The following is a 91,636-nucleotide window of genomic DNA, read 5'->3' on the forward strand; positions in this document are numbered from 1 at the left end:
ATGTCGAGCTGAGCAAGCCCGGTCGGGCCCATCGCGTTGAGCGAGTGGTCCCAGGTGAACGCGCCGACGTACACGCCAACCGCGGTGCCGGATACCCGGCCCGCCATGCCGGCATCGTCGAGCGCTTCCCAACCGACCTCCATGATCAACCGTTGCTGGGGATCCATGCTTGTACCCTCGCGCGCCGACATTCCGAAGAATTCGGGATCGAACTGCCAGGGGTCGTCGTGGAGGAATGCGCCGCGCTTGGTGTACATCCTGCCGGCCGCGCGTCTGTCGGGATCGTAAAAACGCCGGTAGTCCCAGCGCTCGGCCGGTATCTCCGTCACGCCGTCACCCTTGCGGATGATGAAGTCCCAGAATGACTCCGGGGAATCGATTCCGCCCGCGTAGCGGCAACCAATTCCGACGATGGCCAGGTGACCCATCAGTTGTACTCCCGAAGATTGCGTGCTATCAGTGCTGAGAGAGGAACCAACGATCGATCTTGTCGCCAACCGGGCGCCCCACGCACGCCTAGTGCGGTACCCGTCTCTGGCGGTTTGCTGATGGAACCAGGAGCAAATTTACGCCGCGCGCCAAGATGACGCGCGGTTTTCAAATGAATTTTTTTCGTCCGAAAAGTATCAAAAAGCCGCCTGCGCCGCTGAACGGTGCCCACCGGCTCAGACGCCACGAACATTGATCCTGACCGACGTTGTGGAAGGCGATCGTCAGCCGGATCGAACTAGGCGCCAACCGGAAGGGCAGCGTTTGCGCCCAATAACTCGGAAGACCCGGCCGGGGCGGTCGCAGACATGCCGCCGGCATTCTCGACTGCCTCGTCGGAGACTCCACAGATGAAGATCCCATCGGTCGTCGCAAACGTGGTGCTCATCGCTGATGCCTTCCGGTTCCCGCTAGCAGCTGCATTTCTTTGCCAGCTGACGCGCTGGGCACGGATGAACCGTAATCCACTTCGAGCTCAAGCGGCATACGGCAAAACGCGTATGTTCGCCGCGGCGTCTTTGCGGGACTGGCTGTGGGCGGCGTGACTCACGCCAATTTGACAGCGGCACTTGCCCCGTCCAGCGAACGAGCCCACCAATCCGGCTAGCACAATCGCGACCGCGACCGGCGTGGTCATACCAGATGCCGGAATCGTTCTTGTCGCGGGGGAAACTGTTGTGCTGGAACGCCTCCCGGCGATGCGCTTAAGCCCGGGCCAGTGGGTAAAGTGGTGCGGCGCGTTGGCGCGGCTAGCGGACTGGTTCGTCCGGTAGCCGCTCGGCGTTCTCGCGGAGGCCGAACCGGTCGTGCAGGTGGGCCAAGGGTGCCGGTGCCCACCAATTCAGCCGCCCCAGCACGTGCATGAACGCGGGAACCAGCAACATCCGCACCAGCGTGGCGTCGGCCAGGACCGCCAGGCTCAGGCCCAGCCCGAACATTCGCATGAACGACACTTGGGCGCCTATCAACGCCGCGAACGAGATCGCCATGATCAGCGCCGCCGCCGTGATGACTTTTCCGGTGTGGGCAACGCCAAGCGCGACGCTCTCGTCATTGGCGGCCGGACCGCGCTCGGATGCCAGCCAGTACTCGCGTATCCGTGAAATGAGGAACACCTCGTAGTCCATCGACACACCGAAAGCGATGCAGAACAACAACACCGGCACGTCGACCTCCAGCGTGCCGGTGACCGCCGTTCCCAGTGCGTGTAGGTGCCCTTCCTGAAAGACCCACACGAGCGCGCCGAACGCCGCGGTCAGCGACATGATGTTCATCAGGACGGCTTTGACCGGCAAGATCACGCTGCCGGTCAGCAGGAACATCACCACCAGGGTGATCGCGCCGATGATCACCAGCACCAGCGGAAGTCGCGACGTGATCGCGTGGACGCTGTCCTGGTTACTTTGAGCGACGCCGGCAAGTTGCACCGGCCTACCCGCCGGAGTGGATACCCCGTGCAGCCGGCGCAGCTGAAGCGCCGAGGCATCCGAAAATAGCGGCGCTGCGCTGCTGACGGTGAGAAAGGCGCTGCCGTCCTTGATCTCGGCCGGCGCCGAAGGGGGCGCGGCCAGCCTGCCGTCGACAAACGTACCGTCGGGTGTGGACACCGCCGACACATCCGGTACCCGCGACAGGGCGCCAGCGTAGTCATCGAGGTCGCCGGCGGTCAGACCCGTCGCGTCCATGACGACGGTGATGTCCGGTATGCCGTTGCCCGGGAAATCGGCGCGCAGCTGACCGTTGACCGCGCGCGCCGAGGCCGACGCCGGCAGCACCCGGTCGTCAGGAAAACCCCACCGAACGTCCAGAAACGGCACCCCCAGCGCCAGTAGCAGGACGATGACGGCCACACCGATCGGAACAGCATGGCGCATAACGGCTTTCGTCCACCGATACCAGAACCACTGTTCGACCGGCGCGCGCTCAGGGGCCGGTCGGCTAAGGATCCGGCGCAACAGTGCGCGCACGTCCAGGGAATCCAGGTGATTGCTCAGTAGTGCGATTGCCGCGGGTGTCACGACGATCGCGGCAGTGGCGGCGAAGGCGACCACGGCCACCCCCGCATAGGCGAACGACTTCAGGAAGTACTGCGGGAAGAGCACCATGGTGGCCATCGACAACGCGACCGTCATCGCCGAGAACAGCACCGTCCGGCCCGTGGTGACCATAGTCCGGATCAGCGCTTCGTCCCGACTTCGGCCCTCCGCCAACTCGTCTCGAAACCGCGTGACGATCAGCAACGTGTAGTCGATGGCCAGCGCCATGCCCATCGCGACCGCCAGGTTCAGCGCGAAGATGGAGACGTTGGCGAACAGCGAGATCGCGCGCAGCGACGCCATGGCGCCCAAAACCGCGAACCCGCCGACCGTCACCGGCAACGCCGCCGCGATCAAGCCGCCGAACACCCAAACGAGCACCACAAAACTCAGCGGCATCGCGAGCGACTCGACGAACACCAAATCCTTCTCGGTTTGCCCATTCACCTGCCAGAAGACGGTGGCTTCGCCGCCGTCGCGCACGGCCACGCCGTCGCGGTCGTGCACGAGCTGGTCCGAAAGTTTCTTGGCGTTGTTAGGGGCATTGTTCTCGCCACCGAAGATGCCGGCGATGATCAGTCCGGTCTTGCCGTCCTTGCTGATGTATCCGGACGCCGCCGACGGCGGCGCCGTCCACGGGGACAAGATCCGCCCAACATTCGGCGAACTCTTCAGGTGCTCGACAAGATCGGTACCCACCGCCGTCGCCCGCGGGCCGAGTGCCCCGTCTTCGGCGTTGACCGTGATCAACATGTCCATATCGCCCTGGCCGAACTCTTGAGCGAGCCGAGCCGAAGCCCGAGATGATTCGGAATCGGGATCACGCATCCCGCCCGCCGACAGCGAGCCGATCACCGGCAGGCCGAAGATGGCGGTGGCGACCATCGCAAGCACCGCAAGGGCTAGGACCCGGCGCGGGGCGGCAAGGGACAGTCGAGCGATTCTGTCGAGCACGAGCAGCTCCTCCCGGTGGTCCACGCGACCGGCGCCCCAGCAGTATGCACGGTCGGTCATCCGTCCGTGGTGTTTGCTGCGACTCTTCTGCCACCGCTTGAGCGCCGACAAAGGGTGCCAGGCGGCACCGGCTAACTCCCCGAGCTCGGCGGCAACTGGCGGGCCGGCTACACCGGCAGCAGCTGGTCGATCACCGCCGCCAACTGCTTGGCGGACCGGCATTCGTGCATCGTGATGACCTCTTGGTAGCGCGGCACCGCCGAGTCGCCGCTGCCCCACAGGTGCTTGGGTTCGGGGTTGAGCCAGTGCGCGTGGCGGCTGGCGGTCACCATGTCGACCAGCACATCGATGGCCGGGTCGCGGTAGTTGGTGCGCCCGTCCCCGAGCACCAGCAGCGAGCTGCGCGGCGACAGCGCGTTCGGGTGGGCCTGCACGAACGAGACGAACGCGTTGCCGTAGTCGGAGTGCCCGTCGCGGCTGTACACACCGGCCTCGCGGGTGATCCGCTGGATCGCCACGGCCAGGTCGGCTTCCGGGCCGAACATGTGGGTCACCTCGTCGGTCGTGTCGATGAACGCGAAGACGCGAACCCGCGAAAACTGCTGCCGCAGGGCATGCACCAGCAGCAGGGTGAAGTGGCTGAAGCCGGCGACCGAACCCGAAACGTCGCACAGCACAACCAGTTCCGGTCGTGCCGGGCGGGGTTTGGCCAGCACCACGTCGATCGGCACCCCGCCGGTGGACATGGACTTGCGCAACGTCTTGCGCAGGTCGATGGTCCCCGCCCGGGAACGCCGCCGGCGGGCCGCCAGCCGGGTCGCCAGGGTGCGGGCCAGCGGCGCCACCACCCGTTGCATCTGGCGCAGCTGGTCGCCGGATGCGCGCAGGAACTCGACGTTCTCCGAAAGTTGTGGGATGCCGTACATCTGGACGTGATCGCGGCCGAGCTGCTCGGCGGTGCGCCGTTTGGTCTCGGCGTCGACCATCTTGCGCAGCTGCGTGATCCGCTGGGCCGCCAGCGCTTTGGCGATCTGTTCCTGGGTGGGGGTGGGCTCGTCACCGTACGGGGCGAGCAGTCCCGCCAGCAGCTTGCCCTCCAACTCGTCCAGCGCCATCGCCTTGAGCGCCTGGTACGACGAGAACGACGGGCCCCGGCTGGAACTGTATTTGCCGTAGGCCTCCACGATCCGCGCGATCATCGCGACAAGGCGCTCGTCCAGGTCGGCAAGCTCGGGGTTTTCGGTGAGCAGGTCCAGCAGCATCTGGCGCATCGCCTCGACATCGTCGGGCGGAAGCGAGTCGTCTTGCGCCGCGCCGCCCTCGTCGTCGGTGACCACCGCCCTCGAACCCAGCGCGGCGGGGAACCACAGGTCGAACATGGCGTCGTAGGTCTCGCGGTGATCGGGCCGGCGCAAAACGGCGCAGGCGATCCCCTCCCGCAGCACCTCACGATCGGCCAGGCCCAGGGTCGCCATCACCCGCCCGGCGTCCACCGTCTCCGACGGGCCCACCGAAATACCCTGCGCGCGAAGCGCTTCCACAAAACCGACCAGATGGCCCGGCAGCCCGTGGGGGGCCAGCGGGCGGCTGGGACGGATGCGGCGGGCGGCCATCACGGCGTCCTAATTGAGCCGGAGCTCGCCGGCGGCGCGCTGCTGATCGGATTGATGCTTGAGGACCACGCCGAGCGTCTGCGCGACCACGGCGTCGTCGATCGTGTCCAGGCCCAGCGCCAGCAGGGTGCGGCCCCAGTCGATGGTCTCGGCGATGGACGGCACCTTCTTCAGCTGCATCCCGCGCAGCACGCCGATGATGCGCACCAATTCCTCGGCCAGGTGCGCGGGCAGCTCGGGGACGCGGGACAACAGGATGCGCCGCTCCAGCTCGGGGCTCGGGAAGTCGATGTGCAGGAACAGGCAGCGCCGCTTGAGCGCCTCGGACAGTTCGCGGGTGGCGTTGGAGGTCAGCACCACGAGCGGTGTCCGCTCGGCGGTGATGGTGCCCAGTTCGGGCACGGTCACCGCGAAGTCGGACAGCACCTCCAGCAGCAGGCCCTCGATCTCGATGTCGGCCTTGTCGGTCTCGTCGATCAGCAGCACCGTCGGGTCGGTGCGCCGGATGGCGGTCAGCAGCGGACGCTGTAGCAGGAACTCCTCGCTGAACACGTCGTCTTTGGTCTGGTCCCAGTCGCCCGAGCCGGCCTGGATACGGAGGATCTGCTTGGCGTGGTTCCACTCGTAGAGCGCGCGGGCCTCGTCGACGCCCTCGTAGCACTGCAGGCGCACCAGCCCCGAGCTGGTGGCCTGGGCGATGGCGCGGGCCAGCTCGGTCTTGCCGACGCCGGCCGGTCCCTCCACCAGCAGCGGCTTGCCGAGCCGGTCGGCCAGGAACACGGCGGTCGCGGTCGCGGTGTCGGGCAGGTAGCCGGTCTCGGCCAACCGTCGCGAGACGTCGTCGATGTCGGCGAACAGCGGCGCCGGCCGGGCGGGCACACTCACGGTCTCAGTTCTCCTCAGGCTTTGGCGTCAGGCCGGGCGGGTCTGCCCGTCTCCCCACGCGATCCATTTGGTCGAGGTCAGTTCTGGCAATCCCATCGGGCCGCGCGCGTGCAGCTTCTGTGTGGAGATGCCGATCTCGGCGCCGAAACCGAACTGCTCGCCGTCGGTGAAGGCCGTCGAAGCGTTGATCATCACCGCGGCAGCATCGACGCCGTCGCTAAACCGTTGCGCCGCAGCCATATTCGTTGTCACGATCGCCTCGGTGTGCCCGGTGCCGTATTCGTTGATGTGGGCGATCGCGGCGTCGACGTCGTCGACGACGGCCACCGCGATGTCCATTGACAGGTACTCGCGGCGCAGGTCGGACTCATCCGCGTCGAGGTGAACCGTCACCCCGGCATCCTGCAGGGCGCCGACCAGCCTGGGCATGGCCTCCGCGGCGATCGCGGAATCGACCAGCAGCGTCTCGGCGGCGTTGCAGACGCTGGGCCGACGGGTCTTGGAGTTCAGCAGGATCCGTTCCGCCACGTCCAGGTCGGCGGACTCGTGCACGTACACGTGGCAGTTGCCGACTCCGGTCTCGATGGTGGGGACGCGGGCGTCGCGCACCACCGCGTCGATCAGGCTCGCGCCCCCACGCGGGATCACCACGTCGACCAGTCCGCGCGCCTGGATCAGGTGGGTGACCGTGGATCGATCGGCGGCCGAGAGCAGCTGAACCGCGTCGGCGGGCAGATCCTCGCTGATGAGCGACCCGCGCAACACGTCGACGAGCGCCTGATTGGACTTCGACGCCGACGAGCTGCCGCGCAGCAGCACCGCGTTGCCGGACTTGAGCGCCAGCCCGAACGCGTCGACGGTGACGTTGGGCCGGCCCTCGTAGATCATGCCGACCACGCCGAGCGGAACCCGCTGCTGGCGCAGGTGCAGCCCGTTGGGCAGGGTGTAGCCCCGCAGCACCTCCCCGACCGGGTCCGGCAACCCGGCGACCTGGCGCAGGCCGGCGGCGATTCCGTCGACGCGCTTGCGGTCCAGCGCCAACCGGTCGAGCATCGCGGTCGGTGTGCCCGCAGCCCGGGCGGCGTCGAGGTCTTCGGCGTTGGCCGCCAGGATCCGCTCGGTGTGGGCGCCTATCGCGTCGGCCGCCGACTGCAGGGCCGCGTCCTTGGCGACGGTCGGCAGCAACGCCAGCGCGCGGGCGGCGACCCGGGCGCGGCGCGCGGCGTCGTGGACCTCCCGGCGCAAGTCAGGGCGCGTTGGGGCTTGCAGACTCATTTATTAAGGGTAACGGTCCCCAGCGGGCCAGGTCAGAGCGGGAGCCTCAGGCGACCCGCTCACCGCGGCGCGCCTGCCGCACTTTGCTCTGCCGCTCGTCGAGGATGTGGCCGAAGTTCTGTAGCAGCAACGGTTCACGCATCACCAGGTGCTCGACGTGTTCGCGATCGATCTCCAGCGCGGTCACCTCGTCGAGCGCGTACGCGCTCGCCATGTTCGGCTGCCGGGTCAGGGCGGTCAATCCCAGGAACGAACCTTCGAGCAGCGTGCTGATCGGGACGATCGATCCGTCGTCGGCCATCGCGGTCAGCTGCACGCGGCCCTCGACCAGAAACGTCATACCGCTCGGAATCTGGCCCGCGTACTCCACGGTTTCGTCGGCGCCGTAGCGCACGAGTTTTGCGCACGAATGCAGTGACCGCTGTTCGTCGGCGTTCAGCCGCAATGCCGGCGCCACCACGGTGCGCAGCGCTTTCTCCACCCGCTCCGGGGTCGAGTAGTCGTCGTCGCTGTTGTCCAGGTGCAGACCTTCGCGCCGCGCGGCGTACCAGATCCAGCGCAGGAAGGTTGCTTTTGCGGCGCCGTCGTCGGCGGGCGAGGTCAGCCCGATGGAGGTGCGGTATTCGCCGGCGCCGACGGGCACCGACCGGGGCACGCTGTCGGCCTTGAGCTGCGGCAGACCGAGGGCGACGCGCGACAGCATGGCGCACACCCGGTCGGGCGGATCGGCGGGCGAAAACGTCGTCGTCATCGCCAGTTTGTGGGTCCCCGCCGGGCGGCTCAGGTTTGTGAACGCCGTGGTGGCCAGCACCGAGTTCGGCGTCACCCGCATTCCGCTGCCGGTGTCGATGTGGACCGCCCGCCAGTTCACCTCGACGACGCGGCCCTTTGCGGTGCCGGTGTCCAGCCAGTCGTTGATCCGGAACGGCTGCTCGAAGAGCATGAACAAGCCCGACACGATCTGGCCGACGGAGTTCTGCAGCATCAGGCCGATGACGACCGAGGTGACGCCCAGCGCGGTGAACAGGCCGCCGACCCGCACGCCCCAGATATACGACAGGATCAGCACCAGCCCGACGCCGATCAGGGCGAACCGCGCGACGTCGAGGAAGATGGCGGGCAGGCGCGCGCGCCAGCTCTCTTCGGGCGCGCCTTCGAACACGGTGGCGTTGAGCCCGGACAACATCAGCACCAGCACCAGGAAGCCGAACACGGTGGTGAGGAGCCGCACCGGCACCTCCCCGGCGGGAATTTGCGACGCCTTGACGAGCAGCAGCAAGAGCGCGACGAGTGGCAGCAGGTAATTGCGCAGCAGGCCAACCTGCCTGGCCACGCGGCTGTTCCGGCGGACCAGCGTGTGGTGCAGCTCGGTGAGAAAAATCAAGCAGATCGGAAATCCGACGGCGATGCCCACCGCCCAGTAGAACCACGAGGAGTTCCAGGCGTTCATCATCGCTCCGACAACCGGTACATGGCCTGCTCGGTGCCGCCGACCGAGATCGTGCCCACGGGCGTGAAGTGCCGAACGTCGCGCATCGCCTCGTAGACCGGGGTGCTGACATAGATGCCGGGCTGCGGTGCACCCCTGTGCATTTGGGAGGCCAGACTGACCGCGGCGCCCCACATGTCGTAGACGAGGCTGGATCGGCCCACTAGCCCGCTGATGACGTTGCCGGTGTTGATTCCGACCCGAAGGCCCAACTCGTGGCCGGTCTGGCTGTTGAACCGCTCGATGATGCGGCGCATCTCGACGGCGAAGTCAACGGTTCGGTGAATGCTGTCCAATCGCGGGGTGATCACCCCGCAGGTGGCGAGGTAACCGTTGTGGAAGGTGCGGATACGTTCGACGCCAAGGGTTTCCGCCGCAGAGTCGAACTGCCGGAACAGCTCGTCGACGATCCGCACCAGCTCGTCGCCCGGCAGGTCGTTGGAAAGCTCGTCCAGCCCGGCGATGTCGGCGAAGATGATGGCGACGTCCTGGTGCTTCTGGGCGATGGTCGCCTCGCCCTCGCGATACCGCTCGACGATCGACTCCGGCATCAGCGCCAGCAGCAGGCGGTTGTTTTCGTTGCGCTGCTCGTTGAGCAGCTCTTCCTTGATCGCGAGGTTACGGCTCATCTCATTGAAAGCCGCTGTGAGGTCGCCGATTTCGTCCCGCGTCATGACCGGAATGTTGACGTCGTAGTCGCCGGAGCTGATCTTCCGTGTGCCCTCCTCCAGGCGCCGGACCGGCCGCATCGCCGTCCCGGAGATCACCATCGAGGCGACGCTGATCACGAACACCAGCGCGGTGACCGCGATCACGAGTGTTTTGCTGAACCTGCCCAGCCGCGCAAATGCGTCCGAGTCGTCCCGCGTGGCCAGAATCGACCAGTGCAGGTCGGAATTGGGAATGTCCAGTGGCGCATAGGCTTCCAATTCCTTGTTGCCGGTGTAGTCGACGGAGCTCATGGTGCCGGTCTCCCCGCGCCTGGCGGCGCGAAGACCCGCGGTGTCGACCGGCTGCACCAGCGTCGTGCCGCCCAGCCGGATCGCCCTCTCCACGACGTCCGGCGCCGTGCCGGCGTCGATGGCGTCTCGCTTGTATTGCTGGGGGTTTTCCAGGAATTCCCGTGAGTCCGAACGCATCAGGCCGTCGGCGCCGGCGAGATAGGTCTCGGTCGCGGAGCCCATGCCGGCGGCTTGCCAGTGCTTGTTGGCGGTCATGATGTTGTTGATCTTCGCGATCGGCACCGGAAGGGCCATGACACCGTCCATCTTGCCGTTCATCCCGACCGGCGAGACCACCCACGCCGTGGGCGCGTCGAGCGCGGGCTGATAGGGCTGAAAGTCGGTGATCCAGACGAAATCCACGTCGTTGGAGCGCAGCGCCTTGTCGTACGCGTCATGCAGCTTCGATTCGCGATAGGGCCCGGTGAGGATGTTGGTCCCGAGGTCGGGGCCCTTGCGGACGGAGTAGACGACGTTGCCCTGCATGTCGAGCAGCAGCGCGTCGCGATAATCGAAGCGGGTGACGATGGAGCGCATGTAGAAATCGAAGCGCGCGTTGGCCGTCGACCATGCGCTGCCGTCGCCCGCGTCCTCGACGGGCAGCGAGTCGGGGGTCGGCCTCGGCGGCGCGGTGTAATACGCCTGAATGTATTTCTGCGACGGGGAAGTCGGCAGCACCGCGTTGAGGTCGATCTCGTTGCCGTTGATCCGTTTGATCGGCGCGATCATCTGGTTCTGGTAGTAGTTGACGAGCTCCTGCTGTTGAGCGGGGGTGATCGACGAATTTCCCAATTGGTTGAAGCCCGCCGTCAACGCCGCGGTGGCCTCGTTGACGCTGAATCCGCTGCTGTAGACGATCAGGGAATTCGTCACCTCCCGGAACAGCGCCTGGACCTGCCTCTTCTGCGACTCGCGCAGCTCGATCAGCCGCTCGGACTCGACCTGCCGCAAGGCGTTGCGGCCGGATATGGCCCCGATGAGCCCGATCACGGACACGCCGAGGATCCCCGACAGGAGCATCGCGATGAGGATCTTGGACTGGATGCCGAAGCGGAAGCGGTGCCACACCAGCGGCCGGCGCGCTCCCCGGCGCGGCTTTTCGGTCGACACGGATTCGGGGGCGGTTTCCGGCGTGTTTTCAGACGCCGGTTCGGCCATTTTCGGCTCGGTCAACGTCATTCGCCTTTCCCCCTTCCTTCCGACCGGATTGACACCGATCACGCAGCAGACTAACGCGCGGACATCACGATATTGGCGAATGCCGCGAAGGATTAGCGGCAAAATGCCCAACCCGGGCTTGCGGTTCGGCCGCAATAGTCGATTTCGCGGTTCCCGGCGGCGATCGTCCGTCGGAATTCCGGCCCGACTAACGTCGGCGTCATGACGCGGGTCTGCGTGGTCGGCAGCGTGAACATGGACCTGACGTTCGACGTCGATGCCCTGCCGCGGCCGGGCGAGACGGTGTTGGCCTCGTCGCTGACCTCCGCTCCCGGCGGCAAGGGCGCCAACCAGGCGGTGGCGGCGGCCCGCGCGGGCGCGCGCGTGCGCTTCATCGGTGCCCTCGGCGACGACGCGGCCGCCGCACGGTTGCGGGCCCACCTGCGGGCGAACGATGTTGCGCTCGACGGGACGATCAAGGTTTCGGGGTCGAGCGGTACCGCCGTCGTCGTGGTCGATGCCGGCGCCGAGAACACCATCGTCGTCGCGCCGGGCGCCAACGGGCGGCTGACCCCGGCCGACGCTTGCCGGGCGGTCGGCACCTGCGATGTGCTTTTGACGCAGTTGGAGATTCCGGTGCCGACGGCCGCTGGGGCGGCGCGCGAAGCCCGCTCGACGGGGGCGGTGGTCGTCGTCAACGCCTCACCCGCCGGCCAGGACCAAAGCCGGTTGGCCGAACTGGCGGCCGCCACGGACGTGGTGATCGCCAACGAGGCCGAGGCCGAATGCTGGCCGTGGCGGCCGACCCACTTGGTGATCACCCTGGGGGCGCGCGGCGCGCGCTATGTCGGCGAAGACGGCGATTTCGTGGTACCCGCACCGAAGGTCAAAGCCGTTGACACCACCGGCGCGGGCGACGTTTTCGCCGGGGTGCTGGCCGCGAGTTGGCCGCGCGGCGACTGCCCAAGTCCGGCCTCGAGGGCCGGGCGACTGGCCGCGCTGCGGCGCGCCTGCGCCGCGGGCGCGCTGGCCACCCTGCTGCCCGGCGCCGGTGACTGCGCGCCGCGCGCCGACGCGATCGACACGGCGCTGCGAGACGCTTTTCCTGACCAAACCGATTGATGTACCCTCGCTGCGATGCCTGCGGTCATGGGAGTCTGCATGCCGGCGACAGCCGCCGCCGACATGGCCTTGGTGCTCTTCGCGATATTCGGAATCCTCGGATTCGGCTGGCGCAGTTGGCTGCAGTACCGGCGGACCGGCTCGACGGGTTTTCGCGGCATCCGTACCGGTGGCGTTTTGGAACGCCTGGCCGGCGTCGGCTTCGTTGCCGCGCTCGCGGTGGCGGTCAGCGCGCCAATCCTGCAGGAGGCCAGGGTCGTTGAACCCGTCGGCTTGCTGGACGAGGCCTGGATCCAGGCCGTGGGCATCGTGGTGGCGACGGGCGGCATCGCGGCGACGGTGTACGCGCAACTCGAGATGGGCGATTCCTGGCGGATCGGGGTTGACCCGAGGGAGATGACGACGCTGGTGCACACCGGCGTGTACGGCCGGATCCGCAACCCCATCTACACCGCGATGTTTACCTTCGGCTGCGGTATCGCGCTGGTGACGCCCAATGTCGTTGCGTTCGCGGGCCTTATCCTGCTGGCCGCCACGATCGAGCTCCAGGTCCGTCGCGTCGAGGAGCCGTACCTGTTGCGGACGCACGGCGACGCGTATCGCGCCTACGCCGCCAGGGTGGGTCGATTCGTCCCCGGGGTCGGGCTCGCTCGTTAGCGCGGCGCCGCGACATCGTGAGCGATCGTCAAACCATCGCCCGTTTCCAGTTCGTCCGCCGTCTGGCTGAGCAACACACGACTGCGGCTGGGCGATAACAGAACCGACAGGTGGTGATGCGGCGCGTCCGCCACGAATGCCAGGCGGTTGACGCGCAGCACCGCGGCGCCGATCGGGGTGTCCAGCAGATGTGCGGTGCGCGGGCCCGCGATTTCGGCGGTGATCTCGTGCCGGATGCGATCGACGACGATCCCGGCGTCCGCCAGCAACTCATAGAGCGGCGCTTGGCGCAGCGCGGGCTCGGTCAAGGCGCCGGCCAGTTCCGTCGGCAGCCAGGCGTCGGTGACCATCAACGGCTCGCCGGTACGGCGCTGCCGGCGCACCCGCACGATCTGCAGCAGCTCGCCGGACGCCCGGAGCGCCTCGGCGATGGCCCGCGGCGGGCGCCGCGTCCCGAGTTCGACCACGTCGACCTCGGTTTCAAATTGGGTCTGGCGCAGCCCTTCCATGTACGAGCCGCCCGTCGGCAATTCCGCTGGACTGTGCTCGCGCACAAACGATCCGACGCCGTGCCTGCGTTCGATGTATCCCTGCGCGGCCAGGTCCGCCAGCGCCCGGCGGACCGTGATGCGGGAAACCCCGAACTGATCGCACAGCGTCTGCTCGGTGGGCAACGCCTCGCCCGGGGCGACGGCGCCGCGGTCTATCTCGTCGTGCAGCACGAGGAACAGCTGCCGATGCAATGGCACGCCCGCGGCGGCGGACACCGGTCCCAGCCTGTCTCCGCTCTGCCGCACGGTCGTCAATGTTTCCACAGCACCTCCCTTGCGCCTGCAGGTCAGTTGTTATATGTATATAACAACTGACCATTTCGGGGAAGACATGATGACCGCGGTGCAACAGCAACCCGCCACCGATCCGACGGGGCCGACCGGCCGGCTGGCCACCTGGGTCGCCGATCTCGCGCTCGACGACGTCCCGCCGACCGTGGTGGAGCGGGCCAAACATCTGTTGTTGGACGGCCTCGGTTGCGCACTGGTCGGGGCTCAATTGCCCTGGTCTCGCGTCGCCACCGACGCGGTGTTCGCCATGGAGGGCCCCGGCGACACCCCGGTGCTCGGCACTGGGCGCACCTGCGGCGCACCGGCGGCTGCGGTCCTCAACGGCACCTTCATCCAGGGCTTCGAGCTCGACGACTTCCATCCCCTGGCCCCGCTGCACAGCTGCTCCCTGCTCATCCCGGCGCTACTGTCGACGGCGTCGACGCGGCCGGTGGCCACGACCGGCGCCGACGTGCTGCTGGCGGCGATTGTCGGGTTCGAGGTCGGCCCCCGCGTCGGCTACACGCTGCACGGCACCCAGATGCTCGACCGCGGCTGGCATTCCGGCTCGGTCTTCGGCACCCACTCGGCGGCCATGGCGTCAGGCAAGCTGCGCGGCCTGTCGCCGGCGCAACTGGAGGACGCCCTCGGCCTGGCCGGCACCCAGTCCGCGGGGCTGATGGCCGCGCAGTACGAGGCCATGAGCAAGCGCATGCATCACGGCCTGGCGGCACGCAACGGCTTCTACGCCGCCGGCCTTGCGGCGGCCGGCTACACCGGCATCAAGCGGGTGTTCGAGCGCGAATACGGCGGGTTTCTCAGCGTTTTCGGCGAAGGCCACGATCCCGACGCCGCGCTGCTCACCGGGCAGCTCGGCCAGCGCTGGGAAACCGCGATCATCATGGTCAAGTCCTACGCCGCGATGGGCGGGCTGCACGGCGCGATCGACGCCGCCAGACAGTTGCGCGTTTCGGTTGCACCGGAAGATATCTCAGCGATCGATGTCACCATCGGCGAGACCGTCTACAACCACGGGTGGTGGCGGCCCGAGCGGCCGCTCACCCCGATCGGCGCTCAGATGAACATCGGATACGCGATCGCGGCGGCGCTGCTCGACGGCAACGTCCTGCCCGAGCAATTCACGCCTGACCGCCTCGATTCCGATGACATCTGGTCGCTGATCGCCGCAACGACCGTGCACCTCGACGAGTCCTTGGCCCACGCCGATATCACCGAGAGGTTCCGCACCGAGGTCGTGGTGACCACCCGCGATGGCGCCGTGCATCGCGCCCGCGTGGACCTGCCGCATGGCGCGCCCGACGACCCCGTCACCAACGGTGAGCTGGTGGCGAAGTTCCACGCACTCGCCCGCCGGGTCACCAGCCGCGGGCGCGCCGACGCGATCGAGCGCGCGGTGACCGGGCTGGACAACCTCGACGACATCGGCCTGCTGGTCGACCTTCTCGCCGCCCCCGTCGCGGGGGCATTGGACTGAAAGGACGGAGATGGCCACGACACCGGCCCGCCGGCGGCTGAAAGAGCTGCTCGCGAAGCGTGAACTCATCGTCGCACCAGGCGTTTTCGACGGGATCTCCGCGCAGCTGACCAAACGGACGGGCCACGTCGCGGCGTACATGACCGGCGCCGGCGTCGCGGCGTCGGGTTTCGGCCTGCCCGACATCGGGCTGGTCACCGCGACCGAAATGGCCGACCGGGTCCGGATGATCGCCGACGCGCTGGGCGACGTTCCGCTGATCGCGGACGCCGACACCGGCTACGGCGCGCCCATGAACGTGGTACGCACGGTCCGGTCCTACGACGCGGCGGGCGTCGCTGCTATCCAGTTGGAAGACCAGGTGTTTCCCAAGCGGTGCGGTCACCTGCCGGACAAGCAGGTCATCGACGCCGCCGCCTTCGAACAAACCCTCGCCGCGGCGCTGGACGCCCGGTCCGACGACGCCCTGCTGGTGGTGGCCCGCACCGATGCCCGCGCCCCGCTCGGCCTGGACGCCGCGATCGAGCGCGCCAACCGTTACGCGCAAGCGGGCGCCGACATCATCTTCGTCGAGGCGCCCGAGGACGCCGGCGAGATCGACCGCATCGCACGCGAAGTCGATGCTCCGCTGCTGATCAATCTGGTGCTCGGCGGCATGACGCCGCTGCAGTCCGCGTCGCGGCTGCAGGAGTTGGGTTACGCGATCGCGATCCATCCCAGCAACCTGCTGATTCAGGCGACATGGGGCATGCTGCAAGGCCTTTGCGAACTCAACGGCACGGACGCCGCCGCCCATCTGCCCAACAGTCCCGGAGACTTCTTCAACCTGGTCGGCATGGCGGAGTGGCTCGCCCTCGACGACAAGTACGCACACACCGAGGACCGCTCATGGGCATGACCGTCGTCGAAAAGATCCTCGCCCGCAAGGCCGGCCTGGACTCCGTGTCGCCGGGCGACACCGTGGTGGTCGACGTCGACATGACCGTCCTCATCGACCTGCAGTTCGCCACCATGTGGATACCGCCCAACCGGATTCACGACCCCGACAAGCTGGCGGTCGTCATGGACCACGCCGTGCCCGCGCCGACGATCAAGGACGCCACCGGCGGCCGGCACGCCCGAAAGTTCGTCGCCGACTTCGGTATCGAGCGCTTCTACGACGTGGGCCGGCACGGCATCTGCCACCAGGTCATCGCCGAGAACGGGCTGGCGCGCCCGGGAGAGATCCTGGCCTGCACCGACTCTCACACATGCGCCGCCGGCGCTAACAACACCGCGGCCCGCGGCCTGGGTCCGGCGGAGGTGTACTCGATCATGTGCACCGGCACGACGTGGTTCCAGGTCGCGCCGACGATCCGCTACGAACTCGGCGGAGTCAAACCGAACACGGTGAGCGGCAAGGACGTCTTCCTGCACATCGCCAACGAATACGGCGACGCGCCCAACCTGAACCTGGAATTCGGCGGCCCGGGCCTGGCCGGCATCCCGATGCACGATCGGCGCACCATCGCCACCCAGGGCGCCGAGGTGTCGGCCGATTTCAGCACGTTCGAACCGGACGCGGTGCTCGCGCGCTACCTCGATGATGCCGGCGTCACCGGATATGACGCTGCCGCACCGGATCCCGATGCCAACTACCGCGAGGTCCGGCGCATCGACCTGTCGACGTTGGAACCCTATGTCGCGCGACCGGGCACCGTGAGCCGCAACGGGGTGCCCGTGTCGCGGCTGGATCGGCAGAAGGTGGACCAGGCGTTCATCGGGTCGTGCGCGAACGGCCAACTCGAGGACCTCCAGGTCGCCGCGGAAGTGTTGCGCGGCAGGACCGTCGCGCCCGGGGTGCGGCTGCTGGTCACTCCCGCCTCGCAGGCGGTGTACCGGGAGGCCATGCGGTTGGGGTACTTGCAGGACCTCGCGGACGCCGGCGCGGTGATCACCAACTCGACGTGCGGCGCGTGTTTCGGCTACCACATGGGCGTGGTGGGCCCCGGCGAGGTGTGCATCACGTCGAGCACCCGCAATTTCACCGGACGCATGGGCAGCACCGAAGCGGAAATCTTCATGGCCTCACCGGCGACCGTCGCCGCGTCCGCGATCACCGGCTACATCACGGACCCAAGGAGCGTGACGGCATGACGATCTCGTTCAGCGGGAGGCTCTGGGTGTTCGGCGACAACCTCAACACCGACGCCATGTATCCGGCGTTCGCCATGAAGATGGACCCGCCCGAGGCGGCCAAGCACATCTTCTACGAGGTGCGCCCGGGGTGGACCGACGAGGTCTCACCGGGCGACATCGTGGTGGCGGGCAAGAACTTCGGGCTCGGATCGTCGCGTCCGGTCGCGGCCCTGTTCACCGAGCTCGGGGTCGCCGGCCTGGTCGCCGAGGAATTCAACTCGTTGTTCTTCCGCAACGCGGTCAACGCCGGCCTGCCGGCGATGACCGTGCCCAACGCCACCGAGGTGTTCCGCGAGCGCGACACCGCGACCTTCGACCTGACCGCGGGCACCTGGCGAAACGACACCACGGGGGACTCGGGCAGCGTCCCCAAGCTGCCCGGTTTGATCCTCGAGATCATCGAAAGCGGCGGCGTGCTGCCGCGGCTGGCGCAACGCGGCTACCTGCCGGCCGAGCTCGGCGACGTGCTGCGGTCGAGTACGGTCGCCATGCGCGGCGCCGGAAGCGGCGCCTGATGTTGGGGCGGCTGCTCCGCGGCATACGCGCGGGCGAGCACCGAAGCCCGTTGGCCGGTAGCGCTTTTGGTGCACCCGAGTCGATCAGGGTCAGCAGTCCGGCCTTCTGCGACGGCGGCGCGATGCCGCCGTCCACCGCGGGCAAGGGCGTCGGCGAGAACGCCTCGCCGCCGCTGAGTTGGGACGGGGTGCCGGCGGGGACGCGGCAGCTGGTGCTCGTGATGGACGACGTCGACGTTCCGCTGCCCCGGCCGCTGCTGCACACCGTGGCGGTGCTCGAGCCCACGCTGGAAGGCGTCGTCGCCGGTGCTTTGCGGTCGGGGACCGACGGGATGCGGTTCGTCCGGGCCGATCTGGGGCACCGCGGCTACGCCGGGCCTCGCCCGATTCCCGGTCACGGGACGCACCGCTACCGGTTCCATGTGTTCGCGATCGACGAGGCTATTCCCGACACCGTCACCACGGCCAAGGCCTTGCTGGCCGCGATGGCCGGACACGTGCTCGCCCGCGGCACGCTGACCGGCACCTACCGACGCTAACGCGGGCGCCCAGCGATTACGTCGCACGATCTGCCGCTGACCTGCGGTTGGCAGTGGTTGGCAGCGTGTGGCGTCGATCTGGCAGCGATTTCCGAGCAGCCTGACCCGTGTCAACCTTCGAGAAAGGAAAACGATGTCCACCACCACCATTGACCGCACGGGAACTCGCGACGGGTTGCTCCGTTTTGCCATGCGTGCCGACGCCGTCATCAGCGGACTGGTCGGCCTGGCCGGTATCCCGCTGGCCGGCCGGCTCTCCGACCTATCCGGCACGACGAAGGCGTTCGAGTACGGCATGGCCGCGTTCTTGATCGCCTACGGCGTGGCCGTGCTGGGGCTGGCGACCCTGCCGTCGGTACGCCGCGCCGGCCTGGGCGTCATCATCGCCAACCTGCTGTACACGGCGGGCTCATTGTTCTCGTCCTCGCGGACGTCTTCCCACTGACGTCGGCCGGCGTCGCGTTGAACCTGGCGGCCGGCGCCTACACGCTGCTGTTCGCGGAGCTGCAGTACCAGGGCTGGCGTCGCGCACGGCCGTGAGCCGCGCCTAGGTCCGCTAGTCCTCCGGGACCTCGCGCTCGATCTCGTCGAGCCAGATTCGGGCCGACATGTCCGAGGGGGCGCGCCAATCGCCGCGCGGCGACAGCGCGCCCCCGTGCGACACCTTGGGCCCGTTGGGCAGCGCCGACCGCTTGAACTGGCTGAACGAGTAGAACCGCTGCACGAACACGCCCAGCCAGTGCCGGATCTCCTTGAGCGAGTAGGACGGTCGCTTGTCCTCGGGGAATCCCGCCGGCCAGTTGCCCTGCTCGGGGTCGCTCCACGCGTGCCACGCGAGGAACGCGATCTTCGACGGCCGGAACCCGAAGCGCAGCACGTGAAACAGCGAAAAGTCTTGCAGGGCAAACGGTCCGACTTTGGCCTCGCTGCTCTGCAGCTCCTCCTCCTCGCCACTGGGAACGAGCTCGGGCGTGATCTCGGTGTCCAGCACCGACTGCAGCACCTCGCACACGTCCGGTTCGAACTGGCCCGAGGAAATCACCCAGCGGATCAGGTGCTGGATCAGCGTCTTGGGGACGCCGCCGTTGACGTTGTAGTGCGACATCTGGTCGCCGACCCCGTACGTCGACCAGCCCAACCCCAGCTCCGAGAGGTCACCGGTGCCCAGCACGATCCCGCCGCGCTGGTTGGCCAGGCGGAACAGGTAATCGGTGCGCAGGCCGGCCTGGACGTTTTCGAAGGTGACGTCGTAGACCTTCTCGCCGCGCGAGAATGGATGGTCGATCTCCTTGAGCATGAGCTGCGCGGTCTCGGTGATGTCGATCTCGGCGAAGGTGACACCCAGCGCGCGGCACAGCTCGATCGCGTTGCGCTTGGTGCGATCTCCCGTCGCGAAGCCGGGCAGCGTGAACGCCAGGATGTCGCCGCGCGGCCGTTCCTCCCGGTCCATCGCGCGGGCCGCGACGATCAGCGCGTGCGTCGAATCCAGCCCGCCGGAGATTCCGATGACCAGCTTCGGGTAGTTCAGCGCGCGCAGCCGCTGCTCGAGCCCCGAGACCTGGATGTTGTAGGCCTCGTAGCAATCCTGTTCCAGCCGTTGCGGATCGGCCGGCACGAACGGGAAGCGCTCGATCTCGCGGCGCAGTCCGATGTCGCCGGCGGGAGGGTCGAGCCGGAACTCGATGCGCCGGAACGACTCCGCCGCCGTCCGGTGGTGGCGCCGGTTGTCGTCGAAGGTGCCCATCCGCAGCCGTTCGGAGCGAAGCAGCTCGAGGTCGACGTCGGCGACGCTGCGCCGCTCCCCTTTCGGGAAACGCTCGGACGTGGCGAGCAGCACGCCGTTCTCCCAGACCATGGTCTGGCCGTCCCAGGCCAGGTCGGTGGTCGATTCGCCCTCCCCCGCGGCGGCGTACACGTAGGCGGCCAGGCACCGCGACGACGCCGAGCGCGCCAGCAGGCAACGGTCCTCGGCGCGCCCGATCGTGATGGGGCTCCCGGACAGGTTGGCCAGCACCGTCGCCCCCGCCAGCGCCGCCTCCGCGCTGGGCGGGATCGGCACGAACATGTCCTCGCAGATTTCGACGTGCAACACGAAGCCCGGCAGGTCGGACGCGGCGAACAGCAGATCGGGACCGAACGGGGCCTCGAGCTCGCCGATGCGGATGATGCCGCGTTCGTCGTTGCCGGGCGCGAGCTGGCGGCGCTCGTAGAACTCGCGGTAGGTGGGCAGGTAGGACTTGGGCGCGACACCGAGCACCTCGCCGCGGTGGATGACCACCGCGGTGTTGTAGACGCGATGCCGGTAACGCAGCGGGGCGCCGACGACCAGCACCGGCAGCAGGTCGGCCGACGCCGCCACTACGTCGGCGACGGCGGCTTCGACGTCGTCGAGCAGGAGGTCTTGCAGGACGATGTCCTCGATGGAGTACCCGGACAGCGTCAGCTCGGGGAAGACGGCCACGGCGACGCCGTCGTCGTGGCATTGGCCTGCCAACCGCAGCACCGACTCGGCGTTGGCCGCCGGATCGCCGATCGCGGTGTGGTGCGTGCAGGCGGCGACGCGGACAAAACCCTGCTGGTAGGCGTTGTAAAAGTCCATGACCCTCCCATTGTCGCCCGACGGTTGTCAACTCGTCGCCGCCGGGTATCCCCAACGGCATGAGCGATACCGCCGTCGTCGTGGTCGACATGATGAACACGTATCAGCATCCCGATGCTGAGGATCTGATACCCAATGTCGAGAAAATCATGGACCCGCTCGCCGACCTCATCCGCCGGGCGCGGGACGCCGACGGCGTCGACGTGGTCTACGTCAACGACAACTACGGCGATTTCACCGCTCAGTTCTCCGACATCGTCGGATCCGCGCTGGATGGGGCGCGGCCCGACCTGATCAAGCCGATTGTGCCGGGCGAGGACTGCCGGGTGATGACGAAGGTCCGGCACAGCGCGTTCTACGCGACGGCGCTGGCCTATCTACTGGGTCGGCTGCAGACCAAGCGGTTGATCCTCACCGGCCAGGTCACCGAGCAGTGCATCCTGTACACCGCGCTCGACGCCTACGTGCGCCACTTCCCCGTCGTGATCCCGACCGACGCGATCGCCCACATCGACGCCGACCTGGGCAAGGCGGCGCTGCAGATGATGCAGCAGAACATGTCCGCCGAGCTCATCACGGCAGCCGACTGCCTCGGTTGACGCTCTGGCGCGAGCGTGCGCAGAATGCCGGCCTTTTCGGCGTGTCGGCGGACAAAGACGCACGCTCGCTACCCTGGACTCGTGGAATCGCCGGAACTTGTCGCTCTGCTCGCCGGCCGCCGGGTCGCGGCGCTGACCGGTGCCGGGATGTCCACCGACTCCGGCATCCCCGACTACCGCGGCCCCGGTTCGCCGCCGAGCAACCCGATGACCATCCGCCAGTTCACCTTGGATCCGCTGTTCCGGCAGCGGTACTGGGCGCGCAACCACGTCGGGTGGCGGCACATGGACCACACCGCACCCAACGCCGGGCACCGGGCGCTGGCAGCGCTGGAACGCGCCTCCGTGGTGACCGGCGTGATCACCCAGAATGTCGATCTGCTGCACAGCAAGGCCGGCAGCCGAAACGTCGTCAACCTGCACGGCACCTACGCGCGGGTGGTCTGCCTGAGCTGCCGGTACGACATGAGCCGGGCCGCGCTTGCCGAAGAGCTCGAGGCGCTCAACCCGGGGTTCATCGAGCGCGCGGAGGCCGTGGGCGGGTTGGCGGTGGCTCCCGACGCCGACGCCGTCATCGCTGACACCGCGTCGTTCCGCTACCTCGACTGCCCGCGCTGCGGCGGCATGCTCAAACCCGACATCGTCTACTTCGGCGAGAGCGTTCCCAAAGACGTTGTAGCAAAGGCATATTCGTTGATCGATGAGGCGGACGCGCTGCTGGTCGCCGGATCGTCGCTGACGGTGTTCTCCGGGTACCGGTTCGTGCGGCACGCCGCCGCGCTGGGTACCCCGATCGCCATCGTCAACCGCGGCCCCACCCGCGGGGACGACCTGGCCACCGTGAAGGTTGACGGCGGCTGCTCCGAGCTGCTGACGCTGCTGGCGTGCGAGTTGGGGGCGCTGTCGCCCACGCCTTAGAAGCTGACGGGCATGCTGCGGACGGCGTGGATGAAATTGCCCGCCACGTAGGCAGGCTCGCCCGCCTGAATGTCCGGCAGCTGGCGCAGCAATTCGCCGAAGATGGCACGCAACTGCGCGCGGGCCACCTGGGCGCCAAGGCAGAAGTGCAGCCCGCCACCACCCATGCCCACATGCGGATTGGGGCTGCGGCTCAGATCAAAGCGCTCCGGATGGTCGAACGCCTCTTCGTCCCAGTTGCCAGACGAATAAAACATCACCACCTTCTCGCCCGCCCGGATACTCTGACCGCCCAGCTCGACATCCGTTGCCGCCGTGCGGCGGAAGGTCATGACGGGGGTGGCCCATCGGACGAACTCCTCGACGGCCGTGCCGATGCGGTTGTCGAAATCCTCCAACAGCCATGCCCGCTGGTCGGGAAAGTCGGTGAGCGCCTTCATCGCGTGACTGATGGTCTGCCGGGTGGTGTCGTTGCCCGCCACCGAAAGCAACACGAAGAACGCTGCGACGTCGGCGTCGGTCAGCCGGTCCCCTTCCACCTCGGCGGTCACCAGGCTGCTGAACAAATCGTCGCCGGGATGCTCGCGGCGCTCCGCGGCGAGTGCGCCGGCGACCTGGTGCACATACGTCTGGTTCTCGAACAACACCTCCATCGGGTGCCGACCGCCGAGGTAGGCGGGATCGGCCCATGACACCATCGCGTCGGTCGCGTGCGCCATGCGCTGCCGCTCGGATTCCGGGATCCCGACCATGTCCGACAGCGTGCGGATGGGTAGCTCCTTGGCGCACAGATCGACGAAATCCGCACCGCTGCCGGCGGCCCGCAGCTCTTCGACGATAGTCTTGGCGTTCGCCTGGATCGACTCCTCGATGCGGCGGACCTGCCTCGGGGTGAACGCGGCGTGGGCGAGCTTGCGCAGCTTGGTGTGCCGTGGGGGGTCCATCGCCAGGAAGGACTGCGACGCTTCGAGCAACTCCACGGGGATGTTCTCGAACATCACGCCGTTGCCGGACAGGAAGACCCCGTTGTTACGGCTGACCTCAACGATGTCCGCGCGCCGGGTGACGGCCCAGTAGCCGGGGTCGTCGGGGTCAGACATCAGGGAATCCTCGACCGGAGCATGCCAGCTCACCGGGCGCTCGGCCCGCAGCACCGCGAACGAGCGCTCCCGGTGCGCGGCGGTCGTGGACCAGAAAGCGCGCGACGACAGATCGATCGGGTCGTAGGCACGACTGCTGGACACCCCGGTCGCCACGGTCATCGTCGCTCCTCCCCGCTTATGGCCCCAGTCACATACTGCGATCGACAGTATGCTTAGACGTAGTGTCTAGTCAAGATGTCGAACTAGCCGCTAAGCTGAGCAAATGGCGTCGGTCACCCGGAAGCCGCAGGCCAATCGCGAACAAGGGCGCCAGGAGCGGCGAGAACAGCTCGAACGCCGGTTGCTGGACGCCACCGAGCGGCTGATGCGCGACGGCGCCAGTTTCACCGAGCTCAGCGTGGACCGGCTGTCGAGCGAGGCCGGCATCTCGCGGGCCAGCTTCTACATCTATTTCGAGGACAAGGGCCACCTACTGCGCCGGCTGGCCGGCCAGGTGTTCGCCGACCTCGCCTCCAGCGCGGACCGGTGGTGGAGCATGGCGTGGCGACACGATCCCGACGACGTCCGCGCGGCCATGGCCGGAATCATCGGAAACTACCGGCGCCACCAACCGGTGCTCGTCGCACTGAACGAAATGGCGGGTTACGACCCCGTGGTGGGGGCGACCTACCGAAATCTGCTGACCGCGATCACCGGCCGGGTGACCCGTGTCATCGAGGACGGCCAGGCCGACGGCTCCATCCGCCCTGAGCTGCCCCCGACCGCCACGGCCAGCGCGCTGACCTGGATGGTCGAGCGGGCCTGCCAGCAGAATCTTCCGACCGCCCCGGACACCTACGACGCCGAAATGGCCGAGTCCCTGGCTCAAATCATTTGGGGCGCACTGTATCTCAAGCCGATAACGCCGGGCTGAGCTCCGGCTGCTACGCCCGGATCCCCGCCTCGGCCACCGGCGCCAGCACTGGGCGCAGGGCGTGCAGCACGTTGGGATCCTCGATGGTGGCGGGCATCTCGTCGTCGTGACCGTGCGCGATCCGGTGCATCGCCTTGCGCAGGATCTTGCCGGAGCGCGTCTTCGGCAACGCCGAGACGATGTCGACCCGCTTCAGGCACGCGACCGCGCCGATCTCGTCACGGACCAACGCGACCAACTCGTCCTCCAGCCCATCCCGCGACGAACCGGCCTGCAGGACGACGAATCCGCGCGGGATCTGGCCCTTGATGTCGTCGGCGACGCCGATCACCGCGGCTTCGGCGACGGCGGGATGGGACGCCAGCACCGCTTCCAATGCGCCGGTGGACAGCCGGTGACCGGCCACGTTGATCACGTCGTCGATGCGGCCCATGACGAACAGGTAGCCGTCCTCGTCGACGTATCCGCCGTCGCCGGTCAGGTAGTAGCCCGGATGCTCACACAGGTATGACGATTCGTACCGTGCGTCGTCCTGCCAGAGCGTCGGGAAGGTACCGGGCGGCAGCGGCAGACTCAGGCAGATCGCACCCTCCTCAGCGGGCGAGCAGCCGGTGCCGTCGGGCTGAAGAATCGCCACCTGGTAGCCCGGCATGGGCACGCCCGGTGAACCGGGCTTGACCGGAAGCTCCTGCGCGCCAATGGGATTGGCCGCGATGGCCCACCCGGTCTCGGTCTGCCACCAGTGGTCGATGACGCGAACGCCGAGTTTGCGGGACGCCCATAGGTACGTGTCGGGGTCGAGCCGCTCGCCGGCCAGGAACAACGACTGCAGGCTGGCACGGTCGTATGACCGCAGCCAGTCGCCGTCGGGGTCGTCCCTGCGGATCGCGCGAATGGCGGTGGGCGCGGTGAAGAGCGCCTTGACGCCGTGCTCGGTTATCACGCGCCAGAAGGCGCCGGGGTCGGGGGTTCCCACCGGCTTGCCCTCGTAGAGCACGGTGGTGGCGCCCGCAAGCAGCGGGCCGTAGACGATGTAGGAGTGCCCGACGACCCAGCCGACGTCCGAGGCCGCCCAGAAGACGTCGCCGGGGCCGATGTCGTAGATGTGGCGCATGCTCCACAGCAGCGCCACCGCGTGGCCGCCGTTGTCCCGCATCACGCCCTTGGGTTTACCCGTGGTCCCCGATGTGTGGAGGATGTACAGCGGGTCCGTCGCGGCGACCGCGACGGCCGGCGCGGGTTCGGCCCGGCCGATCAGGGTCTCCCAATCCTGGTCGCGCCCTTCGACCAGGCCGCAGCGCAGCTGCTCTCGTTGAACGATGACGCAGTGCCGCGGCGGATGCGCGCTGGCGTCGATCGCCGCGTCGAGCATCGGTTTGTACTCGACCAACCGGGTCGGCTCGATGCCGCACGACGCCGAAACGATCACCGTGGGACGGGCGTTGTCGATCCGGGCGGCGAGTTCGTGCGCGGAAAATCCGCCGAAGACGACGGCATGGACGGCGCCGATTCGGGCGCACGCCAGCATTGCGATGGCGGCCTCGGGAATCATCGGCATGTAGATGACGACGCGGTCGCCCTTACCCACCCCCAGGTCACGCAGGACGCCGGCGAAACGCGCTGTGAGGTCCAGCAACTCGGAATACGAGTAGGTGCGCTTGGTGGCCGTCACGGGTGAGTCGTAAATCAGCGCCGGCGTGTTGCCGCGGCCGGCTTCGACGTGCCGGTCGAGCGCGTTAGCGCACGTATTCAGTTCCGCGTCGGGAAACCAGCGGTAGAACGGCGGGTGACTGTCGTCGAGGATTCGTTGTGGCGACCGGATCCATGTCACGGCCGACGCGGCCCCGGCCCAGAATGCCGTCGGATCATCGAGGCTGGACTGGTAGAGCTCGCGATAACCGTTCATTTAATTCCTCTGCCGGACGAAGGTGACTCTGCCAGATGATTGCCAGATGATATGACCGGATCCCGCGGGGCGATAGGGCCATTGGGCGCTTGAGCCCGCCTGTGACCCGAGTAACATAGTTAGGACACTAATTATTAGGGTACGATGCGAGCATGGCCGCGCCGACCGCACCGGAAATCGACCCACTCGCCCTCGAGCAGCAGGTCTGTTTCGCGCTGAGCATCACCAACCGCGCCGTGTTGGCGGTCTACCGTCCGCTGCTGGAGCCGTTGGGGCTGACGCATCCGCAGTATCTGGTCATGCTGACGCTCTGGGATCACCAGAAGGCCGGTCCACGGAAACCGCTGTCGGTCAAGGACATTGCCTCCACGCTGCAGATGGATTCCGCGACGTTGTCGCCGATGCTCAAGCGCTTGGAGGCGCTGGGCCTGGTCACCCGTACCCGAAGCGCCGTCGACGAGCGCTCCACCGACGTCGAACTGACCGACAGCGGCACCGCCTTGCGGCGGCGCGCGCTGAAGATTCCGCCCGCCGTTGTCGCCCGCCTCGGCGTCGACATGGACGAACTTCGGCACCTGCATCAGGTGCTGACCCGAATCAACTCGGCCGCCGTGGCGGCCGGGACACTACAGTCCTGATAAACCCACCAACGGGAGCGAGCATGAGCACCACCAAGCCCAACCTCTGGCAATACATCGGCTATTCGTACGGCCGGTGCCTACCGGATTCCATGCGCAGCTGGGTCGCGAACGATCTGGCGGGCCCAGGAGCCGTGCGCCGGCACATGCTTCGGTGGGCAATACCGCCGCTGTTCGTGCTCGCGCCGTTCTGGCTGCTGCCCGCGTCACTGTACGTCCACACGGAGATGACGGTGCCGCTCTATGTCTGGGCGCTACTCATCTCGCTTGCGCTGAACAAGGTCTGGCGCCGGCACCGGCTGGCGCAGCATGGCCTCGACCCGAACCTGGTCGACGTGATCAAACGCGAGAAAGAATCGAAGATGCACGAGGACTACGCACGCCGCTACGGGCCGCGTCCCGAATCGGCCGCGTGGCAGGACAACAGCAACCCGTTTACTTAGCCGCCTACACCGCGACCAGGTCGTCGGCGTGCACCGCCGGCCGGCGCAGCTCACCGGGCAGGTCGGAGGTCGACCGGCCCATCATGGTGGCCAGCTCGGTCGCGTCGTAGGCGACCACGCCCCGAGCCACCATGGCCGCGTCCGGTCCGCGCAGTTCGACGACGTCCCCGGCGTAGAACCGGCCCGTGACCGTGGTGATGCCGGCGGCCAGCAGCGAGCGGCGTTGGGCCACCACCGCGCGCACCGCACCCTCGTCCAGCGTCAGCGACCCGGCCGCCTCGGCGGCGTAGCGCACCCAGAACCGGCGGGCCGACATCCGAACCGGCCGAGGCGCGAACACCGTTCCGCTCGAGGCGTCGCTGAGCGCGGTGGCGGCGTCGGTCGCCGCGGCCAGCAGCACCGGGACGCCGGCGTCCGCGGCCAGCAGGGCCGACGACATCTTCGACGCCATCCCGCCGGTGCCCAGGTCACTGCCCGGCCCGGCGACGACGCCGTCCAGGTCGGACGCGCCGGACACCTCGGGGATGAACCTGGCGCCCTTGGTTTTCCGCGGATCGGAGTCGTAGAGCCCGTCAATGTCGGACAGCAGCACCAGCGCCTCGGCGCCCACCAGGTGGGCCACCAGCGCCGAGAGCCGGTCGTTGTCGCCGAACCGGATCTCGTTGGTTGCCACCGTGTCGTTTTCGTTGACGATCGCCACCGCATGCAGCGCGCGCAGCCGATCCAGGGTGCGCTGAGCGTTGGTGTGCGAGGCCCGCACCGAAATGTCGTGCGCCGTCAGCAGCACCTGCCCGACCGTGCGGCCGTAGCGGGCGAACGCCGCGCTCCACGAGTTGACCAGCGCGACCTGGCCGACGCTGGCCGCGGCTTGCTTGGTTGCCAAATCCTTTGGGCGACGCGATAATCCGAGCGGCTCGATGCCCGCGGCGATGGCGCCCGACGACACGATGACGACGTCGGTACCGGCCTTCATTCGCGCCTCGATGGCGTCGGCCAGCCCGGCCAGCCGACCGGCATCGAACACCCCGGACGGCGTGGTCAGCGCGTTGGTCCCGACCTTGACCACGAGGCTGCGCGCGGTTCGGATGGTCTCGCGGTGGGCGCTCATTCTTCGTCACCGTGTTGGCGACGCTGGCGCCGGGCGGCCTTGCGCTCGGCGGCCCCGATTCGTTCGGTGCGGTCCAGCCGCGCGTCGGTGCCGCGGCCGGACAGCGCAACGTGTTCTCCCGCCGGCGTTTGCGGCTCCCAGTCGAACGTCATTTCCCCGATGGTCACGGCGCAGCCCGGTTTCGCGCCGAGCTTCAGCAGTTCCTCCTCGACGCCGAGTCGCGCGAGGCGGTCGGCGAGATAACCCACCGCCTCGTCGTTGTCGAAATTGGTCTGGCCGACCCACCGCTCGGGCCGTGCCCCGGTGACGACGAACCCGCCGTGGGCGTCGGGCTCTACGGTGAAGCCGCTGTCGTCGACGGCCAGCGGACGGATCACCGGGCGGCGCGGCACGATCTGGGGCCGCGTCGCATTGTACTCAGAGATCATCTGCCAGAGCCCAAAGACCAAGGGCTGCAAGCCCTCCCGCGCGATGGTCGACACCAGAAACACCGGCCAGCCGCGCTCGGCGATCTCGTCGCGGACGAATTCGGCAAGCTCGCGGGCCTCCGGCACGTCGATCTTGTTGAGCACCACCGCCCTCGGCCGTTCGGCCAGATCGCCCAGCACCGCGTCCCCCTTTAGCGTCGGGGTGTACGCGGCGAGTTCGGCTTCCAGCGCGTCGATGTCCGAGATCGGGTCGCGGCCCGGTTCGGCGGTGGCGCAATCCACCACGTGTACCAGCACCGCGCACCGCTCGATGTGGCGGAGGAATTCCAAGCCCAGGCCGCGCCCCTCGGACGCTCCCGGGATCAGCCCGGGCACGTCGGCGACGGTGAAGGTGTGCTCACCCGCCGAGACGACACCGAGGTTGGGCACCAGCGTGGTGAACGGGTAGTCGGCGATCTTCGGTTTGGCCGCCGAAATCGCGGACACCAGTGAGGATTTCCCGGCCGAGGGAAACCCGATCAGGCCAACGTCGGCGACGGTCTTGAGCTCCAGCGTCAAATCGCGGGCCTGGCCCGGCTCGCCGAGCAGGGCAAAGCCGGGGGCCTTGCGGGCGCGCGATGCCAGCGCGGCGTTGCCGAGGCCGCCGCGGCCACCGGCGGCCGCCTCGAAGCGGGTGCCGGAGCCCACCAGGTCGGCGAGCAGGCGGCCGCGCTCGTCCAGCACGACTGTGCCGTCGGGGACTTTGACCTCCAGGTCCGCGCCGGCGGCGCCGTCGCGGTTGTTGCCCATCCCCTGTTTGCCCGAGGGGGCGGTGACGTGCGGATGGAAGTGGAAGTCCAGCAGGGTGTGCACCTGCGGGTCGACGACCAGGACGATGCTGCCGCCGCGGCCTCCGTTGCCGCCGTCGGGCCCGCCGAGCGGCTTGAACTTCTCGCGGTGGACCGACGCGCAGCCGTTACCGCCCGAACCCGCGCGCGCGTGGATGACGACGCGATCGACAAACCGGGGCATCGAGGGTCCTCTCAACTACCGCGGGCGCCGATGCGGGCCGGAGCCCGCGCACGGACGCCTAGTCGGCGGTCTGCCCGGCCGCGACGATGCTGACGGTCTTGCGCCCGCGCTTGGTCCCGAACTCGACGGCCCCGGATTCCTTGGCGAACAACGTGTCGTCGCCGCCGCGCCCGACGTTGACGCCGGGATGAAATTTGGTGCCGCGCTGGCGGACGATGATCTCGCCGGCCTTGACGACCTGGCCGCCGAACCGCTTCACGCCCAGCCGCTGCGCGGCGGAGTCGCGGCCGTTGCGCGAGCTGGAAGCGCCCTTTTTGTGTGCCATGTGGTCCTCGCTACTTGATCCCGGTGACCTTCAGGACCGTCAGCTGCTGACGGTGGCCCTGACGCTTGTGGTAGCCGGTCTTGTTCTTGAACTTGTGGATGCGGATCTTGGGCCCCTTGGTGTGCTCGAGCACCTCGCCGGTCACCGCGACCTTGGCCAGCGCGGCGGCGTCGCTGGTGACCTTGGCCCCGTCGACCACCAGGGCGACCGGCAGCGTGACGTTCGAACCCGGCTCGGAGTCGAGCTTCTCGACCTTGACGACGTCTCCGACGGCGACTTTGTACTGCTTGCCGCCGGTCTTGACGATTGCGTACGTCGCCATCGTTGCTCCTGCCTCTTTCTCGCTTCGCGCGCGTAGCCACCTGCCGGTGTGCGCGTGGTGGGTGCTTGGCGCGGGCCCATGCGTCCCGCTCGTCGGCCGAACCCTCGTCGCTCGGCCTGACGACAACTGTCCAAGGGTACGTGACCAGCGGCTACAGGGTCAAACCGGCTCGCGTAACCGCTCGGGGCGGCGCAGGTCAGTCCACATGGATCGGCGGGCCCGCCGGCCTGCCTGCCGCGCGGCGACGGCGCGGACGGCCGAAAGCCGGTCCTCCGTCGCCCGAGGCTCCGTTGTCCTCGTCGTCGAGGTCGTCATCGTCCTCGTCGTCGTCACTGTCTTCGTCGTCCAGGTCGAGGTCCTCGTCGTCGCCGAGGTCCTCGTCATCGAGGTCATCGTCGTCGTCGTCGAGGTCGTCCTCGTCCTCGTCGTCGCCGTTGTCCTCGAAGTCCTCCGGCCCGGTGTCCGCCAGGGCCGCGGCAGCCGGCTCTTCGGCCTCGTTTTCGGCCTGGGCGGTGACTTCCGCGCCGGACTCGTCGGGTTCCTCGTCAGCCTCGCCGGCAGCTTCCGACGTCCCGGAGGCGCCCGCCGCCATCGCCTTGAACATCGGGTGTTCACCAGGGGCGTGGGCCGGCAGCACCTTGGCCACGGTGGGCTCCTCGGCCCCCTTCTTCTTCGACCGCCTGCCCCGGCGGCCACCGGATTCGGACTTGCGCCCGTTCGACGGGGCCGAATCGACGGGATCGCTGTGCAGCAGCAGGCCGCGGCCGCCGCAGTTCGGGCACGACGACGAGAAGGCTTCGATGAGCCCGGTTCCCAGTCGCTTGCGGGTCAGCTGGACCAGGCCGAGCGACGTCACCTCGGAAACCTGGTGGCGGGTGCGGTCACGGGCGAGTGACTCGGTCAGCCGGCGCAGCACCAGGTCCCGGTTGGACTCCAGCACCATGTCGATGAAGTCGATGACCACGATGCCGCCGATGTCGCGCAGCCGCAGCTGTCGCACGATCTCCTCGGCCGCCTCCAGGTTGTTCTTGGTGACGGTCTGCTCGAGGTTGCCCCCGGACCCGGTGAACTTGCCGGTGTTGACGTCGACGACCGTCATGGCCTCGGTTCGGTCGATCACCAGCGTGCCGCCCGAGGGCAGCCACACCTTGCGGTCCATCGCCTTGGCGAGCTGTTCGTCGATGCGGTGCACCGCGAACACATCCGGTCCGCTCGCGTCGTCCGGTCCCGCGGCGGGCTCGTACTTGGTGAGCTTCGAAACCAGTTCCGGCGCAACGGAATTCACATACTCGTTGATCGTGTTCCAGGCCTCGTCACCGGAGACGATCAGGCCCGCGAAATCCTCGTTGAACAGGTCGCGGATGACCTTGACCAACACGTCGGGCTCTTCGTAGAGCGACACCGCGGCGCCCGCGGCCTTCTGCTTGGTCTCGGCGGCCTTGGCCTCGATCTGTTCCCAGCGCTCCTGCAGGCGGGTGACGTCCTTGCGGATGTCCTCCTCTTTGACCCCCTCGGACGCGGTGCGGATGATCACCCCGGCGTTGGACGGCACCACCTCGCGCAGGATCTCCTTGAGCCGCTGGCGTTCGGTGTCGGGCAGCTTGCGGCTGATCCCGGTCGACGACGCGCCCGGCACGTAGACCAGGTAGCGGCCGGCCAGTGACACCTGTGTGGTCAACCGGGCGCCCTTGTGGCCGACCGGGTCCTTGCTGACCTGCACGACGACGTAGTCGCCGGGTTTGAGGGCCTGTTCGATCTTGCGGTCCGACCCGCCCAGCCCCGCGGCCTCCCAATTGACCTCGCCGGCGTAGAGCACGCCGTTGCGGCCGCGGCCGATGTCGACGAAGGCCGCCTCCATCGAGGGCAGCACGTTCTGCACGATCCCGAGGTAGATGTTGCCCACCAACGAGGCGGAGGCGGCGGAGGTCACGAAGTGCTCGACCACGATGCCGTCTTCCAGCACCGCGATCTGGGTGTAGCGCGCGCCGGGGTGCGGCGGCTCGGTGCGGACCCGGTCGCGCACGACCATCATCCGTTCGACGGCCTCGCGGCGCGCCAGGAACTCGGCCTCGGTCAGCACCGGCGGGCGGCGCCGTCCGGCGTCGCGCCCGTCGCGACGGCGTTGCCGCTTGGCCTCCAGCCGGGTGGAGCCGTCGATGCCCTTGATCTCTCCGGTGGAACTGCCGTTCTCGTCCCTGCCGTTCTTGCCGCTGCGCGGCGGGCGCTCGTGCACCACGGTGTTCGGCGGGTCGTCGGGCGACGGACCCTCGTCGTTGTCGTCATCGGCTCCCGACTTGCGCCGCCGCCGCCTGCGGCGGCGCCGGCTGGCGGCCTCCGAGGACCCGTTCTCGTCGTCGCCGCCGTCGGCGTCGTCCTCGTCGGAGTCCTCCGAGTCGACGTCCTCGTCGGCGTCCTGGCCGTCGGGTCCGCCCTGTTCGCCGCGACCGCGACCGCGCCCCCGGCGGCCGCGGCGCCGCCGCCGGTTGGCGGGCCGGTCGGCCTGCTCGTCGTCGTCGGTGTCGGAATCGTCGGAGTCGACGGCCGAATCGTCCCCGTCGGTGTCGCGGTCGCCGCCGGTCTCAACCGGCTGCGGCGCGACGAACAGGGGCATGTAATCCCTTCCCGCGCTTGAAGTGTCGAGCAGCAGGGGTTGTTGTGCGGCGGCCGCGTCGCTGAAGCCGGGGATGTTCGGCAGGGGTTGGGCGAAGAGCAATTCGCGCACCTTGATGGCGTCCTCGCGGTCCACGCCGGAATGCACGTTGCGGTCCCGCCCGTCGATGGCGTTGAGCGCCGCCAGCACCTCTTTGTTGGTGCTTCCGAGCGCCCGTGCCAGCTGGTGGACTCTCAGGCGGTCCGGCAGGTCCTCGTGCTGGGCCGGCTCTCGCGACGAGTCTGTGGGTGGTGCACTGTCTGCCACGTATTCTCCTTTAGCCCCCGGGCGCGTCGTTTCGACGCGGCCACGCGAGGGCTTCGCTATAGGCCCGGGTCGCTTCTCCCAGGCTTGTGATGGTCTTGCCCCGAGCGGCTCAGGAAGAACTCACTCGGCGCCGTGCTGAATGTAGGCCTGACATGCGGCGCAACATCGCGGGATCGCGATGGTCGCGCTTGTCTAAGTCTTCATTCGGGTGTCCGAAGCCAGTCCGGCGACGTTCACCCGCTGTCAGTATCCCACATCACTTCCAGTGCCCACTCGCACCCGATCCGCGCGCGTCAGCAAACGCCGACGGGGCCCGGTGCGGCCCCTATCGCGGCAGCGCTAAATTCCGGGAAACCAGAGCGCGATCTCGCGCTTGGCGGAATCCGCCGAATCGGACCCATGCACCAGGTTGAACTGCGTCTCCAGCCCGAAATCGCCCCGAATCGTGCCGGGGGTGGCCTTGTCCACCGGGTCGGTACCACCCGCGACCTGCCGAAACGCCGCGATCGCGCGCGGCCCCTCCACGATCGCCGCGACTACCGGGCCCGAGGTGATGAACTCCAGCAACGATCCGAAGAAGGGCTTGCCCTCGTGCTCCGCGTAATGCTGGCCGGCCAGCTCCTCGCTGACGTGCCGGAGCTCCAGCGCCGCGATGGTGAGGCCTTTCCGCTCGATGCGGCCGATGATCTCGCCGATCAGATGCCGCTCGACGGCGTCAGGCTTGATCAGTACCAGGGTCCGTTCGGTCACGGCCGACAGCGTACAGAACACCGGTTGCCGGTTAGCTTGGCGGCGACTGGCGGCGCGCGACCTCGGCCCGGAAGTACGCGATCAACGCCCACAACCCGGTGAACAGCACGCCGATGAATCCCACGCCCGGATAGATGGCGAAACCGGCGAGCAGAACCACCTGCACACCCAGGTTCACCCAGATCGCCCAGGGCCTGCGCTGCAGCCCGGCCAGCAGGATCAGCACCGCGGCAAGGCCGATCAGATAAGCCAGCGACGCGGCGTTCAGGCCGCCGCCGACGGCGCCCACCACCGGGATCGCCAGCAGCACCACGATCGCCTCCAGGATCAGCGTCGCGGCCATCACGCCACCGAAGCTCTTCCAGGGGTCGGGACTCTGCTCGCTCATTGGGGGTCCCGCCCGAACAGGGTCCGCGCGGCGCCGGCGGTGACCACGGAGCCGGTGACGACGATCCCGGTCCCCGAAAACGATTCCGCCGCATCGCTTTCCGTTGCGGACTCGTCAACCAGGGCGGTCGCGACGTCGAGGGCGTCGCGCAGGTTTTCCGCGGTCGTCACGCGGTCGGGCCCGAACCGCTCGCGCGCGGCCAGCGCCAGCGACTCGACGTCCAGCGCCCGCGGCGAGCCGTTATGGGTCACGACGACCGCATCGAACGCCGGCTCCAGGGCGGCGAGGATGCCGTCCACGTCCTTGTCGGCCATGATGCTGAGCACGCCGACCAGGAATCGGAAGTCGAATTCGCCGGCCAGCGTCTGCGCCAGCGCGGTGGCCCCGGCCGGGTTGTGGGCGGCGTCGATGAACACCGTCGGCGCGCTGCGCAGGCGTTCCAGCCGGCCCGGGCTGGTGACGGCGGCGAAACCGGCCCGGACCGCCTCGACGTCGAGCTGTCGCTGCGCGCCCGCCCCGAAGAAGGCCTCGACTGCCGCGAGCGCCAGCACCGCGTTGTGGGCCTGGTGTTCGCCGTGTAGCGGCAGGTAGACGTCCGAGTACACCCCGCCGAGGCCCTGCAGCTCCAACACCTGCCCGCCGATCGCCACCTGGCGGCCCAGCACCGCGAATTCCGAGTCCTCGCGCGCTACCGCGGCGTCGGCGCGCACGGTTTGGGCCAGCAGCACCTCCATGGCCTCCGGCGCCTGGCGCGCGATGACGGCGACGGTGTCGGGGGCGCCCTCCGGCGCCCGGTGGATGATGCCGGCCTTTTCGCCGGCGATCCCGGCGAGCTCGCCGCCGAGGTATTCCACGTGGTCGATGCCGATGGGGGTGATCACCGCGACCGGCGCGTTGATCACGTTGGTCGCGTCCCAACGGCCGCCCATGCCCACCTCGACCACCGCCACGTCGACGGGCGCGTCGGCGAACGCGGCGAACGCCATCGCGGTGAGCACCTCGAACTTGCTCATTGCCGGCCCGCCGTCGGACTGCGATTGCGCGTCGACCATCTGGACGAACGGCTCGATCTCGCGGTAGGTCGCCACGTATTGGGCCGGGCTGATCGGTTGCCCGTCGATGGCGATGCGCTCCACCGCCGATTGCAGGTGGGGGCTGGTGGTCCGCCCGGTGCGCTGACCGAACGCGGTGACCAGCGCGTCGACCATCCGCGCCACCGAGGTCTTGCCGTTGGTGCCCGCGATGTGGATCGACGGGTAGCCGAGCTGCGGCGAGCCCAGCAGGTCCATCAGGGCGCTGATGCGGGTCAGGCTGGGCTCGATCTTGGTTTCCGGCCAGCGTTGATCCAGCAGGTGCTCGACCTGCAGCAGCGACGCGATCTCATCCGGTGTGGGAGCCGCGCTGGTCCCCCGTTCGGGCGGCTCCAAAGTCATTGCAGCCCGGCCAGCCTCGCGTTGATCCGGTCGGTCTCCTCCTGGGCGACGCGCTGGCGGTCGCGGATCTTGGCGACGACCTGTTCGGGGGCCTTGGCCAGGAAGTCCGCGTTGCCCAGTTTGGCGGCCGTGGACGCCAGCTCCTTTTGCGCCGCGGCCAGATCCTTTTCCAGGCGCCGGCGCTCGGCGGCGACGTCGATGGTGCCCGACGTGTCGAGTTCGACGACGACGGTGCCGCCGGACAGACGCACCTCCACGGACGCCGACGGCTGAAAACCCGGATCCGGCGCGGTGAGCCACGCCAGCGACGTCACCGCCGCCACCTGGCCGTCGAGGTCGGAGGCCGCCACGCCGGCCAGCCGGGCCGGCACCTTCTGCCGGTCGGCCAGGCCCTGGTCGCTGCGAAACCGGCGGACCTCGGTCACGAGCCGCTGCATGTCGGTGATCCGTTGCGCGGCAACGGGATCCAGGCCGATGCCGGACGTTTCGGGCCACTCGGCGATCACCAGCGACTCCTGCCCGGTCAGGGCCTGCCACAGCGCCTCGGTGAGGAACGGGATGACCGGATGCAGCAACCGCAGCAGCGTGTCGAGCACCGCGGCCAGCACGGCGGTGGTGTGGGCGAGCCCCTCGGCGAGCTGCGTCTTGGCCAGCTCGACGTACCAGTCGCAGAATTCGTCCCACGCGAAGTGGTACAGCGATTCGCAGGCGCGGCTGAACTCGTAGGTGTCGAAGGCCGAATCGACTTCGGCGCGAACCTCTTCCAGTCGCCCGAGGATCCAGCGGTCGGCGTCGGTCAGCTCGTCCTGGGACGGGAGCGACGCCAGCGCGGCCCCGTTCAGCAGCGCGTAGCGGGTGGCGTTGAACAGCTTGGTGCCGAAGTTGCGCGACGCCCGGACGGCGTCCTCGCCGACGGACAGGTCGCCGCCGGGGCTGGCACCGCGGGCCAGCGCGAAGCGCAGGGCGTCGGCCCCGAACTCGTCCATCCAGTCCAGCGGGTCGACGACGTTGCCCTTGGACTTGCTCATCTTGCGGCCGAACTCGTCGCGGATCAGCCCGTGCAGGAAGATGTCGGTGAACGGCACCTGCGGGCCGCGGCGGCCGCCGAGCGTGATGGCGTCGTCGCCGCCGACGAACGTGCCGAACATCATCATCCGCGCGACCCAGAAGAACAGGATGTCGTAGCCGGTGACCAAAACGCTGGTGGGATAGAACTTTTCCAGCTCCGGGGTCTCCGCCGGCCAACCCAGCGTGGAGAACGGCCACAGCGCGGACGAGAACCAGGTGTCGAGCACGTCGGGGTCCTGCTCCCAGCCCTCCGGCGGCGCCTCGTCGGGACCGACGCACACCTGCTCGCCGTCCGGCCCGTACCAGATCGGGATGCGGTGACCCCACCACAGCTGCCGCGAGATGCACCAGTCGTGCATGTCGTCGACCCAGGCGAACCAGCGCGGCTCCAAGCTGGCCGGGTGAATCACGGTGTCGCCGTTGCGGACCGCGTCGCCGGCGGCCTTGGCCAGCGATTCCACCCGCACCCACCACTGCAGCGACAGCCGCGGCTCGATCGGCTCGCCGCTGCGCTCCGAATGCCCGACGCTGTGCAGGTAGGGCCGTTTCTCCTCGACGATCCGCCCCTGCGCCGCCAGCGCTTCCCGCACGGCGACCCGCGCCACGAAGCGGTCCATTCCGTCGAATTGCGTTCCGGTGTCGGCGATCCGGCCCTTGGTGTCCATGATCGAGATCATCGGCAGCTCGTGCCGCAGCCCGATCTCGAAGTCGTTGGGATCGTGCGCGGGCGTGACTTTGACTGCGCCCGTGCCGAATTCGGGGTCGACGTGCTCGTCGGCGACGATGAGAAGCGGGCGGTCCACGAAGGGGTGCGGCAGGCTGGTGCCGACCAGGTGGCGGTAGCGGTCGTCGTCGGGATGGACCGCGATCGCGGTATCGCCCAGCATCGTCTCCACCCGTGTGGTGGCGACCACGATGTGGGGTTCCGCGTCGTCGAGCGAGCCGTACCGGAACGACACCAGCTCGCCCTCGACGTCGAGGTAGTTCACCTCGAGGTCCGAGATCGCCGTCTCGAGCACGGGCGACCAGTTCACCAGCCGCTCGGCCCGATAGATCAGCCCCGCGTCATAGAGCCGCTTGAAGATGGTGCGCACCGCGCGCGACAGGCCCTCGTCCATGGTGAAGCGGTCGCGGCTCCAGTCCACCCCGTCGCCGAGCCGGCGCATCTGGCCGCCGATCGCGCCGCCGGACTCCCGCTTCCAGTCCCACACCTTGTCGACGAACAGATCCCGGCCGAAGTCCTCCTTGGTCTTGCCGTCGACCGCGAGCTGCTTTTCCACCACGCTCTGCGTCGCGATGCCCGCGTGGTCCATGCCCGGCTGCCAGAGCACCTCGTAGCCCTGCATGCGCTTGCGGCGGGTCAGGGCGTCCATCATGGTGTGCTCGAGCGCGTGGCCCATGTGCAGGCTGCCGGTCACGTTGGGCGGCGGCAGCACGATCGAATAGGCGGGCTTGGAGCTGCTCGCGTCGGCCTTGAAGTAGCCCGCGTCCAGCCACGTCTGGTAGATCGCGTCCTCCATCGCGGCCGGATCCCACGACTTGGGGAGCTGGTCGGCGGCGGGGTGGGGGGTGGCGGTCACCGGTCAATTCTAGGGATGGGCGCGCGCCCGCAAGTAAGCGGTCGAATCCGGCTTGGCGGCTCCGAGACTGCAGCTACGCACACCGGTACCGGCGTGTCGTGTGCGTGGTTGCAATGTCGCCAGCCGATGTGGCCGGCGTCACCCGGCCAGCCGGTCGACCCCCAGCGACACGCCGGCGGCCGGGAATCGGGCGAGTAGCGCGTCGCCCATCGCGGCCGCGGGCGTCAGCACGCCGAACAGGTCGGAGAGCTTGTCGCGGTCCAGCGCGAGGGCCAGGCCGCACTCCCCCAGCAGCACCGCGGTCGCCTTGTAACCGGGGTCACCCTGCTGCTCCATCCGCGCCACGTAGCGCGTGCCGCTGGTTGTTGTGGTGTAGGTCTCGATGCGGTAGTAGCCGCGCTCGCGGGCCGCCTCGCTCGGACCCGTGCCCGGCTTAGGAAGAACCCGCTCTACCAGCCGGCGCGGCAGGAGCCGGAAGTAGCGGCTGCCCAGCCCGAGCATCGCGTTGCCGACGCCGCTCACGAGGGCCGACGCCATCGGCGCGAGAGCCGACGATCCGACGCTCATGTTCTCGTCGTAGCGGAACTGCCGGCCGTACGCCCAGTCCAGCAGCGCGTTGCTGCGCCGCACGATCCGGGTGTTATAGGGCGCCATCAGGAATCCGGTGGTCCATACCCCGGACAGTTCGGGCGCGATCTGGCGACCACGACGCCAGGGCAGGTCGGGCTGGCGGCCCAGTTCGGGTTCCGAGCCGCGGTCGGTGCTCAATGTGTAGGGGTCGAGGAGCTGGCGGCGCGCCTCGGGGTCGCGCGAAGCGGCGTCCATGATTTCCACCCCGGAGGCGATCGTGCCACCGGACAGCCCGCCGGACATGGAGCGCACCACCAGGTGCGTGTCCCCGAGCTCGCCGGCGCCGTCCCGCTGCGCGGCCCGGTACAGCGCGTAGACGCTCAAATCCGAGGGGACCGAATCGAACCCGCAGGAGTGCACGATGCGGGCGCCGGTGTCGGTGGCCTGCTTGTGATGGAGGTCGATGCTTTCGCGGACGAACGTCGCCTCGCCGGTCAGGTCGGCGTAATCGGTGCCCGCGGCCGCGCACGCGGCCACCAGCGGCAGCCCGTAGCGGGTGTAGGGGCCGACCGTCGTGACCACGACTCGGGTGCGGGCGGCCATCTCGTCCAGCGTCGACGGCGACGCGGCATCGGCGGTCAAGATCGGCCAGTCCCGTGCCGATTCGCTCACGGCGTCTCGCACGGCGCGCAGCCGGTCCGGCGACCTGCCCGCCAGCGCGATCCGGGCGCCGGCTCCGGCGCGCGCCAGGTACTCGGCCGTGAGCTTCCCGACAAATCCGGTCGCCCCGTACAAGACGATGTCGAATTCGCGCGGCGTGGCGGTCACCGGCCCGACGCTACCCCCTAAACAAGTAGTGCCGGGCCCGATGGCCCAGCACCACTTGTACCTCTACTTAAGGCGAAGGTCAGCCACGGCGACCGCAGACCGGCCAGGCGCCGATGCCCTGCGAGTGCAGCACGTTCTCGGCCACCCGGATCTGCTCCTCACGGCTGGCGCTGGCTGGCGATCCCGAGCCACCGTTGGCGTGCCAGGTGCTCGAGGTGAACTGCAGACCACCGGAGAAGCCGTTACCGGTGCTGATGCCCCAGTTGCCACCCGACTCGCACTGCGCGATGGCGTCCCAGTTCACGCTGTACGCCTTGTGCACCGGCGGAGGCGGCGGGGCGTCCGGCGCCGGCGGCGGCGGAACGTTCGGATCGAAGCCGACGGGAGCCGGCGGGGGGGCGTCCGGCGCCGGGGGCGGCGGCGGAACGTTCGGGTCGAAGCCCGCCGGGGCCGGCGCGGGCGGCACGTCAACGGGCGCCAGGGCGTCCGGGAGGGCCGCCGGCGGCGGAACGTTGGGGTCGAAGGCCGCCGGCGCGGGCGCCGGGGCGTCCGGAGCCGGCGGCGGCGGTGCGTCGGGGGCCCCCATGGGGGGAACGTTCGGGTCAAAGCCCATCGGTTCCGCGTTGGCGGAGGGTACCGCCACCAGGCTGCCGGTGATCGCGGCGAGGATGAGCGTCTTGCGGACGTTCTTCAAATTTCTTCCTTTCGCGGTGCGCGCGCCAAAGCAGACCCACCGGGGTGGGTCGAAGGTCTTGATTGGTGCTCGAAGGTGCTCTGGGACGTGCCGTCTCGTTCAGCACGACAGCGGCGGGCTCTCGATATGCCCGGCGGGGTACTACCCCGGGCTGCGGCACTTCCACGCCGTCCGCAGCCCCGCTCGCACGCGGGTCCGTGGATTCAATTTTTCGATTAGTTTTCCGTTAACCCGTTTCGGGCTACCAGGGACCGTACGAAACCCGGGCGCATTCGTCATCTTGGGGAAATGGATATCTCGGTTGGGTAACGAGCCGATCACGCCGCGATCGCGGAATCATTTCTGCAGGTCAGTCGCGCGTTTTAGCGCCGTGCCCATCCGTCGGAATCGCAATCGAATCGTGAGCCGAATCACGCCATTTTTGTGAGCTGGCCCACGTGTTTGCCGACGCCTCGGGGCTGATTGGAGGACTCACCGGCCCGAACCCGGCCGCAGCGAACCGGCGACAGGGTACAACAAGATACGCGAGTTCGCTTCCGACACGCCGAGGCAGACGACCGGAGCGGTCTTGCTCCGAAACTCGATGCACTACAACGGATTTCGCAGTCTTGACGCAATTAGCAACCGTTCCAATCTCTTTCGATCGGCGCCGCGTTCGGCCGGCGTTCCGCGGCTTGCGTGGCGCAATTTGCCGGGCCGCCCGCGAGTTTCCAGAGCGGCCGCGCGGGGCGAGTTATCCGTCCGGCGCCCGAAAACCGCTCTGTACCAAGGCGATTCGACACCCCGGGCGCGCCGAGCCCGGATACCATTCAGCAGATAACGATGAAGGAACAGATAAAGGATCTTCGATCCATTTAATTGACCAATGCAAAATCGCGCAAAGAATTAAAGAAGATAGCCAGTTGCCAATTTAAATGGCGATGCCGCTTGCCGTCAGGCGCGCGCCTGCGTCACCGCGCGCAGTTCGGCGTCGGTGTTGACGTTCGTCAGCGGTCGCGAATCCGGCAGCACGATCTGCTGCGCGTCGGAGGCGTCGATCAAGGCGCTCATTCGGCGCTCGCCGGCGGCGACCAGCGCGTCGATCCGGTCCGCGAGATCGGTGCGGTACACCGCGGCCAGGTAGTGGCTGCGGCCGTCCCACGGCAACACCACCTCGGCGTTGGTCTCGGTGGCGAGGTGGACCAGGTCGTCGATGAGTTCGGCGCTCAGCAGCGGCATGTCGACGGCACAGACGAACGCGAGCCGGGCCCCGGCCTCCGCCGCCGCGCGCAGTCCCCGCCCGGTCGCCGGCAGCGGCCCCAGCCCCCGCACCTCGTCGCGAATCACGCGGGCCTGCAACGACGGAAGCGGCTGTCCCGGGGCGGCCATCACGAAGACCGGCTCGCAGCGTTGCGCCACGACGCCGACGACGTACTCGGCCAGCGTGGCGGTTCCGCCGGGCCCGGGCAGGGTGGCCTTGTCGCGGCCCATGCGCCGCGACTCACCTCCAGCGACTATTACCCCGGCCAGTGACACTGTGTCGGGCACCTGGTCGGCCACGTCAGTCGACAGTCCAGGTGTCACGCCCGCGCAGCAGCGACTGCAGCGCGGCGGAATCGAACGGCTTCGACGCCTGGGCCGCCTGGACCTGCGAGCGCGCCGCGTCGTCGTAGGTGGGCCGGCTGATGTTGCGGAAGACGCCGAGCACGGTGTGGTCGAGGTTCTGGTCCGAAAGCCGGGACAACGCAAACGCGTAGGCCGAGTCGTCGGCGTGCGCGTCGTGCACGACGATCTCGTCGGTCCGTACGTCGGCGGTCTTGGCCACCTCCAGGCTGAAGCCCGACTTCACCACGCAGTATTCGCCGTTGGCGCCGAAAACGATCGGCTCGCCGTGGCGCACGTTGATCACCCGCTCCTCGGCGCCCTCCTTGCGCAGCGCGTCGAAGGAGCCGTCGTTGAAAATCGGGCAGTCCTGCAGGATTTCGACGACTGCGGCGCCCCGATGCTCGGCGGCGGCGCGCAGCACGTCGGTCAGCCCGGCGCGGTCGGAGTCCAGCGCGCGGCCGACGAAGGTCGCCTCGGCGCCCAGCGCCAACGACACCGGGTTGAACGGCTGGTCGAGTGAGCCCATCGGCGTCGACTTCGTGACCTTGCCGACCTCCGATGTCGGCGAGTACTGGCCCTTGGTCAGCCCGTAGATCCGGTTGTTGAACAGCAGGATGGTGATGTTGACGTTGCGGCGCAGCGCGTGGATCAGATGGTTGCCGCCGATCGACAACGCGTCGCCGTCGCCGGTGACCACCCACACCGAGAGGTCCTCGCGGGCCAGCGCCAGGCCGGTCGCGATGGCCGGCGCGCGGCCGTGGATCGAGTGGAACCCGTAGGTCTCGAGGTAGTACGGGAACCGGCTGGAGCAGCCGATGCCGCTGATGAAGACGATGTTCTCGCGGCGCAGACCGAGGTCCGGCAGGAAGTTGCGGATCGTGTTGAGGATGACGTAGTCACCGCAACCCGGGCACCAGCGCACCTCCTGGTCGCTGGTGAAGTCCTTGGCCTTCTGCGGCTGGTCCTCGGCGGACACCGTGGGGACCCCGTCGTTTTTGGTCAGCTTCACGTTTTTGTTCGACCGGGGGGTGACCCCGAGATCTGCGCCAATCAGGTCGGTCATTCGCTAGCTCCCGCTCCAACCGTTGCTGCCGCCATTCTGGCGACCATCTTCTTGTCTTGCTCGATTTCGGCCAGCGTGCCGCCCAGCGCCGCGCGGATCAGACGCCCGATCTCGTCCGCGAGGAAGGCGACACCCTGGACCTTGGTGACGGATTGCACGTCGACCAGGTACTTGCCGCGCAGGATCAACGCCAGCTGACCCAGGTTCATCTCCGGGCACACCACCATCGGGTAGCGCCGCAGCACGTCGCCGAGGTTCGCCGGGAAGGGGCTGAGGTTGCGCAGGTGGGCGTGCGCGACCTTGATGCCCTTGCCCCGCGCGCGCCGGCAGGCCTCGCCGATCGGCCCGTAGGAGCTGCCCCAGCCGATCAGCAGCAGCTCGGCGTCGCCGGTCGGATCGTCGACTTCCAGGTCGGGCACCGCGATGCCGTCGATCTTGGCCTGCCGAATCCGGACCATGAGGTCGTGGTTGACCGGCTCGTAGGAGATGTTGCCGGAGCCGTTCGCCGCTTCCAGTCCACCGATGCGGTGCTCGAGCCCGGGGGTGCCCGGAACGGCGAATTGCCGGGCGAGCGTCTCGGGGTCGCGGTTGTACGGCTGGAACGGCTCGTCGGGCTTGGCGAACGTGTGCTGGATCGGCTCCAACGAGCCGACGTCGGGGATCCGCCACGGCTCCGAGCCGTTGGCGATGGCGCCGTCGGACAACACGATCACCGGGGTGTGATAGGACACCGCGATGCGCACCGCCTCGATGGCGGTCTCGAAGCAGTCGGACGGCGAACGCGGCGCCACCACCGCCACCGGCGACTCCCCGTTGCGGCCGTACAGCGCCTGCAGCAGGTCGGCCTGCTCGGTCTTGGTGGGCAGCCCGGTCGACGGGCCGCCCCGCTGGACGTCGATGACCAGCAGCGGCAGCTCGGTCATCACGGCCAGGCCCAGCGCTTCGGACTTCAGCGAAATGCCTGGCCCGGACGTGCTGGTGACGCCGAGGGCGCCGCCGTAAGAGGCGCCGATCGCCGCGCAGATGCCACCGATCTCGTCCTCGGCCTGGAAGGTGATCACGTCGAAGTTCTTGTGCTTGGACAACTCGTGCAGGATGTCCGAGGCCGGCGTGATCGGGTAGCTGCCGAGCACGACCTGGATGCCGGCCAGCTGGCCGGCGGTCACGATGCCGTAGGCCAGCGCGGTGTTGCCCGAGATCTGGCGGTATTCGCCCGCCGGCAGCGACGCCCGGGAGACCTCGTACGTGGTGCCGAACGCCTCGGTCGTCTCGCCGTAGTTCCAGCCCGCCTTGAGGGCGAGCACGTTGGCCTCGGCGATGTCGGGCTTGCGGGCGAACTTCTCGCGGATGAATTTCTCGCTGGCTTCGATCGGCCGCCCGTACATCCACGACAACAGGCCAAGCGCGAACATGTTTTTGGCGCGCTGGCCGTCCTTCTTCGACGCGCCGATGGACTCGACGGCCCCGAGCGTCAGCGTCGTCATCGCGACGGAATGAACGACGTACTCCTCGAGCTCGTCGGTCTCCAGCGGGTTCGTCACATAGCCGACTTTGGTCAGGTTGCGCTTGGTGAACTCGTCGGAATTCGCGATGACCATGCCGCCGCGCGGCAGGTCGCCGATGTTGGCCTTGAGCGCCGCCGGGTTCATCGCGACGAGGACATCGGGGCGGTCGCCCGCGGTCAAGATGTCGTAGTCGGCGATCTGAATCTGGAATGACGAAACCCCGGGCAATGTGCCTGCGGGGGCGCGGATCTCGGCGGGATAGTTCGGCTGGGTCGCCAGGTCGTTTCCGAAAAGGGCCGCCTCGGAGGTGAATCGGTCACCGGTGAGCTGCATGCCGTCGCCGGAGTCCCCGGCGAATCGAATGACAACCTGTTCTATGCGCGTGCGACCCGACGACCCATTCCCAGAGGAGCCACTGTGAGAATCAGACGCGGCTCCGCTGCCGTTCGGATCCACGTATCCGCCTTCCATTCGTTATCCGGATAGGCACTGCGCCGGAGCTTCAGGGTACGCGCCAATTGGGCGCTCCTTGGCCCTCGAGCTTGTGTGTCACTGGTAGTACCGATTATGGCACTTCTCTAAGGGGTGTATGAGCGTCTCGAAAGCATTGCATGCAGCGGATTTACGCTAATACCGAAGTCAGCGTGGGCTACTGGTGCGTAGCTATCAAAACTGTGGTATTGGTCACGTCCGCAGCACGGACGCGCGATGGGGTTAGGCGCTCTTGTCGCGGCGCTCGCCGCGCGACGGCTTGCGCGGCACGATCGTCGGCAGCACGTTGTCCTGCACCGTCTCCTTGGTCACCACGACCTTGGCGACGTCGTCACGGCTCGGGATGTCGTACATCACCGGCAGCAGGACCTCTTCCATGATCGCCCGCAGGCCGCGGGCGCCGGTGCCGCGGTGGATCGCTTGGTCGGCGATCGCCTCCAGCGCGTCGTCGGTGAACTCGAGCTCGACGCCGTCCATTTCGAACAGCCGCGTGTACTGCTTGACCAACGCGTTCTTCGGCTCGGACAGGATCTTGACCAACGACTCCATGTCCAGGTTGGTGACCGAGGCGACCACCGGGAGCCGGCCGATGAACTCGGGGATCAGGCCGAACTTGATCAGGTCCTCGGGCATGACGTCGGCGAAGTGATCGGTGGTGTCGATCTCGGCCTTGGAGCGCACCTCGGCGCCGAAGCCCAAGCCGCGCTTGCCGACCCGCTCGTAGATGATCTTCTCCAGCCCGGCGAATGCACCCGCGACGATGAACAGCACGTTGGTGGTGTCGATCTGGATGAACTCCTGGTGCGGGTGCTTGCGGCCGCCCTGCGGCGGGACCGACGCCTGGGTGCCCTCCAGGATCTTCAACAGCGCCTGCTGCACACCCTCGCCCGACACGTCGCGGGTGATCGACGGGTTCTCGCTCTTGCGGGCGATCTTGTCGACCTCGTCGATGTAGATGATGCCGGTCTCGGCGCGCTTGACGTCGTAGTCGGCGGCCTGGATGAGCTTGAGCAAGATGTTCTCGACGTCCTCGCCGACGTAGCCGGCCTCGGTGAGCGCGGTGGCGTCGGCGATGGCGAACGGCACGTTGAGCATCTTGGCCAGCGTCTGGGCCAGGTAGGTCTTGCCGCAGCCGGTGGGGCCGAGCATCAAGATGTTGGACTTGGTCAGCTCCACGGGCTCCGAGCGCGAGTCGCGACCCTTCTCCCCCGCCTGAATCCGCTTGTAGTGGTTGTAGACAGCGACGGCCAGGGTGCGCTTGGCGGTGTCCTGCCCGATGACGTATCCCTCCAGGAATTCCCGGATCTCGGCGGGCTTGGGCAGTTCGTCGAGCTTGACGTCGTCGGCGTCGGCGAGTTCCTCTTCGATGATCTCGTTGCAGAGGTCTATGCACTCATCGCAGATGTACACACCAGGGCCAGCAATGAGTTTCTTGACTTGCTTTTGGCTCTTCCCGCAGAACGAGCACTTAAGCAGGTCACCGCCGTCTCCGATGCGCGCCATGGTGCGTCAGTGCCTACTTCCTGTTCGCCGTTCGTCGTGCTATGCCGCATGTATTCCCCGACGCTACCCGCTTGCTTGGGCCCCCCGCGACCATTACCGCCGAATCGCGTCGTTGGTATTCGTGTCCGTTGTCTGCATGAAACATATAGGCAGACGGCGCCCCCCACTCGCCGAGACGCGCAATCCGTGTTTTGGCGTGTCGCGCTCGTTACCCGATCGAGTCCGGGGCTGCCACAACCCTACAGTTGCCGAGTGGGATTGGCTTTCGGTTTTGGCGGGCCAAACGACTCCGTACTGATCAGCGACGGCGGACTGGCCACCGAGCTGGAAACGCGCGGGCACGACCTTTCGGATCGGCTGTGGTCGGCCAAGTTGCTGGCAGACGCACCGCAGGAGATCACCGCCGTGCACGCCGCGTTCTTTCGCGCCGGCGCCGCGATCGCGACGACGGCCAGCTACCAGGCGTCGTTCGAGGGTTTCGCGGCCCGCGGAATCGACCCGAAGGAAGCCGCCGTCCTGCTGCGCCGAAGCGTCGAACTGGCGAACGCCGCGCGCGACGAAGCCGGCACGGAGGGGCTGATGGTCGCCGCCTCGGTCGGGCCGTACGGCGCGGCGCTGGCCGACGGCTCCGAATATCGCGGACGCTATGGCCTGTCCGTCGCCGCCCTGAGGCGGTGGCACCGGCCCCGCCTGGAGGTCTTGGCCGCCGCGGGAGCCGACGTGCTGGCGTGCGAGACCGTGCCCGATGTCGACGAGGCCGAGGCGCTGGTCGATCTGATCCGCTCGGCCGGTGTGCCGGCGTGGCTCAGCTACACGATCGACGGGACGACGACCCGTGCCGGGCAACCGCTGGCGGAAGCGTACGCGGTAGCGGCCGGGGTGCCGGAGATCGTCGCCGTCGGCGTCAACTGCTGCGCGCCCGACGACGTGCTCCCCGCGATCCGGCTGGCTCGCGTCGCCGGGAAGCCGGTGGTCGTCTACCCGAACAGCGGCGAGCGCTGGGATGGCCAAGCCTGGACGGGGCGGCGCACGTTTTCCGCGCAACTCGCCGCGCAGTGGGTCGCTGCCGGCGCGCGCATCGTCGGCGGCTGCTGCCGGGTGGGGCCGTCGGACATCGCGGCCATCGCCCAACTCGGCGAAAGCGAAAGGCGCTAGGCGGTCTGCGCGGAGAGCTTCCGGTACTCCAGCACGGTGTCGATGATCCCGTAGTCCTTCGCCTCTTCGGCGGTCAGGATCTTGTCCCGGTCGGTGTCCTTGCGGATGACCGACGCGTCCTTGCCGGTGTGGCGGGCCAGCGTGGTCTCCATCAGCGTGCGCATCCGCTCGATCTCGGCGGCCTGAATCTCCAGATCGGAGAACTGGCCCTGGATCACGCCGGACAGCGACGGCTGGTGGATCAACACGCGGGCGTTGGGCAGCGCCATCCGCTTGCCCGGCGTCCCGGCGGCCAGCAGCACCGCCGCCGCCGACGCGGCCTGGCCCAGGCACACGGTCTGGATGTCGGCGCGCACGTACTGCATGGTGTCGTAAATCGCCATCAGCGAGGTGAACCCGCCGCCGGGCGAGTTGATGTACATGGTGATGTCGCGGTCGGGGTCCAGCGACTCGAGCACCAGCAGCTGCGCCATGATGTCGTTCGCCGACGCGTCGTCGACCTGCACGCCGAGGAAGATGATGCGCTCCTCGAACAGCTTGTTGTAGGGGTTCGACTCCTTGACGCCGAAGCTGGAGTGCTCGATGAACGACGGCAGGATGTACCGCGCCTGGGGTTGGGTTTCAGGATTCACTGGGCTTCTCCGTTGGTGATGTGGGCGGCGCGGGTGATGATGTGGTCGACGAAGCCGTATTCGAGGGCTTCCGGGGCGGTGAACCAGCGGTCGCGGTCGGAGTCGGCCTCGATGCGCTCGATCGGCTGGCCGGTGAACTCGGCGTTGAGCCGGAACATCTCCTTTTTGATGACGGCGAACTGCTCGGCCTGGATGGCGATGTCGGCCGCGCTGCCGGTGACCCCGCCGAGCGGCTGGTGCATCAGGATGCGTGCGTGCGGCAGCGCGTAGCGCTTGCCCTTGGTGCCCGCCGCCAACAGGAACTCGCCCATGGATGCGGCCATGCCCATCGCGTACGTGGCGATGTCGCACGGCGCGAGGACCATGGTGTCGTAGATCGCCATGCCGGCGCTGATCGATCCACCCGGCGAGTTGATGTAGAGGGAGATGTCCTTGGTGGCGTCCTCGGCGGCGAGCAACAGGATCTGTGCGCACAGCCGATTGGCGATTTCGTCGCTCACCTCTGAACCCAGGAAGATGATGCGCTCGGAGAGCAAGCGCTCATAGACCGAGTCCGTGAGGTTGAGACCCTGCGAGTTCGAACGCATGTCAGTCACGACTGAGTTACCTGCTTTCTCGAGTTCTTCTCTGTTCCGACCCTAACCAACCAAGCCCGCCGCGCGCCGGTCCCGTACCCCGTGAAATGGGCGCGTTCGCTCACAGCGTCATCGCCGGTCACTTGGCGTCGTCGTCGGATTCATCGGTCGCGTCGTCGTCCTCAGCCGCGTCGGCCTCCTCAGCCTCGACAGCCTCGTCGGCTTGGCCGCGCTTGCCGAAGAACTCGCTCGTGTCGATGGGGTTGCCGTCGGTGTCGGTCACCGTCGCCGCCTCCACCGCCGCCGCGACGGCCAGCCCGCGGCGCACGTCGGCGAACATGGCCGGCAGCTGGTTGTTCTCCTGCAGATAGGCGAACAGTTGCTGCGGCTCGATGCCGTACTGCCGGGACGTCATCACCAGCCGCTCGGTCAGGTCCTCCTGGCCGACCTGGATTTCCAGTTCGTCGGCCAGCGAGTCCAACAACAGCTGCTTCTTGAGGTCCGACTCGGCGGCGTTCTGCGCGTCGACCTCGAACTGCTGACGCGACTTGCCCTGCTCGCGCAGCGCCTCCGCGAACTTGGCCTCGTCGTGTTCGAAGCTGTGCAGCGCGTTGTGCACGGCGCTGTCGACCTGGGCCCGCACGATCGCCTCGGGCAGCGGCACCTCGACCTGCTCGAGAATCGCGTCGATCGTGGCGTCGCGGATCTGCTCCGCCTGCTGGGCGCGCTTGACGCGGGCCACCTGGTCGCGGAGGTTGGAGCGCAGCTCGTCGATCGTGTCGAACTCGCTGGCCAATTGGGCGAACTCGTCGTCGGGCTCGGGCAGTTCGCGTTCCTTGATCGACCTGACGGTGACGGTGACCTGCGCGTCCTTGCCGGCGTGCTCCCCGGTCGCCAACTGCGCGGTGAACTCCTTGGACTCGTCGACCGACAGACCCACCAGCGCGTCGTCCAGGCCGGCGATGAGCCGGCCGGAGCCCACCTCGTGCGACAGGCCCTCCGCGGCCGCGTTTGGCACCTCCTCGCCGTCGACGGTCGCCGACAGGTCGATCGAGACGAAGTCGCCGAGGGCCACCGGGCGCTCGACTCCCTGCAGGGTGCCGAACCGGGCGCGCAAGGACTCCAGCTCGGCGTCGACGTCGTCGTCGCTGACCTCGATCGGGTCGACCGACACCTTCAGCGACCCGAGGTCGGGCAGGGCGATCTTGGGACGCACATCCACCTCGGCGGTGAACGCCAACTCCTCGCCGTACTCCTTCTTGGTGACCTCGATGTCGGGCTGGCCGATCGGGTCGACCTCCGCCTCGGCGACGGCCTGTCCGTACCGGGCGGGCAGCGCGTCGTTGACGACCTGGTCGAGCATCGCCTCGCGGCCGAAACGGGCCTCGAGCAGCTTGGCCGGCGCCTTGCCGGGCCGGAAGCCGGGCAGCCGGACCTGCTTGGCCAGCTCCTTGTAGGCGCGCTGGAAGTCGGGCTCGAGTTCGGTGAACGGCACCTCAACGTTGATGCGCACCCGGGTGGGGCTCAACTGTTCGACGCTGCTCTTCACGGGTTTGCTCCTCGGTATTCGATGGATCGGCGCAGTGTTGGTCGGGGTGACAGGATTTGAACCTGCGGCCTTCCGCTCCCAAAGCGGATGCGCTACCAAGCTGCGCTACACCCCGCGCTGACCTCGCGATCCTACGGCCCCTCGACGCCAGGCGGGCCATCGGCTTCGCAGGGACCTCGGGACCTCACGGGACGATCACAGAACCGCTTCGATTAGATTTGATGTTCGCCGCCAGATACAGTCTCGCTCGACTAAAACTTGCGGGCGTAGCTCAATGGTAGAGCCCTAGTCTTCCAAACTAGCTACGCGGGTTCGATTCCCGTCGCCCGCTCGGGCAGATGCTTGCTCGACAGAAAGGCGCCATGAGCGACGTCGAACTGAAGGGCACATGCGCGGCCGGCTTCGTCGGGGTGCGCGACGCATTCGAGCGCAACTTCGTGCTGCACGCGGAGGTCGGGGCGGCCGTCGCGGTGTGGGTCGACGGGGAGCTCGTCGTCAACCTCTGGGGCGGCTGGGCCGACGCCGCCCGCACCCGGTCCTGGGAACAGAACACCCTGACGACGGTCCTGTCGGGCACCAAGGGGCTGACGGCCACCTGCATCCACCAGTTGGCCGATCGCGGCGAGCTGGACCTGCACGCGCCGGTGGCCCGGTACTGGCCGGAGTTCGGGCAGGCCGGCAAGGACGGCATCACGCTGGCCATGGTGATGAGCCACCGGTCCGGCGTCATCGGCCCGCGCACCCGAATTCGCTGGGAGCAAGTCGCCGACTGGGACTTCGTCTGCGAGCAGCTCGCCGCCGCGAAACCGTGGTGGGAACCCGGCACCGCGCAGGGCTACCACATGACCACCTTCGGCTTCATCCTCGGCGAGGTGTTCCGCCGGGTCACGGGCCGCACCGTCGGTGAGTACCTGCGCACCGAGATCGCCGAACCGTTCGGGGCCGACGTCCACATCGGGCTGTCGCCGGCCGAACAACGGCGCTGCGCCGAGCGCGTCAACAAGCCGCACGCCCGTGACCTGCTGGCCGAGGCGCAGGCCCCCGGCTACCCGACCAGCCTGACCGAACACCCCAAGGCGGCGCTGTCGATTTCGATGGGCTTCGCCCCCGACGACGAACTCGGCTCGCACGACCTGGAGCTGTGGCGCCAGCTTGAATTTCCCGGCACCAACGGACAGGTGTCGGCGCTGGGGCTGGCGACGTTCTATAACGCGCTCGCCCAGGAGCGGCTGCTGACCCGCGAGCATATGGAACGGGTCCGGGTGGCGCAGGGCGGCTTCGAGACCGACCTGGTGCTGGGCCCGCGCGTCGCCGACCACGGATGGGGCCTGGGCTACATGCTCAACCAGCGGTGCGTCAACGGACCCAATCCGCGGATCTTCGGGCACGGCGGCCTGGGTGGCTCGTTCGGATTTGTCGACCTGGAGCACCGAATCGGCTACGCATACGTGATGAATCGCTTTGACGCCACCAAGGCCAACGCCGACCCGCGCAGCGTCGCGCTCAGCGACGAGGTCTACGCCGCGCTGGGCGTCATCGAGCGCGCCCAGACGTAAACCGCGCCCTGCCAACGCTCGTCGGCAGGGCGCGGTCGTCGGTCAAGGGGTCAGCGATGGTCCCATCCGGGGCCGCCGGGACCACCCGGTCCGCCAGGTCCACCTGGTCCGCCAGGTCCACCTGGTCCGCCAGGTCCACGGAAGGGCTCGGGGTGCGGGTTGGGGCCTTGTCCGCGCCAATTGTCGTGGCAATGCCCACGGTCCCAGTTATCGCCCCAGCCCGGATCCCAGAAGTCCCCGGGGCACCATTGCGGGAACGGCCCCGGCTGCGCCTGCGCCTCGGTTGCGGCGCCCAGTCCCGCCAGGCCCAGACCGACGATGATCGCGAAAATGGTTGCAAATAAACGTAAAAGGATTCTCACGGTCCCCACCAATACCCGACCGCGGCCGCGCCCAAACAGTAGACGCCAGCGTTTCTTGCTTAGGGTTTCCTGCGAACCGGCGCACCTGCGGGTTTCCGGGCCGGCGCCCCCGTGAGCTCTGTCACTTCTGGCAACTCGGGCACCAGAACACATTTCGGCCCTCCAGCACTTGCGTGCGGATCGGCCCACCGCACACCCGGCACGCCTCCCCCGCGCGCCGGTACACGTACGTCCGCGGCCGCCCGGGCCGGTACGACGGCGGCCCGTGGTCGTGTTCGGGCAGCACAACGACGATCTGGCCACGGCGCAAACCGACTTTCATCAGCGCCACCAGGTCGGTCCAGGCCGCGTCGAACTCCGCCTGGCCGATCCCACGGCCGGGCCGGAACGGATCGATGCGGTGACGGAACAGCAGCTCGTTGCGATAGACGTTGCCCACTCCGGCGATCACGGTCTGGTCCATCAGCAGCGCCCCAATGGGCCTGCGCGACTTACTGATTCGAGCCCACGGCCACGACGGGTCGGCGTCGCTGCGTAGCGGGTCGGGGCCGAGCTTGGCCACCACGTCGCTGACCTGAGCTTCGTCGATGACTTCGCACACCGTGGGGCCGCGCAGGTCGGTGCCGTAGCCGGCGCCGACGATCCGCATCCGCACCTGCCCGACCGGTTCCGGCAGGGGCGCATCGTCGGGCCGCTCCCACTCGGTGAAGGCGCCGTACAGCCCGAGGTGCACGTGCACGATCGGGCCGCCCTCGTAGTGGTGAAACAAGTGCTTGCCCCACGCGCTGGTCCGCCGCAACACCCTCCCGTCCACGACGGCCGCCTCGAACCGGCCTTGCGGGCTGGACACCGCGACCGGCGCGCCGCCGTATCGGCGCTGATGCAGCCGGGCCAGCCGGTGCAGGGTGTGCCCCTCGGGCACCTCGGACCCTCCTAGTTCGGGCCGCCGGGCACCGGCGGCGCCTGGTGGGTGCGCTCGTACTCGGCGAGGATGTCGATACGCCGTTGGTGGCGTTCGGCTTTCGACCACTGCGCGCTCAGGAAGGCGTCCACGATGGCCAGCGCCTCCTCGAGGGTGTGCATGCGGCCGCCGATGCCGATCAACTGCGCGTTGTTGTGTTCGCGGGCCAGGGTCGCGGTCTCGACACTCCACGCCAGCGCGCAGCGCGCTCCCGGCACCTTGTTCGCGGCGATCTGTTCGCCGTTGCCCGAGCCGCCGAGCACGATGCCCAGGCTCTCCGGGTCGGCCACGGTGCGCGTCGCGGCCGCGATGCAAAACGCCGGGTAGTCGTCCTCGGCGTCGTAGCTGAACGCGCCGCAGTCGATCGGCTCGTGCCCGCCCTGCTTGAGGTGGGCGATGATGTGCTGCTTGAGCTCGAATCCGGCGTGGTCAGAACCGAGGTAGACGCGCATGCCCGCAATCCTTACACGGGATGCTCGTCAGTCGAATTCGGGCTTCTCCGTGCGGGTCCGCTTGAGTTCGAAGAAGTGCGGGTAGGACGCGAAGGTCACCGAGGCGTCCCAGAGCTTGCCGGCTTCCTCGCCGCGCGGGATCTTCGAGATCACCGGTCCGAAGAACGCCACCCCGTTGACGTGGATGGTCGGCGTGCCGACGTCATCGCCGACCGCGTCCATCCCCGCGTGGTGGCTCTTGCGCAGCGCCTCGTCGTAGGCCTCGCTCTGCGCGGCCTCGGCGAGTTCCGCCGGCAGGCCGGCGTCGGCCAGGGACAGCTTGATGACCTCCTCGAGGTTCTTGTTGTCCTCGTTGTGGATCCGGGTGCCCATCGCGGTGTACAGCGGGTCCAGCACTTTGGCGCCGTGGGCCTGCTCGGCGGCGATCGCCACCCGCACCGGACCCCACGCGTGCTTCATCATCTCGCGGTACTTGTCGGGCAGGCCTTCGCGGTTTTCGTTGAGGATCGCCAGGCTCATGACGTGGAAGTGCACCTCGATGTCGCGGACCTTCTCGACCTCGAGGATCCAGCGCGACGTGATCCAGCACCACGGACACAGCGGATCGAACCAGAAATCGGCTCGGTTTTTCTCCTTGGCCTTCTCGGACATAGCGCGGTCCTCTCCTGGGGAGCAGATACGGTCAGAACACCGTTGTGCACAACCGTAGTCGCGCGGCGCGTGTTCCCGCTCCCACGCTCCGGTTACCAGGCGTTCACCAACACGTTTAAGTTGGACGCGTGGCCCTTCCTAACCTCACCCGTGACCAGGCTGTCGAACGCGCCGCCCTGATCACCGTGGACAGCTACCGGATCGACCTGGACGTCACCGACGGCTCGGGGGGACCCGGCGATCGGACGTTCCGGTCCACCACCACCGTGGCGTTCGAGGCGCTGGCCGGCGCCGACACCGTCATCGACATCGCCGCCGACGCCATCCGCAGCGCCACCCTCAACGGTCGCGAGCTCGACGTGTCCGGATACGACGAATCGAGCGGCATCCCGCTGCGCGGGCTCGAGAAGCGCAACGTCCTCGTCGTCGACGCCGACTGCCGCTACTCCAACACCGGCGAGGGGTTGCATCGGTTCGTCGACCCGGTGGACGACGAGACCTACCTGTACTCGCAATTCGAGACTGCCGACGCCAAGCGCATGTTCGCGTGCTTCGACCAACCCGACCTCAAGGCGACGTTCGACGTGCGGGTGGCCGCGCCAAAGCACTGGAAGGTGATCTCCAACGGCGCCACCGTCTCGGTGCAGGACGGCGTGCATACCTTTGCCACCACCCCGCGGATGAGCACCTACCTGGTGGCGCTGATCGCCGGCCCGTACGCCGAGTGGAAGGACGCCTACACCGACGAACACGGCGAGATCCCGCTGGGCATCTACTGCCGCGCCTCGCTGGCCGAAAACATGGACGCCGAGCGGCTGTTCACCCAGACGAAGCAGGGATTCGGCTTCTACCACAAGAACTTTGGCCTGCCCTACGCGTTCGGTAAGTACGACCAGCTGTTCGTCCCCGAGTTCAACGCCGGCGCCATGGAAAACGCGGGGGCGGTGACCTTCCTCGAGGACTACGTCTTCCGCAGCAAGGTCACCCGGGCTTCCTACGAGCGGCGCGCCGAGACGGTGCTGCACGAGATGGCCCACATGTGGTTCGGCGACCTCGTCACGATGACGTGGTGGGACGACCTGTGGCTCAACGAGTCGTTCGCGACCTTCGCGTCGGTGTTGTGCCAAAGCGAGGCAACCGAATTCACCGAGGCGTGGACGACGTTCGCCACCGTCGAGAAGTCGTGGGCGTATCGCCAGGACCAGCTGCCGTCGACGCACCCGATCGCCGCCGAGATCCCCGACCTGGCCGCCGTCGAGGTGAACTTCGACGGCATCACCTACGCCAAGGGCGCGTCGGTCCTCAAGCAGCTGGTCGCGTACGTCGGGCTGGAGCACTTCCTGGCCGGGCTGCGCGACTACTTCCGCACGCACGCCTACGGCAACGCCACATTCGGTGACCTGATCGCCGCGCTGGAAAAGGCGTCCGGTCGCGACCTGTCCGACTGGGGTCAGCAGTGGCTGAAAACCACCGGTCTGAACACGCTGCGGCCCGACTTCGACGTCGACGCCGACGGCAAGTTCAGCCGGTTCGTCGTGCGGCAAAGCGGCGCCGCGCCCGGCGCGGGCGAGACGCGGGTGCACCGGCTGGCAATCGGAATCTACGACGACGATGGCTCGGGCAAGCTGGTGCGGGTCCGCCGGGAGGAACTCGACGTCGAGGGCCCGGATACCGAAGTCCCTGCGCTGGTTGGGGTTTCGCGGGGCAAGCTGATCCTGGTCAACGACGACGACCTGACCTACTGTTCACTGCGCCTGGACGAACGGTCCCTGCAAACCGCGCTGGAGCGGATCGCCGACATCGCCGAGCCGCTACCACGCTCGCTGGTCTGGTCGGCCGCGTGGGAGATGACCCGCGAGGCCGAGTTGCGCGCCCGCGATTTCGTGACGCTGGTCTCCGGCGGCGTGCAGGCCGAAACCGAGGTCGGGGTGGCGCAACGCCTGCTGATGCAGGCCCAGACCGCGCTGGCGTCCTACGCCGAGCAAGGCTGGGCGCGCGAGCACGGCTGGCCGCAATTCGCCGACCGGCTGCTGGAGTTGGCGCGCGCCGCGCCGCCCGGATCGGATCACCAGCTCGCGTTCGTCAACACGCTGTGCACGTCGGTGCTGTCCACTCGACACGTGGTGACGCTGGCGGACCTGCTCGACCACGACCCGGCCGAACTCGGGTTGGCCGGCCTGGAAATCGACACCGACCTGCGGTGGCGCATCGTTACCGCGCTGGCCGCCGCCGGCGAGATCGACGCCGACGGGCCCGCGACCCCGTTCATCGACGCCGAGGTGCAGCGTGACCCGACCGCCGCCGGCAAGCGCCACGGCGCCCAGGCCGCCGCGGCGCGGCCCCAGCTCGAGGTCAAGGAGCAGGCCTGGACGACGGTGGTCGAGGACGACACCCTGGCCAACATCACGGCCCGCTCGATGATCGCGGGCATCGCGCCGCCGGGACAGCACGAGCTGCTCAAGCCGTTCACCGCGCGCTACTTCGGGGCGATCGCCGGGGTGTGGGAGCGGCGATCCAGCGAGGTCGCCCAGACCGTGGTGATCGGCCTCTACCCGCACTGGGACATCAGCGAGGCCGGCGTCGCGGCCGCCGACGAGTTCCTGAGCGACCCGCAGATTCCGCCGGCCCTGCGGCGCCTGGTGCTGGAGGGTCAGGCCGGGGTCAAGCGGTCGCTGCGCGCCCGCAAGTTCGACGCCGCCGGCTAACGCCGCCCCGCGAGCGCGCATGTCTGTACGGCGACACGCCGCATTCGCCGTACATTTGCGGACCCTCGCGGGGCTGGTAAAAAGCTAGGCCGGTGCGATCCCGGCGCTGAGCACGCGGATCGCGCTGACCAACCCGTCCACCAGGTGGCCCTGCTCGAACGCCGACGAGGCCGCCGCCACCCCGAGCGGCGCGGCCGACTCGGCGCCGCGGCCGCGGACCGCCGAGCCGTAGACCACCTCGATGGCGCACTGGTCGAGCGACACCGCGAGCAGCACCGCGTTGTCGGGCGTCGGCACCTTGGCCAAGATCTCGCGGGCCCGCGCGGCGGTGTCGCTGCCCAGGTCCCCGAGGTAAATGGCGAACCGTGCCCGAGACGCCCGCGAGCCGTACTTCAGCGCGTCATCGATCGCGACCAGGTCGCTGATCGGGAACGGGTAGTCCACCGACAGCTCGCCCGGCTCGGTGACGGCCGAGATCCGCCCGCTGGTGGTGATCGCCGAACCGTAGGGCAGCTCGCTGGGCGCGATCGTCGCAACCTCACCATGTGCCACTTGCGCCACCTCCCACCGAGAACTCCGACGTGCCGTGTCCGCCGTGCGCGCCGCCGACGTCCTCGTCGGTGGCCGCCCACAGGATCGGCGGGTGCGTCCACTTCTCCGACATCTGGTAGGTCGCCGGGTGGGGTCCCTTGTGCCGGAAGATCAGCAGGGACAGCACCACGACCAGCGCCAGCGGGATTCCGATGAAGTACAGGTGAATCTCTGCAGGGCTCACGACGCAAACCGTATCCCACCGGGTGATCCACCCGCACACTTGGACACGGGATTGGTCAGGCCGCGCCCTCGCCGAGGTACCGGGCCCAGGACGGGTCCAGTTCCTTGACCGTCGACAGCAGCCGCCAGTGTTGGCCCGTCGGCGGCAGCGGCGCCCGGCGCAGCGCCCAGCCCAGCTCGGTGAGCAGCTTGTCGCCCTTGCGGTGGTTGCAGGTCGAGCAGCACGCCACGCAGTTCTCCCAGGAGTGGTCGCCGCCGCGGCTGCGCGGCACCACGTGGTCGACGGTGTCGGCCTTGGCCCCGCAGTAGGCGCAGCAGAAACGGTCGCGGTGCATCAGGGCGGCGCGGGTCATCGGCACCCGCGCCCGATACGGAACCCGCACGTAGGAGCGCAGCTGGATCACCGAGGGCACCACGATCGACCTGGTCGCCGAGTGGATGACCGGCCCGGCCGGGTCGTCGTGCACCACGTCGGCCTTGCCGCAGATCACCATGACGATCGCCCGCCGCATCGGCAGCGCGGTCAGCGGCTCGTAGGTGGAATTCAGCAGGAGCACGCGCCGCCGGCTCCAGATCGACGCGGTTTCGTGCCGGGTGGGCGGGTGGGTATCGACGCTGTGCAGGGGTGACGCGCTATGGAGGGATGACGCGGTTGGGGGCCCGGTTAACCCTGCCGCGGCACCGGAACTGCGGTGGCTGCGGCGTCTCTTGCCATGCGCCATAGATCCTCCGCGGATAGTCCACCATGATTCGCCGCCAAACGCACCCTTATTGCTGGTGCGCGCCGTGACGAACCGATGAACAGAAGGCGCGTCCGGGGCCCGTTCGGCCTTGCCATCGCGGTGATGCACCACAATGGAGGGGATGGATCAGGAGAGCTTTTACGACGCCGTCGGCGGTGCCGAAACCTTCAATGCGATCGTGTCGCGGTTTTACGCGCTGGTCCCGGAGGACGAAATTCTCAGCCAGCTGTATCCCGCGGACGACCTCGCCGGCGCCGAGGAGCGGCTGCGGATGTTCCTCGAGCAGTACTGGGGCGGCCCGCGCACCTACTCCGACCGGCGCGGGCATCCGCGGCTGCGGATGCGGCACGCCCCGTTCCGGATCACCCCCATCGAGCGCGATGCCTGGCTGCGGTGCATGCACACCGCCGTCGCCTCCATCGACTCGCAGACTCTCGACGACGCGCACCGCCGGGAGTTGCTTGAATACCTGGACATGGCCGCGCACTCCCTGGTCAATTCATCGTTCTGATCCCCAGTAACCGAACGGAGCAGCATGAGCCCCGAGCCGTGGTGGTTGAGCGCGGTCTTCTACCAGGTGTATCCGCGGTCGTTCGCCGACAGCGACGGCGACGGCGTCGGCGATCTGGACGGGGTGACCGCCCGCCTGGATTACCTGAAGCAGCTGGGTATCGACGCGATCTGGCTCAACCCGGTCACGGTTTCCCCGATGGCCGACCATGGCTATGACGTCGCCGACCCGCGCGACATCGACCCGCTGTTCGGCGGGATGGCCGCGATCGAACGGCTGATCGCGGCGGCCCACGAGCGGGGCATCAAGATCACCATGGACGTGGTGCCCAACCACACCAGCTCGGCGCACCCGTGGTTTCAGGCGGCGCTCGCCGCCGGCCCGGGCACCGACGCGCGCGAGCGCTACTTCTTTCGCGACGGGCGCGGTCCCGACGGCGAGCTGCCGCCCAACAACTGGACGTCGGTGTTCGGCGGTTCTGCCTGGACCCGCGTCGTCGAACCGGACGGCAATCCCGGCCAGTGGTACCTGCACCTCTTCGACGTCGAGCAGCCCGATCTGAACTGGGACCACCCGGACGTCTTCGACGACTTCGAGAAGACGCTGCGCTTCTGGCTGGAACGCGGCGTGGACGGCTTCCGCATCGACGTGGCGCACGGGATGGCCAAGCCGCCCGACCTGCCCGACGCGAAGGACGACGTCAAGGTGTTGAGCCACAGCGATGACGACCCGCGCTTCAACCACCCGAGCGTGCACGAGATTCACCGCGGAATCCGCACGATCGTCGACGACTATTCCCCGGCGGTGACCATCGGCGAGGTCTGGGTGATGGACAACCTGCGGTGGGCCGAGTATTTGCGCCCGGACGAACTGCATCTGGGCTTCAATTTCCGGCTGACCAAGATCGACTTCGATGCGCGCGAAATCCACGACGCGATCCAGAACTCGCTGGACGCCACCGCAATTGAGAACGCCACCCCGACCTGGACGCTGTCCAACCACGACGTGGGCCGGGAGGTCACCCGCTACGGCGGTGGCCAGATCGGTCTGCGGCGCGCGCGGGCGATGGCGATGGTGACGCTGGCCCTGCCGGGCGCGGTATTCATCTACAACGGTGAGGAACTGGGCCTGCCCGACGTCGTGGACCTGCCCGAGGAGGTGCTCCAGGACCCGACGTGGGAACGCTCCGGGCATACCGAACGCGGCCGCGACAAGTGCCGGGTCCCGATTCCGTGGTCGGGCGACGCTCCCCCGTTCGGCTTCTCCACGTCCGCCGACACCTGGTTGCCGATGCCCGCGGACTGGGTGGGCCTGACCGTCGAAAAGCAGCTCGGCGATCCCGACTCGACGCTGTCCTTCTACCGGCGGGCCCTCAAATTACGCAGGGAGCGAACCGAATTCGAGGGCGGCGAGCTCGAATGGCTGGCCACCGAGGACGACTTGCTGATCTTCGAGCGCCATGGCGGGGCCCTGGTGTGTGCGCTGAATGCGGGCAGTCTGCCGATGGCCCTGCCGCCCGGAGAGGTGATCCTGGCCAGCGCGCCGTTGGTCGACGGCAAGTTGCCGCCGGACGCGGCGGCCTGGCTGGTCTGAGCGCCCCCAGCCCGTCAGTGCAGAACCAGCGCCGCGTGTGCGCGGCGCCGGTACACCGAGCCGAACTTCGCATCGACTCGCAGCCAGGTGGGCAGGATGCGGATCCGGACCATCTCGTCGGCGCCGATGGCATCCGGCGACTGGGGCAGGAAACCCATTGCGGTCAAGGCGAACACGCAGCGCATCGGCAGCCCCACGCTGGCGTCGGCCGAGCTGACCCGGATGACCTCCTGGTCGAGCAGCGACACCGGCGGACCGTGAGAGCTGCCGTGCTCCTTGGCGAGCTGCGCGCCGCGCTGCGCCAGGTCCAGCATCACCCGGGCGGGCACGTCGTCGAGGTGGGTGAAGCCGGATTCGGGGGGCAGCGCCCCCCGCCATGCGGAGTCCATCGCGAAGCCGGGATCGACGTAGCCCTCCGCGTCCATCGCTGCCAGGCCGCGCGCCAGCCCGTCCGCCCCGACCGATAGATCGTCGGGTCGCACCCGGCCGACCACCACCCGGCTGGCCAGCACGTCGAAACCTGTTGCCACCCAAGCGGTCAGCAGTCCGGCTGATCGGGTCCGCAGCCGGATGACCGCGGCGTCGTCCAGGCGCATCGCGTGATCGACGAACGTGGCGAGGTCCCCGCGGTGGGCGGCGTCACTGAGCCAGATCCCGCGTTCGCTTATTCCCTGAGCCACCGTTGCAGATACTCCCGATGCTGAGGTGAAAGCCTGAACAGCCGCTGCTCCTCGATGTGCACGGCGGCCAGCTGTGTCTCGGCGATGACCGCGGGCTTCGACGCAGGATCGGCGTTGACCGGGCGCACCTCATAGCCGAGCGTGAAGTCGACCGTCCGGTGCTGTTTGGTCCAAATCGTCACCTGCAGAGGCGAATCCGCGAGGCGTAACTGACTCTTGTAGGTGACTCGCACGTCGGCGATCAGCAACCCGATGGTCGTGACGTCGGCGGCGAACGGCTCCTTGAGGAACTGCACCCGCGCCTCTTCGAGGATCGTGACCATGGTGGCGTGATTGACATGCTGATACATGTCGATGTCCGACCAGCGCACGGGCACCGGCGCGACGAAGCCAACGCTCAACTCGAGGATCCCCTGCCGCTGGTGCGCGTCATCCGGCGGATCTGCCGCGCGGCGACCGACAGCGTCGCGAGATCCTTTGCCCCGCTTTCCTGGATCTCGCTCAGCGTGCGACGCGCCCGCTCCACCCGTGACGCACTGATGTGTTCCCACTCCCCGATCTTCTCTTCGCCGCTTTCGTCGGGCTCGCCGACGGCCAGCACATCGAAGCACAGCGATCGCAGCGACGCGTAGATGTCGTCACGAATCGCCAAGCGCGCCAACGACTGCCAGCGATCATGGCGGGGCAACTCCGAGACGGCCGTCAGCAGGCTGTCGGTGCCCAGCCGGTCCATCAGGGCGAAATAGGTGTCAGCGACTTCCGCGGTGTCCATTTCGGTGATGTCCGCGACGTCGATGATGTCGAGCAGGCTGTAGCGGTACAGGCCGGCGGCCACCATGTAGGCCAGTTCCTTCGGGGCGCCCTGCGAGGCGAATTCCGCGGCTTCCTTTTCCACGATCGCCTTGTCGTCGCCGCGCAGCCAGTCCGACATCCTGGGCGTCAGCTCCCTGACCTTGGCGGCGAACCGGTTTATCTCGGCGCCGACGGCCAGCGGCTGCGGCCGGTAGTTGAGCAGCCAGCGTCCGGCGCGGTCGATCAGCCGCCGGGTGTCCAACGTCAGCCGGTCCGACAGCGCGACGGGAACGCTCGCCGCGCGGATCTGCCGCCAGATCTCGCTCACCCCGAAGATGGCGTCGGTGGCGACGTAGGTGCGCACCGCGTCGATCGGGCCCACGCCGACGTCCTCGGTGATGCGGAAGGCGTAGCTGATGCCCGCGGCGTCCACCAGGTCGTTGATCAGCATGGTGGTGACGATCTCCCGGCGCAGCTGATGGCCGCGGATCTCCGGGGTGAACCGCTCGCGCAGCTGCGTCGGGAAGTACTGCGGCAGCCGGGATGCGAAGACGTCCTGCTCGGGCAGTTCGGTGGTCAGCATCTCCTCCTTGAGCGCCAGCTTGACATGGGCCATCAGGGTGCACAGCTCGGGAGAGGTGAGCCCGATGCCGACGTCGATGCGCCGGTGGATCTCCTTCTCCGACGGCAGCGCCTCCAGCTCCCGGTTGATGCCGTGTTCTTCGAGGTACTTGATTTGCATCGCGTGCACCGGCAGCAGGCTGGCCGCGTTGGCGCGGCTGGTGCCGATCAGGTCGTTCTGGTCCTCGTTGTCGAGCAGCACCAGCCGCGCGACCTCGTCGGTCATCGACTCCAGCAGCTCCTTGCGCTCCTCGGCCTTGACCTTGCCGGCGGTGACCAGCGAGTCGATCAGGATCTTGATGTTGACCTCGTGGTCGGAACAGTCCACGCCGGCGGAGTTGTCCATCGCGTCGGTATTGATCCGCCCGCCCGACAGATCGAACTCGACGCGGCCCCGCGCGGTCACCCCCAGGTTGCCGCCCTCACCAATGACCTTGGCGCGCACCTGGTTTGCGTTCACCCGCACCGGGTCATTGGCGCGATCGCCGACGTCCGCGTCGGATTCGGATTCGGCCTTGATGTAGGTGCCGATGCCGCCGTTGAACAACAGGTCGACGGGCGCCTGCAGGATCGCCTTCATCAGGCTGGGCGGGGACATTTCGGTGACATCGTCGCTATCGATGCCCAGCGCGTCGCGGACCTGCGGGCTGATGGGGATGGCCTTCTGGTCGCGGTTGTACACCCCGCCACCCTCGCTGATCAACGACTTGTCGTAGTCGTCCCAGCTGGACCGCGGCAGGTCGAACATCCGTTGCCGTTCCCGCCACGACACCGCCGGGTCGGGGTCGGGGTCCAAGAAGATGTGCCGGTGGTCGAAGGCGGCGAGCAGCCTGATGTGCTTGCTCAGCAGCATGCCGTTGCCGAACACGTCGCCGCTCATGTCGCCGACGCCGACGACGGTGAAGTCCTCGGTTTGGGTGTCGACCCCCATCTCCCGGAAATGGCGTTTGACCGCCTCCCACGCGCCCCTGGCGGTGATGCCCATCGCCTTGTGGTCATAGCCCACCGAGCCGCCGGACGCGAACGCGTCCCCCAGCCAGAACCCGTAGGACTTGGCGACGTCATTGGCGATGTCGGAGAACGTGGCGGTGCCCTTGTCCGCGGCCACCACCAGGTAGGCGTCGTCGCCGTCGCGCCGGATCACTTCGGGTGGGGGGCTGACCTTTTTCGTTGCGTGGTCGACGTTGTCGGTGACGTCGAGCAGCCCGGAGATGAACAGCTGATAGCAGGCGACGCCCTCGGCGCGGCTGGCGTCGCGGTCGACGGCGGCCTCACCGGTCGGCAGCGGCGGCCGCTTGACGACGAACCCGCCCTTGGCCCCGACCGGCACGATGACGGCGTTCTTCACCGCCTGCGCCTTGACCAAACCCAAGATCTCGGTGCGGAAGTCGTCGCGGCGGTCGGACCAGCGCAGTCCCCCGCGGGCCACCGGGCCGAACCTCAGGTGCACGCCCTCCACCCGCGGCGAGTACACGAAGATCTCGTATTTGGGACGCGGCAGCGGAAGTTCGTCGATCAGTTGGGCATCGAGCTTGAGCGCCAACACGTTACGGGCGCGGGCGGATCCCTCGCGGGTGACGAAGTAGTTGGTCCGCAGGGTGGCCTGCACCAGCGACGCGAACGCACGCAGGATGCGGTCGGTGTCCAGGCCGACCACCGCGTCGATGTCCGCGGCGACCGCGGCGGCCGCCGCCTGCGCGTCGCGACTGGTCGGCGACCCCGCGGAAAACGAAGCCCTCGGGTCGAAGAGCGCCTCGAATAGGGTGACCAGTGACCGCACGGTGGAGGGATGCTCGCTCAGCACCGATTCGATGTGGGACTGGCTGTACGGAAAGCCGGCCTGCCGCAGGTATTTCGCGTAGGCGCGCAGCAGCACGACCTGCTGCCAGGTCAACCGCGCGCGCATCACCAGTTCGTTGAACCGGTCGATCTCGACGCGTCCTTGCCAGATGGCGGTGACCGCGTCGGCGAATCGCTCTGCGGTGGCGTCCCGTTCGGCCGCCGTCCTCGCCAGCGGGATCGTCGGGTGCGGCTGGATCTTGAACTGGTAGATCCATACGTCCAGGCCGTCCTGCCGGGCGACGGTGAACGGTCGCTCCTCGAGCACCACGACGCCCATGCTCTGCAGCATCGGCAGCAGCTGGCTCAACGAGGCGGTGTGACCGCCCACGAACCAGGTCAGCTGGGCGGCCGCGTCCTCGCCGCGCTCGGAGAACACCAGCTTGACCGAATCATCGGACAGCTCTTTGATGATCGCGATGTGCTCGATGGCATCGTCGGGCGTGACCGCCTGCTTGTAGACCTCGGAGAAGGCGGCGGCGTAATGCTCGGCGTCGGCGTGCGAGACGGGCCCGTCGGAGAGGTCGGCCGCGGCGGCGATCAGGCGGTCCCCCCAGGTGCGGGCGGCTTCGCTGAGCATCCCCTGGATCCGGATGCGGTTGTCTTCCGAGACGTCGACGGCGGCCGCATTTTCGGGCAGCCGGACCATGAAATGCATTAGCGCCCAGGGCGATTCGCTGACCCGCGCGGTGAATTCCAGTCGTGTACCGCCGAATTCGCGGACCAGGATGTCCTCGATCTGCAGCCGAACCGGGGTGGTGTAGCGGTCGCGCGGCACATAAACCAGGCACGATACGAAGTACTGCAGGCGGTCGGCCCGCAGGAACAACAACGCGCGCCGCTGCGATCCCAGGTCCACCACCGCTTTGGCCATCGTCAGGAGCCGTTCGGCGCTGAGCGTGAACAACTCCGAGCGCGGGACGGTCTGGATGACGTCCAGCAGCAGCTGCCCGGGGTGAATCGGGTCGCCGTCGGCCATCGCGAGCGCCTCGCGGACCCGGCTCGAGACCGTCGGGATGTCCAGGACGTCCGCGTTCATGGCGGCGACCGTGAAGAGTCCGACGAAGCGGTGCTCGAAGACTTCGCCGCCGGCGCCGTATTCGCGAACCGCGATCGCGTACGGGTACGCGCCGTAGCGCAGGTAGCTGCCGACCACGGATTGGGCGAGGACCAGTAGGTGGTCGTCGTCCGTCAATCGGGGGCGCGAACCGGTGCGCGTGCGCAGCACCCCGAGGCCGGTGGCGCCGTCACCGGAAACGACGTTGTCGTGCACCCGGGCACGCTGATAGCCGAGCAGCAGGAAGTTTCCGTTGCCCAGCCAGCGCAGCAGCTGGGCAACGTCCTGGCGGTCCGGCGCCGAATATTGGTCGTGAGAGTTGGTTTGGACGGCCTCGGCCAGATCGCTCAGGGTGGCGATCATGGTCGACGCGTCCGTCGCGACCTGCTCGACGTCGCTCAGCACCTTGGGCAGCAGGCGGTCGACCTCGGCGAGAACCTTGCTGTCGACGGACGGCGACAGCGGGACATAGATCCACGCCTCGCCGTCGTATTGCGACGCGCCGGGGGCTTTGGGTTCGACGCTGATTAGGTCGCCCGTCGGGCTGCGGTGCACGTCGAAGACCGGGGTCATGATGCCGGCGTAGGCGACGCCGAGCCGGTGCAGCAACACGGTGACCGAGTCCAGCAGCATGCTGCCGTGATCGGTGACGACCTGCAGGGCGGGCCCGAATCCCTCGGGATCGTCCGCCCCGTGGACACAGACGCAGCTCCCGCGTTCGGCGCGGCACTCCGCGAGCCGATAGTGGGCGCGCAGCATCGCGGGGGTCACCAAGGCCGCGGGGTCGACGGGACCGGGCTCCGCCGCTCCCGGTTCGTCACCGCGGGGGCCGCGATAGCTCTCGATGTAGGCGTTGGCGATCCAGTCGGGAACGTCGTCACTCGTGGAGAACGTGGTCCACGGCTTGAGATCCTGCCTAGCACCGGGATCGATCGTCATGCCGATTGCTCCCAACTCGCGACGGATGCCACACTGCGCCCGATCGCCCCGCGTCTCAGCGGGGCAGTCCCGACATTAGTCGCGGGTGAGCTTGCGGTGGGTCACTCTGTGCGGCCTGGCGGCTTCCGCGCCGAGGCGTTCCACCTTGTTTTCCTCGTACGCGCCGAAGTTGCCCTCGAACCAGAACCACTTGGCCTCGTTGTCCTCGTCGCCCTCCCACGCGAGGATGTGCGTGCACGTGCGGTCGAGGAACCAGCGGTCGTGGCTGATCACCACGGCGCAGCCGGGGAATTTCTCCAGCGCGTTCTCCAGCGAGCTCAGGGTCTCGACGTCGAGGTCGTTGGTCGGCTCGTCCAGCAGGATGAGGTTGCCGCCCTCCTTCAACGTGAGCGCCAGGTTCAGCCGGTTGCGCTCACCGCCGGACAGCACGCCGGCCGGCTTCTGCTGGTCCGGCCCCTTGAAACCGAACGCCGACACGTAGGCCCGCGACGGGATCTCGTTCTGGCCGACCTCGATGTAATCCAGCCCGTCCGAGACCACTTCCCACACCGTCTTCTTGGGGTCGATGCCGGCGCGGGTCTGGTCCACGTAGCTGAGCTTGACGGTCTCGCCCACCTTGACGGTGCCGCTGTCCGGCTGCTCGAGGCCGACGATGGTCTTGAACAGCGTGGTCTTGCCGACCCCGTTGGGGCCGATGACCCCGACGATGCCGTTGCGCGGCAGCGTGAACGACAGGTCCTTGATGAGGGTGCGCCCGTCGTAGCCCTTGTCGAGGTGGTCGACCTCGACCACGACGTTGCCCAGCCGCGGCCCCACCGGGATCTGGATCTCCTCGAAGTCGAGCTTGCGCGTCTTCTCCGCCTCGGCGGCCATCTCTTCGTAGCGCTGCAGGCGCGCCTTGCTCTTGGCCTGCCGCGCCTTGGCGCCGGACCGGACCCAGGCCAGCTCCTCGGTCAGCCGCTTCTGCAGCTTGGCGTCCTTGCGGCCCTGTACCGCGATCCGCTCGGCCTTCTTCTCCAGGTAGGTCGAGTAGTTGCCCTCGTAGGGGTAGGCGCGGCCACGGTCGAGCTCGAGGATCCACTCGGCGACGTTGTCCAGGAAGTACCTGTCGTGGGTCACCGCCAGGATCGCCCCCGGGTAGACGGCCAGGTGCTGTTCGAGCCACTGCACGCTCTCGGCGTCCAGGTGGTTGGTCGGCTCGTCGAGCAGCAGCAGGTCCGGTTTGGACAGCAGCAGCTTGCAGAGCGCGACCCGGCGCCGCTCACCGCCGGACAGGTTGGTGACCGGCTCGTCGGGCGGCGGGCAGCGCAGCGCGTCCATCGCCTGCTCCAGCTGGGAGTCGAGGTCCCAGGCGTCGGCGTGGTCCAGCTCCTCCTGGAGGCGACCCATCTCCTCCATCAGTTCGTCGGAGTAGTCGGTGGCCATCAGCTCGGCCACCTCGTTGAAGCGGTCGAGCTTGACCTTGATCTCGCCCAGGCCCTCTTCCACGTTGCCGCGGACCGTCTTGTCCTCGTTCAGCGGCGGCTCCTGTTGCAGGATGCCGACGCTGGCGCCGGTGGCCAGGAAGGCGTCGCCGTTGTTCGGCTTGTCCAGGCCGGCCATGATCCGCAAGACGCTCGACTTACCGGCGCCGTTGGGGCCGACGACACCGATCTTGGCGCCCGGGAAGAAGCTCAACGTGACGTCGTCCAGGATCACCTTGTCGCCGTGCGCCTTGCGGACCTTCTTCATCGTGTAGATGAACTCAGCCATGCCGCGGTTTTGCCTTTCTGGTCTTTGAGAGAGATCTCGCGACCATCCTAGGCACCGCGCGGCGGCGCCGATCCCGCAGCTAAGCCGATAGCGGCAGCGGCCCCGTTTCGGCGGACTCGACGCTGTCGCCGGCGTCGGCGTCCTCACCAGCGGCGTCGGCCGCGTCCGTAGCGGGCGCGGCGGCCTCGGTAGTCGGACCGGTGTAGCCCGGCTTCTCGATGCGCACGATCGCGCGGGACACGTCCGGCCCGACCGACGTCGCGCGCATCTCGAGCGATGAGCGGCGGTTGCCGTCGCGGTCCTCGTACTCGCTGGTGTACACGTGGCCCACCACGATGACCGGCGCACCCTTGCCCAGCGCGGCGCCCACGCCGGTCACCAGCTTGCCCCAGCAATTGACGTTGATGAACAGCGAGTTGCCCGGCTCCCAGCCGCCGTCGGCCGTGCGCCGCCGGGAGTTGCTGGCGACGCGGAACTTAATGACCTCCTGGGTGCCGACCTGGCGGCGTTCGGGGTTATTGACGATGTGGCCGACCACGGTAAGCGGTGTTTCGAACATGGGCTGATCCCTTCTCGGTTGCATTTCTGTGTGGTGCCCATTGACTTGGGCACTACCGACGGGCCCAGGGCAATACGGGCTCCGCACGCGGCGCCTGTGGAAGAACCCGCGGCTGTGGATCAGTGCTTCAGGCGGCGCTGGGGCGCGCCGGCCAAGTTGACTGGTACCATATCTGGTACCACTAGCAAGGAGGCCCGCGTGGCGATCACGGCGAGCGAGGCACGTAAGAACCTTTTCCCCCTCATCGAAAAGGTCAACGCCGACCGGACGCCGGTCGAGATCACGTCGAAGGCAGGTCGCGCGGTGCTGATGTCCGCCGAGGACTGGGAGGCGTGGCAGGAAACCGCGTACCTGTTCCAGTCCCCGGCGAATGCGCGCCGGCTCCTCGACGCCGCTGACGCCCTGGACCGGGGCCGCGGAATCCGGGCCGACCTGGCCGAGTGAACATCGTCTTCTCGCCTCAGGCGTGGGAGGACTCCCAGCATTGGCAGACCGCCGACCGTGCGGTGCTCAAGCGGATCAACAAGCTCATCGCGGACGCGTGCCGGTCGCAGCAAGAAGGCATCGGTAAGCCGGAGCCGTTGAAATACGGGCTCGTTGGCGCTTGGTCTCGGCGGATTACCTTGGAGCACCGACTCGTCTACCGAGTCGTCGGCGATGACCTTCAGATCCTCCAGGCCCGGTATCACTACAGCTAGTCGGTCGCGGCTGTAACGTCATGGCGAAATTTCGCCGTGGCGTTACGCTCGCGAACTCGGGCTACCGGGTTTTTCGCGCCGCGCCAGTTCGGCCAGCATCGCGTTGTAGGCGGCCAGCTCGGCGTCGTCGTCCAGATCGGCCGCGCGGTCCAGGCGACGGGCGGTGCGCTTGTCGCTGCGCGCCCACTGCACGAGCAGCGCGATCATCACGATCACCAGCGGCACTTCGCCCGCCGCCCAGGCGATTCCACCGCCCAACCGCTGATCACCCATCAGGTCGGTGTGCCAGCTCAGCCCGAGCGAGCGGTAGTAATCGGCGCCGAGCACCTTGCGCCAACCCATCAGCACCACCCCGAAGAAGGCGTGCAGCGGCAACGAGGCGAAAACCACTCCGACCTTGGCCAGCGGCGGGATCGGGCGCGGCGTCGGGTCCACCCCGATGACGACCCAATAGAACAGGTAGCCGCTGAGCAAGAAGTGCACGTTCATCGCCAGATGCCCGGCGTGGCTACTCACCGTGGTGTCGAACAGGTTCGACAGATACAGCCCGTAAAACCCCGCGACGAAGAGCACCGTCGCGACCACGGGGTTGGTCAGGAACCGCGACAGATGGCTGTGCAGCGCGGCCAGCAGCCACTCCCGCGGGCCGGGCGGGGCGTCGCGGCCGGCGGCGGGCAACGCCCGCAACGCGAGGGTGACCGGGGCGCCCAGCACCAGCAGGATCGGGACCAGCATCGACAGGCCCATGTGCGCGACCATGTGCATGCTGAACATCGCCGGCATGTAGCGGCCGACGCCCGACGAGGTCACGAACAGCAACACCAGGCAGCCCAGCAGCCAGGACACGGTCCGCCCCGGCGGCCAGTGATCGCCGCGGCGGCGCAGCCGCACCACCGCCGCCACGTACAGCGCGGCGAAAACGATCGCGGCGGTGCCGAAGATGAGATCGAAGCGCCAGTCGAACAGGATACGCACCGCGGTCGGCGGGCCGTCGAAGTCGTAGCCGATCTCGGCTTCGGGAATGGTGGGCAGCCGGGCCGGAGGCGGTGGCGGCGCGGTGCGGCCGAGCCCGACGGCGATGCCGAAGGTCAGGCCGAACACCGCGGCCTCGATCAGCGCGAGCCTGATCAGCAGTCTGCGCGCCCGCGGCTGGCCCGGATCGCCTTGCAGCGCAACGACTCCCGAGCGCCGCTGGCGCCAGCCGAGGCCGCCCAGGACGCACAGCGCGACGAACTTGGCGACGATCAGCCGGCCGTACCCGGTGGTCAACAGGTCGGACGGCAGCACCCGCACCAGGGCGTTGACCAATCCACTGAGCGCCATCGCCACCCAGCACCACAGCGCGATCGTCGAGAACCGCCGCGCCGCCAGGCCGATGTGGTCACCGTCGCGCAGCCCGTGGGCTAGCAGGGCGAGCAGGCCACCGGCCCACACGCTGGCGGCGACGAGGTGGATCAGCAGGCTGTTGGTGGCCAGGTCGTGCGAACCGCCGGCCGACGAATGACCGGTCAGCCCGAGCGGGATCAGCGTCACCAACGATCCGGCCAGCAGTAGTGGCGTCCACGACCAGCGCAGCACCGACAGGCTCGCCAGCGTGATCACCGCGGCCAGGATCGCGGTCCAGCGCCAGGCCGAGGCGGTGTTGATCAACCCGGCCAACGACCAGATCGTGCCGGGGTCGAGGTCGGCCACGCGGTGACCGGACACGTCCGAGATGGTCAGCGGGACGAGCAGGGCCGCGCACACCGCCCAAACCCCCGACGCGACCGTCCCGAGGCGAAGCGCGCGGTATCCGGCGGCGTCGAGCACGCCGCTGGCCTGCGGCGGCACCAGGAACGCCGCGAGCAGGAAGGACCCGACGGCCAGCACCGCGGCGATCTCCCCCGCCGCGCGGACGAACGGCAGCCCCAGCGTGGTGGCCGGGCCCGGATCTGGCAATCCGGTCGCGGTCAGCGCGCCCGCCAACGAGAGCGCCCCGATCCCCGCGGCCGTGCAGCCCGCAAGTAGTGCGACGCCGATCAGCGGCGGCCACACCCGCGCCCCACGGGTGGCCACCGGCCGGTCAACGGTCATGTAACCAGGGTATTGGGCGCTTGCCGGCTACTGAGCTTGGCTCTCCCGCCGCTCCCGTCGCGCCTTGACTTCGCGGGCGACGAACTGCTCGCGCGCGATCCGGCCGGCGTAGTCGGAATCCTCGAGGATGTCGCGCAGCTCCTGCCGGAAAGCTGTCCGCCGTTCGGCGAGGTCGGCGGCGGGCGCGATCAGATCCTGGTCGACGACGACCTGGTACGCGGTGGCGAACAGCAGCGTCGACACCGATTCGCTGCTGCGGACCCTGGTCTGCGCGACGTATTGCCGGCCCACCCCGAGTGCGGACTCGGTCAGCTCCTTGGGCCCGACGTCGGCCGGCGCGTCGCGCAACACGTCGGCGACGATCTCGTAGGCCTCGAAGAACACCCGCAACATGGCGTCGGCCATCAACGGACGCTTGGCGAACAGCATCGCGTGGATCTCGTCGCCGCCGGCCCTGACGTGCGCTTCCCAGTCGTCGTTCCACGCCATCTCCTCGGCGATGTGGTCGCGGAACGCCGCCGAGTCGGCGAAATAGAAATCGAACTTCAGCAGATCCCGCAACCTCATGGCCTGCGCCCAGAACGCCCCGACGCGGTCGCCTTGCGGATCGGTGACGCGCCTGGCGTGCGCCAGCGCGAGCTCGACGATCGAGGTCTCCAAAAAGGCGTGTATCAACGAGTTTCGATAGAACGCCGCGGCGTGTTGCTGGTCGGGCGCGATGCGCCAGACCGGCTCCCGGCCACCGTCGATGCGGGTGATCGGATGCCCACTGGACAACGTGTCGACCGCGGCGAGTACCCCGTCGCGCCGGCGCAGCCGCAAGGCGCTCGTCGACATCGGGATTTGTCTGCGCTCCAAGTAATCCAGCGAGTCCTGCAGAGTGTGGTGCAGCTGGCCGAGCGTCAACGCGGCGCCCCGGGTGGTCAGCAGCAACGCGCACACCAAACCCGTCGCCGTCACCGGCGTCGCCTGCAGGATCCGCCACGCGACCTCAAACGACATCTTCTGCAGCGCAAGCCGTTTGGCGTCCTCATCCAGCGCGCGCGCCCCGTGCGGCGCGCCGAGGTACTGCCGCATCGAGACCGCTTCGGGGAAGCGCACGTAGATCTTGCCGTAGTTGCGTTCGCCCTGCGCCTTGATGAAGTTGTAGAGCCAGACGACGCCCTCCGGTGTCTTCTCGCCGCCCCGCGCGTAGGCGGCGTACTCCGCGGTTTCGTGCAGCTGGTCGAAGCCAATCGACACCGGCTGCAACAAGATGTCTTCGCTGCGGGCGTCCAGGTACGCGTCGGCCACGTACGAGAGCAGACCCAGCTTGGGCGGCAACATCTTTCCGGTGCGCGAGCGGGTGCCTTCGATAGACCAGCTCAGGTTGAACCGCTTCTCGACGATGTAGCCGACGTACTCGCGCAGGACGTACTTGTAAAGCGGGTCGTCGCCGATGTTGCGGCGGATGAAGATCGTGCCGGCGCGGCGCAGCAGCGGACCCATCACCCCGAAAGACAGGTTGATGCCTGCGAACACGTGCACCGGAGGCAGCCGGTTCTCCTGCATGGCCACCGGCACCACCGCGCCGTCGATGTAGGAGCGGTGCGAAAACAGCAGCACCGCCGGATGGGTTTCCAACGCGGCGCGCATGGCGGCCACCTGGTACTCGTCGTAATCGATCTCCGGGTCGAATCCGCGGCTGAGCGCCCTGCCCAGGACGCCGACCAGGTCGACGGACACCCGGCTCCACCCGGTGGACAGTTCGTCGAGCATCTTGCCGGCTTCCTCGACGGTGGCGCCGGGGATCCTTTTCAGGCCGGCGCGAAACCGCGTGGAGGCCAATATCTCTGGCTTGACCAGCCGTGGGGACTTGTATTGCGGCCCGAGAATCCGGTATTCGGCGCGCTCCAACGCCAAGATGGCGCGACGGGTGACGAAGTGCGCGAAGTCGTGTCCGTGGTCGCCGACGGTGGTGTCGCGCCACTGCTGGCGCAATTCGGAGACCTTGGCCGGCTCGCCGGCCACCACCCGTGCGCGGTGCGGATCGGCGCGGATGATTTGCCGTTGCTGACGTGGGTTGGGGTGGTAGGGATCCCGGCCGGGAAGGAGCCCGGCGAGCTTGGCGATCCGGCCGCGATTGGCGGGCGGCAGCCAGAACACCCGCACGGGCACGACCGAGCGGTCGTCGTTGGATTCGGACTCGAGACGCTTAACCAGCTCGGGTAGCGCCGTGGGCGGCGCATTGTCTTCGGGCAGCGCCAACACCTCGAACGTCGCGTCGGGGTTGGACGCGCGCTGCTGACCGACCCACGCCATGACCAGTTCCCGCTCGACCGGGGAGGCCATGGACGCCAATATCAGCGAGTCTTGTGCGGCGAGGACTGCGCTGATATCCGCGGCCGGCTTGGTCACTGGCGCCCTCTCGGCGCCGCACCGGGCGACTCCCCACTGACGGTTCCCTGCCCGCTGGGCCGTTGCGCCTCACCGTCTTTGAGGGCAACCTCGGACTCGTTCGGGTTCGCCTTCGGCGGCTTCGCCTTGGACGCGGCCTTCTTCGCGGCGGCCTTCTTCGCGGGCGCCTTGGCTGCCCCCTTCTTGGGGGCGGCCTTCTTGGTCGTCGTCTTGGCCGCCGCCTTGGCCTTTTTCGCCGCTTTCTTCACGGCGTACGGACCGACCTGCGGCAGTGCGTCAACGGGCCAATTGGCCAGCGTGTCCAGATAGAGCTGACGCACCTCGGCGATGTGCTCGGGCAGCGTATCAACGGTCCAGTCGTCCACGGGGATCGGCGGGAACACCGCGACGTCGACCGTACCGGGGTTGATGACGGTCGAGTTTCGGGCGGCGACGATCTCAGCGTTGCGGATGACGATCGGGACGATCGGGATTCCCACCGCCATCGCGATGCGGAAGGGGCCCTTCTTGAACGGCCCCACTTCGGTGGTGTCCACCCGGGTGCCCTCCGGCGCGATCACGATCGAAAGCCCGTTGCGGGCCCGGTCTTCGACCGTGTGCATCGTCTCGACCGCCGCGACCGGATCGTCCCGGTCGATGAACACGGTGTCCACCAGCTTGCCGAGCGTGCCCATAATGGGGTCTTTTTGTAGCTCCTTCTTGCCGACGCCGACCCAGTTGTCGCGCACCAGCGCGCCGGCGATCACCGGGTCAACCTGGTTGCGGTGGTTGAAGATGAACACCGCCGGCCGCTGCGCGGTGAGGTTCTCCTCGCCAATGACGTTGAGCTGCACGCCGGCGATCGCCAGCGACAACTGGGAGAAGGTGGAGGTGAAGAAGTTCACCCCGCGGCGCCGGCTGCGGGTCAGCACGCCGATGCCCACCGCGCCGGCGGCGACCGGGAACATCGAGCCGAAGCCGGCGAGCGTCCGTATCTGGCGCCGCAGGCCCAGCCGGCCCCGGCTGTCGAATTTCAGGATCGGCCAGCCGCGGCGCTTGGCCACCGCGGCCATCTTCCCCTCGGGGTTGGTCGGCCGCGGATTGCCGACCAGGTACATCAGGGCGACGTCCTCGTCACCGTCGGCGTAGAAGTAGCTGTCCTTGAGGTCGATGCCGTTCTCGGCGGCAAACCGTTGCACGGCAGCGGCTTTGCCCGGTCCCCACAAGATCGGCTTCTGCACACCGCCGGTGAGTATCCCATCCTCGTTGGTCTCGAACTTGTTGGTGAGCATGTTGGAGATCCCGAGGAAGCGCGCCACCGGGTTGACCTGAATGGTCAGCGCCGATGAGCTCAGCACCACGGTGTGCCCGCGGGCGACGTGTGCCCGCACCAGCTCGCGCATCTCGGGGTAGATCCGCGACTCGATCCGTTGCACGAAGAGCCGCTCGCCGATCTCCTCCAGGTCGTCGAGCAGTCGCCCGGCCAGCGCCGCGGCGGCCTTGCCGATGAGGTCTTCGAACTCGATGCGTCCCAGGGTGTGGCTCAGGCCGGCCTGAACCATGCTGAGTAGCTCGCCCACACCCATGTCGCGGCGCAGCAGCCGCTCCTGGGTCAGGATGACGGCGGTGAACCCCGCGACCAGCGTCCCGTCCAGGTCGAAAAACGCGCCGATCTTCGGCCCGGCGGGACTGGCCATGATCTCGGCGACCGACCCGGGCAGCCGCATGTCGCCCGACGGCTTCTGTTGTGCGCCAGCGTTTTCGGCCTGCTCCCGGGCGGGGCTCACGAGCCCGCCGCCGATCGCGCGGAGACTGCCGGTTCGCCGAAGGAGGCGGGCACCGCGCGCGGTGCCGGGTCACCGGCCAGCGCCAGGATCTCGTCGAATCCCTCCAGCAGGCACTGGGCGAACAGCGGCTCGTTTCGCACCGAGGCCCGGTCGTAGCGGACGGTGATCGTGCACCAGCCTCCCCGGGAGATCAGCACCACCATCATCGCCACGCCGGGCAGCGGGCCGATGCCATACTGCCGCAAGACCTTTGCGCCGGCGATGTACGTGTCGCCGGGATACACCGGGACGTTGCTGGCCTGCACGTCGGAGCCGATCACCGAGCCGGTTATCCCCTCCAGGACCGGCGTGGGCAACACGCTCAGCACCGGGGCGATGGAACCGATGATGTTCATCGCGGGCTCGTCGCGGCGCTGCGTCATCTGGGCGCGGATCTTCTTCATCCGGGCGACCGGATCGGCGGTGCCCAGCGGCGCCGCCAGGTTGACGCCGGTGAAGCGGTTGCCGCCGGCCGTGTCCGCGTCGGCGCGCAGGCTCACCGGCACCGCCATCGGCAGCGTGCTGATGGGCACGCCGAGCGCCACGTGGTAGCGCCGCAGCGCGCCCGACAGGCCGGCCAGGTAGGCGTCGTTGATCGATCCCCCACCGGCTTTCGCGGCCCGGTGCAGATCGGAAAGCGGAATGTCGATCGCTTCGGTGCGCGTGGCAAGGCTGCGCCTGCGCAGCAGCGGCGACGGCTCGGCGGCGCGGTTCATCACCCGCATGCCCGAGACGGCGTATTCGACCACTCCGCCGACCGTGGACACGGGGTCGAGCACCGCCTTGCCGGCCGCCGACACCGCCCCGGCCACGGCGCCCACCACGCCGTTGACGATCGCGATGGGCAGGCGGTTGATGCCTTGGCGCATCAGGTCGTTGGGCGTCAGATCCTGTGGGACGGGTTGCGGCGGCGTCGGCCTGGGCGGCGGCTCGCGCTCGAGGTCATAGATCTCGGCGAACATCTCGACGCCGCCGACACCGTCGGTGACCGCGTGGCTGACATGCAGCAGCGTCGCGGCCCTGCCGTCGGCCAGCCCCTCCACCAGGGTGGCGGTCCACAGCGGCCGCGAGATGTCCATCGGCGACTGCAGGATCACCTCGGCCAGGTCGAACACCTCGCGCAGCGTGCCGGACCCCGACACCCGCACCCGCCGCACGTGGAAGTCCAGGTTGAAGTCGGGATCGACCACCCAGCGCGGTGACGCCGTCGGCAACGTCGGTACGACGACCTTCTGCCGCAGCCGCCGCACCCGTCGGGAGGCGTTTTCGAAGCGGCTTCTGAACCGATCCCAGTCCGGTGTGGTGTCGAGGAGTTCGAGCGCCATGATCCCGGACCGGGTCCGGGGGTTGGCCTCACCCCGATGCATCAGATAGTCGACCGGTCCGAGCTCGTCGGACAATTGAACGGCCTCGACCGCCTCAGCCATGATCGTGAACTCGACGCGCCAACGTTGTCACCGCTGACCAAGCCTCCTGCCTGGGACCCGCAAACCGGATTGCTCACCCAACGCTAGTCGGCTTGCCGCGCTGGTGAAAGGCGCGATCCCGTCGGCGAAGCGGCGTCCGGCTCAGCTGGCCGTCGTCGCGGTCAGCGGCAACGAGTGCGCCAGCGAGCCGGCGCGGCGGCCGTAGACGACGCCGAGGAAGTCCGCGACGGCCCCAGCGGCCAACCGCGAGCGCACCGTCGGGGTGATGTCGAACGCGTGGTGCGCGTTGGCGAGTTCGGCGTAGCCCACCGTGGCGGCCCCAGCGTCCCGGAGGGCCGCGCAGAAGACCCGCGCCTGGCCGCTGGGGACCAGTTCGTCTTTTTCGCCGTGCAGCACGAAGAACGGTGGGGCCTCGCTGTGGGCGTACGTGATCGGCGACGCCGCCCGGAACCGGTCGGGGTTCTCGCTGTAGCGGGACTTGAGAACGAAGTGCTCGAGGAAGGGCAGCATCATCTCGTGCATGTTCTCGAAGTCGGTGAAATCGTAGACACCGTAGTACGGCGCGACGGCCTGGACAGTGGTGTCCGCGTCCTCGAATCCGGGCTGGAACGCCGGGTCGTTCGGGGTGAGCGCGGCCAGTGAGGCCAGGTGACCGCCCGCCGACCCGCCCGTGATCGCGAGGAAGTCGGGGTCGCCGCCGTAGTCGGCGATGTTCTCGCGCACCCACGCGATCGCCCGCTTCACGTCGATGAGATGCGTGGGAAACGTGCAGCGGGGGCTCTTGCTGTAGTTGATCGAGACGCAGATCCAGCCGAGCTCCGCCATGTGGCTCATCAGCGTGTAGGCCTGGTGGCGCTTGCCGTTGACCGCCCACGCCCCGCCGGGGACCTGGATGAGCACCGGCGCGCGCCGCCCGGGCGCCAGGTCATGGCGCCGCCAGATGTCCAGCAGGTGCTCACTGCCGCCGGGGCCGTAGGAGATGTCGGACGTTTCCGCCGCGTACCGCCGGTGCGGCCCGGGCCTGCGCAACAGCCCGCCCCGCGGCGAGGCCTCGGACTGAACGTAGGCCGGGTGGCTCACCAGATCACGGAAGTCCGGCCCGAAGCACTCGATGAGTGCGGCGGTGAGGGCTTCGTCGGCTTTTTGCGCGGCCCACGTGGTACCGACGCGGCCGATGGCGGGTCGCGATACCCGGGACAGCGCGTGTCCCGTCACCACGTGTGGGGGAAATTCGGTGGAGAGCCAGCCGGCAACCCAACCGACCGCGAACGGCGAGCCGCGCAGCAACAGCGCGCCGGCGCGATACGTGTCCCTGGCGTCGGCCGCCAGTCGCAATGCCTGCGCACCGGCCTGCGAGCACCGCGAAGTCAAGTTCAAGGCCACGCTCATAACAACGCACCCCTCGACGTTAGGCACACGCCTCGTTGCGGTTAACGGCCGATGATCAGCCGGTGTTGTACGTGTGTCGAGGCCTCACACCATAACCGATAAGTGCGGCGGCGGAAGACTTTTCGGGCGCGTCGCGTTCCGCGAGTCTTTCGGCGTGTCGCGTTCGATAGACTGACCTGCACATTGCCTCCGTAGCTCAGGTGGATAGAGCAAGGGCCTTCTAATCCCTAGGTCGCACGTTCGAGTCGTGCCGGGGGCACTGGTTTTGTGTATGGCCTCGGTTGATGCGTGACAGTTCGTCTCGGCTGATGCGTGACAGTTGTTTCGGCCGATCGGTGACAGTCCCTGGATGCGGGAGTTAAGTGTGGCCGAGCAGCGGTATCAGGCCGTGTCGGCGGTTGATCGGCGCGGCTATTTGGTCGCTATCCCCGCCGGGTATGGGCAAAACGGAGGACTAAAGTCTCTACCCCCTGGGGGTATCGGAACGGAATGCTGGGACTTCAGCGGACACCACCATAGAAAGAAGGAGTCCAATGAAACCCGAAATTCGTAGGTCAGCCGCCCTGCTTGGCGGTGCGGCCATGCTCGCTGCAGCCGGATTCGGCCTTGGCGGCGGTGAGTCGGTAAGCATCGCGACTCCATCGACGACGCCGGAACCGGGCCCCTCGTCCGTCGTGGCGCCAAAGAGCGCGACCCCACCTCAAGGTGACGCACCGAATGGATGCGTTGCCGGCTTGAACTGCGGCCCTACCCCGTCGAAGCCGCCCAAACCACACCCCTGACCGCACCCGATTGGTAGTGGTCCACGGCTGTAGTTCAACTTCCCCGGCGATATACGGGGCGCGCAAGGCTAGATGCTGCGCTGCTGCCTCATCGGGCCCTGCATGTGTGATCTGAAAGAGGACAGCCAACATGCCCGGTGCAGACGAACATCTCGGTGTCGTGGTCGGTGTCGACGGGTCAACTCCGTCCAATGCGGCGGTACGGTGGGCTGCCCGTGAGGCGTTACTACGCAAACGTCGGCTCACCCTCGTGAACGCGATCGGCACATCGGCGCTGCCGTGGCCAGCTGCGCCCATGCCCGCAGAGTGGCGCCAACGCGAGGAACTCGCTTCCCAGACGATCCTCGATGACGCCCTCCGGATCGCCGAAGACACCACCGAGAACGGTGTGCGGGCTGAAATCGAGAGCCAATTTCTCCACTCCGCGGCGGTGCCCACTTTGCTAAATATGTCCAAAGACGCCGACATGGTGGTCGTCGGCGCTCGCGGACTGGGTGCGATACGAAGCGTGTTGCTGGGATCGGTCAGCACTGGACTGATCCATCACGCCTGCTGCCCCGTTGCCGTTATCCACGATGGGGCTTCCCCGCAGTCAGCAGCCTCTCACGACTCAGTGCTCCTGGGAAACGATGGATCACCAGTCTCCGAGCTAGCCACCGCGATTGCATTCGAAGAAGCCTCGCTGAGGGGCGCAAGATTAGTTGCCCTGCACGCCTGGCTCGACGCCGACATGACGCATATCGCGAGCCTGGAAGAGTCGGCCCAGCGGTCGGCGGCTGAGGAAACCCTGGCCGAGCGATTGGCCGGTTGGCGGGAACGTTACCCCGATGTCGGGGTAACCCGGGTCGTGGAATACGACCGGCCAGCCACTCATCTTCTCGAGCACGCCAAGTTCGCACAGCTTGTTGTCGTCGGCAGTCATGGCCGTGGCGGGTTTGCCGGAATGCTGCTTGGATCAGTCAGCGCCAAGGTGGCGCAAGCGGCCCACACCCCGGTGATCGTCGCCCGCAGCCGCTAGCCTGAGCGCCTCGGGGCAGGTATCGAAAGGCCAAAGGCGACGGGTGGCCCCCTTCAGACGGCCTTCTAGTCCCTAGGTCGCACGTTCGAGTCGTGCCCAATTTTTGCGAGCCGGTGGCGACGCTCGGCAGCCCGGAATCGGCCCGCCAATCACGCGTCAGCGGCGTCTGCGGCGGCGATCAACGCGCTGCCCAGTGTCCGCGCTTCGGTCGCGGTGACGACCGGGCTGTGCGGGCCGTCAATGATGATCTCGCGCTCAGCGTGCCCATCCACGTACTGCCGGCCGATGACCGACACCACGATGTCACCGGTACGGGCGCCTCGCCCGCGGTCGCTGACTCGCTTGATTCGCCACTCCGGGCCGTCGAACACCCGGAAGGCCGCCGCGAAGTTCCCCCACTCGTCGACGCAGGTCGCCCCGCTGGGTGCTGCAAGGTCGAGATCCATCGCCAGTTCGTTTCCTCGACCGCGCGCGTGGGCTGTGGTCATGGTTGGTTCTCCTTGCGGCTATGGGCAAACGAGCCCGGGTTAGTCATTTGACTACACCACAGTGCACGACTGTAGTCAACTGACTAACCTCCTTCACGTCTCTGGGCGAACGTGATGGTGGTCACGGTGTCGACGGGGACCGTCGTGCAAAAGGGATCATGTGTCGATCGAGGACAGGCGAGAATGACGGCCATGAACGAGACAGAGAACCTCGGCATCGACGTATCGCTCTTCTGTCCAGCACACCACCACATCGGCAACCTCAGGAAGTTTGCAGCCGAGATCGGCTATCAGCCGCGAGGCGGACAGCTCGGGGCCTGGCCGCAACACCAGTCGGACTCCTGGTGGGAAGTGCGCTGCCCCGACGGCTGCGCCGGCGTGTTCGGCGGTGCCGTGGATCCGATCCGCCAAGAGGTGAAGCGGCTCGCCGATGACCCCAGACGGACAGTCGCGCACTACACCTTGAAGCAGGTGGGCTAGGACCCGCCTGCCGGCCGGCGGGTTGAACGCGCCGTGAATCTCTCGGCAACATCGGCGGGCGCGGTCTAGCACCGGCAGCCGCGCAGTGGTTCGATCGAAATCGTAAGAGATGCAACGATTTCAGGAGAATTCATGGCAACTCTGCCAGTCCAGCGTCAGCCCAGAAATCTAATGCCCGACCTCACCGAGCTCTTCGGTGGCGCTCCCCTGTTGGCCGGCCTACGCCCCCTCTTCGACCGCAACCTGCTGCGCGTCGAGGACGGGATGGACGACGGCCGCTACGAGGTGCGCGCCGAGATTCCCGGGGTCGACCCCGCGAAGGACATCGACATCACCGTGCACGACGGGATGCTCACCATCAAGGCCGTACGCAGCCAGGCGGTCGAATCCCACGGCCGCTCCGAATTCAGCTATGGAGCCTTCGCGCGCTCCGTTCCGCTGCCTGCCGGAGCCGACGTCGACGACGTCCACGCCACCTACGAAAAGGGCATTCTCGCCATCTCGGTGCCGGTGCCCAATGGCGCCCCGGCGGCGAAACGCATCGAAGTCCAAGCTCGGGACTGAATCCGGCGGCCACCGACTGACTCCGCGGGCGCGCACCGTCCGGGAGTGCGATGCGGGCGGAACGTTTCGATGCCGATATGTCAGCATTGGAACCGTGAACGCGCGCCCATTGGCTCGTTTTCTCGTTTCCGCGGTGCTGAGTACCGCGGCCGCGCTGCTGAGCGCGCCGATCCTCGCTCCTTCCGCCCCGGCTGCTCCCTGTCCCGACGTCGACGTGACGTTCGCCCGTGGCACCGCCGAACCCCCCGGCGTTGGTGGCGTCGGGCAGGCATTTGTCGATTCGTTGCGCTCGCAGGTTGGGGGTCGGACCCTCGGGGTGTACGCCGTCAACTACCCCGCGACCGAGGATTGGCCGCCGTCGGCGTCCGCAGGCGCCGGCGACGCGAAGGCTCATGTCCAGTCCATGGTGGCGAGCTGTCCCAACACCAAGCTGGTGCTCGGCGGATACTCGCAAGGCGCGATGGTGATCGATCTGATCACCATCGCCCGGGCGTCGATTGCGGGCTTCAACGCCGACACGCTGTCGGCGGACGAGGCGGATCACGTTGCCGCCGTGGCGGTCTTCGGGAATATGGCGGACCGGGTAGTCGGGCCGATGAACGAGGCCAGCCCGTGGTACGGGGCCAAGGCCATCGACTTGTGCGCGCCGGGTGATCCGGTTTGCTCACCGGGTGGGGGCCTGTCACTCCCTACGCATGACGACATGTTCTCGCCGGCGCACCTGTCGTATCAGCACTCCGGGATGCCCAGTCAAGCCGCGTCTTTCGTGGCGAGCCATCTCTGACGCACGCGTCAGACTTCCTGCAACTGAACGTTTGTTGATCGCCGCTGGCAACCATTCGATCGAGTAACGCGTGGGCGCAGTCTCGAGGTTGCGTTGAGTCCGAAAGATCTTCGAAAGGATTGAGGTAGCCGACTACTCGTGCCGACAACGTCGGGGGTGGTCGAGGATCGCCGATATGAACTCAAATCCTGAGTTCGTGCATGGCCTGGGTGTTCAAACTTTCCGGTAACAGCGGACTTTGATCTCGAAGGGCCACGGATCGATGGCCCGACCTGAAAGGAAGTGTCCGCGATGAGGAAGTTTGTCGCCGCGATGGAAGCGGCGGGTGCCATTACCGCAGCGGCGCTGGGCCTGGCGGCTACGGCTGCAGCGAATTCCTCCGACGACGCTGATGGCGTGGTGAGCAGCCTGAAAAGTCAGGGATACAACGTTCAGATCGTGCCTGCCCGGGCGTCACTCGCGGGGTGCTCCGTCGTCGGGATCCACCCCAGCAATCTTGACCAGTCGGCCAGTCTCCAAGAAAAGCAGCACACGCTGGTTGAGGTCGTCGTGGCGTGCCCTCCAAATTGACAGCCGCCGAACCCAGGTTTGGAGCACAGGTAACGAACCGGTCCACCCTCGAAAGGAGTGACGACGATGACCGCGACCGTCAGCGCGACGTCTCACGACGATGTGGCGCGTGTGGCCCAGTCGGCTCTCACGCGAGAAGCAGCCTCCACCAGACCCGACCACTCAGGAGGTCGCCACAGCGGCCACTCTAAACACGGGAGAAAGACCAACGGCGTGAGTCCGGCTTCGCGCGGAGCGACGTCAAACGCTACCGCGATGCGGTTGCGCCAAATCGCGAGTCGGCAGCAGCGTCTTCGGTTGAACCCACCGGCCCGTCCCGTTCTGCAAAGCCGGTGGCGCCGAATGCTGGAAGCAACCAAACAAAATTTCGTTCAGTTATTCGTCAAGGTTGATTGGGCGAAAGTCGCTGGATTTGCGACAGCGGCCGCTGCCGTCGCAGCATTATTTTTCTCGGCGGAGTCCTTGGGATCAACCCAGGACCAATACTCGCTTTCGGCGAGAGGCCAGCTGAGCGACCGTTTTAACAAAGCGATTGGAGATCTTGATGACAAAAATGCAAAAGATGTGAGAGTAGGTGGTATCTATTCGTTGGAACAGCTCGCCCGAGATCCAACGGCAGATGAGCACCTTCGGACCGTAGTGTTCAACGTGCTCGATACTTATGTCGCCAACCATGCCGAATGCCCGACGGAAGCCTCTAAGCCCGCCGCTCCTCCACCCGCCGACGTTCAGGCCGCCTTAGCGGTGATTGGACGGCGCGATGATAAGGCATTGGACATCGACCTCTCAGCCGTTTGTTTAAACGGCGCAGATCTGCGAGGGGCCCTTCTTGAGAAGGCCTGGTTGCACTCCACTTCTCTCACTCAAGCGACCTTTTCCGGGGCTAACCTGGCTTCCGCGGATCTGTCAAATGCGATCCTAAAGAATGCATACCTTGGTAAGAGCGAAAAGTGGGGCGAAACGAATTTATCGCGGGCCATCTTGGTCAACGCTGATTTGACCGGTGCAAACCTGACCGGCGCAAACCTGACCGGCGCAAATCTGACCGGCGCGAGGCTGAGTGGCGCGAATCTAACCGACATTTGCTACGAAAGCTCTCCAAGCTGGCCAGATGGCTTCACCCCGCCAGCGAGTGCGAGGCTTAGTTGCGCGATCTCGTAGAACGGTCCCGGACGTGTTTGCGACATCACCTCGGCTGCCACGGCGTTCTCCGCGCATTGGTCAGGGCGCGAGCCGGACAAAGCCCGGCGACGGATCCGCCGGGATCCCACCGCCGTTGCCCCCGGGGCTACCACCGCCGTTGCCACCGCCGGTATTACCACCGCCGCCACTGCCCGCGGCGCCGCCCGGTTGAGGACCCGCGGCGGGAGGCGCCTGCGGAGGCGGCGGCTGTTGCGGTGGGGGCTTCACCTGTTGCGGTGGAGGCGGCGGCCGTTTAGGCGCGGACGGCGCCGCGATCGGCAACCGCGGCGTCTGGATCTGCGCCGCCTGCGGAGGCGGTGCCGGAACCTGCGGCGGGTTCGGATCATCAATCTCGCCGGCCGGTCGGATATACCCAGTGATCCTGCGCCCCGGCTCTTTCCATCCGGTGGGATTGGTCCGGATCGAGGCGATCTTGCCGCGATCGTAGGGGCAGTAAGCCCCCACCGCCGCGGTGATGAAGCGGGCCTCGGTGCGCGCGAGGCGGCCGGGGGTGTAATCGCGCTCGCCCGGATCGATGCCAACCGCGTTGTTGACCATCGCGTCCACCAAGCCGGCCGCCGACATGCCGGCATCGAGGGTGCGACAAACGTCATGCGCGGTTTCGATGAGGCTGGGCACGCCGCGCAGCGCAGGGATGCCTTCTTGATCGAGCAGCGCCAGGAACTGATCGTCCTGGTTCGAGTCGGCCGCCGCCGCGCTGCCGCGCAGAATTGCAGCTCCGGTTAGCACCACAACGGCGGTAACCAGGGCACCGGAATGGCTGATGGCGCCGGTAAACATAGGCGGGATTTCCGTTCTGATCGGGCCGCCACACGACGGGCGGATTGCCATCTACACCACATACGTGCGCCGCCCCCCGGTCCACGGCGCACGTGCCAAACGCTGCTAAGCTAGAATCCGTTCACCATTTGTTCATCATTTGTTAACCATTGTGTTCATAATAAATCACCGCGATTCCACGGTAAATACCCGATTTTCCCGACCCCTCCGGGTCAGCTCAAAAACGTTGCGTTGCAAGCCAAAACCGTCGCGGCGGCCCAACCGCCGTGATTAGCAGTCGATCTCCGCATTCAGGTCGAATTCGGCGAAGGTGCGCGACACGCTTTCCCGCAGCTCATCCTTGGTATTCGACCGCCCGAGCAGATACGCGGAGATTCTGATGAACATCTTGCCGCGGCCCCGGCCCGAACCGAGGAAGAGTTGTCCGCCCATGGCATCGAGCGTGCTCTTCTTCATATCGGGCTCGAGGTTTCTCAGATACGCATAGTCGGCATCGGTGCCGTCGGGCCGGTTCGCCGCCGGGGACAGATCACCGACATTGGAGCAGGTCACGGGAAGGGTGGAACCGCCGACCGCCATGCCCGCTACCTTCCTGGCGGCCCACACGGGCGTCAGCGCCGCCAGCGGCAGCGGCGCCAGCCACTCGTTGTCGGGGTCCTCCATCGCCGCGAGGATTGTCTGCGTGATCTTGGCCTGCATGTCAGCGAGGTCGGTCGCCGCGCGCGTGGGATCGACCGTAACGTCAACACTTGTGAGCGCGTTGCCGCGGGTATCGCCGTCGGTCCGCAGCGATACCAGGAATCGCAGGGTGACCGTTCCGTCTTCCTGGACGCGCCCGACCCGCACCGCGAGCCTGCACGCGATTCCCGCGACCAGCGAGTTACTACTCACGCCAAGGCTTTTCGCGCGGGAATCCCATTCCGTCAAATCGATGTACGCGATCAGGGCGGGCACCTCTACGGGCTGGTCGTCGCCAGCCGACCTCGGGGATGGCGGCGCCGCCTTCACCGATGATCTGAGCTCTTGGCGGTCGCGCCGCGCCCGTCGAGCCACGGCGCCCAACGCGTGCCCTATCTCGGGCAGGTCCTTGACGGTCTGCCGGAGATCCTCACGCACCGCCTGCCGCAGCGTGCGCGATCCCGCAGGCGGATAACCGAATTCGCGCGTCCTGCCCTCGGCGGCGTCTTCTATCGCCTGGCCGAACGCGATGGCGTCGACGATCGTGTGCGAAGCCACCAGACTCACCGCGGCCCCGCCGTCCTCGAGCGGAAGCACCCCGAGATGCCAGGCCGGCCCCCACTCCGGATCGATGGGGAGGCGCGCCCGCTCGTCGGCCCACGCATTCACCGCGGAACGGGGCCGCGGCTTCGCCGCGAAGTCGATCTCCTCCGGCTCCGGCGCCAACACCCAGCGATCACGCGCGAACGGCAACGCGGCCCGTTCGATCCGGCGTCCCAACAACCCGCGGCCGAGATTGCGGTGAAAACGCTTGAGCCCCTCGACATCGACGGCGCGGTCGTATATCCAGGTGGCCTGAATCAGCGCGCCGTGCACCGCCCGCAGCGCGAGGAACGCCGCCTGGTCCAGATAGGCGAGCCGATCATCCACCGGCTCAACACCATTCGTGCTGACCCGGGCCGGCGGGCCGGCGGTGGCGGCGCTGTCGGTGAGCAGCTCCGCGAGGTGGCCGGCCAGCTTCGCCGGGGTGGGATGGTCGAACGCCAGCGTCGCCGGCAGGGCCAGGCCGGTGCGTTGGTTGACCGTGTTGCGCAGTTCCAGGGCCGTCAGCGAGTCAATGCCAAGCTCCTTGAAGGGGCTGTCGGGATCGAGGGCGGCCGGGTCGGGGTGGGCCAACACGGCGGCGGTGGTGGCGGTGACCATCGCGGTGAGGGTGTCCAGCCGTTGCCGCGGCGTTTGGCTGGCCAGCGTGGCGGCAAGCGTTTTCGGGCTGGCGGTGGCGGCCTGCGGGCGGCTGGTGGTCAGGGCGGACAGGATCGGGTCCAGCGTGCCGTTACGCGCCTGACGGGCCAGCGCGCCGGTATTGAACGGGCTGGCCAGCACGTTGGTCGGCTGACTGGCGAGCGCGGCGTCGAACAGCGCCAAGCCGCGCTCGTTGGTGATGGGGGTGAGCCCGGTGCTGCTAAGGCGGGTCAGGTCGCTCGTGCTGAGGTGGGCGGTCATGCCCGACGGGGTCTGCCAGTAGCCCCACGCCACGCTGGTGGCCTGCCGTTGGGTGTGGTGGCGGTGGTGCGCCAGCGCGTCCAGGAACGCGTTGGCGGCGGCGTAGTTGGCCTGCCCGGCGCTGCCCAATGTGCCTGCGGCGGAGGAAAACAGCACGAACGCGGCCAGGTCGCGGTCGGCGGTGAGGCGATGCAGGTGCCACGCCGCGTCGGCCTTGGCGGCCAAGACCGCATCGAGTTGTTCGGGGTTCAGGTCGGTCACCAGGGCGTCGTCGAGGACGCCGGCGGCGTGGATCACCGCGGTCAACGGGTGGTCGGCGGGCAGCGCGTCGAGTGCCGCGGCCACCTCGGCGGGGTCGCTGGTGTCGCAGGCGGCGATCGTGACTTGGGCGCCCAACCCGGCCAGCCGCTGTTGCAGTTCGCCGGCCCCGGGCGCGTCGCTTCCGCTGCGGGACAACAGGAGTAGGTGCCCGACGCCATGGCGGGTGATCAGATGTTCGGCGAACAGCGCGCCAAGCATCCCGGTGCCACCGGTGATCAGCACCGTGCCTTGGGGATCCAATACCGCGGGCGGGATCAGCACGATCTTTCCGGTGTGGCGGGCTTGGCTCATGTCGCGGAAGGCATGCGGGGCGTTCAGCAGGCCGTAGCTGGTGGTGGGCAGCGGCTTGAGGACACCGGCGGCGAACATCTCGGTCAGGGCCGCCCAGGCGGGCTGCAAGTCGTCCGCCGGTGCGCTGGACAGGTCGTAGACCCGATAGTCGACTCCCCGATGGGATGCGGCGATGTCGTCGGCCCGGCGTATATCGGTCTTGCCGATTTCGACGAAACTGCCTCCGCGGGGCAGCAATTGCAGTGAGGCGTCGATGAACTCGCCGGCCAGGCTGTTGAGCACGACGTCCATGCCCTGCCCGTCGGTGGCGGCCTTGAAGGTGTCGACGAATTCCAGGGTGCGTGACGAGGCGATGTGCGCGGGATCGAGCCCCAGCCCGCTGAGCACGTGGTGTTTGTTCGGGTGGGCGGTGGCGAAAACCTCCGCACCGAGGTGGCGTGCGATCTGGATGGCGGCCTGACCGACGCCGCCGGCGCCCGCGTGGATGAGCACTCGTTGGCCGGCCGACAGCCCGGCGATCTCGACCAAAGCGGCGTAGGCGGTGAGGAACACGATCGGCGCCGATGCGGCCTGGGTGAACGACCATCCGGACGGGATCGGCACCAGCATGCGCTCGTCGGCGATCGCGCTGGGCGCGAACGCGTTGTGCGGGAACAGGCCCATCACCGCGTCCCCGGGACGCAGCGATGCGCCCGCGCCGGCGTCGAGGACGACCCCGGCGCCCTCGCTACCCATCCCGTCATCGGCGATGGCGCCCAACGCGACGACCACGTCACGGAAGTTCAGCCCGGCGGCCCGCACCTGAACGCGAATCTCTCCGGGCGCCAGGGTGTTTGGCGGGTCGGTGGGGAGCAGGGCCAGGTTGCTCAGATCACCCTTGCGGGTAATGCCCAACTTCCAGTCGGGCGCGTCCGGCGGGGTCAGGGTCGCGATGCGGGCCAGACGCGGGATGTGGGCAACGCCGTGGCGCACGGCCAGCTCCGGCTCGCCCGACGGCCGCGCCGCAGCAACGGCGAGCAGGTTGTCGAGGGAGGTGTCGTCGGTGTCGATCAGGGTGATGCGGTCGGGGTGCTCGTTCTGCGCGGTGTGGATCAGCGCCCAGACCGCGGCGTGCGCCAAATCCGGGACACCGTCATACGCGCCGACGCTCACCGCGCGACGGGTGACGATCACCAGGTGGGTGTGGGCGTTGTCGGGCCGGGCCAGCCAGCCCTGGAGCTGGGCCACGACATCGCGGGCCAGGGCGTGCACTCTTCGCAGCGGATCGGCGTCGTCGGCGTGTGGCAGCGGCCAGATCACCAACTCCGGGGGCGCGGTCACCGAGGCGAGGTCGTTGACGGTGCACACCGCCGGTGGTTGGGCGCCCGACGGCGCGGCCAGATCGGGCGCCGCCGGCCAGGTCAGCTCGAACATGCTGTCGGCGAGCCCGGCGATCGAAGCGGGCCGGCCGATCTGGTCGGAGACGGCGCGCAACGTCAACGCGCCGATGGTGATCACCGGCGCGCCGGTGGGGTCGGTGGCGTGCAGCGCGAACGTATCCTCGCCGGTGCGGGTGAGGTGTACGTGCAGCTCGGTAGCCGCGGTGGCGTACAAGCTGATTCCGTTGAGCGCGTACGGAATCCGCGGCGAGCTGGGGTCGGCCGAGTCGGACACGGAAGCCAACGGGTGTAGGGCCGCGTCGAGCAGGGCGGGGTGGATGCCGTAGCCGGTGACATCGGTGCCGGCGGGCAGCGCCACCTCGGCATAGACGACGTCGGGCCGGGCCGGGTCGGTGCCGACGCCCCGGACCGACCGGAACGGACCGCCGTAGTTGTAGCCCTGCAGGGCCAGCCGGTCGTAGAAGTCGTCCTGATCGATCGCTTCCACACCCACCGCGGGCGGCGGGGAGCCGGCGGCCGGCTGACGGGCACTGAGCGCGCCGCTGGCGTGCAGCGTCCACGCGGCCGGATGCTCCCCGCCGGGGCGCGAGTGCACGCTGAACGGACGCCCGCCCAGCTCGTCGAGCGGGTGCACCAAGACCTGCAGATCGGTCGACGCCTGTTCCGACAAGGTCAGGGCGGTGTGCAGGATCAGCTCATCGATCACCGGGGAGCCGGCCAACTCACCGGCCCGCAGGATCACCTCGATGAACCCCGTCGCCGGGAACAAGATGGTGTCGTTGACCCGGTGGCCGCCCAGCCACTCCTGGGTGCTGGGCGAGAGCCGCCCGCTGACCATGATCTGGTCTTCGTCGGCCAATTCGGCGACCGCGCCCAGCAAGGGGTGGTCGGCGCGGTCCAGGCCGAGCGCGGCCGCGTCGTCGGTGGGCGTGGGGGCGAGCCAGTAGCGGCGGTGGTCGAAGGGGTAGGTGGGCAGCGTGACGGTGCGGGCGCGCGGGTACAGGGCTGGCCAGGAGGGGCTGTGGCCGTGAGTGTGCAGCTGCGCCAACGCCAGTGCCAGGCTGTCGTGGTCCGGACGTTCGCGGTGCAGCGTGATGACGACCGTCGACTGGGCCCGCCCCGGGGTCTGGGCCAGCGTGTCGCTCAGGGCCGGGGCCAACACCGGATGCGGGGACAGCTCGACAAACGTGCACTCCCCCGCGCCCAGCCGCTCGAGGACCCGATCATGGAAGCGCACCGGCTCACGCAGATTGCGATACCAATACTCGGCGTCCATCGTGGTCGTATCGAGGGCATCGGCCGAACCCGCCTGTCCCACCGTCGAATACAACGGAATACGGGCTAGGGCCGGGCTCAGCTCACCGAGCTCGGACAGCAGCCGCTCGCGTACCGCCTCGACCTGGGCGCAGTGCGAGGCGTAATCCACCGCGATCTGACGGATCTGGATGCCGTCACGCTCAGCCGCCGTGGTGAATTCCTGGAGCGCGGCGGGCTCGCCGCTGATGATGGTGTGGCTGGGCCCGTTGATCGCCGACACACTCAACGCCCCGTTCCACGGTTGCAGCAGCGGCTCGAGTGCCTCGGCGCCCAACAACACCGAGGCCATCGCTCCGGCCCCACACAGTTCACCCAG

At 68.0% G+C, this 91,636-nt stretch carries 74 protein-coding genes, 3 tRNA genes and 2 pseudogenes (1 of these 79 only partly in view); 29 read left to right on the forward strand and 50 right to left on the reverse strand.

Annotated features, from left to right (window positions below; genetic code table 11):
• A protein-coding gene (locus AC5Y5E_RS29415) for a type I polyketide synthase (protein ID WP_499907389.1) crosses the window boundary here: on the reverse strand, positions 1 to 428 show its start. The gene continues 5,914 nt to the left of window position 1, outside the view; 428 of the gene's 6,342 nt are visible here — the first part of the coding sequence; it begins with the start codon at positions 426 to 428; its stop codon lies off the left edge, out of view.
• Between the two features lie 411 nt (positions 429 to 839).
• Here AC5Y5E_RS29415 and AC5Y5E_RS29420 point away from each other — a divergent pair, with 411 nt between their 5' ends.
• A complete protein-coding gene (locus AC5Y5E_RS29420; RefSeq protein WP_499907391.1) occupies positions 840 to 1,034 on the forward strand; it encodes a hypothetical protein in 195 nt (64 codons plus the stop codon).
• Positions 1,035 to 1,238: 204 nt separating this feature from the next.
• Here the strand turns inward: AC5Y5E_RS29420 and AC5Y5E_RS29425 are convergent, their stop codons facing one another.
• The 6 genes from AC5Y5E_RS29425 to AC5Y5E_RS29450 all read right to left on the reverse strand — a co-directional run bounded on the left by AC5Y5E_RS29425 (position 1,239) and on the right by AC5Y5E_RS29450 (position 10,921).
• Positions 1,239 to 3,479, reverse strand: a complete 2,241-nt coding sequence (locus AC5Y5E_RS29425) for an MMPL family transporter (protein WP_499907525.1) — start codon at positions 3,477 to 3,479, stop codon at positions 1,239 to 1,241.
• 167 nt (positions 3,480 to 3,646) lie between these two features.
• A complete protein-coding gene (locus AC5Y5E_RS29430; protein ID WP_499907393.1) occupies positions 3,647 to 5,092 on the reverse strand; it encodes a vWA domain-containing protein in 1,446 nt (481 codons plus the stop codon).
• 9 nt (positions 5,093 to 5,101) lie between these two features.
• On the reverse strand, positions 5,102 to 5,977 hold the full coding sequence (locus AC5Y5E_RS29435; protein ID WP_499907395.1) for an AAA family ATPase: 876 nt from the start codon (positions 5,975 to 5,977) through the stop codon (positions 5,102 to 5,104).
• 27 nt (positions 5,978 to 6,004) lie between these two features.
• Positions 6,005 to 7,252, reverse strand: coding sequence for a glutamate-5-semialdehyde dehydrogenase (locus tag AC5Y5E_RS29440; protein ID WP_499907397.1), 1,248 nt, complete (start codon positions 7,250 to 7,252; stop codon positions 6,005 to 6,007).
• A gap of 46 nt (positions 7,253 to 7,298) precedes the next feature.
• A complete protein-coding gene (locus AC5Y5E_RS29445; protein WP_499907399.1) occupies positions 7,299 to 8,702 on the reverse strand; it encodes a mechanosensitive ion channel family protein in 1,404 nt (467 codons plus the stop codon).
• Complete coding sequence (locus AC5Y5E_RS29450) at positions 8,702 to 10,921, reverse strand: adenylate/guanylate cyclase domain-containing protein (RefSeq protein WP_499907401.1); 2,220 nt, start codon at positions 10,919 to 10,921, stop codon at positions 8,702 to 8,704. The genes AC5Y5E_RS29445 and AC5Y5E_RS29450 overlap by 1 nt, the downstream gene beginning before the upstream one ends.
• A 201-nt stretch (positions 10,922 to 11,122) precedes the next feature.
• Here AC5Y5E_RS29450 and AC5Y5E_RS29455 point away from each other — a divergent pair, with 201 nt between their 5' ends.
• Together AC5Y5E_RS29455 and AC5Y5E_RS29460 are read left to right on the forward strand one after the other, a co-directional pair.
• Complete coding sequence (locus tag AC5Y5E_RS29455) at positions 11,123 to 12,022, forward strand: PfkB family carbohydrate kinase (RefSeq protein ID WP_499907403.1); 900 nt, start codon at positions 11,123 to 11,125, stop codon at positions 12,020 to 12,022.
• Between the two features lie 39 nt (positions 12,023 to 12,061).
• Positions 12,062 to 12,679 (forward strand): methyltransferase family protein, encoded by a 618-nt coding sequence (locus tag AC5Y5E_RS29460; RefSeq protein WP_499907405.1) that lies wholly within the window; start codon positions 12,062 to 12,064, stop codon positions 12,677 to 12,679.
• On the opposite strand, the gene AC5Y5E_RS29465 is transcribed toward AC5Y5E_RS29460, so the two are convergent.
• Complete coding sequence (locus AC5Y5E_RS29465; RefSeq protein ID WP_499907407.1) at positions 12,676 to 13,494, reverse strand: GntR family transcriptional regulator; 819 nt, start codon at positions 13,492 to 13,494, stop codon at positions 12,676 to 12,678. The two genes, AC5Y5E_RS29460 and AC5Y5E_RS29465, sit on opposite strands and share 4 nt — an antisense overlap.
• 70 nt (positions 13,495 to 13,564) lie before the next feature.
• Here AC5Y5E_RS29465 and AC5Y5E_RS29470 point away from each other — a divergent pair, with 70 nt between their 5' ends.
• The 6 genes and pseudogenes from AC5Y5E_RS29470 to AC5Y5E_RS29495 all read left to right on the forward strand — a co-directional run bounded on the left by AC5Y5E_RS29470 (position 13,565) and on the right by AC5Y5E_RS29495 (position 18,767).
• Positions 13,565 to 14,995, forward strand: a complete 1,431-nt coding sequence (locus AC5Y5E_RS29470) for an MmgE/PrpD family protein (RefSeq protein WP_499907409.1) — start codon at positions 13,565 to 13,567, stop codon at positions 14,993 to 14,995.
• Positions 14,996 to 15,005: 10 nt separating this feature from the next.
• Positions 15,006 to 15,893, forward strand: a complete 888-nt coding sequence (locus AC5Y5E_RS29475) for an isocitrate lyase/PEP mutase family protein (RefSeq protein ID WP_499907411.1) — start codon at positions 15,006 to 15,008, stop codon at positions 15,891 to 15,893.
• Positions 15,884 to 17,131: a 3-isopropylmalate dehydratase large subunit gene (locus AC5Y5E_RS29480; RefSeq protein WP_499907413.1), complete on the forward strand. Its 1,248-nt coding sequence runs from the start codon at positions 15,884 to 15,886 to the stop codon at positions 17,129 to 17,131. The genes AC5Y5E_RS29475 and AC5Y5E_RS29480 overlap by 10 nt, the downstream gene beginning before the upstream one ends.
• A complete protein-coding gene (locus tag AC5Y5E_RS29485) occupies positions 17,128 to 17,688 on the forward strand; it encodes a LeuD/DmdB family oxidoreductase small subunit (protein WP_499907415.1) in 561 nt (186 codons plus the stop codon). The genes AC5Y5E_RS29480 and AC5Y5E_RS29485 overlap by 4 nt, the downstream gene beginning before the upstream one ends.
• On the forward strand, positions 17,688 to 18,227 hold the full coding sequence (locus AC5Y5E_RS29490; RefSeq protein WP_499907417.1) for a YbhB/YbcL family Raf kinase inhibitor-like protein: 540 nt from the start codon (positions 17,688 to 17,690) through the stop codon (positions 18,225 to 18,227). Before AC5Y5E_RS29485 ends, AC5Y5E_RS29490 begins: the two co-directional genes overlap by 1 nt.
• Positions 18,228 to 18,360: 133 nt before the next feature.
• A pseudogene (locus AC5Y5E_RS29495) lies at positions 18,361 to 18,767 on the forward strand (hypothetical protein).
• Between the two features lie 16 nt (positions 18,768 to 18,783).
• Here AC5Y5E_RS29495 and AC5Y5E_RS29500 read toward each other — a convergent pair.
• Positions 18,784 to 20,826, reverse strand: coding sequence for an NAD(+) synthase (locus AC5Y5E_RS29500; protein WP_499907419.1), 2,043 nt, complete (start codon positions 20,824 to 20,826; stop codon positions 18,784 to 18,786).
• 59 nt (positions 20,827 to 20,885) lie between these two features.
• On the opposite strand from AC5Y5E_RS29500, the gene AC5Y5E_RS29505 reads away from it, so the two are divergent.
• Both AC5Y5E_RS29505 and AC5Y5E_RS29510 read left to right on the forward strand, forming a co-directional pair.
• Positions 20,886 to 21,425 (forward strand): cysteine hydrolase family protein, encoded by a 540-nt coding sequence (locus tag AC5Y5E_RS29505; protein WP_499907421.1) that lies wholly within the window; start codon positions 20,886 to 20,888, stop codon positions 21,423 to 21,425.
• 24 nt (positions 21,426 to 21,449) lie between these two features.
• Positions 21,450 to 22,343, forward strand: a complete 894-nt coding sequence (locus AC5Y5E_RS29510) for a Sir2 family NAD-dependent protein deacetylase (protein ID WP_499907423.1) — start codon at positions 21,450 to 21,452, stop codon at positions 22,341 to 22,343.
• Here AC5Y5E_RS29510 and AC5Y5E_RS29515 read toward each other — a convergent pair.
• Complete coding sequence (locus tag AC5Y5E_RS29515; RefSeq protein WP_499907425.1) at positions 22,340 to 23,605, reverse strand: cytochrome P450; 1,266 nt, start codon at positions 23,603 to 23,605, stop codon at positions 22,340 to 22,342. The genes AC5Y5E_RS29510 and AC5Y5E_RS29515 overlap by 4 nt on opposite strands.
• 103 nt (positions 23,606 to 23,708) lie before the next feature.
• On the opposite strand from AC5Y5E_RS29515, the gene AC5Y5E_RS29520 reads away from it, so the two are divergent.
• Positions 23,709 to 24,359: a TetR/AcrR family transcriptional regulator gene (locus AC5Y5E_RS29520; protein WP_499907427.1), complete on the forward strand. Its 651-nt coding sequence runs from the start codon at positions 23,709 to 23,711 to the stop codon at positions 24,357 to 24,359.
• A 10-nt stretch (positions 24,360 to 24,369) separates the two neighbouring features.
• On the opposite strand, the gene AC5Y5E_RS29525 is transcribed toward AC5Y5E_RS29520, so the two are convergent.
• Positions 24,370 to 26,265 carry a propionyl-CoA synthetase gene (locus AC5Y5E_RS29525; protein WP_499907429.1) on the reverse strand — a complete coding sequence of 632 codons (1,896 nt, stop codon included), beginning with the start codon at positions 26,263 to 26,265 and terminating at the stop codon, positions 24,370 to 24,372.
• A gap of 152 nt (positions 26,266 to 26,417) precedes the next feature.
• Between AC5Y5E_RS29525 and AC5Y5E_RS29530 the strand changes: the two genes are divergently transcribed.
• Together AC5Y5E_RS29530 and AC5Y5E_RS29535 are read left to right on the forward strand one after the other, a co-directional pair.
• Entirely contained in the window at positions 26,418 to 26,903 is a 486-nt protein-coding gene (locus AC5Y5E_RS29530; protein ID WP_499907431.1) for a MarR family winged helix-turn-helix transcriptional regulator, read from the forward strand.
• Positions 26,904 to 26,926: 23 nt separating this feature from the next.
• The gene (locus AC5Y5E_RS29535) at positions 26,927 to 27,346 is read left to right on the forward strand and encodes a DUF5313 domain-containing protein (protein WP_499907433.1); all 420 of its coding nucleotides are present in this window, start codon (positions 26,927 to 26,929) and stop codon (positions 27,344 to 27,346) included.
• A gap of 4 nt (positions 27,347 to 27,350) precedes the next feature.
• Here the strand turns inward: AC5Y5E_RS29535 and proB are convergent, their stop codons facing one another.
• The 15 genes from proB to clpX form a co-directional block, all read right to left on the reverse strand.
• Complete coding sequence (gene proB / locus AC5Y5E_RS29540; protein WP_499907435.1) at positions 27,351 to 28,454, reverse strand: glutamate 5-kinase; 1,104 nt, start codon at positions 28,452 to 28,454, stop codon at positions 27,351 to 27,353.
• Entirely contained in the window at positions 28,451 to 29,893 is a 1,443-nt protein-coding gene (obgE, locus tag AC5Y5E_RS29545; RefSeq protein WP_499907437.1) for a GTPase ObgE, read from the reverse strand. Before obgE ends, proB begins: the two co-directional genes overlap by 4 nt.
• A gap of 58 nt (positions 29,894 to 29,951) precedes the next feature.
• The gene (gene rpmA / locus AC5Y5E_RS29550) at positions 29,952 to 30,218 is read right to left on the reverse strand and encodes a 50S ribosomal protein L27 (RefSeq protein ID WP_067007979.1); all 267 of its coding nucleotides are present in this window, start codon (positions 30,216 to 30,218) and stop codon (positions 29,952 to 29,954) included.
• 10 nt (positions 30,219 to 30,228) lie between these two features.
• Positions 30,229 to 30,540 carry a 50S ribosomal protein L21 gene (gene rplU / locus AC5Y5E_RS29555; RefSeq protein ID WP_067007977.1) on the reverse strand — a complete coding sequence of 104 codons (312 nt, stop codon included), beginning with the start codon at positions 30,538 to 30,540 and terminating at the stop codon, positions 30,229 to 30,231.
• A 196-nt stretch (positions 30,541 to 30,736) separates the two neighbouring features.
• Complete coding sequence (rne, locus tag AC5Y5E_RS29560; RefSeq protein WP_499907439.1) at positions 30,737 to 33,457, reverse strand: ribonuclease E; 2,721 nt, start codon at positions 33,455 to 33,457, stop codon at positions 30,737 to 30,739.
• Between the two features lie 339 nt (positions 33,458 to 33,796).
• Positions 33,797 to 34,207, reverse strand: coding sequence for a nucleoside-diphosphate kinase (gene ndk, locus AC5Y5E_RS29565; RefSeq protein WP_499880917.1), 411 nt, complete (start codon positions 34,205 to 34,207; stop codon positions 33,797 to 33,799).
• 31 nt (positions 34,208 to 34,238) lie between these two features.
• A complete protein-coding gene (locus AC5Y5E_RS29570; protein WP_499907441.1) occupies positions 34,239 to 34,595 on the reverse strand; it encodes a DUF4233 domain-containing protein in 357 nt (118 codons plus the stop codon).
• Entirely contained in the window at positions 34,592 to 36,028 is a 1,437-nt protein-coding gene (folC, locus tag AC5Y5E_RS29575) for a bifunctional tetrahydrofolate synthase/dihydrofolate synthase (protein ID WP_499907443.1), read from the reverse strand. Before folC ends, AC5Y5E_RS29570 begins: the two co-directional genes overlap by 4 nt.
• Complete coding sequence (locus AC5Y5E_RS29580; RefSeq protein ID WP_499907445.1) at positions 36,025 to 38,676, reverse strand: valine--tRNA ligase; 2,652 nt, start codon at positions 38,674 to 38,676, stop codon at positions 36,025 to 36,027. Before AC5Y5E_RS29580 ends, folC begins: the two co-directional genes overlap by 4 nt.
• A gap of 138 nt (positions 38,677 to 38,814) precedes the next feature.
• The gene (locus AC5Y5E_RS29585; protein ID WP_499907447.1) at positions 38,815 to 40,074 is read right to left on the reverse strand and encodes a saccharopine dehydrogenase family protein; all 1,260 of its coding nucleotides are present in this window, start codon (positions 40,072 to 40,074) and stop codon (positions 38,815 to 38,817) included.
• Between the two features lie 79 nt (positions 40,075 to 40,153).
• Positions 40,154 to 40,768 (reverse strand): transglycosylase family protein, encoded by a 615-nt coding sequence (locus AC5Y5E_RS29590; RefSeq protein WP_499907449.1) that lies wholly within the window; start codon positions 40,766 to 40,768, stop codon positions 40,154 to 40,156.
• A gap of 933 nt (positions 40,769 to 41,701) precedes the next feature.
• A complete protein-coding gene (gene mobA / locus AC5Y5E_RS29595; RefSeq protein ID WP_499907451.1) occupies positions 41,702 to 42,307 on the reverse strand; it encodes a molybdenum cofactor guanylyltransferase in 606 nt (201 codons plus the stop codon).
• A 1-nt stretch (position 42,308) separates the two neighbouring features.
• Positions 42,309 to 43,415: a 2-oxoacid:ferredoxin oxidoreductase subunit beta gene (locus tag AC5Y5E_RS29600; RefSeq protein ID WP_499907453.1), complete on the reverse strand. Its 1,107-nt coding sequence runs from the start codon at positions 43,413 to 43,415 to the stop codon at positions 42,309 to 42,311.
• The gene (locus tag AC5Y5E_RS29605; protein ID WP_499907455.1) at positions 43,412 to 45,376 is read right to left on the reverse strand and encodes a 2-oxoacid:acceptor oxidoreductase subunit alpha; all 1,965 of its coding nucleotides are present in this window, start codon (positions 45,374 to 45,376) and stop codon (positions 43,412 to 43,414) included. The genes AC5Y5E_RS29600 and AC5Y5E_RS29605 overlap by 4 nt, the downstream gene beginning before the upstream one ends.
• Positions 45,377 to 45,634: 258 nt before the next feature.
• Positions 45,635 to 46,915, reverse strand: coding sequence for an ATP-dependent Clp protease ATP-binding subunit ClpX (clpX, locus tag AC5Y5E_RS29610; protein ID WP_499907457.1), 1,281 nt, complete (start codon positions 46,913 to 46,915; stop codon positions 45,635 to 45,637).
• Between the two features lie 252 nt (positions 46,916 to 47,167).
• Between clpX and mmuM the strand changes: the two genes are divergently transcribed.
• Entirely contained in the window at positions 47,168 to 48,070 is a 903-nt protein-coding gene (gene mmuM, locus AC5Y5E_RS29615) for a homocysteine S-methyltransferase (RefSeq protein ID WP_499907459.1), read from the forward strand.
• Here mmuM and clpP2 read toward each other — a convergent pair.
• The 4 genes and pseudogenes from clpP2 to AC5Y5E_RS29635 all read right to left on the reverse strand — a co-directional run bounded on the left by clpP2 (position 48,067) and on the right by AC5Y5E_RS29635 (position 50,941).
• Positions 48,067 to 48,702 (reverse strand): ATP-dependent CLP protease proteolytic subunit ClpP2, encoded by a 636-nt coding sequence (gene clpP2, locus AC5Y5E_RS29620; protein WP_067007947.1) that lies wholly within the window; start codon positions 48,700 to 48,702, stop codon positions 48,067 to 48,069. The two genes, mmuM and clpP2, sit on opposite strands and share 4 nt — an antisense overlap.
• Positions 48,699 to 49,304: pseudogene (locus AC5Y5E_RS29625) on the reverse strand (ATP-dependent Clp protease proteolytic subunit); the annotation flags it as partial. The pseudogene AC5Y5E_RS29625 and the gene clpP2, both read right to left, overlap by 4 nt.
• Before the next feature lie 112 nt (positions 49,305 to 49,416).
• Entirely contained in the window at positions 49,417 to 50,826 is a 1,410-nt protein-coding gene (tig, locus tag AC5Y5E_RS29630) for a trigger factor (RefSeq protein ID WP_499907461.1), read from the reverse strand.
• 38 nt (positions 50,827 to 50,864) lie between these two features.
• Positions 50,865 to 50,941, reverse strand: a tRNA-Pro gene (locus AC5Y5E_RS29635).
• Between the two features lie 145 nt (positions 50,942 to 51,086).
• Between AC5Y5E_RS29635 and AC5Y5E_RS29640 the strand changes: the two genes are divergently transcribed.
• Positions 51,087 to 51,157 (forward strand) — tRNA-Gly (locus AC5Y5E_RS29640).
• Positions 51,158 to 51,188: 31 nt separating this feature from the next.
• On the forward strand, positions 51,189 to 52,382 hold the full coding sequence (locus AC5Y5E_RS29645) for a serine hydrolase domain-containing protein (RefSeq protein ID WP_499907463.1): 1,194 nt from the start codon (positions 51,189 to 51,191) through the stop codon (positions 52,380 to 52,382).
• A gap of 50 nt (positions 52,383 to 52,432) precedes the next feature.
• Here AC5Y5E_RS29645 and AC5Y5E_RS29650 read toward each other — a convergent pair whose 3' ends face one another.
• Genes AC5Y5E_RS29650 through AC5Y5E_RS29665 form a run of 4 tightly spaced genes read right to left on the reverse strand, consistent with a single transcriptional unit; the run spans position 52,433 to position 54,808 of the window.
• Positions 52,433 to 52,897 carry an Mtp family mycobacterial-type pilin gene (locus AC5Y5E_RS29650; protein ID WP_499907465.1) on the reverse strand — a complete coding sequence of 155 codons (465 nt, stop codon included), beginning with the start codon at positions 52,895 to 52,897 and terminating at the stop codon, positions 52,433 to 52,435.
• Positions 52,866 to 53,666 carry an Fpg/Nei family DNA glycosylase gene (locus AC5Y5E_RS29655; protein ID WP_499907467.1) on the reverse strand — a complete coding sequence of 267 codons (801 nt, stop codon included), beginning with the start codon at positions 53,664 to 53,666 and terminating at the stop codon, positions 52,866 to 52,868. Before AC5Y5E_RS29655 ends, AC5Y5E_RS29650 begins: the two co-directional genes overlap by 32 nt.
• Positions 53,667 to 53,677: 11 nt before the next feature.
• Entirely contained in the window at positions 53,678 to 54,157 is a 480-nt protein-coding gene (locus AC5Y5E_RS29660; protein WP_499907469.1) for a ribose-5-phosphate isomerase, read from the reverse strand.
• 27 nt (positions 54,158 to 54,184) lie between these two features.
• Positions 54,185 to 54,808 carry an Rv2466c family mycothiol-dependent reductase gene (locus AC5Y5E_RS29665; RefSeq protein ID WP_499907471.1) on the reverse strand — a complete coding sequence of 208 codons (624 nt, stop codon included), beginning with the start codon at positions 54,806 to 54,808 and terminating at the stop codon, positions 54,185 to 54,187.
• 128 nt (positions 54,809 to 54,936) lie between these two features.
• Between AC5Y5E_RS29665 and pepN the strand changes: the two genes are divergently transcribed.
• Positions 54,937 to 57,513 carry an aminopeptidase N gene (gene pepN, locus AC5Y5E_RS29670; protein ID WP_499907473.1) on the forward strand — a complete coding sequence of 859 codons (2,577 nt, stop codon included), beginning with the start codon at positions 54,937 to 54,939 and terminating at the stop codon, positions 57,511 to 57,513.
• 84 nt (positions 57,514 to 57,597) lie between these two features.
• Here pepN and AC5Y5E_RS29675 read toward each other — a convergent pair whose 3' ends face one another.
• From AC5Y5E_RS29675 to AC5Y5E_RS29685, 3 genes are read right to left on the reverse strand one after another with little or no spacing between them, the layout of a single operon-like run.
• Positions 57,598 to 58,065 (reverse strand): DUF5130 domain-containing protein, encoded by a 468-nt coding sequence (locus AC5Y5E_RS29675; RefSeq protein WP_499907475.1) that lies wholly within the window; start codon positions 58,063 to 58,065, stop codon positions 57,598 to 57,600.
• Positions 58,052 to 58,288 carry an aa3-type cytochrome oxidase subunit CtaJ gene (gene ctaJ, locus AC5Y5E_RS29680; protein ID WP_499907476.1) on the reverse strand — a complete coding sequence of 79 codons (237 nt, stop codon included), beginning with the start codon at positions 58,286 to 58,288 and terminating at the stop codon, positions 58,052 to 58,054. The genes AC5Y5E_RS29675 and ctaJ overlap by 14 nt, the downstream gene beginning before the upstream one ends.
• 55 nt (positions 58,289 to 58,343) lie before the next feature.
• Positions 58,344 to 59,009: an HNH endonuclease gene (locus AC5Y5E_RS29685; protein WP_499907478.1), complete on the reverse strand. Its 666-nt coding sequence runs from the start codon at positions 59,007 to 59,009 to the stop codon at positions 58,344 to 58,346.
• A gap of 142 nt (positions 59,010 to 59,151) precedes the next feature.
• Here AC5Y5E_RS29685 and AC5Y5E_RS29690 point away from each other — a divergent pair, with 142 nt between their 5' ends.
• Positions 59,152 to 59,541: a globin gene (locus AC5Y5E_RS29690; RefSeq protein ID WP_499907480.1), complete on the forward strand. Its 390-nt coding sequence runs from the start codon at positions 59,152 to 59,154 to the stop codon at positions 59,539 to 59,541.
• Positions 59,542 to 59,565: 24 nt separating this feature from the next.
• Entirely contained in the window at positions 59,566 to 61,134 is a 1,569-nt protein-coding gene (locus AC5Y5E_RS29695) for a glycoside hydrolase family 13 protein (protein WP_499907482.1), read from the forward strand.
• A 14-nt stretch (positions 61,135 to 61,148) separates the two neighbouring features.
• On the opposite strand, the gene AC5Y5E_RS29700 is transcribed toward AC5Y5E_RS29695, so the two are convergent.
• The 5 genes from AC5Y5E_RS29700 to AC5Y5E_RS29720 form a co-directional block, all read right to left on the reverse strand.
• Complete coding sequence (locus tag AC5Y5E_RS29700; RefSeq protein WP_499907527.1) at positions 61,149 to 61,802, reverse strand: DUF8010 domain-containing protein; 654 nt, start codon at positions 61,800 to 61,802, stop codon at positions 61,149 to 61,151.
• The gene (locus AC5Y5E_RS29705; protein ID WP_499907484.1) at positions 61,799 to 62,215 is read right to left on the reverse strand and encodes an acyl-CoA thioesterase; all 417 of its coding nucleotides are present in this window, start codon (positions 62,213 to 62,215) and stop codon (positions 61,799 to 61,801) included. Before AC5Y5E_RS29705 ends, AC5Y5E_RS29700 begins: the two co-directional genes overlap by 4 nt.
• The gene (locus tag AC5Y5E_RS29710) at positions 62,212 to 67,062 is read right to left on the reverse strand and encodes an NAD-glutamate dehydrogenase (RefSeq protein WP_499907486.1); all 4,851 of its coding nucleotides are present in this window, start codon (positions 67,060 to 67,062) and stop codon (positions 62,212 to 62,214) included. Before AC5Y5E_RS29710 ends, AC5Y5E_RS29705 begins: the two co-directional genes overlap by 4 nt.
• Before the next feature lie 75 nt (positions 67,063 to 67,137).
• The gene (gene ettA / locus AC5Y5E_RS29715) at positions 67,138 to 68,814 is read right to left on the reverse strand and encodes an energy-dependent translational throttle protein EttA (RefSeq protein ID WP_499907488.1); all 1,677 of its coding nucleotides are present in this window, start codon (positions 68,812 to 68,814) and stop codon (positions 67,138 to 67,140) included.
• Positions 68,815 to 68,893: 79 nt separating this feature from the next.
• The gene (locus tag AC5Y5E_RS29720; RefSeq protein ID WP_499907490.1) at positions 68,894 to 69,373 is read right to left on the reverse strand and encodes a single-stranded DNA-binding protein; all 480 of its coding nucleotides are present in this window, start codon (positions 69,371 to 69,373) and stop codon (positions 68,894 to 68,896) included.
• A gap of 198 nt (positions 69,374 to 69,571) precedes the next feature.
• Between AC5Y5E_RS29720 and AC5Y5E_RS29725 the strand changes: the two genes are divergently transcribed.
• Positions 69,572 to 69,817 (forward strand): type II toxin-antitoxin system Phd/YefM family antitoxin, encoded by a 246-nt coding sequence (locus AC5Y5E_RS29725; protein ID WP_499907492.1) that lies wholly within the window; start codon positions 69,572 to 69,574, stop codon positions 69,815 to 69,817.
• A complete protein-coding gene (locus tag AC5Y5E_RS29730) occupies positions 69,814 to 70,071 on the forward strand; it encodes a Txe/YoeB family addiction module toxin (protein ID WP_499907494.1) in 258 nt (85 codons plus the stop codon). Before AC5Y5E_RS29725 ends, AC5Y5E_RS29730 begins: the two co-directional genes overlap by 4 nt.
• A 42-nt stretch (positions 70,072 to 70,113) precedes the next feature.
• On the opposite strand, the gene AC5Y5E_RS29735 is transcribed toward AC5Y5E_RS29730, so the two are convergent.
• From AC5Y5E_RS29735 to lipQ, 5 genes are all read right to left on the reverse strand, one after another.
• Entirely contained in the window at positions 70,114 to 72,144 is a 2,031-nt protein-coding gene (locus tag AC5Y5E_RS29735; protein WP_499907496.1) for a bifunctional copper resistance protein CopD/cytochrome c oxidase assembly protein, read from the reverse strand.
• A gap of 27 nt (positions 72,145 to 72,171) precedes the next feature.
• Positions 72,172 to 74,541, reverse strand: a complete 2,370-nt coding sequence (locus tag AC5Y5E_RS29740) for a glycerol-3-phosphate 1-O-acyltransferase (RefSeq protein WP_499907498.1) — start codon at positions 74,539 to 74,541, stop codon at positions 72,172 to 72,174.
• Positions 74,538 to 76,307 (reverse strand): HAD-IB family hydrolase, encoded by a 1,770-nt coding sequence (locus tag AC5Y5E_RS29745; RefSeq protein WP_499907500.1) that lies wholly within the window; start codon positions 76,305 to 76,307, stop codon positions 74,538 to 74,540. The genes AC5Y5E_RS29740 and AC5Y5E_RS29745 overlap by 4 nt, the downstream gene beginning before the upstream one ends.
• A complete protein-coding gene (locus AC5Y5E_RS29750) occupies positions 76,304 to 77,773 on the reverse strand; it encodes a WS/DGAT/MGAT family O-acyltransferase (RefSeq protein ID WP_499907502.1) in 1,470 nt (489 codons plus the stop codon). Before AC5Y5E_RS29750 ends, AC5Y5E_RS29745 begins: the two co-directional genes overlap by 4 nt.
• 141 nt (positions 77,774 to 77,914) lie before the next feature.
• Positions 77,915 to 79,162 (reverse strand): esterase LipQ, encoded by a 1,248-nt coding sequence (gene lipQ / locus AC5Y5E_RS29755; RefSeq protein WP_499907504.1) that lies wholly within the window; start codon positions 79,160 to 79,162, stop codon positions 77,915 to 77,917.
• A 185-nt stretch (positions 79,163 to 79,347) separates the two neighbouring features.
• Between lipQ and AC5Y5E_RS29760 the strand changes: the two genes are divergently transcribed.
• A tRNA-Arg gene (locus tag AC5Y5E_RS29760) sits at positions 79,348 to 79,421 on the forward strand.
• 653 nt (positions 79,422 to 80,074) lie between these two features.
• A complete protein-coding gene (locus AC5Y5E_RS29765; protein WP_499907506.1) occupies positions 80,075 to 80,962 on the forward strand; it encodes a universal stress protein in 888 nt (295 codons plus the stop codon).
• 149 nt (positions 80,963 to 81,111) lie between these two features.
• Here the strand turns inward: AC5Y5E_RS29765 and AC5Y5E_RS29770 are convergent, their stop codons facing one another.
• Positions 81,112 to 81,450, reverse strand: coding sequence for a hypothetical protein (locus AC5Y5E_RS29770; protein ID WP_499907508.1), 339 nt, complete (start codon positions 81,448 to 81,450; stop codon positions 81,112 to 81,114).
• A gap of 192 nt (positions 81,451 to 81,642) precedes the next feature.
• On the opposite strand from AC5Y5E_RS29770, the gene AC5Y5E_RS29775 reads away from it, so the two are divergent.
• The 5 genes from AC5Y5E_RS29775 to AC5Y5E_RS29795 all read left to right on the forward strand — a co-directional run bounded on the left by AC5Y5E_RS29775 (position 81,643) and on the right by AC5Y5E_RS29795 (position 85,009).
• Positions 81,643 to 81,930, forward strand: a complete 288-nt coding sequence (locus tag AC5Y5E_RS29775; RefSeq protein WP_499907510.1) for a hypothetical protein — start codon at positions 81,643 to 81,645, stop codon at positions 81,928 to 81,930.
• A 132-nt stretch (positions 81,931 to 82,062) separates the two neighbouring features.
• Entirely contained in the window at positions 82,063 to 82,494 is a 432-nt protein-coding gene (locus tag AC5Y5E_RS29780) for an Hsp20/alpha crystallin family protein (protein WP_499907512.1), read from the forward strand.
• A 94-nt stretch (positions 82,495 to 82,588) separates the two neighbouring features.
• Positions 82,589 to 83,278 carry a cutinase family protein gene (locus tag AC5Y5E_RS29785; RefSeq protein WP_499907514.1) on the forward strand — a complete coding sequence of 230 codons (690 nt, stop codon included), beginning with the start codon at positions 82,589 to 82,591 and terminating at the stop codon, positions 83,276 to 83,278.
• Between the two features lie 291 nt (positions 83,279 to 83,569).
• Positions 83,570 to 83,848, forward strand: a complete 279-nt coding sequence (locus AC5Y5E_RS29790) for a hypothetical protein (protein ID WP_499907515.1) — start codon at positions 83,570 to 83,572, stop codon at positions 83,846 to 83,848.
• Positions 83,849 to 84,190: 342 nt separating this feature from the next.
• On the forward strand, positions 84,191 to 85,009 hold the full coding sequence (locus AC5Y5E_RS29795; protein ID WP_499907516.1) for a pentapeptide repeat-containing protein: 819 nt from the start codon (positions 84,191 to 84,193) through the stop codon (positions 85,007 to 85,009).
• Positions 85,010 to 85,069: 60 nt separating this feature from the next.
• Here the strand turns inward: AC5Y5E_RS29795 and AC5Y5E_RS29800 are convergent, their stop codons facing one another.
• Together AC5Y5E_RS29800 and AC5Y5E_RS29805 are read right to left on the reverse strand one after the other, a co-directional pair.
• A complete protein-coding gene (locus AC5Y5E_RS29800; RefSeq protein WP_499907517.1) occupies positions 85,070 to 85,831 on the reverse strand; it encodes a DUF732 domain-containing protein in 762 nt (253 codons plus the stop codon).
• Positions 85,832 to 86,101: 270 nt separating this feature from the next.
• Complete coding sequence (locus tag AC5Y5E_RS29805; protein ID WP_499907518.1) at positions 86,102 to 91,636, reverse strand: SDR family NAD(P)-dependent oxidoreductase; 5,535 nt, start codon at positions 91,634 to 91,636, stop codon at positions 86,102 to 86,104.

Source organism: Mycobacterium sp. NGS54 (genome assembly GCF_059812465.1).

Bases quoted from the DNA above. Each gene is read 5' to 3' on its own strand.
- AC5Y5E_RS29420 (WP_499907391.1), top strand. From the start codon at position 840: ATGAAGATCCCATCGGTCGTCGCAAACGTGGTGCTCATCGCTGATGCC.
- AC5Y5E_RS29430 (WP_499907393.1), bottom strand. From the start codon at position 5,092: ATGGCCGCCCGCCGCATCCGTCCCAGCCGCCCGCTGGCCCCCCACGGG.
- AC5Y5E_RS29440 (WP_499907397.1), bottom strand. From the start codon at position 7,252: ATGAGTCTGCAAGCCCCAACGCGCCCTGACTTGCGCCGGGAGGTCCAC.
- AC5Y5E_RS29445 (WP_499907399.1), bottom strand. From the start codon at position 8,702: ATGAACGCCTGGAACTCCTCGTGGTTCTACTGGGCGGTGGGCATCGCC.
- AC5Y5E_RS29450 (WP_499907401.1), bottom strand. From the start codon at position 10,921: ATGACGTTGACCGAGCCGAAAATGGCCGAACCGGCGTCTGAAAACACG.
- AC5Y5E_RS29455 (WP_499907403.1), top strand. From the start codon at position 11,123: ATGACGCGGGTCTGCGTGGTCGGCAGCGTGAACATGGACCTGACGTTC.
- AC5Y5E_RS29460 (WP_499907405.1), top strand. From the start codon at position 12,062: ATGCCGGCGACAGCCGCCGCCGACATGGCCTTGGTGCTCTTCGCGATA.
- AC5Y5E_RS29470 (WP_499907409.1), top strand. From the start codon at position 13,565: ATGACCGCGGTGCAACAGCAACCCGCCACCGATCCGACGGGGCCGACC.
- AC5Y5E_RS29475 (WP_499907411.1), top strand. From the start codon at position 15,006: ATGGCCACGACACCGGCCCGCCGGCGGCTGAAAGAGCTGCTCGCGAAG.
- AC5Y5E_RS29480 (WP_499907413.1), top strand. From the start codon at position 15,884: ATGGGCATGACCGTCGTCGAAAAGATCCTCGCCCGCAAGGCCGGCCTG.
- AC5Y5E_RS29485 (WP_499907415.1), top strand. From the start codon at position 17,128: ATGACGATCTCGTTCAGCGGGAGGCTCTGGGTGTTCGGCGACAACCTC.
- AC5Y5E_RS29490 (WP_499907417.1), top strand. From the start codon at position 17,688: ATGTTGGGGCGGCTGCTCCGCGGCATACGCGCGGGCGAGCACCGAAGC.
- AC5Y5E_RS29500 (WP_499907419.1), bottom strand. From the start codon at position 20,826: ATGGACTTTTACAACGCCTACCAGCAGGGTTTTGTCCGCGTCGCCGCC.
- AC5Y5E_RS29505 (WP_499907421.1), top strand. From the start codon at position 20,886: ATGAGCGATACCGCCGTCGTCGTGGTCGACATGATGAACACGTATCAG.
- AC5Y5E_RS29510 (WP_499907423.1), top strand. From the start codon at position 21,450: ATGCCGGCCTTTTCGGCGTGTCGGCGGACAAAGACGCACGCTCGCTAC.
- AC5Y5E_RS29515 (WP_499907425.1), bottom strand. From the start codon at position 23,605: ATGACCGTGGCGACCGGGGTGTCCAGCAGTCGTGCCTACGACCCGATC.
- AC5Y5E_RS29520 (WP_499907427.1), top strand. From the start codon at position 23,709: ATGGCGTCGGTCACCCGGAAGCCGCAGGCCAATCGCGAACAAGGGCGC.
- AC5Y5E_RS29525 (WP_499907429.1), bottom strand. From the start codon at position 26,265: ATGAACGGTTATCGCGAGCTCTACCAGTCCAGCCTCGATGATCCGACG.
- AC5Y5E_RS29530 (WP_499907431.1), top strand. From the start codon at position 26,418: ATGGCCGCGCCGACCGCACCGGAAATCGACCCACTCGCCCTCGAGCAG.
- AC5Y5E_RS29535 (WP_499907433.1), top strand. From the start codon at position 26,927: ATGAGCACCACCAAGCCCAACCTCTGGCAATACATCGGCTATTCGTAC.
- proB (WP_499907435.1), bottom strand. From the start codon at position 28,454: ATGAGCGCCCACCGCGAGACCATCCGAACCGCGCGCAGCCTCGTGGTC.
- obgE (WP_499907437.1), bottom strand. From the start codon at position 29,893: ATGCCCCGGTTTGTCGATCGCGTCGTCATCCACGCGCGCGCGGGTTCG.
- rpmA (WP_067007979.1), bottom strand. From the start codon at position 30,218: ATGGCACACAAAAAGGGCGCTTCCAGCTCGCGCAACGGCCGCGACTCC.
- rplU (WP_067007977.1), bottom strand. From the start codon at position 30,540: ATGGCGACGTACGCAATCGTCAAGACCGGCGGCAAGCAGTACAAAGTC.
- AC5Y5E_RS29570 (WP_499907441.1), bottom strand. From the start codon at position 34,595: ATGAGCGAGCAGAGTCCCGACCCCTGGAAGAGCTTCGGTGGCGTGATG.
- folC (WP_499907443.1), bottom strand. From the start codon at position 36,028: ATGACTTTGGAGCCGCCCGAACGGGGGACCAGCGCGGCTCCCACACCG.
- AC5Y5E_RS29600 (WP_499907453.1), bottom strand. From the start codon at position 43,415: ATGACCGACCTGATTGGCGCAGATCTCGGGGTCACCCCCCGGTCGAAC.
- clpX (WP_499907457.1), bottom strand. From the start codon at position 46,915: ATGGCGCGCATCGGAGACGGCGGTGACCTGCTTAAGTGCTCGTTCTGC.
- AC5Y5E_RS29645 (WP_499907463.1), top strand. From the start codon at position 51,189: ATGAGCGACGTCGAACTGAAGGGCACATGCGCGGCCGGCTTCGTCGGG.
- AC5Y5E_RS29650 (WP_499907465.1), bottom strand. From the start codon at position 52,897: ATGTGTTCTGGTGCCCGAGTTGCCAGAAGTGACAGAGCTCACGGGGGC.
- AC5Y5E_RS29660 (WP_499907469.1), bottom strand. From the start codon at position 54,157: ATGCGCGTCTACCTCGGTTCTGACCACGCCGGATTCGAGCTCAAGCAG.
- AC5Y5E_RS29665 (WP_499907471.1), bottom strand. From the start codon at position 54,808: ATGTCCGAGAAGGCCAAGGAGAAAAACCGAGCCGATTTCTGGTTCGAT.
- AC5Y5E_RS29685 (WP_499907478.1), bottom strand. From the start codon at position 59,009: ATGGCGCATGGCAAGAGACGCCGCAGCCACCGCAGTTCCGGTGCCGCG.
- AC5Y5E_RS29690 (WP_499907480.1), top strand. From the start codon at position 59,152: ATGGATCAGGAGAGCTTTTACGACGCCGTCGGCGGTGCCGAAACCTTC.
- AC5Y5E_RS29695 (WP_499907482.1), top strand. From the start codon at position 59,566: ATGAGCCCCGAGCCGTGGTGGTTGAGCGCGGTCTTCTACCAGGTGTAT.
- AC5Y5E_RS29710 (WP_499907486.1), bottom strand. From the start codon at position 67,062: ATGACGATCGATCCCGGTGCTAGGCAGGATCTCAAGCCGTGGACCACG.
- ettA (WP_499907488.1), bottom strand. From the start codon at position 68,814: ATGGCTGAGTTCATCTACACGATGAAGAAGGTCCGCAAGGCGCACGGC.
- AC5Y5E_RS29720 (WP_499907490.1), bottom strand. From the start codon at position 69,373: ATGTTCGAAACACCGCTTACCGTGGTCGGCCACATCGTCAATAACCCC.
- AC5Y5E_RS29735 (WP_499907496.1), bottom strand. From the start codon at position 72,144: ATGACCGTTGACCGGCCGGTGGCCACCCGTGGGGCGCGGGTGTGGCCG.
- AC5Y5E_RS29750 (WP_499907502.1), bottom strand. From the start codon at position 77,773: ATGGCTGAGGCGGTCGAGGCCGTTCAATTGTCCGACGAGCTCGGACCG.
- lipQ (WP_499907504.1), bottom strand. From the start codon at position 79,162: ATGAGCGTGGCCTTGAACTTGACTTCGCGGTGCTCGCAGGCCGGTGCG.
- AC5Y5E_RS29765 (WP_499907506.1), top strand. From the start codon at position 80,075: ATGCCCGGTGCAGACGAACATCTCGGTGTCGTGGTCGGTGTCGACGGG.
- AC5Y5E_RS29770 (WP_499907508.1), bottom strand. From the start codon at position 81,450: ATGACCACAGCCCACGCGCGCGGTCGAGGAAACGAACTGGCGATGGAT.
- AC5Y5E_RS29775 (WP_499907510.1), top strand. From the start codon at position 81,643: ATGAACGAGACAGAGAACCTCGGCATCGACGTATCGCTCTTCTGTCCA.
- AC5Y5E_RS29780 (WP_499907512.1), top strand. From the start codon at position 82,063: ATGGCAACTCTGCCAGTCCAGCGTCAGCCCAGAAATCTAATGCCCGAC.
- AC5Y5E_RS29790 (WP_499907515.1), top strand. From the start codon at position 83,570: ATGAGGAAGTTTGTCGCCGCGATGGAAGCGGCGGGTGCCATTACCGCA.
- AC5Y5E_RS29795 (WP_499907516.1), top strand. From the start codon at position 84,191: ATGCTGGAAGCAACCAAACAAAATTTCGTTCAGTTATTCGTCAAGGTT.
- AC5Y5E_RS29800 (WP_499907517.1), bottom strand. From the start codon at position 85,831: ATGTTTACCGGCGCCATCAGCCATTCCGGTGCCCTGGTTACCGCCGTT.